We start from the raw sequence: 115,343 nt of genomic DNA, 5'->3' as shown, positions 1-115,343 counted from the left end.
TTTGAAGAGACGTCGCCCTTGTTGTACACATGCCACCCTGTTAGGGATGTTCCATCAAAAAGTGGGCGCCAGCCATCGTCATCCGCGTCGGTCTGGCTCCCTGCTTGTCGATTGGCGGGTGGTGCGCTACAAGCTAAGCATGCCGCGACGAGGAAAAGGTAAAGGAAAGCTCGCATGTCGAAAGGTGATAAGTACAGTACGAAGGTAGAAAAAAAGGTTCAGAATTCCTTAAAAGGGTAATGGTCTTCGGAAATTTATGAAGGACTATGTATCGCGCGGTTTCCAAGAAAAAAAGGCGTGAGAAAAATTGATGATTTGTTAACGCGCTGGCAATCATGTGTTAATATCGGAGTCTTTATTTTGAAATAAACGATTATGAAGCGAGACGTAGAATTGGTCGTGATTTCCGACATACACCTCGGAACATATGGATGCCGCTCCGAAGAACTGTTGCGCTATCTTTCGTCCATAAATCCCCGGAAACTCATTCTGAATGGTGATATCATTGATATCTGGCAGTTCCGCAAGAGCTACTTTCCGGAGTCGCATTTGCGAGTGCTGAAATATATCTTGGATCTGGCATATCAGGGTTGCGAGGTAACTTACATAACAGGGAATCACGACGAAATGCTGCGAAAGTTCGGTAAAATGCAGTTCGGTCAAATCACGTTGACGAATCGACTGTTGCTGGATATGGATGGGAAGAAAATCTGGATATTCCATGGAGATGTGTTTGATGCGTCAATTCAGCACACGAAGTGGCTGGCGAAGTTAGGCGGTTGGGGCTACGACCGTTTGATCCAATTGAATAATATTGTCAATTGGGGACTGACGAAATTAGGCCGGGAGAAGTATTCATTATCCAAACAAATTAAAAATTCAGTAAAAAAAGCGGTAAAGTTTATTTCTGATTTTGAAGAAACCGCGTCCCATTTGGCGGTCGAAAATAAATACGATTATGTTATTTGCGGACATATTCATCAACCTCAAATTCGCCAGGTAGAGACCAAAAAGGGCAGTTGTACATACATGAATTCAGGCGATTGGATTGAAAATCTAACGGCCTTAGAGTACCAAAAGGGGCAGTGGCGGATGTTTAGCTATGAGGAGCAGAAGGCCGTGCTGGACAGTTATCCGAATCCGGCGGCGGCCATTGAGTTCAGAAACAGCTTGGAAGAGTTGCTGAATAACATCATCAAAGGAACTGTTTAAAAACGGATGATCTCATCTATTTGCTCGTTGATGAATTTGATGGTAAGGAGGTCTGTTAATCGTCCCGCGGCATCCAATTCTTCCTGTATGGAGGGAATGTGGATTTTTAGTGGAAGCACGTGCATCCGAAGGTAATTGCAAACGCCAGTAAAATGATCCACACCGCGGATATTGCCGTACTTTCCGGAGGATAAGCCGACTAGAACCGCTTTCTTGTGATAGAACGAGGCAGGGAACGCGCAAGCATCGATAAACACTTTCAAAACACCCGGAAAGCTTCCGTTGTATTCGGGAATAATGAATATAAATTTTTGTGCGGCTGAAACCAAACGTTGTATTGGTTCGAACAATGGGCTGCGTTTGCCGTAAAGATCGGTGCCGATAATCGTCTCCGGAAGATCGGAAAGGGGCAAGATTTGCCAACTGTCGTCGCCTTTACGCAATAACTCCTGTTGATAATAGGTGGCTATCTTTAACGAGTTACTATTTGTTCTGTTCGTTCCCGATATGATTAAATTCATCTGTTGTATAGTGTTACAAAAAGCCCTGATTCGATATGAGGGGGTAATGCTATTTTTTGTATCTTAGCAACCTTAGTCATTGGTTAGGACTTTGGCCAAAAATACTAATTTTAACATCATTTAAGCATTTCCTTTATCCGGGAAAACGTAAATTTGAGTTAGTTTTGGGCATGATCTATATCATTGGCTTTTAGATTAAGAAAGGGTTTCAATCTCATGGGAAAAATTATAGCAATAGCTAATCAAAAAGGTGGTGTGGGAAAAACAACGACGTCCATCAACTTGGCCGCAAGTTTGGCGGTGTTGGAACATAAGACGTTGTTGGTTGATGCGGATCCTCAGGCGAACTCTACTTCGGGCATTGGTTTCGATCCCCGGGGTATAAAAGCCAGTGTGTATGAGTGTTTGGTGAATGACCTGGATCCTCGCGAAGCTATACAGCCGACAGATACACCAAATTTGGATCTACTGCCGGCGCATATTGACCTGGTCGGCGCAGAGATTGAAATGATCAACATGCATGAACGTGAGTTTAAAATGATGAAGATGCTGCAGGAGGTGAAGGACGATTATGACTTTATCATCATCGATTGCTCGCCATCGCTGGGTCTGATCACGATCAATGCATTGACTGCATCGAATTCTGTTATTATTCCGGTGCAATGTGAATATTTCGCTTTGGAAGGGTTGGGCAAGTTGCTCAATACCATCAAAATTGTACAAACCCGTCTGAATACGAGTTTGGAGATTGAGGGCATCTTACTGACCATGTACGATGTTCGCCTTCGCTTATCGAATCAGGTCGTCGAAGAAGTGCGTACGCATTTTAGTGACCTCGTTTTTGATACGATTATTCAACGGAACACACGCTTAAGTGAAGCGCCAAGTTTCGGGATTTCCGTCATCATGCACGATGCATCGTGTAAAGGTGCCATCAATTATTTGAACTTGGCGAGGGAGATCCTGCAAAAAAACGGATTAGTAACAGAAAGTTCGCAAACAGCAACAGTATAGTATGGCATTACAGAGAAAAACAGGATTAGGAAAAGGCTTGGGTGCTTTGTTGCAAAGCGAAGATATTCAAGTCTCCAAAAATACGAGCAACAGTGAGTCTGGAGCGAAAGAGACATCCAGCCCTACTGCTGGCAGTATCAATTTTATAAAAATTAGTCAGATTGCCGTTAACCCGTTTCAACCGCGTACCGACTTTGATGAGCAAGCCTTAAAGGAGTTAGCGGAATCGATTACGGTTCAGGGACTTATTCAGCCGATTACGGTTCGGCAGGTCAGTAAAAACGAATACCAACTCATCAGCGGTGAGCGTCGTCTTCGTGCATCAAAAATGGCCGGAATTGATGAGATTCCTGCCTATGTGCGTACTGCCAATGACCAACAAATGTTGGAAATGGCACTGATCGAAAATATACAGCGGGAAAACCTGAACGCGATAGAGGTTGCCTTGAGCTTTCAACGCATGATAGAAGAATGTAACTTGAAACAGGAGCAATTGGGTGAACGGGTTAGTAAGAACCGTTCGACAGTGACGAATTACCTGCGGCTCTTGAAACTTCCCCCAGTGATTCAGGCAGGAATTAGAGATGGCGAAATATCGATGGGACACGCACGCGCGCTGATTAATGTTGGTGAAGTAGAGAAGCAGCTCTATGTTTATCAGGAAATCGTCGAGAAAGGGCTTTCCGTTCGGATGGCTGAAATATTGGTGCGTAATATTCAACAGCAAAGTAAGCCGAAGAAACACCCGGTAGGAAAACAGCTCGATTTTCAATATCAAAAAATAGAAGACGATCTTGCTTCCCGTTTTTCAACCCGTGTTCGTCTTAATCTTAAAAATAGTAAAGGAAAAGGGGCTATTGAAATACCCTTTGAAAGTGAAGACGACCTGAGTCGTATCCTCGAACTATTGGATTGGTAATGCGGTATTTCATTGCAGTTCTATTTTCTTTTGGTGTCTTTTTGTGCACACGGGGGCAAGAAAGGGATACCACCAACGCGGATTCCCTGCGGGCGAAAGCCGCGCTGCAGGATTCAACAATCGTGCAGGATTCTGTAAAGGCTGCGCAAGATACGGTAAAGAAAGAAACCCGTAAAGAGCGTAAGGCACGCGAACGGGCGGAGGCAGAGCGTGAAAAATATTATTACAAAGGGATCAAAAAAGATTCAGCGCGTCTGGAAATTGAACGCCTCTCCCGGGTGGCATGGAGACGGTCTCTTATTCTGCCGGGGTGGGGACAGTATACCAATAAGGGACTATGGTGGGTGAAAGTGCCAATAATATACGGAGGTTTAGTGACCGGATATGTCGTCTTTGATTATTGGCAGTGGTATTACAAAAAGTTTTTGGATGAGCTCGCATTTCGCCTAGAAAATGAGGATAGAAGCGATCCGGATTTGTATAATTTTACGAATGAAGGGCTCGTGTCCGCCAAGGATTATGGTCGTAGAAACCGCGATTTGACCATTTTGATTACGGCGGGCTGGTGGGGACTGAACGTCATTGAAGCCTATGTCGACTCTATGCTGAAAAACCGGTGGGATATTGGACGTGATATGACGATGAAGATAAGTCCCACGTTTTTGCCGAGCTACAGTTATGCAGGAAGTATGACAGGACTTCGTGGATATGGTGTTACGCCCGGAATCAAGTTGACGATGAATTTAAAATAACAAATAACCAGTTCGTTATGCACTTTTGAGGTAAAAACAAGTCGTGCATATCGCTGCTAAAATGAATAAATAAATGAAAATAGTGCTTTTGGGGTATGGTAAAATGGGGCAGCTTATTGAAAAATTTGCACTCAAAAGAGGCCATGAAATCCTATTGATCGTAGATAAAGACAACCGGGAATCAACGTTAGCAAACGACCTTGCGGGGGCGGATGTAGCGATAGATTTTAGTGAACCTGCCGCGGCTATCGGCAACATTAGCCTCTGCTTTGAAGCCAATGTTCCTATCGTGGTCGGAACAACGGGTTGGTATGATCATTTGCAGGAAATCAAATCGGTTTGCCTGGAAGCAAATCAATCGTTGCTATATGGGTCCAACTTTAGCATCGGCGTCAATGTGTTTTTTCATGTAAATAGATTGCTGGCGCAGGCGATGTCTCCTTATAAGCAATATGATGTACAGGTGGAAGAGATCCACCATATTCATAAATTGGATGCACCAAGTGGCACGGCCATCACAATTGCAGAGGGTATTTTAGACCATACGACAGGAAAATCAGCATGGATCAACAACGTGGTGGGAGAAGGAGAGGAATTAATTCCTAAACCTGAAGAGCTACTGATTGAAAGCCACCGTATCGAAGAGGTGCCGGGAACGCACACCGTGTTGTACAGTTCCGAAGTAGATCAAATCGAATTCAAGCATACGGCGCACAGCCGTGCCGGGTTCGCACTAGGTGCCGTTGTCGCAGCGGAATGGTTACAAGGGAAAAAGGGATTTTTTCAGGTAACGGAAATGTTCGATTTTAACCGTGCGTAATAAGGCACGAAATATGTAATTTGTCTAAGGGCATTCGACGACATGAGTAGACGTCGATGATCTTTTGACATGTAGGTTTTTACTTTTTTACTTGACAACATGTGGTATATTATTTTTGCGGTACTCACCATAGCTTCCTTGTACGGCCTATGGCTATTGTTTAAAAAAGCGGGGAAGCAGGGCTGGGAGGCCATCGTTCCGTTTTATAGGGAATATATTATGGCGCAGCTGACCGCTAGACCAACGTGGTGGGTTATTCTTTTGTTGGTACCCATCGTTAATATTTTTATTTTCTATGGATTGTATCTCGATTTTTTGAAGAGTTTCGGCAAAAGACGGTTTTGGGAAACGGCCGTTGCTGTTTTGCTTCCCTTTGTTTATCTGCCGATTTGGGGAAGGGATCCTCAGGTCAAGTATCTAGGCCCGTCAAACACCGAGGAATTCCGAAAAAAATACCCTTACAAAAAAACAGTGGCAAGAGAGTGGGCTGATGCGATCATTTTTGCAACGGTAGCGGCGTCTCTTATTCGTGGTTTCCTGATCGAGGCCTACATGATTCCAACGGGATCTATGGAGCGGAGCCTATTGATCGGTGATTTTCTATTCGTAAGTAAGTTGAACTATGGCCCTCGCGTTCCGATGACGCCGTTGGCATTTCCATTTGCACATCATACCATGCCCATCACAGGGGGGAAAGCGTATTCTGAGCTTATTCAGCTCCCGTATAAACGCTTGCCGGGTTTTCAAGAGATAAAGCGTAACGATGTGGTGGTATTCAACTTTCCTGCAGGAGATACGGTCGTGTTGGAACACCAAGACCAGACTTACGCGGATATGGTGCGCTATATGGGAAAAGAAACGGTACATAACCAATTTACAGTAGTTACTCGCCCCATCGACAAAAGAGAAAATTATATTAAGCGTTGCGTCGGCTTACCGGGGGACGTGGTCTCCATGGAAGGGGCTAAACTGATTGTGAATGGACAACCTGGTTTTGTTCCGCCGGAAATGCAAATGGATTATTACGTGTATACCGATCAATCGGGACTCAATCCAGAACGGATGAAGGATCTGCGTCTCGAGTATTATCCGACCAATCAGCCTGATATTTTTCGGGTGTTTATGACGGCGGACGAAGCAGAAATCGTGCGGGGATGGGGCAACGTGAAATCGGTTGATGTCGGTGTTCTAGATAAAACAGAAAACGCGGGTGATACGTATCCACATGACACACACTATACATGGAATTTCGATAACTTTGGTCCAATTACGATTCCTGCGAAGGGATGGTCCGTGAAATTGGATTCTCTGTCTGCTCCGATGTATGCACGTGCTATTCGAGACTATGAAGGCAACACGTTCGAGAAAAGAGCAGATGGGTATTATGTAAATGGGCAGAAAGTGGAAATGTATACTTTCAAACAGAATTATTATTGGATGATGGGAGACAATCGGCACAATTCGTTAGACTCCCGTGCGTGGGGATTTGTTCCTGAAGACCATATAGTTGGAAAAGCGTTATTTACATGGATGAGCTACGACGAAGATGGAACCTTCTTGTCGAAAATCCGCTGGAATAGAATATTTAAAGGCATAAAATAGCTTGCTCTAGATCGGGTAAAGAGCGCAGAATTTTTGACTATGTGGTATATCGTCGTCTTGGTATGGGCAGCTCCTTCTTTGTACGGCTTAGGGTTGTTGTTTAAGAAGGCGGGCAAACAGGGCTGGGAGGCCATTGTTCCTTTCTACGGCGCATATATGACGACAAGGTTAACAGCTAGACCAGCGTGGTGGGTGTTCCTGCTCCTGCTACCGATTGTCAACATCTTTATTTTCTATAGTCTCTATCTTGATCTTCTCCGATGCTTTGGCAAACGACGCTTTTGGGAAACGGCAGTTGCAGTTTTGTTGCCCTTTATTTTTCTGCCGCTTTGGGGTAGAGATCCAAAAGTCACGTATTTGGGGCGATCGAATACTGCTATATTCCATAAGAAATATCCGTACAAAAAGTCGTTCGTGAGAGAATGGGCAGATGCGCTTATTTTTGCGACGGTTGCTGCAACGCTGATTCGGGGTTTTCTGCTCGAAGCGTATATGATTCCGACAGGCTCCATGGAACGGAGGCTATTGATCGGTGACTTTCTTTTTGTAAGCAAACTAAATTATGGCCCTCGAATTCCAATGACGCCGCTGGCCTTCCCATTTGCACACCACACCATGCCCATCACGGGAGGCAAGGCGTATTCGGAATGGATACAGTTTCCATACCAACGCTGGCCGGGGTTTGAGTCTCTCGAAAGAAATGACGTGGTGGTCTTCAATTATCCCATGGAGGCGGATACTCCTTATAACAGACCAATTGACAAACGCGAAAACTATATTAAAAGAGTTGTGGCCGTTGCTGGAGATGTTGTAGAGATGCATGATGGCGAGTTGCAGGTGAACAATCACATTGGATATGCCTCCGATGATGTACAGCGTGCTTATTTCGTTTATACGGATGGGGCTGGACTTGATGAGCAGCGCTTGATTGACCGTCGGTTTGATTATGCGAAGGATCCGCAAACGGATCTTCCGATTACAGAGCCCTATCTGCTGCATATTACGCGCCAAGAGATGGAAGAGATTAGAAAATGGGCCAATGTGAAGACAATTATACCTTACCAAAACACGGCATCTGCTTTCCCGCATGACGGAAAAAGGAAGTGGACGTACCACGATTTCGGACCTCTAAGTGTTCCAAAACAAGGAGATGTTGTACAGTTATCGGCGGAAACGCTACCAATATATACTCGTCTGATCACTGTTTATGAGGGAAATAAGCTGACCGCAAGGCCGGAAGGCATTTATATCAATGGGCAAAAAACATCGACGTACACGGTGAAAATGAACTATTATTGGATGATGGGAGACAATCGGGACAACTCGGCAGATTCTCGGGAGTTTGGATTTGTACCCGAAGACCATATTGTTGGAAAGGCATTGTTCACGTGGATGAGTTATGATGAACATGGACGTTTTCTTTCCAAAATAAGATGGAACCGGATTTTTAAAGCGATTCACTAATTAAGTTATTGTTTACATCAGGGCGAATATACGAAGGCTGTTCGAACGTATGTCCGAGGACGATGCTGATCGCCGAAACATGTCCTCGGAAGCCGCTTATTTGGCTATGCCTTCAGCGCTGCTAGATACCGTTTAATGGTTTCTTCAAGGCCTAGATACAATGCATCTGCCACCAAAGCGTGGCCAATGCTCACCTCCAGTAAGTCGGGGATATGTTGATTAAAATAGGCCAGATTGTTCAAATCTAAATCATGGCCTGCATTGAGGCCGAGTCCGACCTGTTGTGCTTTTTTAGCGGCTTTAAAATAAGGGGCAATGGCCGCAGCATCGTCATACCCGAATGCTGCAGCGTAGGCTTCCGTATAGAGCTCGATCCGGTCGGTACCCGTTTCTGCCGCGGCTTCTACCATTTCTTCGATTGGATCGACAAAAATCGATACGCGGATACCTGCATCCTGAAATAACTTGACCATATCGCGCAAATATTCCCTATGTTTTATGGTGTCCCATCCGTGGTTCGACGTCATTTGGTTACGTTCATCGGGAACTAACGTCACTTGTGTAGGTCTGTTGGTGATAACCAGATCAATGAATTTTTGTTCTTGACAATTTCCTTCTATGTTAAACTCCGTGGAAATCTCCGCCTTCAGATCGTATACATCTTGGTAGCGAATATGGCGTTCGTCTGGACGTGGATGTACAGTAATTCCTTGAGCCCCAAAACGTTCGCAGGATAACGCCGCCGCTACGACATTAGGGACGTTACCTCCTCTTGAATTCCTTAAGGTTGCGATTTTGTTAATGTTAACCGATAGCTTCGTCATGTTGTTTTTTTAACTGCTGGTGTTGATAACGACACCTCGTTTGTCTGCTGTCTTCGAGACAATACCCCGGGTACTTGTACAAATGTATTTAATTCATCGCACTTCGGACGAATGAAAGTTGGAGAATGTGCGTGCATGTGCTCGTTATTCTCTTGGAGAGACCCGTGTTGTTATCCCGTCAAATAAAAAAGGTGGTTCGTACAAGTTGATCGAAAATCTTCATGAAAATTTCATAAATTGCAGAGGATACATGGAGAATTTCGATCTAAATATACTCAGTGGTTTTCGGCTACTGGATGTCATTGATATCTTTTTGGTAGCAATTATCATCTATTATATCTACAGCTTGATCAAGGGAACGATTGCTGTGAATATCCTCATAGGAGTTGGCTTGTTCTACGGGATATATTTGGTGGTCAAGCAAATGGAAATGCGGTTGCTCACCGAGATATTCGGCGGGTTTATATCGGTTGGTTCGATTGCGTTGATCGTGGTTTTCCAGCAAGAGATCCGGCGCTTTTTGATCCATATTGGCAAAAATATATCCCTTCGACGTAAAAAATTCTTATGGTCGTTCATAGGCACCAAGAAGACTGCGCAGGTGGATCATGGAGAGCAACTGAAACCGATTATCGACGCGTGCCGGAGTATGTCTAAATCCAGAACGGGCGCCTTATTGGTTTTCTCGCGATATTTTGACGAAGAGTATTACCAATCAAGCGGGGAATACATTGACGCTCCGGTCTCGAAACGGTTGCTGGAAAGCATCTTTTTTAAGAATAGCCCGCTGCACGACGGGGCAGTGGTTATTGTTGATTTCCGGATTATGACGGCAAGCAGTGTCCTTCCCATATCGGACAGCGAAGATCTGCCCCCTCAATTCGGATTGCGGCATCGTGCGGCTATCGGTGTGACTGAAGTTTCTGAGGCAATTGCCGTGATCGTATCCGAAGAAACGGGAGAAATTTCTTTAGCCAAGGATGGAAATATCAACATGAACCTAAGTCCGGAAGAACTGGATAAAATTCTAAAAGAAGAGTTGTAGCATGGCGAATATTCTATATCGTCCCATCAGGTGCGTATATTGTTTATTTTTTATTTTGTTTTTCTGAATGATTGTGTAGATTTATAGGAGATAAACCTCAAATTCGCGTTATGCACTTTAACGAGCAAAAACCACTGGATATTGTATTAAACGACCTGTTTGAACATTATCGTTCGCACGTAGCGGACGTTTCCACCATAACGGAAGCGCTTTTGCGAAAAGGCGTCATCCAATCCCAAGCAGATATTGTCAATGATCATATTGCCTTTCGTACATTGGGGGTGCCTCATTTAGGAATATCCTCATTCGAAAAAATATTTAGGGCTTTCGGATATACCAAGCGGGATTATTACTACTTCGAGGGGAAAAAACTGAATGCCTATTGGTATGCTCCCCCCTCTTCGGTATATCCGAGAATATTTGTTTCTGAATTAATTGTTCCGGCACTTGGAGAGGAGTCTCAACGCATCATCAAAAAGTATACGGAGAAGATCGTCACCGACCCCGTGGAGCAATTGGATTTGACAAACGGGCAAGAAGTGGCTGAATTCCTGCAAAAACCACTATGGGATCTACCAACATCCTTAGAATACAAAACATTGTTGCAAGAAAGTGAGTATGCGGCTTGGGTAATTTACAATAGATATTACCTGAATCATTATACGATCAGTATTCATGAACTTCCTGATGGTTATAATACGCTGGAGGAATTTAATGCATTTCTGGAAGGTATTGGTATACAACTGAACACGGCCGGCGGTAAAATAAAAACCAGTGATGATGGGTTATTGCGACAAAGCAGCACGGTGTCGGCATTGTATGATGCTTTATTCGCGGATGGTCAACTATTACCCATAGCTGGGAGTTATGTGGAGTTTGCGGAACGAAGTCCGCTGCCCGCTTTCAGGAATATACCTCGGAATCTGCTTAAACCGGAGCACCGTCGTGATGGTTTTGAAACGAATAATGCGGACAAGATCTTTGAAAGTACGTATACGACACAGATTAAAAAAGAACGCTAACGTCGGCAAACAATAGCCATGGAGGAGAAACTTCACGCGCTTCGAGCATCGTTAAAGGGAGAGTTGCGTTGGGATAAAAAGACGCTGATCATGTATGCGACAGACGCATCAGCCTACCGTGAAATGCCTTTAGCGGTCGCTATTCCCAAGGACGTGGATGACCTTCGCGCCCTAATTATGTTCGCCTCTGCGCATGGGAGTTCGTTGATTCCGCGAACAGCGGGGACGTCCTTAGCAGGGCAGGTGGTGGGGGGCGGGATTGTCGTCGACCTCTCGAAACATTTTAACCAGATTATTGAATTTCATAGCGAACAGAAATGGATTACCGTGCAACCAGGGGTCATCCGAGACGAATTGAATATGTATTTAAAGCCATATCAATTGTATTTTGGTCCGGAAACCTCCACCGCAAATCGCGCGATGATCGGAGGCATGGTCGGTAACAACTCTTGCGGCTCGAATTCCCTTATTTACAAAAGCACGAGAGAGCATACGTTGGCTATAGAAGCCTTGTTGAGTGATGGATCGTTGGTAACGTTTACTGCGCTGTCTTTCGAAGAGTTCTGTGAAAAATGTGCTTTGCCCACGTTGGAGGGAGCGATTTATAAGCATATTCGAAGTTTATTAAGCAATTTTTCCAATCAACAGGAAATCCGGAAAGAATTTCCAAAGTCTACTATCAAACGACGAAATACAGGGTATGCCATCGATCTGTTGCTGGATACGGATCCGTTTACGGCTGGTGGGGATCCGTTTAATTTCTGTAAACTGTTATGCGGCTCCGAAGGAACGTTAGCGTTTATTACATCAATTACGCTAAAAGTCGTGGATCTGCCAAAAAATCCATCCGGCTTGCTTTGTATACATTTTGCTAGTTTGGAAGATGCCCTGCAAGGAAACCTGATTGCACTAAAGCATGAGCCTATGGTTTCCGAGCTTATGGATCATTATATCCTCACGTGTACAAAAAGCAACTTAGCACAAAGCAAGAATCGTTTCTTTGTCGAAGGCGAACCTGCGGCCATCTTGGTGGTGGAGTATGCCGGTGCTGATGTAGACGAAATTGTGGAAAAGGTGCGTGTGGTGGAAGCCGAATTGCGTGAGCTCGGTTTGGGATATCATTTTCCCTTAGTGCTTGGCGAGGATAAAAAAAAAGTCTGGGACTTGCGTAAAGCAGGTTTAGGACTATTGAGTAACACACCAGGTGATGCAAAACCCGTGGCAGTGATTGAGGATACGGCCGTTGCCGTGGAAGATCTTCCCGCATACATTCGAGAGTTTAATGAGATTCTGACACGTTATGGACTCTATTCTGTGCATTATGCGCATGCGGCGACTGGAGAACTTCATTTACGGCCGATTCTAAATTTGAAAACAGCTGAAGGCAAGGCTCAGTTTCGGTTAGTGGCGACAGAAATAGCCAAGCTTGTCAAGAGATACCAGGGCTCCTTGAGCGGAGAACATGGCGATGGCCGTTTGCGAGGTGAGTTTATAGCGTCGATGATCGGAGAGAACAATTACAAAATGCTGCAGGATATCAAAAATGTTTGGGATCCGAATCATATATTCAATCCCGGCAAAATTGTCGATACACCCGCCATGGACTCGTTTTTACGCTACGATCAGGCTGAGGGTCAAAGTAGACCTGTTCCGAGCGTTTTTCGTTATGGCGGTCAGCATATTTTGCAACATGTTGAGCAATGCAATGGGTCTGGAGACTGCCGGAAAACGGCCTTATCCGGAGGCACCATGTGCCCTTCTTATATGGCCACCCGGAATGAACAAGACACAACCCGTGCGCGCGCCAACATACTTCGGGAGATTTTGTCGACGTCCACCAAGGAAAATCCCTTCGATCACCGAGAAATTAAAGATGTATTGGATTTATGCTTAAGCTGTAAAGGGTGTAAATCCGAGTGTCCATCCAGTGTGGATATGGCTAAGCTGAAGGCTGATTTTTTGCAGGCCTATCATGACGCAAATGGTGTTCCTGTTCGAAGTTGGATGATTGCTCATGTGGATCAGCTGACGAAACTCGCTTCACCATTCTCGCTTATTTACAACTGGGTCGTTGAGCACCGAATCTTGGGACAGGCATTAAAACATATGCTTGGATTCGCCCAAGAGAGAGCTTTACCGAAAATAGCGCGGCAATCGTTGCGGAGCTGGTTTAAAAAGCGGAGACGAACGCCACTCCGGGAGGATCGTGGGATTGTTTATTTCTTTTTCGATGAGTTCACGAATTACAATGATGTAGAAATCGGAAAAAAAGCTATTCTTCTATTGGAAGGATTAGGATATTCGGTGGGCATGGTTAATCACCCGAGCAGTGGACGTGCCCTTATTTCTAAAGGCTTGCTTCGGGAGGCTAAAAAAATTGCTAATAAGCAGGTGCACGCATTCGCACCACTGATAGGGACTGCGATCGCCCTTGTAGGTGTGGAGCCCTCTGCGATCCTGAGTTTCCGGGACGAATATGTCGACCTTGTGGATGAAGCGCTCATTCCGGCCGCGGAGACGATCGCGTCACAAGCGTTTACCATAGAAGAGTTTCTGTATAAGGAGATTCTTGCCGGTAAAATTACGCCCGATTTGTTTGCTCATGAAGAAATGGAAATAGCTCTACACACACATTGTCAGCAAAAGGCTTGGGGCCTACAGGATGGCCTCGCTTTTGTTCTACGATTTCTGCCGGGGCGTACGGTACATGTCATTCCCTCGGGATGTTGTGGCATGGCAGGATCGTTCGGCTATGAAAAAGAGCATTATGCCCTTTCGCAAGCTATCGGCAATTTGGTTTTGTTTCCGTATATCCGCAAGAAAAAGCCACAGGAGATCGTCGTAGCTTCTGGAACTTCTTGCCGTCATCAGATCAAGGAAGGCGTTCGCGAACTGGCCGTCCATCCAGTGGAGATTTTGTACGCCGCTTTGCTAAACCGGCAGTAATCTAATCGAAAAGCTAATAGCTACTCGAGCTATTAGCTTTCGTAATTTATTTTTTCGACTGTTCGATCACCTGTGTATTGAGTTTGACGTACTCTTCGTTTCCGGCAGCTTTGGCCATCTCGATACCTTCCGTCGCGGTTTTTACAGCTCCCGCTTTATCTCCGGCTTTCAATTGGATCTTTGCTTTCCAATATTTAATGTGGGGCGCTTTGGCATTGCCTTTATCTGCTTCATTGGCCCAAGTCAATGCTTGGTTGATATCTAGATTGTTGTTGTAATAATATTGCGCAGCTTGAAAATAGGGCTTTTTCTCGCCTTTCATCGCTTCGTCGATCGATGCCATGATTTCTTTGGACTGATCAACGGCAATAGGAAAGGACACTTTCGTGTTTTCCCAAGCCAGTGTCACATCTGCTCCTGTCGGTTTTACATTCTCAAAAGCCATGGTAAACGTTTCTACTTTTTCGTTTAAGGCGTGTGCCTTGGCGGTAAAGCGAACAAAATCTTCCTCTTGCTTGTACTGATAAGCTCCCCATTGATTCGGATTTTTGCTTAAGATAATCGTCCAGTCGCCTTGGGTCGGAATACTCAGGATACCGTATGTACCCGCTGGAACTTTATTGCCTGCAATGGTGACTTCTTCTTCAAAGGTAATATTGGGAATGTTGTTCGCGCCGGTGCGCCAAACCTTATCTAAGGGCTCTAGACCACCAAAGATGACGCGATCATTAACGTTCGGACGTTGATACACTAGGGTGACTTTTTTGATGCCTATCCCTTGTTCAATTTTGGATGTACTACTGGCTGGCGGAAGTTTCACCTGCGCATGGACGTTTACCAGGCCCGCAACGAACATGCCCGTAAGAAGAAAGGTTAAAAATCTTTTTTTCATAAATGTGTATTTTGAATTAAAGATACTAAGATGTTAACAAAGATGGATGGAAGATAGGTTAAAAATAACAGCGCCGTTTCTTTTCTGAGAAAAACGGCGCTGTTCGGTAAGTGCCTGAAAGTTATTTGCCGGCTTTGTGTCCTTTTACGGCAAAGAATAAGATATATAAATAGGCCGGGATCATGGCATACAGGAAGGCGTGTTGAAAGTCAATATGTAAGCTGTCTTTTAGAAACCCATATACTAACGGCCAAATCGCTCCTCCGGCAATACCCATAATCATAATAGCCGATCCCGTTTTCGTAAATCTACCCAATCCCTTTATCCCAAGCGGAAATATCGCTGGCCACATCAGGGAATTGGCTATTCCTAATAGAGCGACGAAAATAAACGATAGGGTGCCAGTTGTGAATACAGAGATTGCGGTGAACAGAATACCTACGATGGTGCAGATGCGCAAAGCAAATTGCTGAGAAACGAATTTGGGAATCGCAACTATACCAATAATATAACCAATAAGCATGCAAAGTAACGTGAACGCTGTTGCGTACGTTACGAAAAACGGATCAACATTAAGTTCGCGCCCATAAACACCGATAATATCGCCCGCCATGACTTCAACTGCTACGCAAAAGAAAATAGCCAAGGAACCTAAAAATAGATGTGGAAACTGAAAGACACTGTTTTTTCTCGTCACTTGTGCAGCAGGGTCGATTTCTTCTTCTGCATCTACATCGACTTCAGGAAGTCTCGTGAATTTGAGGAATATAGCAAATGCGACGAAAATAATGGCTAACGCGATGTAGGGCGTATGCACACGTGCGATCAGACCATCTAGGATAGCGTTTTTTTCTGCCATATCTACGGCTGATTCTAATTGAGCCGTAACTTTTTCAGCATCTTTGAGAAATAAGGTGCCAAAAAGTATAGGAACAATGATACCCGCCGTTTTATTGAAAAAACCGGCAATGGATATACGCTGTGCTGCGCTATCGATAGGCCCAATAATACTTAAATAGGGGTTTACGGCAGTTTGTAGGAGCGCCATGCCTGACCCTTGCACAAAGATTCCGGCGAGGAAAAGCCCATAGCTGCGATTATCTGCAGCGGGAATGAATATCAATGAACCTAACCCTAGGATCAACAAGCTAACGACTAGACCATTTTGGAATCCAATTTTTTTTAGGATCCAGGAACTTGGAATAGCCAGAAAAAAGTAAGCGATATAGGACGCAAAAGTCACAAAAAACGCTTGTAAATCCGTTTCTAGATTACACGCGATTTTTAAAAATGGGATTAACGTACCATTGGCCCAGGTGATGAAACCGAGAATAAAAAATAGGGCACAGCAAATGGCCATCGGGCGAAATTCTGTTTTCCCGGAAGATGTTGAACTCATTGTGTTTTTTTAATTTGTTAGTCTATGTGTTATTAGATACCGTTTAGGATATAATATCCTAGCGTTACATATACAAGACTAATAAAATATATTGACATTCTGAAAAGGAAAAGCGTACACAAACGGTTGCGTGTTTGTAAAAAAGTTAGAGAGACTCCGTTGGGCGAAGCCTCTCTAAAACCTAAACCGTATCATAAAACCAATTAATGGTGTGTATATATAATACAACGAAGACCTTAGATTGTTTTTTTAATTTTATTTTTTTTCTACAATAGCCACTGTAAGCCGGGAAACGCAAACCAAGGCGTCCGAGTCGTCTTTGATTTTGATATCCCACACGTGGCTTTTTTTTCCGATATGCAGCGGTGAGCAGTGTGCGTAAACAATTCCTGCTGAAATAGATTTCAGGTGGTTGGCATTGATTTCCATGCCAACGCCAGCGTAAGCATTGGAGTCCACAATTAAATTGGAAGCGACGCTACCGACGGATTCGGCAAGAACAACGGAGGCTCCACCGTGAAGAATACCAAAGGGTTGCCGAACCCTGTCTGAAATGGGCATGGCAGCGATTAGCGAGTCTTCCGTTATGTTGGTCGCCTTGATTTCCAGAAATCCCGTCATATATTTCCTGAAAATGTGATTGATCTCTTCGAGCGTATACGTTTTAAACCAGATTTTCGACATGCCCGACATTTTCATTATTGAGGTAACGTTCTTTCAGGATGATCCGATGGTGGGTAAGGTGTCCGGCGATCACATACAAAAAAGCTTTTACCGTTACCAACCTGCCTGAGGCCATGCCTTTGCGCATCAACTCTGTTTCGTTAAACGTATCGAACAGGATTAGATTTCCTTTGCGCAAATGCGCAAATTCTTCGATGATACTCTCGAAAGAACGTTCGTTGTGCCGGGCATTCTGTACAAACTCATCTTGTTCAAAAGGAGCCAATTCAGTCATATCGTTTCGTGCAAAACGTAATGCTCTATAAGTCATGACACGCTCGGTATCCAAGATATGGCATAAAACCTCCTTGATGGTCCACTTGTCCTCAGCATATGCAAAGTCGCCCATACTGTCCGGGATGCTACGGATAAATTCGGGGAAGGTGAGCAACTGCTCGTTAAGCTCTTCCATGACAGGACCAACTACATTCTCTATATAGTCACTGTAGATCGCTGGGTATTCATCAGACTTGAGTGGGTTCATATCGTAAATTGCTTTTAAGTATTATTCTAAATGTTGTACCTTTTCCGATCTCCGATTCTTTCACAAATATTTGCCCTTGATGATAGTCTACCATACGCTTTGTCAAACTTAATCCTAAGCCCCATCCTCTTTTTCGTGTGGTAAAACCAGGTTGAAAGATCGTATCAAAATTTGATTTTGGAATTCCGTTTCCTGTGTCACTAATGTCTATAAAAATTTCCTCTTTTGCAATGTTATCCACAATGTTGATGGTTATTTTTCCTTCAGATTCGATCGCATTTACCGCGTTTTTCAATAAGTTTTCGATAATCCAGTCGAACAGTTGCACGTTGAGTTTTGCTTCAACACTTTTATCGCCCATAATCTCAAAAGTGATTTTTTCGCTTGTCCGAATGCGAAAATACTGTACAAAATCTTGTATCACTTGATAGACAACATGATTGGTCAATGTGGGAGTGGAGCCAATTTTGGAAAACCGGTCAGCAACGATTTCGAGGCGCTTTACGTCCCGTTCCATCTCATGCAGGATGCTATCGTTTTCGGCATCAAATTTGGTACGTACCAGCTCAAGCCAACCCATCAGTGACGAAATTGGGGTGCCCAGTTGATGGGCTGCTTCTTTCGCCATCCCGACCCAAACTAAGTTTTGTTCTGATTTTTTTATCGAGTTGAATACTGTATAGGCGATGATCAGAAAGAGGGCAATTAGCGACAATTGCAGATAAGGAAAGATACGTAGCTGTCGTAGGGCGTTCGAGTCCCTATAATAAACCGACCATTTCTCGCCGGTATCAAGGTGTAGAGCGATCGGTGCATGATTACGCTTCATGGTTGCCAACTGCTTTTCGAAGTAGACTGGATCGTACGTGAGCTGCTTATTGACGGTGTCGGTTTCTAGATGTTCTTTGATATTTGTTTTGTTCGGATCCAAATCACGCCAGAAAATAATGTTGTTCTTTTCGTCGGTAATAATCGCAGGGATGGATAAACTGTCACGGACGGCGTAGACAAAACTAATAAATTGGTCATCGACGTCGGGCATTGTAACAATACTCCGGGTACTCATTGCCCAAACTTCCGCTTTTGTTCGCTCTGATTTAGAAAGGCTCTTGACTAAATAATCGGTATAAAATAGCGAGGCTGCGGCAATGAGTGCCGCGAAAAGGAAGAGAAATACTTTCCAACGTTGTTGGGTATTATATTGATAGAGTTTGTCCTTGTTCGCCATGCTGCCGCAAAATAGGTAATTTTTGGCAATCCTGAAGAGTGGAATATCATGTGCAGGATGACCCGTTTACGGGATAAATGTTTAATTTTGTGGCTATGAGTTCGAAAGGAAAAGTTAGAGTTCGTTTTGCACCAAGTCCAACCGGTGGTTTGCACCTTGGAGGTGTACGTACGGCATTATTCAATTATTTATTCGCTCGCCAACATGGGGGTGATTTTATTTTAAGGGTTGAAGATACAGATCAAACCCGCTTTGTGCCCGGCGCTGAGGAATATATAACAGACTGTTTGGGTTGGTGTGGGATAATCCCCGATGAAAGTCCGGCGAAACCGGGTGCATTTGGGCCTTATCGACAAAGCGAACGTAAACCTTCCTATCGACAATATGCGGAGCAATTGGTACATGCGGGATACGCGTATTATGCATTCGATACAGCGGAGGAATTGGACGCGCAACGCAAGGATCAACCAAATTTCAGATATTCACACGAAAATCGGATGACGTTGCGTAATTCGCTTAGCCTGCCCGTTGAAGAGACAACGCGTCTGTTAGCAGAGGGACAACCGCATACCATTCGTATAAAAATACCCATGGATGAAACCGTTTCGTTCGAGGATATGATTCGTGGGCGCGTCGCATTTGAAACAAACCTAGTTGACGATAAAGTGCTATTAAAAGCAGATGGTATGCCCACGTATCATCTTGCAGTCGTAGTAGACGATCGCGCTATGGAGATTTCTCATATCTTTCGCGGGGAAGAATGGCTTCCTTCGGCACCAGTGCACATCTTATTGTGGGAGTACTTGGGCTGGAAGAATGAGATGCCGCAATGGGCTCATCTGCCATTGATTTTAAAGCCCGATGGAAATGGAAAATTAAGTAAGCGGGATGGCGATCGATTGGGTTTTCCGGTGTATGCCATGAACTGGATTGATCCTAAATCGGGCGACTTGACAAAGGGGTTTCGTGAAATGGGCTTCCTACCGCAAGCTTTCGTCAACATGTTGGCTGTTTTGGGCTGGAATGATGGGACGGAACAAGAGCTGTTTTCTATGGAGGAGCTGGTGTCCAAATTCTCCGTGGACCGAATCAGCAAAGCAGGAGCAAAATTTGATTTCGAAAAAGCAAAATGGTTTAATCACGAATGGATAAAAAGGTCTGAAAATACGGCCCTATTGCCGCAGGTGCGCGACATATTGGATGGACATCAGGTGATTACTGCGGACGACAGATATCTCCAAGCCGTATTGACGTTGGTTAAGGAACGTCTGACATTTGTAGAAGATTTTTGGTCTCAAGCGGCGTTCTTTTTTCAAGCACCAACCGAATACGATGCAGATGCTGTAAGACCCAAATGGAACTCAGAGAAAACACGTTTTTTTGAGGAAATTTCGGATGCCTTCTCGGATGTAACGAATTGGAATGCGCAGGAAATTGAACCTTTCTTTAAAGATAAAATCAGTGCCTCAGGCATGAAGGTAGGCGAACTGATGATGCCCTTGCGCATTATGTTGGTCGGCGGTAAGTTTGGGCCAGACGTATTTCAGATTGCGGAATTGTTGGGCAAATCCGAAACGATCGCGCGGATACGGAAAGCATTGCCTCATTTCGCATAACCGTATCCTCAACGTACAGATAAAACTTTCATGCTTCCTTTGTGATTACAAACAGGCATGAAAGTTTTTATTATCCATTGCCCCCATAAACTGTCCATAAAAAAGGAAGCTTGTTGCAGACGATTTGCCTTTTTTTGTTTATTTTAGAATCCTAAACCTTATGATGATCATGAAAAAATCAACCTTTTATGTGTTGGCACTGCTGTTTAGTCTTTTAGTAAGTTCCTGTGGGGCTTCTAAGCAGACGGTGTCCCGTCCGGAAGAAGCATTAAATTGGAAATTAGGTGCTCAGTCCTATACCTTTCGGCTGTTTACATTAGCGGAAGCGCTAGATAAAATAGACAGTTGTGGCTTGCGCTATGTGGAAGCCTTTCCAGGTCAGACGGTGGGAGCGGGGAATTCCGAAAAATTTAATTATACCTTGTCTTCGGAAGGCAAAGCCTTAGTTAAGAAATTGGTTAAAGAAAAAGGTATGACGTTGTATGCCTTTGGCGTGACCGGCGGTAAAGATGCGGCAGAATGGGAACAGATTTTTGCATTCGCAAAGGAAATGGGCATCCAAGTGATTACTTGCGAACCAAGAGAGGAGCATCTGGACATCGTGTCTGCGCTTTGTGAAAAATATAACGTAAGAGCCGCCATACATAATCATCCGAATCCCTCTCATTACTGGGATCCTGAGGTCGTTCTTGACGCGCTGAAAGGAAGGAGTGCCAAAATGGGGGCAGCCGTTGATGTGGGGCATTGGATGCGTTCTGGTTTAGATCCGGTTGCTTGCCTGAAAAAACTAGAGGGTCATATTATCCATTCGCACTTTAAAGATCTGAACGGATTTGGCGACAAGAAAGCCCATGATGTGCATTGGGGTACCGGTAAATTGCCTATCCGTGAGGTTGTTGCGGAGTTGAAAAGACAAAAGTTTAGCGGCATGTTGTCTGCCGAATATGAATACAATTGGGAGAACAATAAAGACGATGTAAGAACGAGTGTGGCAAACTTTAGGGAATTGTTGAAGGAGTGAGCGCACATTGTCCCAGCATGTTTCGAGAAGGGGATTTGGATGAATTTTCTACTCCGCATAGAAACCGACGATCCAAATCCTCTTTTTGCCGTTCGCCTGTGATTCCATGCGCACGTGCGTCGCGCGTAAAGGACTTAAAAACTGTCGTTCGAGAATGTTTGATTGTTTTCCAGCATATACGCCATCGTTCGGATTACGCGATCGTGTTTCTTCACGAAGGGATTTTCTTCGTTCCATACGTAGCCCGCCAGTACGGCACAGATCTTTCGCTTCACATCGGGATTTTCTGGACGGTGGAAGAATAAAGTCTGTAAATTGCCCGTATACCACTCTTCGACGTAAGTGGTAAATACGTCAATCCCGCGCTGCATATAATCCGTAAATTCTACTTGCCAGTCCACCTGCTCTCCCATTAGTTGACGATAGGCTAATTTTGCAGCCAAAATGCCGGATTCGGTAGCAAAGCAAACTCCAGACGAAAATACGGGATCTAGAAATTCCGAACTATTACCGGTTAGGGCAAAGCCCTCGCCAAACATCTTGGTTACAGCTGCTGAGTAGTTTTTTAAGTGTATAGGTTCAAATTCAAACGTGGTGTTGGCGAAACGTTTGACGTAGAAGTCGGATAGTTGAATGGCTTTTTTTAGCGCATCCGCAGTTCCGCCGTCTCCTTGAAGTTGTTCGATAAATTCGGTGTCTGCGACAATTCCGAGGCTTGTTAGCCCATTGGAAAACGGGATGACCCATAGCCAGACCTCCGTATCCAGTACATCAAATGAAATTTGGGTTGCCTCGCTTCCAGAAGGCCTGTTAATATCCTTCACATGCGAAAAGATGGCTGAATGTGGGTTCAGCCGTGAGGGTTTTTCCAAATGCAGTAAACGAGGTAATACGCGGCCGTAACCGCTGGCATCAATTACAAAGCGTGCATGTATCTGGGATAGTTGACCATGTTTATCAACGATCGTCGATATTGAATCAGAGCCTTCAAAAGTAATATCGATCAGCGCTGTCTCAAAGGCAATGTCTACGCCTTTACGCTGTAGCTCTTGCGTCATTACATGATCAAAATCTGCCCGGGGAATCTGCCATGTCCAGTCCCATCCCTCACCAAATTTGTTACTGAAGTCGAAGATGCTGATCACCTCTCCCCGAATAAAACGCGCGCCTAGTTTCTTTTCGAAATTTTGCGCGTCAAGGGCAGGAAGAAGGCCTGCTTCTTCAAAATGATCCATAACGCGTGGAATGAGGCTTTCACCAACAACAAGACGTGGAAACTTCGATTTTTCTATCACCTTAATGCGTATATCCTTCTGCTGGAGGTATCCTGCGGCCACACAACCAGAAGGTCCGGCGCCGATAATCAAAATATCTACTTCCTCAATATTCATGTAGCAACGAATTGATATTAAAATATATTACTTTTGCGGTATTAAAAATTATGACACAAAGGTAAGGGTTAAATTTCTGCTTTTTTGTTGTTAATCTAAAATTAGAGAAGAATACCATAATAAATGATTTCAGTACATAAGAAATTAACATTGTCTCAGTTTTATGAGATCATCTTTAATAAGCAAGAGCTCCAAATCGAGCCGGAGGTAATGGCTACGGTGGAAGGAAGTCATTCGTTTTTAAAAGAGTTCGCTGAGAATAAAGTCATTTACGGTGTAAACACCGGATTTGGCCCTATGGCACAATATCGGATCCGCGATGAGGATACGCATCAACTCCAATACAACCTAATTCGCAGCCACGCCGCTGGTACTGGTGATCTTCTATCGGCCATTCAAGTGAAGGCTGCGATGTTAACACGCTTGAGCAATATTTCTAAAGGAAAAAGCGGTATACACAGGAGCGTCGTTGAATTGTTACGCGAGTTAATTAATCGGGATATTACACCTGTTATATTCGCGCATGGTGGGGTCGGCGCAAGCGGAGATCTAGTGCAGCTGGCGCACTTGGCTTTGGTTTTGATTGGTGAGGGAGAGGTTCTTTTTGAGGGCGTGCGCCGTCCGACGAAAGACGTTTTCGAAGAACAACGGCTACAGCCTATTGAGGTAGTTGTGCGGGAAGGACTCTCGCTCATCAACGGGACTTCTGTCATGACCGGCATTGGTTTGGTTAATTATTTTTATGCGCAAAAGCTTCTAGATTGGTCTGTTTGGCTATCATGTACGATGAATGAAGTCGTTAAGGCGCATGATGATCATTACTCCGAAACGCTGAATGCCGTAAAATTGCACCAAGGACAACAGGAAATTGCAGAGCGTATGCGCGCGCATTTGCAGGATAGCGCATTGATTAAAAAACGCGAAGAGGATTTGTACTCCGGCAATAATCAGGAGGAGATCTTTAAAGATAAGGTCCAAGAATATTATTCGTTGCGATGTGTCCCACAAATTTTGGGACCGGTGTTAGAAACGATCGAGCAAGTAGGCCGGGTGTTAGAGGATGAACTGAACTCTGTTAGTGACAATCCGATCATCTCTGTGGAAGATAAAAACGTATACCACGGAGGAAATTTTCATGGCGACTATATTTCGTTGGAAATGGATAAGCTAAAATTAGCCATCACTCGACTGACCATGCTTTCCGAGCGTCAGCTGAATTATTTGATGAATACCAAGATCAACGAGATTCTACCGCCCTTTGTGAATATGGGTAAACTCGGATTTAACTTCGGAATGCAAGGGGCACAATTCACAGCGACCTCCACCACAGCAGAAAGTCAAACCTTGTCCACATCGATGTACATCCACAGTATTCCGAATAATAACGATAACCAAGATATTGTCAGTATGGGAACAAATGCTGCAGTTCTCGCGCACAAAGTCATGACGAATGCTTTTGAAGTATTGGCTATACAAATGATTTCGATTAGTCAGGCCATCGATATTTTAAATTGTCAAAATTTTGTATCTTCAAAGACAAAAGCGGTCTACGACGAAATTCGTCGGATGGTGCCGGCTTTTTCAGATGATAACCCTCTTTATCCTGCGATACAAAAGGTTAAAGAATATTTGATGAGTTAATATGAAGTGTGCATTAGTAACAGGAGGTTCCAGGGGTATCGGTCGCGCTATTTGTCAAAAGCTGGCTGTAGAGCTCGGTTATCATATACTGATCAATTATCAGGGAAACGAGGAGGCGGCTCGGGAAACGCAATCCCTCGTGCAGGAAGCAGGAGGAACAGCGGAGATTCTCCGTTTTGATGTGCGCGAGGGTGGCGATGTGCGTGCTGCACTGGAGCGATGGAGTGATGCCAACGCCGAGGCTATTGTGGAAGTCATTGTGAATAACGCCGGAGTAGCAAAGGACGGGTTATTTATGTGGATGTCTGCCGAAGATTGGTCTACCGTGCTACAGGTGTCATTAAATGGATTTTACAACGTCACCAATTTCTTTATTCAAAAATTATTACGGCAACGTTACGGACGTATTATTAACATCGTGTCGGTCTCTGGAATGAAAGGGACTGCGGGCCAGGTTAATTATTCGGCCGCAAAAGCGGGTGTTGTGGGCGCTACAAAGGCCTTGGCTTTGGAAGTAGCTAAACGTAACATCACTGTAAATGCCGTGGCTCCAGGGTTTATACGCACCGAAATGACCGAACAAATGGATGAAAAGGAATTGGCTAAGCTTATTCCAGCAAACCGTTTCGGCGAAGCCGACGAGGTGGCAGACCTCGTCTGTTTTCTAGCGTCCCAAAAATCGGGATATATCACGGGGGAAGTGATCAATGTAAATGGCGGAATCTATTCGTAGGAGGAAGAGGAATGAGTAAGCGGGTTGTAATCACAGGAATGGGCATCTATTCGTGCATAGGCACAAATCTAGAGGAGGTTCGGAAATCCTTATTCGAGGGGAGATCTGGGATTGTGGTGGATGAAGAGCGCATGCATTTCGGATTTAAATCTCCTCTTACCGGTATGGTACCCACACCCGACTTAAAGAAAATTCTGAGCCGTCGCCAGCGCATCAGCATGGGGGAAGAATCCGAATATGCGTATCTGGCTACCGTGGAGGCATTGGCACAAGCGCATTTAAGTGAAGAACAAATCTTGCGCCGAGAAGTCGGAATTCTCTATGGCAATGATAGTGTCTCAAAAGCGGTCATCGATGCGACCGATATAGCAAGGGAGAAAAAGGATACACAATTAATCGGTTCCGGGGCGATTTTTAAGTCCATGAATTCTACCGTAACGATGAATTTGGCGACGATATTTGGTTTATCCGGCGTAAACATGACAATTAGCGCTGCGTGTGCAAGTGGTTCACATGCGATAGGTCTAGGTTTTATGTTTATTCAGCAAGGGTTACAAGACTTGATCATCTGCGGCGGAGCGCAAGAGATCAATCCGTATGCTATGGCAAGCTTTGATGGGCTAGGTGTGTTTGCGACGGACATAGAACATCCGATATTGGCCTCTCGTCCATTCGATAAACGCAGAACAGGGTTAGTACCTAGTGGAGGAGCGGCAACCGTTATTCTAGAGAGTTACGAGTCTGCCGTAAAGCGAGGGGCACCGATTTTAGCGGAAGTGCTTGGCTATGGATTTTCGTCAAATGGAGGACATATTTCAACTCCGAATATCGATGGCCCTGCAAAGGCGATGCGACGCGCACTAGATCAGGCAAATATTCGTCCTCAAGACGTGTCGTACATTAATGCACATGCCACTTCAACACCTATCGGTGATGCCAACGAAGCGAAGGCCATCTTAGACGTATTTGGAAACAGGCCTTATGTCAGCTCGACGAAGTCGATGACAGGCCATGAGTGTTGGATGGCTGGTGCTTCTGAAATCGTATATTCCACCCTGATGATGCAGCACGGGTTTATTGCTCCCAATATTAACCTAGAAGAGCCAGATGATGATATTAAGGAATTAAATTTTGCTTCACACACAATAACACAAGAATTTGATATATATTTGTCTAATTCTTTCGGATTTGGTGGAACCAATTCCGCATTGGTGGTCAAGAAATTTAATGATGAATAAAGTGAGCATATATCAAAAGATAAACGAAATATTGGTAGAGGAGTTTGAAGTAGATGAGGAGGTTATCAGTCCAGAGGCATCTTTGAAAGAATCACTTGACCTAGATAGTTTGGACTACGTCGACTTGGTCGTCATCATCGAGTCGAATTTTGGTGTAAAACTCGTGGAAGCAGATTTCGCAGGGATGGTTACGTTTCAGGATTTTTACGACGTGGTCGAACGTAAGATTGCCGCAAAGAATTAAATCGTATGAATGATGAGCCAATGGGACGGAAAATCTAAAGGGACACTCCTTGGCTATAAGATATTTGTCTTTTTGATTAAAAAAATGGGGATTCGTTCGGCTTACGGACTGCTCATTTTTGTAGCCGGGTATTATTTCCTATTTTATCCTTCCAACTTTCGCAGTATTTATTATTACTTAAGACATCGACAAGGTAACTCGGTATGGCGTTCATTTGTGAAAGTTTACCAAACATACTTCCGATTTGGGCAAACGATTATAGATAAGGTTGCAATATCGGCGGGTTTGCGTAACCGATTTACGTATGAATTTGATGGCATTGAACATCTGCAAGAGGCGCTGGCCGCAGAAAAAGGGGGGATTTTAATCTCTGCGCACGTCGGGAATTTTGAGATTGCGGAAAAATTTTTTGCGGATATTGATCTCAACTTCCAGATCAATCTTGTTACCGTCGATCAAGAACGTACCATTATTAAGGAATACATCGAACAGATCTCCGAAAAATCGAGCGTAAAATTTATCTATATTAAAGAAGATATGTCGCATGTATTTGAGATCAACGATGCACTTTCCAATAATGAATTGATTTGTTTTACGGGTGACCGATATTTCGAGGGATCGAAAACGCTGGAAGCTCCCCTATTGGATGAGCTCGCTGTTTTTCCTGCCGGCCCATTTCATATCGCTTCCCGGCTCGCTGTGCCTGTGATCTTCGTGTATGTTATGAAGGAGCCAGGATTACATTATCACCTGTACGCAAGAAGGGCAGAAGATGTTAAACGGAGGCATCCGCAGTCATACCTCTTGGCATATACGAGAAGTGTCGAAAAGATTTTAAAGAAATATCCCGAACAATGGTTTAATTTTTTTGATTTTTGGAAACGCAAGGAGAATACATAAATCGTATGAAAAAGGTCCTTTTTATTTATTTCTCCCAATCTGGTCAACTCGAGGAGATCGCGAACTCGGTGGCTCGCCCCTTTTTAGAAGACAGTGAGATGGAGATCGACTTCTATGAGATTAAGATGGTGCATAGTTTTCCCTTTCCGTGGACATCACATGCCTTTTTTAATACGTTTCCAGAAACCTTTCAGCAAATTCCGGAAGAAATCCTCCCACCTCCACCGCGTGTCTTGGAAACGGATTACAACTTAATCATTTTTCATTACCAAGTATGGTACCTGACCCCTTCCATCCCGATCAATTCATTTCTCAAAAGTAAATATGCGAAAGACATGTTGGCCGGAAAGCCAATTGTGACGATCAGTGGGAGTCGTAATATGTGGGCCTTGGCTCAGGACAAGATGAAAATTTTGTTACAAACTAACGGGGCTACATTGGTCGGTAATATCGCGTTGACGGACCGTCATCATAACCTGATTTCGGTGGTTACTATTGTGGACTGGATGTTTTCGGGTATAAAAAGGCGAGCATATGGCTTTTTCCCGAAACCGGGAGTCTCTGAACGGGAGATTCAGGGTGCGGACAAATACGGAAAAATTATCATTCCTTATTTAAAAAAGGGTATTTTTGACGGTTTGCAACGAGAATTAGTAGAAGCTGGGGCTGTAGATTATCGGTTTTTTTTGGTATCTATGGATCAAAAGGGGAATCGTATGTTCCGGATTTGGTCGTCCTTAATTTTGCGAAATCCATCTAAACGCCGTCGTTTAGTAGGCATATTTAAGTATTATGTCGTGTTCGCTATATACGGGATATCTCCGATAGTCTACCTGATTGAATTGTTCCTTTATCCACTGTTGTATTTTTTGAAATACCGGAAGGAAAAAGAACATTACGAAGGAATTTAACAATGAACGAAGTTTATATTAATAAAATCGCTAAGTTTTTGCCGAATGCGCCCATTGGCAACGATGAAATGGAAGCGTATTTAGGTAAAATCAACGATCGTGAATCGAAAGCACGACGGATTGTCTTACGGAATAACGGGATTCGTACGCGTTATTACGCATTAAGCAAGGATGGGGAACCCACACATACCAATGCACAATTGACGGCAGAGGCCGTTTATGGTCTTTTCGATGAACGGGTGCAGGCGTCAGATGTGGAGCTCTTGTCCTGTGGTACTTCTTCGCCCGACTACTTGATGCCCTCTCATGCAGTCATGGTACATGGAGAGCTCGGCAATCGGAATATGGAAGTTAATTCTGCTGCAGGGAATTGTTGCGCTGGAATGAACGCACTGAAGTTTGGTTACCTGTCGGTTAAGTCTGGCAACACCAAAAATGCGGTTTGTACGGGCTCAGAACGGATGTCTTCGTGGATGCTGGCCGATCACTTTGGTAAGGAAGTGGAAAGCCTTAAGGAGTTGGAAGAACAACCTATCATTGCATTTAATAAGGATTTTTTACGGTGGATGTTATCGGATGGTGCGGCAGCAGTTCTTCTAGAAAACGAGCCTCAAGGAGAGTTACCACTACGAGTCGAATGGATGGAGGGATACTCATACGCACATGAATTGCCTGTTTGTATGTATGCTGGAGGCGACAAGTTAGCGAGTGGAGTTCTGAAATCTTTTTCTGATTATCACTCGGAAGAATGGTTGATCCAGTCCATCTTCGCGGTGAAGCAAGATACCAAGCTGTTGGATAAGTATATCTTGCCAAAAGGGGTGGAAAGTATGCAGCAAGCCATGAACAAACACGGGATCACGCCAAATGATATTGATTATCTTTTGCCACATGTTTCTTCCCATTATTTTGTCGATGGCCTGTACGAAGGATTTGCGAATGCTGGAATTGAAATTGATCGGTCGAAGTGGTTTATGAATCTTAAAGATGTGGGGAACGTGGGAGCCGGATCTGTTTATTTGATGCTGGAAGAACTTGTCCGTTCGGGCAAGTTAAAGAAAGGCCAACATATCATGCTTTGCGTACCAGAGAGTGCTCGCTTCACGTATGCCTACGCTTATTTAACCGTATGTTAATGCAACTTCCTCTAACAGGCGATACATTGCTCCAGCTTATACCACAACGAGCGCCGCTCATTATGGTAAGCAGCTTGGAGCAATATGAAGAATATGCGCTGATATCTTCTTTTTTCGTTCAGGAAGGACATATATTGGTGACGGAGGAATTGACAGAAAGTGGTTTGCTGGAGCATATGGCACAATCGGTGGCTCTACATACTGGATATGCTTATTTTCTACGGAAAGAGAAGGCTCCTACAGGTTACATCGGTTCTATGCAGTTGGTAGAAATTTTTCGGCTCCCAAGGGTAGGGGATACCGTTTTTACGGATGTTCGTATTATTCAGGAGTTTATGGGCGTTACATTAGTGGAAATTATTACTAAATTAGAGGGAGAGATTATTGCTACGGCTCAAATGAAAACAGTAATTGCAAGGTAGAATATATGGGAGAAGATCTATACAAATCGGCGATACCTATCGAGCATTTTTTGCCCCATCGGGCTCCCATGCTTATGGTGGATTCCATTCTAGAAATCTCTCCGACCCATGTGTTATGTAATTTTCTCGTCCAAGACGAGAATATTTTTGTAGAAGACGGTTTTTTTCAAGAGGCAGGCCTCATGGAGAACATGGCGCAAACATGTTCTTCTATCGTAGGGCAAACGTTTTACGATGAAGATTACAATCCCAAATCGGACAAACGGATCATCGGATTTATTTCAGGCGTTAAAAAGTTAGCTGTTTTTCAATTACCACGGACAGGGGATGTGATTCATACAGAATCCACATTGACGTCTCAATTTGACGGAGATGGGTATTCCATTTGCACCATGGATGTCCGTGCTAAAAGCGAGGATCGGTTGCTTTCCTGCGCTGAAATTAACCTATTTCTGAAGAAAATGACCTAAAAAATAATAAAAGGAGAACGCTGTCAGCACTTTTTTGTTGATACTATGAAAATGCTAGGGTATGAAAAAATCAGAAGTTCCTCAAGATAATGGGCGCGTATTCGAAAAAGGATCGCGTGAGTTGTACTACGCTGTCGACGAAAATGGGGAATACACAACAGCGCTCAGTACCGGATGGGATGCAAAAAATGTCGTGCAGGATCACACTATGCAAGAGATCCAAGAACGGATCGATGCGGCTCGAGAAGATGTGCGTGCGGGACGTGTCAGTCCAATCGTTTATTTTATGGAATTGCGGCGGATGGATTGGCAGATTCTTGCTGACTACACGGGGATATGGAAGTGGCGGGTGAAGCGACACGGGAAGCCAGCTGTATTTGCCAAACTCAACGAACGGACGTTGAGAAAATACGCCGACGCATTTGAAATTAGTGTGGATGAATTAAGGAATTACAACGGGATTTAATGCAACTAGATTTTGAACACCACATAACGGCTCACTGTGAAAATGGAGTCGCGTCTAATTTATTAAAAAACAAAGGCCTGCCAATCAGTGAACCCATGGTATTTGGTATCGGATCGGGATTGTTTTATGTCTATCTGCCTTTTTTAAAGGTAAACCATGCTCCGGGGTTGAGCTATCGTCCCGCTCCAGGATGGATTTTTAATAGACTAGCAAAGCGTTTAGGGCTGAAGATTAAAAGACAGAAATTTTCTGACAAAAAGAAAGCACAAGATGTGTTGGACGAAAACCTGCGAAATAATATTCCTTCGGGTCTACAGGTGGGAGTTTATCACTTGCCTTATTTCCCTGAAGATTATCGGTTTCATTTTAACGCCCATAATTTGGTGGTGTATGGAAAGGAAGGAAACCAATATCTGATTAGCGATCCGACGATGGAAGACGTGCACCGCCTGACCGAAGCAGAACTGGAAAAAGTTCGTTTTTCAAAAGGGGTGCTAGCCCCGCGGGGTCATATTTATTACCCTATTCATATCCCGGAGTCAATTGATTGGGAAAAAGCAATCACGAAGGCGATAAGAAAGACGTGCAATGATATGTTGGCACCCGTTCCAATCGTTGGTGTACGTGGAATGCGCATGGTCGCCCGGGCGATTCGAAATTGGCCAAAAAAGGTGGGCGTAAAAAAAGCAAACTACTACCTGGCGCAAATGGTACGCATGCAAGAAGAAATCGGTACGGGAGGGGGAGGCTTTCGCTACATCTATTCTGCTTTTCTACAAGAAGCGGGTAAAATGATAAACAATCCAACGCTTATGGCGCTTTCTTTGGAAATGACGGATATCGGCGATCAATGGAGGGATTTCGCTGTGGAGGCGTCGCGGGTGTATAAAAAAAGGAGCAATCAGGAGGATGTATATACCAAGTTGTCCAACGACTTACTGCACTTAGCAGATCGCGAGGAGGCATTTTTTAAAAAATTGAAAAAGGCGGTGTGAGTAACATAGCAATTCATATAGAGCATCTCTCGAAACGGTATCGTCAGGCAGACCAATTGGCTGTATCGAATGTGAGTATAACTATACAAGCAGGCGAAATTTTTGGTTTACTTGGACCAAACGGAGCTGGGAAAACGACATTGATTTCTATGCTTTGTGGACTGATCAAGCCTACTGAAGGTCGTTTTACGATTCAGGGATTTACGTATAGCTCCTCAGCTCGTAAACTGAAATCTGCTATCGGAGTTGTTCCCCAGGATTTCGCCATTTATCCATCACTGACGGCGGAGGAGAATTTGTTGTATTTCGGAAGTATGTACGGGTTGAGCGGTAAACTGTTGACATCGGAGGTGCACTATGCGCTGAATAGTCTAGGGTTATATGAACACCGCGCAAAACGGGTGGAGACATTCTCGGGAGGAATGAAACGACGGATCAATTTATTAGCTGCGGTTTTACACAAACCGTCCGTTCTTTTCCTCGACGAGCCCACTGTCGGGGTCGATGTTCATTCCAAACAGGCAATTATAGATTACCTGCATATGTTAAATGCGGCGGGAACGACAATTGTTTATACCTCGCACCATCTGCTAGAAGCACAGGAGTTCTGTACCCGGGTAGGTATTATTGAATCGGGACAACTGTGGAAAATTGGAACGCCGAGTAAGCTAATCGCTGAGGTGAATGATGCCCGGAATTTGGAAGATGTATTCATATACTTGACAGGAAAGGGATTCCGAGATGTCTAAGCTGTTGATGTCTATACGAAAAGAACTGCTGTTACTTTGCCGAGACTTTGGCGGAATAGTTATTCTTTTCGTCATGCCTATGATTCTATTAATGGCAGTTACGCTGGTACAAAAAGGTTCGTTCGATTCGATTTTGGGCAGCCAGATTGAGGTGCTTTTGGTCGACAATGATCAAGATAGTGTTTCACAGCGTATTAAAGAAAGTTTTAAATCAAGTAGCGATCTGAAACTTATTACAAACCTTAATGGCAAACCGCTAACCGAGGAACATGCTCGGAAAGTCGTACATGAAGGAGCATATCAGTTGGCCATTGTCTTGCCTAAGCGGTTGACTCGAGATTTGCAAATGCACGTGCAGCAGAACGTAGACAATATTCTCTCTGAATTCGATTTTAGTGCCGATTCCATCAGACCACATCTTACGGCAGTGACCCAAAAGGAAATCAAACTTTATTTTGATCCAGCGACTCAGGCATCTTTTAAAACAGCTATAAAAATGTCTATTGATAAACTGGTTTCTAATATAGAGTCTAAAACAATCTATTCGACATTTCAAGATCAATTGGGAGATGCCGAGCGGTCAGATTTTAGTGAGCAGAAGTTTATTTCCTTTAAAGAAGTCGTCGAAAGCGAAAAGGGGATGTCGGTCATTCCGAACGCTGTGCAGCACAATGTTCCGGCGTGGGCATTATTTGCTATCTTTTTTATCGTCGTGCCGCTTTCCATTAATATAGTGAAAGAGAAGGCGCAGGGAACGATGGTGCGGATTACGACAAGTCCGACTTCGTACGGTTTGTTCCTACTTGGAAAAACGGTGACTTACTCGTTGGTTAGTTTAGTACAGTTTTATTTGATGTTATTGGTCGGTGTATATATATTCCCCTATGTAGACCTGCATCAGTTTCATGTACAGGGACACTTTTTGGCGTTGAGTACCGTGGCTTTTTTTAGTGGACTAGCAGCAATAGGTCTCGGTATTCTTATCGGAACAATAGCGACTACGCAAGAACAATCCGCTCCTTTTGGTGCTACCCTCACGGTTGTGCTCGCCGCCTTTGGAGGTGTTTGGGTACCGGTATTTATTATGCCTCCCGTCATGCAGAAGCTTTCGGCTATTTCACCCATGAATTGGGGACTGCGTGCGTTCTATGATGTCCTGCTGCGTGATGGCGGACTTGTACATATCCTACCTGAGATAATTTTGCTAATTTTGTTTTTTGCAGGAACGCTCACGATTGCCATATTATATGATAAAAAGAAGAGAACGGTTTAATGAAGAGTCTACGTTGAACGAATCCATCAGCTTTCCGGTGAGATTCAGTGAAGTTGATTCGCTAGGTATAGTATGGCATGGGCATTATATCCTTTATTTTGAACAAGGCAGAGAGGCATTTGGACGAAAATATGGCATCGACTATCTGACGATCAAGGGGGCTGGATTTACAACGCCCATCGTGAAATCTTCTTGTGAGCATAAACTTCCGTTGCGCTACGGCGAAGTGGTCCGTGTAGAAACTTTTTATGTGGATACGCTTGCTGCTAAATTGATCTTTCGTTTTAAGATTTACAATCAAGATAAACAATTGGTTTGCCTCGGGGAGACCACGCAGGTGTTTCTAGACGCAGAAGGTAACTTAATGCTTAATATCCCCGAATTCATGCAAGCTTGGAAAAGAAAGGTAGGATTAGGATAATGCAATGGGACTCCGTATATATACACGATAAAAACTGTGTGACACCGCTGGGTCTCGATATCCAATCTAACTGGCAGCAATTAATGCGGGGAACGATTGGGATTACGCAGGTGGATGTTGGGAACTTTAAAGGCATTTGGGCTGGAAAAATTCAAGAAGATACCATACGGGCCGAGATGCCGGAATTAGCGTATACGCATTTAGAGCGAATGCTTATCATGGCTGCAAAACCTATTGTGCAGAAACACCGACCTGGCTTGCGTACTGCTTTTATTCTGTCCACAACAAAAGGCAATGTGTCATTCCTTCGCGCGGGAAGCGTACAGGAGGCGGAGCTCACCGTGTTGGCTCAAAAAATAGCTTCGCATTTGGGTTTTCTTACGGAGCCTATCGTCGTGTCGCATGCCTGTGTATCGGGTGTGCTGGCATTGGGAACGGCAAAGCGACTTATTCAAATGGGATGTTTTGATGATGCTGTTGTTTTGGCGGGTGATGCCCTCAGTGAGTTTGTGGTATCCGGATTTCAAGCTTTTCAGGCGATGAGCCAAGCGCCGTGCAGGCCCTTCGATCTCCATAGAACGGGCGTGTCGTTGGGCGAAGCTGCAGCGTGTACATATGTGAGTAAAGTGAAAGGTGTTTTTCAAATTTTGGGAGATTCATTTATTAATGACGCAAACCATATTTCCGGTCCGTCGCGCACAGGAGAAGGGCTATACCGGAGCATCTTAGGGGCGATAAAAGAAGCAGAAATTGACTCCTTGTCTATTGAACATATTTCTGCACATGGAACGGCTACCCCGTATAACGATGAAATGGAGGCGATTGCCTTCAATCGCTTACACCTTCAGCATGTGCCGCTGAATAGCTTAAAAGGGTACTACGGGCATACCTTGGGCGCTTCTGGCCTATTGGAGCTTGTCGTAGCGATGCATGGGATGGAGGAGAACGTGTTGATTCCTACCGCAGGCTTCCAAGAAATAGGAGTGTCTCAGCCGGTTCATGTCATCCAAAAGAGAATAAAAAAAGAAGTGAAACGGATGTTAAAAACTGCGTCGGGATTTGGAGGAAGTAATGCGGCAATAATTGTAGAGAAAAAGTGATGGAACGTGAGTACATAGTGAAATCTTGCCTAATTTCAACAAATCGGATCGTGGTCGACGGTGCCGTGCACTGGGAAAGTTCACCGTATACAGCATTTAATGACTTTGCGAAAGACGCCTTCCGTCATTTGCAGGTGGATTATCCTAAGTTTTACAAGATGGATAGCCTCAGTAAGTTGGCGTTTTTAGCGGCGGAATATCTATTGGAAGAAGCAGATAAAGAAGAGTTGGCACTCGTATTAGCCAATCGATCAGGAAGCTTAGATACGGATATCAAACATCAGGAAAGTATTCAGGATGAAGAGTATTATTTCCCTAGCCCCGCTACTTTCGTATACACATTGGCGAATATTTGCGCCGGCGAACTGAGTATTCGTCATAAACTCCTTTCGGAAAATATATTTTTGGTAGCCGAGCAATATCCCGTACCCACGGTAAAGGCGTATGCTTCCTATTTAATGAGATCCCGAAAAGCGAAGCAAGTTCTATGTGGTTGGATAGAACTTTTTAAAGAAAATTATAACACCGTTTTGTATCTTGTTGGTCCGAAAGGGTCTGTAGAACATACCGAAGAAAATATTAAAGAATTATTTAAATAAGATGGCAGAGTTAAAAGAAGAATTAAAAGGGAAAATCATTGAAGTGTTGAATTTGGAAGATATTAGTCCTGAAGATATTCGCGATGACGACGCCCTGTTTGGGGATGGTTTGGGGTTAGACTCTATTGACGCGTTGGAATTGATTGTGTTAATGGATAAAGAATATGGCATTAAACTGTCAGATCCCAAACAAGGAAAGGCCATTTTCCAATCTATTGATTCGATGGCTACCTATATCGCCGAAAACCGTACGAAATAATGGGGAGCAACGGCGTTGCGATAACAGGAATGGGTATCATGTCGTCTATCGGTAAGTCGGTCGATGAAAATTTGTCTGCCCTGTTGAATAGACAACATGGGATATCGCGTGTCGATAATTTTAAAACAAAACAGCGAGATAGCGTTTGGGTAGGAGAAATTAAGTGTACGAATCAAGACTTCCGGGACGTATTGAGTGTTCCCCCTGTCAATAATTTCACGCGGACGTCGTTGCTGGGAATATTGGCCGCTAAACAAGCTGTTGAATCCGCTGCAGTTGATGTGCAGGATTCTTACCGGACAGGGGTTCTATCGTCTACGAGTGTAGGAGGTATGGATTATACGGAACGGTACTTTTATCGCTATCAAAAGGAGCCGGATTTATATCCATATATCACGGCGCACGATGCCGGGGATTCTTCCCATAAAATTGCGGACTACTTGGGTATCAAGGGATGTGTTTCTACCATTAGTACGGCTTGCTCTTCAGCAGCCAATGCGATCATGATGGGAGCTCGTATGATACGGGCGGGACGCTTGGATCGTGTGATCGTCGGGGGTACGGATGCATTGAGCAAATTCACAATTAATGGTTTCAAAACATTGATGATTCTGTCCGATGGATTTTGTAAACCGTTCGATGACCACCGTAAAGGCCTAAACTTAGGCGAAGCTGCTGCTTATTTGGTTTTAGAATCCGAAGAACTGGTGCGGAGAGAAAATAAAAAAGTGTTAGCTTATCTCAGCGGATTTGGCAATGCAAATGATGCGTTTCATCAAACAGCTTCATCTGAAGATGGAGAGGGTGCTTTTTTAGCTATGACCAAAGCACTGCATCAAGCAGGGCTTCAGCCGGAATCTATCGATTATGTCAATGCGCATGGTACAGCTACTCCGAATAATGACCTCTCTGAGGGGCGGGCTCTGCTACGTGTTTTCGGAGATAAAATGCCGGTATTTAGCTCGACCAAAGCCTTTACAGGGCATACGTTGGCCGCAGCAGCAGCTGTTGAAAGTGTATATAGTATTCTCAGTTTGCAAAATCAACTTGTGTTTCCGAATCTAAACTTTGAAACCCCCATGCACGAGCTTACTATTCAGCCTGCTACTGAAATTATACGTAAACCACTGCAGCATGTGCTGTCGAACTCTTTCGGTTTTGGGGGCAATTGTTCAACGCTTATATTTAGCAAGGCGTGAAAAATAAAGTGTATATAAATGGCATGGGAGCCGTGACGGCTCAAGGCAACTGGAGAGATAGCTTTTGGGCCGAGTCTCAGGAAATACGTTACCCTATAACGAAAGCCGTACAGCCCTCGTATAAAGATTTAATCCCGCCGTCTATGGTAAGGCGTATGTCGAGAGGTATCAAGATGGGGATTTATGCGGCACAACAAGCTTTGGATGATGCTGGAATCGCGTTACCAGACGCTATTATTACGGGAACGGGCCTAGGATGTTCGGAAGATTCAGAAAAGTTTCTTCGAAATATCTTAGATAATGAGGAGCAATTTCTAACCCCAACATCGTTTATTCAATCCACGCATAATACTGTGGCTGCGCAAATTGCATTGCGTCTACAATGTAAGGGGTATAATTTCACTTATGTAAATCGATCTGTTTCATTCGAATCGGCGTTATTGGATGGGTTAGTGCAATTGCAGCATGGAGAGGCCGATCAACTGCTCGTCGGTGGTGTAGACGAGGTATCAGACCATACCTATATGCTTTTACAGCGCATAGGACATATTAAACCAGATGGCATTACAGAAACAGTTCGAGAGAGTCAGTCTATTGGCGTAAATTACGCGGAAGGCGCATCCTTTTTTGCACTAAGTGGAACAAAGACGGAGAGGAGCTACGCAGAATTAGCCGATGTACTTCTTCGCAATGTTGTAGAACAAGAAGAACTTGGCGCTTTTGTCCAGTCTTTTCTCGAACATAATGGTTTGCAAATTTCCGACGTGGACACGTTGGTTTTAGGTATAAACGGTGACCAAGAATATGATTCTTATTATCGCTCGGTAATGGAATTCTGTCCAGACGCCAATGTTTTGTATTATAAACATTTAGTCGGTCAGTTCGATAGTTGTTCCGCCTTTGCGCTCATCGTAGCCGCATATGTGGCTACGATGCAGACGGTAGACCCAATATTGCATTGGGAAGCACCAAGCGCCAAACGGCCTATAAGAAACATCCTATTGTATAATCATTATAAAGGGAGAGATCATTCCTTACTTTTAGTCCGAACATGTTAAAGTACGCTTTCTTGTTTCCGGCTTTGGGGCTATTGGCGTTTTTAACGCTTTTACTCGGGATTTGGCAAGGAAACTTTAGCTGGTTTGTGATGACCTGCACGCTCACCATCGCGATCACTGTATGGGGCGTTTTCGATATTCGCTTAGGCTATTTTGTGTCCACATTTTTTCGAAAAAAAAATCCGTCATCGAAAATGCTGGCGTTGACCTTCGACGATGGGCCGACACCCTACACGATAGAAATTTTGAACCTTTTACGTGCCTATCAGGTGAAAGCTACTTTTTTCTGTATTGGTAAGCAGATGCTCGATTATCCAGAAATTGTAGATCAATTAATAGTGGAAGGGCATACATTAGGCAACCACACGTTCACGCATAGCCAAGTGTTTGGCTTCCTTAATGAGCGGCAAGTCGTCGAGGAGCTAAAAAAAACAGACAAGATCATTCGAGATAAGCTCGGGAAATCGCCTAAATTTTTTCGCCCGCCTTTTGGAGTGACTAATCCATCGATCGCGAAGGCAGTCAAACGAAGTAGACACCATGTGATCGGATGGAGTAATCGTTCGTTGGATACAGTGACGTGGAATGCCGACAAAATCTTTAATAGAGTGACTAATAGGCTAAAATCGGGGGACATTATTCTATTCCATGACACCTCGCAACGGACTGTCAACGTGCTGAAACGTCTACTTCCTTATCTACAGGATAATGGTTATACCTGTGTTTCTGTGGATGTTTTGTTAAATTTGTATGCATATGACTCGTAACCTTTTATATTTTTTGTTTTGTATACTTCCTTTTTTGGGAATAGCACAGGATCGGCAGATGACTCCGGCGGAGATTTCTGCATTCCAGAAGTCGTTGCAAGGGCTAGCCGAGCTTAAAACATTGGAAGCCGATTTCAATCAGTATAAATATATGAGCTTTATGAAGAAACCAATTGAGGCATCGGGCAAACTCTATATCCGACAGCCAGATCGGTTAAGTTGGTTCTATATAGCTCCTTTCCAGTATAAGATGGTCTTTAAGGATAATAAAATTTTTATCAATGATCAGGGAAAGAAAAGTTCCTTGAATTTGGGTAACAATAAACAATTCGAAAAGATCAGTAGACTAATTGCCTCCGGCATTCGTGGCGGCCGATACGACGAGAAGGAATTTACGGTTTCTTATTTTAAGCAAGATGGATTGAACCTTGTTAAACTGCTCCCGAAGGCAAATGATGCTAAAAAATACATTAAAGAGATACGCTTACTCTTTAGCAAATCCGACAATCAGGTGCAGGAGGTTATGCTGATGGAGCCATCAAATGATTACACACGATTTGTTTTAAAGAATAAAAAAATAAACACGACCCTACATGATTCGGTTTTTAATTTATAGTTTATGCTGTTCCGCCCTCCTATTAAGTTGTCGAACTTATCAGTACCCGGGTGCGTCAGGGGTACGGGCATCAGATCTTCAGGAACTTAATACCTACTATATGGATACAACGCAAGCGCTTGTTTATCGTGCTGATGCGCAGGCGTTCGAAACGGATTTGAAGGGCAATTTGGTGATAAGGACATTGGCGCCTGACGTGCATCGCGTAGCATTACTAAGCGACCTCGGGCAGACTCTTTTTGATATAAGTATTTTTCCAGATAAGGAGGTTGCACATTTCATAATGGCGGATTTGGACCGAAAATTAATTGTTACAGAAATTGCTGCTATATTTCGAGTGCTGACTCAGCGGACTTTTGCGTCATCTGCATTGGTCTTTCTCGATAAACAACATTACCCGGTATATTTCGTGGACGATACGTATTATCTGCTCCAGCAGCGGGAAGTGCGTTGCATTACCAGGGTGAATGGTTCGAAAGAGCGATTTTCTATTGAATACAGCGATGTGCGCAATAATGTCCCAGTAACTGTATTAGTGGAACACGGGAAGTTTCCGCTACGAATGCAGCTCTCTTTAAATAAGACGCAATCTTCGTTATAAGTAACTTATGTATATGTCTATATTAACTGATTTTTACCATATTGAACAGTTCCAAGAGGTATCGGACAGCAAATATATGGTCGCTATTCGGCTCAACCCTGAGCACGAAATATTTGAGGGGCATTTTCCGGGCAATCCGGTGACGCCTGGCGTGTGTATGATGCAAATAGTAAAAGATGTTAGCGAACAGATTACTAGGCGCAGATTGTTCTTAACGCGTTCGACGAACGTAAAATTTATGGCTTTAATTAATCCCTTGGAGAATCCGGACATAGTTTTAGACATTGAGCTTTCATACGAGGATGGCGAACTTGTTAAAGTTAAAAACGTCTCGTCTTTTGGTGGAACAATTGCGCTGAAATTGACAAATGTTTATAAAATAATAAAGTAATGAAAACGGTATCGATCATTGTATTAAGTATACTTAGCTTATTTGCTATCGACCTTGAAAAGGTGCGCCAACAATTTGAGCAAGCAAAAGATTCGAAACAAGCGACAGAAGACCTGTATGCTTCCCTTCAGTCATACACAAAAAATGATCCTGTTATCCTGGCATACAAGGGTGCATCGATGACCTTGAAGGCAAGGCTGCTAGCAAGTCGTGAAGAGAAGAAAAAAATGGTGAGCGAGGGGATTAAATTACTGGAAAAGGCTGTCAAAGCATCACCAAAGAACGTGGAAATCCGGTTGGTGCGTTTGGCCATACAGGAACACGCCCCGAAGGTCCTTAAATATAAAATGAATATCCATGAGGACAAGCAGATGATTTTAGCTAATTTTGCAGCGCAGCCAACTGGGGTGAAAACATGGATTAATAGATATGCAAAGCAATCGAACGTGTTCTCCCCTGCAGAGCAAGCAAAACTAGTGCAATAAAACCACCAATGGTTGAGAAGAATAGCATAGCAGCAGAAATGGATCGTCTTGGCATCGTCGTTATTATACCCACGTATAATAATGATAAGACGCTAAAGCGAGTTATAGACGGTGTGCTGCAATATACCGCTGCCGTTATTCTCGTCAACGATGGTTCAACCGATGCCACGACCTCCATTCTTGCCGAATACGCGGACTTGACCTGCTTGCATTTAAAAAAAAATCAAGGCAAAGGGATGGCCCTACGCCATGGTATTCGTCATGCACGCGAACTGGGGTATCATTATGCGCTAACGATTGATTCTGATGGTCAACACTACCCGACCGACATTCCCGTATTTGTGCAAGCCATTGCAGAAGCGAGACATCCTGTATTGTTGATAGGAAGTCGGAATATGACGCAAGATTCAGTGCCTAGAAAAAGTAGTTTTGGGAATAAATTCTCCAATTTTTGGTTTTGGTTTGAAACAGGAATCAAGCTTTCCGATACGCAATCTGGCTTTCGGGCATACCCTGTGCAGGCACTGGCGAAAAGATATTATACGAAAAAATTCGAATTTGAAATAGAAATTATCGTGCGGGCAGCATGGAGAGGGGTGGCGGTTAAAAATGTTCCGATTAATGTACTTTATGATCCCTCTGAGCGGGTTTCTCATTTTAGACCTATTAAGGATTTCGCGCGTATAAGTATATTGAATACAGTATTCGTATTTTTGACCTTCTTTTTTATACTTCCGAGAAATTTCTTTCGAAGTTTCAAAAAAAAAAGTTTAACAAAATTCATTAAGGAAAACGTACTTGGTAGTACAGACTCGCCAGAAAAAAAAGCGTTGTCTATTGGGTTAGGGGTGTTTATGGGGATTGCCCCTGTTTGGGGATTCCAAACAGCGATTACGATAACGTTAGCCGTCTTTTTGCGACTTAATAAAGTCTTGGCGTTTGCTTTTTCCAATATTAGTTTTGCCCCATTTATTCCTTTAATCATTTACGTATCGTTACTCGTGGGCGGATTAGTTTACCCCTCTGGGGCTGTATTTCAGATGGAGCGCGTTTCGTTGGACATGGTACGATCTCACCTTTGGCAGTACGTAATTGGTAGTTTTTTGCTAGCGAGCTTTATGGCCCTGTCTATTGGGTTTTCGAGCTACTTATTTTTAAAGCTAAAACAACAGCAAACTATTTCAGGAGAATAATGGAGGCGCTTTTCTACCATATTTATACGATGGTACAGCGCAACAAATTTATCGCGTGTGCCTTGGCGCTATTGTTTTTGTGCGGATGCAGTTTCTTAGCATCTCGCCTGAAGTTTGAGGAAGATATCACACAAATTATACCTAAAAGCGAGCGTACGGATGATATATCTCGCGTACTCAAACAGATTAACTTTGCCGATAAGATTACGATACTACTTGAAAAAGCAGATACCGCAGAGACGGAAACGTTAACACGGGTTGCTGCCGATTTAGTGGATTCGTTGCAACGCGATAGCCTGTACATAAAACAAGTCACAGGGAGGATTGGTGCTGAAGAAATGTCGGCCGCATTCGACTTTGTGTACCAGCGTCTGCCTTTTTTTTTAGAGAAAGAAGATTATGGGGTAATCCAACGACGGCTGTATCCGGATTCTATAGCTGCTCAAGTAACGCAGAACTATAAAACACTGATCTCTCCTACTGGTTTCCTCATGGGCAGTTTTATTCAAGCTGACCCTTTAGGAATTACCGGTCTTGGGCTCCAAAAGATACAACAACGTGCGGTAGGGGACGATTTTGTGCTGTATAATGGCTTTATCGTGACCAAAGACACGAGTCGATTGCTTTTGTTCATTGACCCGAAGTACCAAGGCGCAGATACGGAGCATAATACCGGTTTGGTCGATCATTTAGAACATGTTTGCCATGTGATGAACAGTAGGGAACAAGCTGGCGTCCATATCTCTTATTACGGTGCGGCACCCGTTGCCGTGGCTAACGCAAAACAAATCAAAAAGGATATTTCAACGACGGTCGCTGTCTCTATGTCTATTTTAATGCTGCTGTTAGTCGTTTTTTATAGAAAAATCTATATTCCCGTTTTGGTATTTATTCCCACACTGTTTGCCACGCTATTGGCAGTGGCTTGCTTATATCTTTATAAACCAGTAATATCGGCGATTTCGCTCAGTGTTGGAGCCGTATTGCTCGGTATTACGATCGACTACACATTGCATGTTCTTACGCATTTTAAAAGATCGGCAAATGTTCGGGAGTTGTATCAAGAGTTGACCCGCCCGTTACTGATGAGCGGGGCGACGAATGCTGTAGCTTTTTTATGTCTTTTGTTTGTGCATTCTGAAGCATTGATCGATTTAGGCATTTTTGCGTCGATATGTATCTTTTCATCTGCTGTTTTTACACTGTTGATCATTCCGCACCTATATAAGCCCAAGGGCGAGATCACCCATCGTTCTATAATCGATAAATTGGCTTTATATCCTTTCGAAAAAAGCAAGGTATTGTTGAGTATCTGTTTGGTTTTGATGGTGATAAGTTGCTTTACAGGACGAAATGTTACATACAATAACAATATCGCCGACCTCAACTATGTTCCAGATCAACTAAAAAATGTAGAAAACAAGTTAGATACATTATTAAACATGTCATCGAAGTCCATTTATCTTGTTGCAACGGGGAATAGTTTTGAAGAAGCTGCGCAAAGCGTGGATAAACTGATTCCTGTCTTGAGACAGGCAAAGGATGAGCAGGAAATTTTGGCGTTTTCGGGGGCAAATTTATTACCACTTTCTGCCGCAAGACAGCAAGAGAAAATGATGGATTGGCAAGGGTTTTGGTCGGCAGATAGGCGTCACTACGTGCAGGAACAGTTCGTCGAACAAGGAAAGCGATATGGATTTGCTCCAGAAACGCACGATGGGTTCTATCAACTGTTGCATGCACAACAGCTCCCACTGAGCTATGAAGAGCTACAATGGCAACGGGTGACAGGACTGACAGATTTCTTTGCTGAGCACGACGGTTTCTTTACCATATCTACACTCGTCAAACTGGACGAGTCATATCGGGAAGCATTTCTTGAACGGATCGCGCAATACCCGGAAATTCTCGTGTTGGATCGGCAAAACCTAAATGAATCGTTCTTAGGTCAACTACGGGATGATTTCAATACGTTAATAGGTTATTCTTTTTTTGCCGTCTTGCTTATACTTTGGTTATTTTTCCGTCGACTAGAACTGGTGCTATTAAGTGCAATCCCTATAGGGTTGACGGGTCTGGTTACAGCTGGCATAATGGGGTTATTCGGTCTAGAGTTTAATATTTTTAGTGCTATCGTATGTACACTGATATTTGGACATGGAGTTGATTTTAGCATATTTATGACCGCGGCACTCCAAAAGCAATATAGTAGCGGGAAAGACGAGCTTCAAACATACAGGACGTCTATTCTTTTAGCTGTATTAACGACGGTGCTAGCCATTGGCGCATTAATCTTTGCCCGGCACCCGGCCTTACTTTCCATTGCAGCAGTATCCTTGATCGGAGTCTTCTCTGCTGTGATTATTACGTTTGTTTTTTACCCAATCTTATTTCGGTTTTTTATATCGGACAGAGCAAAAGAAGGTAAGTCTCCATATACGGTATTTCTATTGGTCTTATCGCTTTTGTTTTTTATTTATTACGGACTAGGTACGATTTTGCTTTCGTTCGTCGGGAGGTTCGTAATTGCATTGTTTCCATGGCCTGCCGAACGGAAGGATCATATTTTTCGAAAGGTTATGGCTGTTTTCATGAAATCCGTTCTATATTTCCATCCACTGACGAAAAATAAAACATTAAACCCCTATAACGAGACCTGGAAAAAACCGGCCATTGTTATTGCCAATCACAGTTCGTTCTTAGACACACTCTCTTTGGGGATGCTAGTGCCGAAAGGTATATTTCTAGTTAATGATTGGGTGTGGAATTCTCCGATCTTTGGACGAGCTGTAAAGGCATTGGGATTTTATCCCGTCAGCAAAGGATTAGATGAGGGGATGACCTTCCTGCATGAGAAGATCAAACAAGGCTATTCGCTAATCGTATTTCCAGAGGGTACGCGTTCTTATAATAATGTGATCAAACGTTTTCATAAAGGAGCGTTTTATCTGGCGGAACAGTTCAAATTGGATATTATACCCGTTTATCTCCTGGGAAACGGCGACGTGCTTCCCAAGGGAGATATCTTGATTTTTGGTGGACAATTGACCCCCGTCATCGGACAGCGTATCCCTGCAACGGATAGCTTCGTTGGAGAATCGTATTCCATACGGACAAAAAGGATGGCTGCCCATTTTCGACAGGAGTATCGACGATGGCGTTACGAAGTGGAAGGGCCTTATTACTTTAGAAAGAAGATTGTGCTTGCCTATCTGTACAAGGATGAAGAAATTGTACGATATGTTGAAAGAACGATAACCCAATATGCGACTCCCTATCGAGCTTTAGAAAGGGAGCTTCCGGAGACGGCGGACATTACGCATCTTTCAGATAGCTATGGAGAGCTTGACTACCTTTTATCTCTTTGGAACGGAACTAGGAGGGTTGGAGGCGTGCTTTTGGATAATGAAAAACGGACGGTAGCGGAAAGTATTTATTGGCATCACCAACGGAAAGTGCATTTCAGTCCTTTTGGTATGTTCGTAACGAAAACGTTGGTTATCCATCCCGAAGTCGATACAGCACGTATTGGTTATGGCCTTTTGGAAGGTGTACAAGAAATATATACCTTTAAAAAAGAAGCGACACTGGCGGAAAACGGGTGGCAAGAACGGCAAGTGTCTGAATTCATTATACGGTACAGTAAATGATGTCTGAAAAAAGCACATATGATGTTGTCGTTATTGGCAGTGGACTTGGTGGTTTGGTCGCTGCAGTAACGCTTGCCAAAGAGGGTAAGCGGGTATGTGTGTTGGAAAAGAACAATCAGTTTGGAGGCAATTTACAGACGTTCTCTAGAAGAAAGAAAATTTTTGATACTGGAGTACATTATATCGGAGGTTTAAGCGAAGGACAGAATTTATACCGCTATTTTTCCTATCTGGGTATTATGGATCAATTGAGCGTGGAGCCTATGCCTATTGTTTTTGACGAAGTGCGTTTTGGACGGGATCCTCAGTGTTATCCGATAGCGCAAGGCTATACCGCATTTGTCGAAGAATTAGCTTCCTTATTCCCAACAGAAAAGAAGGCGTTGCAACACTACGTACAGGATTTGCAACAGACGTGTTCCGCGTTTCCGTTATATAATTTAGAACATGGAGAAGGCTATAAATCAGAAGTGTTGCATACCTCTGTTTCTGCCTATTTTGAGAATCTAACGACAAATAAGACGCTGCGCGCCGCCTTGATCGGCAACAATTTCTTGTATGCAGGAGAGAAAGAAAATACGCCTTTTTATGTACACGCTTTAGCGGTTAATTCGTATATCCAAAGCGCATACCGATGTGTTTCTGGGGGTAGCCAGATTAGTAAGTTGCTGGTACGAGCGCTGCGACAGCTAGGCGGCGACGCTTTTCATCGGGAAGAGGTTACTGCGCTCGAAGTACAGGGAGGGAAAGTTAGGGCAGCAAAGACGAGTCTCGAACGACGGCTGACGGCAGACATATTCATCGCAAACATTGATCCGAAGTATGCTTTGCAGCTTGTAGGAAAAACGCACTTTAGAGAGGCCTACTATGAACGGATACAACAGTTGCCGGTGACGACTTCATCGTTCAGTTTACATGTTGTTTTACACTCCCGGCGTGTTCGATACCGTGCAAACAATCTGTACTACCACGATAGCACGACGTCTGTATGGAGTGCATCGAATTATGCACCGGAAGAATGGCCGACTATGTTTATGCTTTCCATGACAGAGGATCCAAAACATCCTGGATACGCCGACACCTTGACGGTATTGACCTACATGCATTTCGATGAGGTCGAGCCTTGGGCCTCAACGCGTAATACGGTGCTCCGCCCAGCGAATCGAGGAGAAACCTACGATGCTTTCAAGCGGAAAAAAACGAACCAACTCCTACAAAAAGTTGCTCTTGAAATAGAGCATATATGGGAGGCGGTGGACAATGTTTATGCATCCACCCCGCTGTCCTTCCGTGATTATATAGGTGTACATCGTGGCAACTTATATGGTCATGTAAAGGATGTGTCTGACCCAGTAAAGACATTTATCTCGCCGAAAACAAAGCTACCTAACTTTTATCTTACCGGGCAAGGGGTGGGGATGCACGGTATCTTAGGGGTTACGGTCGGAGCCATTGTTACCTGTTCCGAAATATTAGGTCAACCGTATTTGTTAGAAAAAATAAGACAAGCGTAACGTATGAATAAGGTTCTTTTCAGCATGATCGCGCTATTCGCTTGCTATAGCTGTCGATCAACGAAATTGATATATCGATATCCTGAACTCAGCCGGTACAATTACGATACGCTAAACCTGCTAGTGGAACAAGATAGCTTGCGAACATTGTCGGATAGCTACCTGCGACGGGAAAAATTTGGGAATTGGGAAATATATCTATCCGGAGAACCTAGACAGCTGGGAGCATCTATGGGGCGACTGTCACAGGATCTATACCAACGACAAGAGCGGATTTTTATCAACAAGCTACTGGAAGATATTCCGTCCGTTCGCAAAAGAAAGTGGATTATGCGATTTGTTCGGTGGTACAACCGGAATTTAGAACAATACATTCCTGATCCTTATTTGTTGGAAATTTATGCGTTGTCCAACTATTTAAACGACGATTTTGATTATTTAGGGACAGCATATCAACGAACACTTTGGATGCACGCAGCACACGACATCGGGCATGCGCTGCAAGATTTGGCTATTGTGGGTTGTTCCTCGTTGGCGGTCTGGGGCGACCAAACCGCAGACGGAAAGCTACTCATCGGAAGGAATTTGGATTTCTATATGAACGACGCCTTCGCGGAGCAAAAGATGATTTACTTTGTTCGGCCAGCAGACGGCATCCCATATATGTCAGTTGCCTGGCCGGGAATGATCGGTGTGCTATCAGGAATGAACCTAGAGGGACTGACGGTTACACTGAACGCTGGTAAATCATCCGTTCCATTGTCTGCAAAGACTCCGATTTCATTAGTAGCGAGGACGGTTTTACAGCACGCTTCAACGATCGAAGAAGCGATTGCCATCGTGCGTAAACAAAAAGTGTTCGTGTCGGAATCGCTTATGATAGGAAGTGCGAAAGACAAACGGGCGATTATCCTTGAACTATCGCCAAGAAAAATGGAAATCGTCGAACCTTCGTCTAATCGCCTACTGTGTACAAATCATTTCCAAGGGTCAGGTTTTGAACAAGATAGGCGTAATAAAAAACATATAATGGGAAGTCACTCGTTATATAGGTATCAGAAGTTAGAAGAATTATTAGATGGCAAAAACAAAGTAACGCCAGCTGACGTTGCCGGAATGCTTCGTGACAAGAGCGGAAAAAACGGGATCTCCATTGGGTTTGGAAACGATAAAAGCCTCAATCATTTGTTGGCCCACCATGGCATTATTTTTCAGCCAGAAGACCGGCGAGTATATGTATCGAATAATCCCGGCCAAATGGGCGCTTTTATAGCGTATGATTTACGCACTGTTTTTTCAAAAAGCTGGCAAGACCACCCTTCATTTGGTATCGATTCGCTCCGCATAGAAGCCGACGACTTTATACATTCGAGAAATTACCAAGATTTCTATTTATTTAAGCAGTCAACAGCGCGTTACCTGAGTATGTTGAACACGGAAATCGTACAAATTAGTTCTTCAGAACTCAGCGAATATATCGCGTTAAATCCGGATTTATGGCTTGGTTATTATATTTCCGGTAGAATTCTTTATCTTAAGCAAGATTATAAAAAAGCACAATTCTACTTCGAGGAGGCTCTGAAAAGAGAGATTCCAACGGTTAAAATACAAAAAGAAATACAGGATTACGTAAAAAAATCTACGGTGCAATGGAAGAAAATGCAGTAATGGAGAAACAGTCGATTCACGAAATCAAAGCATTTCAAGAGGAACTGTTAAGACGTCAGTTAACTTATTTGAGTGAGCATTCTCCTTATTATCAGCGATTATTCGATGCTCACGGGATTGACATATCGGGTATTCGTACACTGGAAGATCTCCAGCTCATACCAACCACCTGTAAAGACGACATTCAACGTCAAAACGACGATTTCTTCTGTGTCGATCGTTCTGCTATTATTGATTATTGTTCAACGTCAGGAACGCTTGGAAACCCGGTGACCTTCGGCTTGGTTGACAGTGATTTAGAGCGCTTGGCGTATAATGAGATGCGCTCGTTCCAAGCCATTGGCATCAGGCCCGGAGACAGTGTACAGCTTATGACCACGATGGATAGGCGCTTTATGGCAGGACTTGCGTATTTTTTAGGGCTTCGAAAATTAGGCGCTGGTGTATTTCGAGTCGGTTCAGGTATTCCTCAAATGCAGTGGGATATTATTCTGCAGCACAAACCGAAGTTTCTAATCGCTGTTCCTTCATTCTTACTAAAAATGATCGAGTATGCGGAGCAACATGGTATAGATTGTGCCTCATCTAGTGTGGAAGCGGTATTATGTATCGGAGAGTCATTACGAGACGCCCAATTTAATGATTCTCTATTAACAAAACGTATAACAGATAAATGGCCGCTACGACTCTATTCAACGTACGCTTCGACGGAAATGGGGGCCGCATTTACAGAATGTGCAGCTTTCAGGGGTGGGCATGTACATGAAGACTTGATCATTACTGAGGTTTTGGATGAATATGAGAATCCCGTGCCGGATGGTATGCCTGGCGAGCTCGTGATTACGACATTGGGCGTTCGAGGGGTGCCCTTGCTTCGTTTTAAGACGGGAGATATTGTGCGTAAACATTCCGAGCCATGTAGTTGCGGGAGAAATACGTATCGTATAGGGCCGGTGGAAGGTCGTAAGCAGCACATGGTTAAATATAAAGGGACAACATTATATCCCCCTGCTATGCATGATGTGTTGGCAGGCTTTCCGCAAATAGAGCAACATGTTATTGAAATCTACCATAACGATATTGGTACCGATGAGATTGTAATTTATCTCAGCGCGCAAGAGCCCTCGGAAAGATTGTTGTTGGATGTCAAGGACCATTTCCGAGCTAAATTGCGCGTGGCACCCAAGGTCGTATGGAGAACCGCAGAGGAATTGCAAAAAGTGATCTTCAATCCGTTGAGTAGAAAACCTGTTACGTTCATAGACAAAAGGATCGTGGGTGGAAAATAAGTTCGCCTAGCTAGAAATTATCGGAGCAGTTCTTGTATATCTTCCGAGGACAGCGACTTGATAAAGCTCTCTTCTGTTCGTATTAATGCTGTAGAAAGCTCCTTCTTCCGTTGTTGTAGTGCTAAGATCTTTTCTTCGACGGTGTCCTTGCTAATGAATTTATAAATAAACACATTCTTGGTTTGTCCGATGCGGTGTGACCGGTCAATAGCCTGCTGTTCAACAGCAGGATTCCACCAAGGATCCAAAATAAACACATAATCTGCTTCCGTCAAGTTTAGGCCGACACCACCCGCTTTAATAGATATTAAAAATATTTGTGTATCTGTGCTCTCCTTAAACTTATTGACGGCCTCTACACGATCTCTGGTGCTGCCATCCAAATACGAATACGCTATGTGCTGGCTCTCAAAATATTCCTTAAATAGTTGTAGATGTTTCACAAATTGCGAAAAGATGAGCACCTTATGTCCTTCGGACGATATGGATTCAAGCATGCCGATTATCGTATCAAATTTTCCGGATGACATGTCTTCCGTCGGATCGATCATTCGTGGATGATTAGCAATCTGTCGAAGTTTCGTTAATCCTTGTAAAAGCAAGATTTGATTGCCTTTCCCATTCGATTGAAGGGCATGATCTAGGAGCGCGTTTCTGTATTCGGATTTAACACTTTCGTAAAGCTCGAGTTGCTCTTCCGGCATTTCACAGTAAATAGTTTGCTCGGTTTTGGGAGGTAGTTCTTTCGCTACTTGGTCTTTCGTGCGGCGGAGTATGAAAGGCTTGATAATTGCTTGCAAGCGATTTGCTTTTATTTCATCTTTCTTTTTCTCAATGGGCGTTACAAATTCTTTTTGAAAATAGGAATATGATCCAAGTAATCCGGGGTTGGCAAAATGCATTTGTGACCAAATGTCTGCCACGGAATTCTCGACGGGCGTTCCGCTGAGGGCTAATTTATGCTTGCTTTTTAGCGTTTTAATAGCTTTAAACGACTTGGAGCTCGGGTTTTTGATATGTTGACTCTCATCCAAAATAATATAATTAAAAAAGAAAGAAGCCAACAAATTATCGTCACTGCGTACAATTCCATACGTAGTAATGACCAAATCAAAATGTGAAAAACCGAAAGCATCTTTTAGTCTGTTGTTTCCGGTATGAACCAAGATACGTAGCTGTGGAGCAAATCGCTCGGCTTCTCGCTGCCAGTTGTAGATTAAGGAGGTCGGTAAGATGAGTAAAGAAGTTTTTGCCAACTCACTATCTTTTAGTGCTTCCTTCTGTTGTTGCAAAAGGGCAAGCGTCTGCACGGTCTTTCCAAGGCCCATGTCGTCGGCCAAACAGCCGCCAAATTTATAGGTTTGTAAGAAGTGAAACCAGTTGTAGCCCGCTTGTTGATAGGGACGAAGCTGCCCGCGGAAAGCGTTCGGTAACGGTGCGTCGCCAATATGTTCGAAGTTTAGCAGCTGTTCCAGTTTACGGTGGAAGGAAACGGCTGAGTGTTCCGAAATTTCGTATAGCAGACCGATATGTGTTTTGCTGAGTTTTAAGCCATCTTTTTTTGTAGCAAATTGGAAGAGATGTTCATATTGTGCGAACCATTCCTCAGGGATTATAGCTATCTCTCCATTTGGGAGCATAAACTCTCGGTTTCTATTCAGGATGTGTTCCCGCAAGTCCACAAAAGGGATAGCATAGGGTCCAAAATTCGCTACGGCTTGGATGTCGAACCAGTCATTTCCTTCTTCAAAAGTAATGTCTAAAGATGTTTTGCCAATTAGAATCCGCTTTTCTCCTTTTGCCTGCGTGATCAAGAAGCCCTGATCTAACAGTCTTTCCTGATGCATGTTTAGCCAATCAACGATGGATGCTCTATCGGCATCTAAAACATAGCTGCCGAAAAGCGCATCTTTTTTCCGAAGGCCAAGTGTTTCCAAAAAAGACGCTTTTTGTTGTTCCCAATGCAATGCCCGTTTGATTCGATGGAAGGTATAGTGGTCTATCCCCTCGTTATAGTCTAATCGTACCGTAATGGGATGATCTGTACCAGCAGAGAACTCGTAGGTTCCGTATGCAAAGGATAGTTGTATGAAAGATCCGCCGGAAGGGACGTAAAACAATTTGAGTAGAGGCGTCGCTTCTTCTTTATAGGTTTTTATATCGAAGCCCTCGGCGTACACATGATAACGTTCAATTAAACCGCTAACAAACGTTTCGAAATATTTCCGTTCTGTCGCCCGCGGGACGGCGATATAACGTTTCTGCAAAAATGGACTAAGTTTTTTTCCATCGATATCCTGATCAAAATGGTATAAGGTGTTTTCCAGTAGGAGCCAGGCCTGTTGGTTAACAACCACTTGCGCCCCTTTATACATAAAGTCAAGTCGGTGACCTTTATACTTAAGGGTCGGAAAATATCGGGTCTCATTTTCATTTCTTCGAAAATGGAAAAGAATCGACGTAGGCTCGGTAGCGATGTGTAACTCCTGATCCGCCGGATAACCATCCTTACTCATCAAAAACAGAGGCTTGCCGACAATGTGTGACAGCACGGCTAATATTCGTTGCTCAATCTTTGGCCGAATGTAGTCGTAAATTTTTTGATCGAATATCTTACCAAAAAAATCAATCGGCCGCATGGCCTTTTTATTGTAACGTTTGATGATACTGGTCTGTTCGATTTCATCCAGCTGTTTTATCAATGCGTAATCTGTCTCATCTAAAGCAGGAGCGAAATCGCCAATTGTATTTGTAAAAATGCGTTTGTAACTTAAGGAATACGAGCCGTTTGGATTTAGCTGTACGATATGGGGTTCGATGAGAAAACCTAGATAGGGGTGTTCCCCTAAAGCATAAACGAGTTTAAATGGTAATTTGCTATCAACTTGTTGCATCGAAAATATCAGGGCGCGTGAAAAAAGGCTCTAATATACACAAAAGAAGATAGAATAGTGTGATCTTAACAGAAAAGAAGATCTTTCAAGAGCGTTCGGTAGGGCGAGTTAAAATTCACCCTGAAACACAAATTTGGCCGGTCCTTTTAACCGAACCCTGGTAAAACGTAACCCCTCTTTGTGAAAAGCGACGTAAAGTTGTCCGCCAAGGACGCGGATTGGAATTTCAAGATCGCCATTTAAGTTTTCCTGGACTGCTGCTGCCATGGCTGCCGCGGTCGCTCCCGTGCCGCACGCGAATGTTTCGTCTTCTACACCGCGTTCGAAGGTGCGGACAAAATATCCTGGTCCTTCCTTTTCTATAAAATTAACGTTAATTCCTGCTTGCTTGTACGTTTCATTGTTTCGGATCGCATAACCAGTTCCATACACGTCCATATTTGCTAACCCTTCTACAAACGCCACGTAGTGGGGAGAGCCCGTATTTAAGACATAGGCTGTATTGTCTCGCGTTACTGCCGACACATCAATCATTCCTAAATCAACTCGTTCGTCGGTGATAGTCGCGTCATGCGCGCCATCTACTGCCAAAAAGGCAGTTTTGTCACGTATAATCTGTAAGTCGTGGGCAAAAGCGACAATACACCGTCCACCGTTTCCGCACATCGTACCTTCATTCCCGTCGGCATTATAGTATACCATTTCGAAATCAAAACTTTTCGTATCTTGAAGAAGCATAAGACCGTCCGCGCCGATTCCGAATCGTCGATCACATAAGCTTTTTACAAGCGCCGTGTCTGTCCGGTCAAAAAAACCCTCCCTATTGTCGATTAAGATAAAATCATTGCCTGCTCCTTGGTATTTTGAAAAATTGATTTTTCTTTTCATTTTCTTGAAAATTTGCCGCGAATTTAATATTCTTGTTACAATTTTTGTTCCATTTGTTAAAACATGTTAAAATACGGGGTGACCGCCTCTTAGTTAACATTTTTTAACTGCCAAAAGTTGACAAGCCATTCCTAATGGTATTACATTTGAATAAGCCTTAAAACAATACAAAAATAGTTTTTAAAGATAGTAGATAATTACAGCAATTAAGAATATGAAGAAGATAGGAGTGAGTTTATTAACAGCTGTCGTAGGAGGTGCGGTAGCTATCGGAGGTTACAAAGTCTTCGAAAATAAACAACAGGAGAAAATGACCTTCGAAGAGCAGCAAAAAGTATATTTCGCCAAAAATCCAGGAGGCGAAGTTTTAGCTTCTACGGGAAATCCAGACTTTACTCAAGCTGCAGCGGCGGTTTCACCGGGCGTAGTTCATATTAAAGTGACTATGACAGCGAGAAATTCGCAACGTGGGGGAGGGGCTTCGCCATTTGATATGTTTGAGGAATTTTTCGGCATGCCGCAGCAGCGTCGTGCACAACCTCGACAAGCAATGGCTTCCGGATCAGGCGTATTGATCTCTCCAGATGGTTATATCGTTACAAATAACCATGTTGTAGAAGATGCAGATAAGATTGAAGTTCAGTTAACGAATCAACGAACCTTTGAAGCGAAGGTTATTGGGCGCGATCCAGATTTCGACTTGGCTCTCATCAAAGTGAATGCATCTAATCTTCCGTTCGTAAAATTTGGCAATTCGGATAATGTACAAATCGGCGAGTGGGTCTTGGCGGTGGGGTACCCGCTCAGTTTACAATCGACTGTAACGGCCGGCATTGTTAGCGCAAAGGGGCGCCAAATTGGGATCTTGGGCGATCAAGGACAGGAGTCTCCATATGGATATGGGCAGCCCAGTGAACCTATTGTCCGCACAGCAGTAGAATCGTTTATTCAAACGGATGCAGTAATTAATAAAGGTAATAGTGGTGGAGCATTGGTCAATGCGCAAGGAGAGTTAATTGGTATTAACGCCGCGATCGCTTCACCAACGGGCGTATATGCGGGATATGGATTCGCCATTCCAGTGAATCTTGTCAAAAAGATCGTTAATGATTTCAAAGAATTCGGGACGGTGCAACGTGGCTACGTAGGGGTGAACTTCTTGGAAATGAGTGAAGCCGTCAGAAAAGAGTTTAATATTGACGACCTGACTGGTCTTTATGTAGCGGATGTCGTGAAAGATGGAGCTGCAGCGAGTGCAGGTATCAAAAAAGGTGATATTATTACGAAAGTGGAAGGGAGCACCATCTATTCGTCGTCGGATTTGCAAGAGCGTGTTGCTCGACTTAGTCCTGGGGACAAGATCAAGCTGACGTATAAGCGTGATGGTAAAGAAAAAGATGTCACGGTTACTTTAAAGGCACAAGATACGAAAAAAGCCAGTGCAGAAGACGGAAGCAGCAAGAGTGCGACCGAGATATTTAATAAACTAGGAGCTAGCTTTACACCCGCGTCTGATGCGACCAAGAAGAAATTTGGTGTTTCGTCTGGAGTTGTAATTACCCAAGTGCATCGTGGCGGCATGTTTGAATATTTTGGCGTCGAGAAAGGGCTAGTAGTAACACATGTAAATGGGAAGCCTGTAAACAACGTCGACGATGTGGAGTCGGCTTTGGCTAATACAAAACGAAATATCGTGCGTGTAACAGGTGTATCGGAAAGTGGAACAGTTGAATTCAATTTCCCAATTGAATATTAATTGAATATATGGTTGATTAGAAAGGGTGGGTCTTCGGGTCCACCTTTTTCCTTTTTATCCGGATCTAATAGGCAAACAGACATCTGTTTGTAAATGATATGTTGTAAATACAAACATGATTCAATTATCGTTTAATAACACTACTTTAGGGGCATGAAGATTTTAATGGTTTGTTTGGGAAATATCTGTAGATCCCCATTAGCACATGGTGTGCTTGCACACCTAGCGGAGAAACAAGGATTACATTGGGAAATCGATTCCGCCGGCACAGGAGATTGGCACGTGGGTCAAGGCCCCGACAGACGGTCAGTCGCTGTTGCGAACAAATATGGAGTGGATATATCACAGCAGCGCGCGCAGTTTTTTATTCCGGAGTTCTTTGATCGTTACGACCATATTTTGGTCATGGATGAAAATAACTATCGAGATGTCCTTGCCCAGGCTCGGACTGAAAAAGATAGAAAAAAGGTGCAGATGTTCCTGGCTGATGGAATTGTACCGGATCCTTATTTCGACGAAAATCAGTTTGAGCCAGTTTATCAAATGATTGAAGCCCGTTGTCAGGAGCTTATTCGTGATCTGGTTAAAAAATAACTAATTTTACATCCGTATGAAGGCATCAGAAGTAAATAAGAAATGGTCCGAGTTGCAAGGAATCATTGCGCATGAATTTGAAATGGAACTACCCGATATTAAGGTGCTGCTTTTTCTAATTGGCGTACAAGAGCTTGGAAAAGGTCCACAAGAGTTTTCAAAACGACAGAAAGAAGAGCTTATGCACATCGCCACATGCCGGCTATTCAGCGCTATGGGATTTTACGAACTACGCGGTTTAGACGAAGAGGGATGGCCTCATTGGGAACTGATTAAGCCCATTCCTAATTACACCTTATTAGAGCAGGAATTGATCCTAAAATCACTAATCGTCGATTATTTTGAAGGTACATATACCTTGTCGTAGCAGCGTATGAAAGATCTTATAAAAAAAGGGAGTATACTGATTGTTTGTTTATGCATATCAGTATGTGTCTGGGCGAAGAAGCCCGTGTATCACTATGTATTAATTAAAACCGATAAAGGAGAATGCCTGTTGAAGTTGTATAATGAGACACCGAAACATCGGGACAATTTTGTGAAGCTGGTCAAGGAAGGTTACTATGATGGCTTAATGTTTCATCGGGTGATCCAGAACTTTATGGTGCAAGGGGGCGATCCGGATTCTCGCCATGCGGCAGAAAAGCAGGCGTTGGGCAATGGAGGTCCAGATTATAAAATCCCCGCCGAAATCCAAGAGACGTTGATCCATAAAAAAGGTACTATCGGTGCCGCACGCGATAATAACCCGGCGAAACAGTCATCCGCGTCTCAATTTTATTTAGTACAGGGTCGTGTGTTTTCTCCGGCGGCATTGGACTCCCTTGAACAGTTCCGGCTTCAAGGCAAAAAGTTGACTGCTGCACAACGGGAGGCTTACAGCACCGTAGGAGGAACTCCCCACTTGGATGGTAACTATACCGTTTTTGGCGAGCTGCTAAGCGGTATAGAGACAATTGATAACATCGCAATCGTGAAGACGGATGAGCGTGATCGTCCCTTGACGGACGTGCGCATGTCAATGGATGTATTAACAAAACGTGAGGCGTTAAATTTAGAACGCGTAGCCGCAGGTTTAAAGCCAAAAACCGGGTTTTTAACGAAGTTTTTCGACCTATTTTCGTCTAGATACTATTAATGAAGATTGTAACATATAATGTGAATGGATTACGGGCGGCGTTAAAAAAAGACTGGATCGGTTGGCTAGGAACGGTAAATCCGGATGTAATTTGTCTGCAAGAAATTAAAGCGACACAAGAACAGATTCCGGAAATACTCTTTTTAGAGAAAATGGGGTATGAACATTATTGGTATCCCGCCCAAAAAAAAGGATATAGCGGAACGGCAATCTTTACAAAAGTGACACCCAGTCACGTGGCCTACGGCTGTGGGCATGAAGATTACGATTTCGAAGGCCGCGTCATTCGAGCTGATTTTAACGGTTTGTCGGTGATGAGCGTTTATTTTCCATCTGGAACGACAGGGGAGATACGACAGACGTTTAAATATCGGTTTTTAGACGATTTTCAGATGTATAGTGATAAGTTATTGTTGGAAAAACCAAACTTGGTTATTTGCGGCGATTTCAATATTTGTCATCGAGCGATAGATATTCACAATCCTAAATCGAACGCGAATAGCTCGGGCTTTTTGCCTGCGGAACGGGAGTGGATGGAAAATTTTATCCATTCGGGCTACATAGATTCGTTCCGACATCTGCATCCCGAACCCCATCATTATACGTGGTGGACGTATCGCGCAGGTGCTAGAGCAAGAAACTTGGGTTGGCGAATTGACTATCAAATGATTTCAGAACCATTACGAGAAAAATTAATCCGGACAGAGATATTATCAACGGCCGTTCATTCGGATCATTGCCCAGTCCTGCTAGAGCTTAAATAATGTGCATTATAAAAATATGTCAGAAAGTCACGCAAAAGAAATCAGGCAGGTTAAAACCGCTGTTCTTTCGTATGGTGTAATATGTTGGAGACGAATTCTTGTTCATTCAGTGGCTTTGCAAGGATGGCGTCAAACTGCATGTTATTTTCTCCCAACTGATTCGTCTCCAGCTGCATATCATCCGCTGTAATCACAAATACAGGAATCGCACGCAATCTTGAGTCGCTACGGATAGCCTGTAGCATGTCCCACCCACTGATATCGGGCATTAGCAGGTCGGTAATGACAACATCCACGTCGTTGGATCGAATGAATTCCAACGCATGTAGTCCGTCTTCAAAGGCATACACGTTTGGGAAATCTTTAAAATAATGTTTTAAATAGAGAATATTAATTCTATTATCGTCAATAAGTACTAAGCGTAGGCTGTTCGGTAGATCGGTAAGTGCATATCTTTTAGGTTCTTGTTTTTCATCGCGTTGCTTCCGAATTGGAATGGAGAGGGTGAAAGTAGATCCCTTTCCTAGGGTGCTTGTCAACGAAATTTCGCCTTCCAGTTGCTCTGTGAGCAATTTAGAAATGTATAGTCCAAGTCCAAACCCACCCGCTTTTGACGTGTTGTCGGTCATATAATACTGACGAAAAATATGCTTTTGATGTTCGGGCGCTATACCTAAACCCGTGTCGCTGACTTCGATTTGTAGGTGTTGTTGCCCTTGTATATTTTTGATCGATGCTGTTAAATTGACCGAGCCTTTTGGTGTATATTTAATCGCGTTACTAATCAGGTTAGATACAATTTGCTTGATACGGAATGCGCTGCTAAATACTTCCGTTTTTGGATCAATTTGGATGTGTTGTTGAAGAAGGATGCCCTTTTTTTGCGCATGATAGGTATGTAATCCAATGATATCCTCCAACACATGTTTTGGCGAAAAATATTCATATTTGACGGTCAATGCGCCAACTTCTAATTTGCTCAGATTTAGAATGTCGGTTACCGAGCTGTTTATAACAGATATCTCATGAGCCACAGAATCTAGATATTCCGTGTTAATAAGTCCCGTATCATCGTTCTTTTTTAGGATATCGATAATGCCCATTAATGAATTAATAGGAGCTCGAACTTCATGGCTGATGTTTGCCAAGACACTTGTCTTCTCCTCGGCGACCTTAGCTGCGTATTCTTTTTCTTCTTGAAGTTTTCGTTCGTAAGTGGCCGCGTTGGCTTGATAAAAAAGGATGAAAAGTATCATGAGGAACATAATTGCTAATGCTGCAATTAATTGGTCTCCAAATTGTCGGGCATTTTCTTTATAAAGAGCAAGGTCTCTTTCTTCGGCTCTCTGAATAGCAGCCTGCTCCCGTTCTTTGAGTTTGTCGATACCTGTTTTTAGATTGTTGAGTAACCTATAGTTTGCTTGGATAAGCTCCCGCTCCTTCTGCCTTAATGTGGTGAATTTACGCTGCAGATTCCGTAGATTCGTATGGAAGATACGTTCGTTGTGGATTATAATTTGTTCGATATTCCGGTGGACGACGTCAATCTGGTTGACATTGAGCTGCTGGGTAGTTGAGTTAGCCACGACGGTGTCATTCTTTGCATTAAAAATCCGCTTGAATAAACTCTGCTTTTTACGGACTACAGTGTCTAATGCGACCTGATTCAATAATGTGTCGCTCAGGATTTTATTAAGGACGGAATCTGCGCCAAGGTACTGAGGATGTACTGTTGGCGGACGCTGAGAGGTCGTTAAAACAGGCAAAGAATCTTGTGCTAAAAACACCAAATCATCTACGGTTTTCTTTAACGATGCGAATTCGCTAGCGATGTTATCTTTTTCATCTATCGCAGCCGTGCTTTGATGGAGCGGATTATTTTCGATGGGCAACGACGAAAGCGAGTCTACATAATATTTAATCGTATCTAATTTTGTTTTGTAATCGCTATACGCAGGTTTACTAAAGTCAATGGTATATAAACGAAATAGATTATCTGCTTCTCCAAAGGTCGAGAATAATCTGTACAAAGCTGAGGATTGGCTATGAGCTGAAGCATACGCCGCGTTCAATTGTTCCTTCACTTTTTGGTAGGTGAGGTATTGATAAATAAACACCGTACTCAAGTAGGCAAACAACACGACAAGCGCTCCGATTAACACCTTTCTCAGTAAAAATGTTTTCTTATTATTTTTTAACACGGTTAACAATTTTGAGATAAAGTTACGTATTATAATTGTTTATATCTCGATCATTTGCAATTTTATAGGAATGCTATATAGAATGGATTTGCTGATCAATAGGTTAGCGTTTTTTTTGTCACAATATGTAGAATTTCTACAGCGGTAACCGTGAAAGCGTGAATTTCAAAAAAAGAAATAGAAAATATTTTCCTTACTCCAGTGTATATGTTGCAGAACACTTGGCTGTTTCCTCGACCCGGCATGCTACGAGTTTAACGGGGTGTCCTTCGAGCGCTGCGGGACCAATATCTTCGACAAGATATCGGGCAATATGTTCTGCTGTTGGATTAAAGGGGACGATAACTAGGCTGTTTCCTGCGATTTCGTTCAGCTGAGGTAAAAGTTCATCTTTTTCCCAAATTAGAAATTTGTGATCGAAATGATCTTCGAGCCATTGACATAACGTGGATTTGATGACAGAAAAATCTACTACCCTGCCAATTGAATCCAACCGATCTGCCACAACGGTAAAATGTATACGATAATTGTGGCCATGTAGAAAACGGCATTTGCCTTCATGACCCACGACACGATGACCGCAGGAAATATCGTGATAACGCTCAACAACAATCATAAGGCAAAGATAAAAATAGATTTTGATTGTATAATCCAAAAAAGCATGTTCGTTTTAACATGCTTTTTTGGAGGTATCTACGATCGTTGAAGGAGACGACCCGGAAACTGACCGACGTTTTCCAATGTCAGTTGTTGCATCACCTGATAGAGTTGTGCTTTGAACATGCTGATCGTGTGGTCACCCCCATCGTCGCCTAATGCGCCTACGCCATACATAAACGGTCTACCCATGAAGTTGAAATCGGATCCAACCGCATGTGCTCTTGCTAAATCTACCCCTGATCGGATGCCGCCATCAAGCATAATCTTAACTTTTTCCTTATACACCGGATTGCTGGCCAAATGGATGAGTGAATTGATGGAAGATTCCCCCGCATCAATTTGTCGGCCACCATGGTTCGAAACAATGACGCCATCTACGCCGATTCCGATCGCTGCTTGCATGTCTTCATCTGTGGTAATACCTTTTAATACAAGAGGACCATTCCAAATATCGCGTATGGCTTTGACTTTTTCTACATTGACTTTGCCAGTGAACGTCCGATTCATAAATTGGCCCAACTGAGAAAGATCTAAACCTTTTTCCATGTAAGGTTTCAGTGTCGCAAACGAAGGGATTCCGTGCTGTAAGGTTTTTATTCCCCAAGTTGGCCGTATCATGGCTTGTATGATATTCGAGATATTCATCTTGGGCGGCATAGACAAGCCGCTTTTTATTTCTCGATAACGAAGTCCAAACGAAGGGACATCTACAAGAACAACTAATACAGGACATTCTACATCTTTTAGTCGGCGTAAGATATCATCGCGTAAACGATCTTCCGTGGGATGGTAGAGTTGAAACCAAGCTTTTCCGTCAGACACCTTGGCTATGCGTTCGATGCTGCTTGTGGAAACAGTGCTTAGTGTATAAGGAATATCGTGCTTCGCAGCAGCCTTTGCCAAAATTTCGGGTGCATTGGGCCACATTAGACCCTGCAAACCGATAGGTGAAATACCAAATGGCGCGCTATATCGACGACCGAATAATTCGACAGACATGTCAATGTCGCCCGCAACGTGAAGATATTGAGGTTTTAAAAAAATATCGTCGAAATCACTCTCGTTTTTTGCAAGGTTAAACTCTTCATTTGCTCCGCCTTCCAAGTAATCGAATGCAAATTTGGGAATTCGGGATTTGGCCTTCGTCTTCAAATCAGCCACAGAGGGGTATTTTGGATTATATCGATACAAGATTTTCTTACTCATGTAAATCAGTGTTTAAATACAGGTGCCGAAGATACATACTATTCATGAAAATACCATCCTGTACAGGTAGGTACGCCAACTGCTAAAAATATTTTTGGGAAATCCGATAGTTATCCTTATCTTAGTCCCGCTTATAGAGAAAGGCCGAGGGAATAGACCCGCTGAAGCCTTAGCAACCTGTCACTGGACAAGGTGCTACATTCTACTCCAAACGTAATGAAATGGAGAAAGATAAGCTGAGATCACTAATCCTAGTGTCCTTCTCTCCAAGCAGCAATAAGGAAAGAATATTTAACAAGTAAACATTTATGTTATTAACAAACAATTTAGGTTACCCACGTGTGGGAGCGTTCCGCGAATTGAAAAAAGCCAATGAAGCATATTGGGCTAAGAAAATCAGCGCGGACGAATTATTGCAAGCTGGACTTAAAATCCGGGAGGGCAACTGGAAAACTCAAAAGGATGCAGGTATTGACCTAATCCCTTCCAACGACTTTTCATTTTATGATCAGGTTTTGGACTTGTCGTTGACGGTAGGTGCTATTCCTGAGCGCTACCATTCACTATTGAATAAAATTGATCGTCAGTATAATCTCGATTTGTATTACGCGATGGCACGTGGTTTCCAAGAAGAAGGCGTAGACGTTACGGCTATGGAAATGACAAAATGGTTTGATACCAATTATCACTACATCGTTCCTGAATTTACGAAAGATCAAACATTTAAGTTGACTTCGGAAAAATTCTTAAACGAATACAACGAAGCAAAATCGTTAGGCATCGAAACAAAACCTGTTTTAATTGGCCCGATTACCTATTTATTACTAGGAAAAGAAAAAGAAGCTGGTTTTAGCCGTATCGATTTAATCGACAACTTGCTACCGGTTTATGAAGAAATTTTGACTAAGTTGGCGGCAGCAGGAGCACAATATGTGCAGATTGATGAGCCTTACTTAGCATTGGATATCGACGATGCAACACGCGCTTTATACGGAAGCGTTTTCGAAAAGTTAGCTGCGGCAGCTCCAAGTGTCAAACTGATCGTTGCTACTTATTTCGAAGCGCTTCGCGACAATGAGGAAATTGCGCTCAAACTGCCGGTTCATGCATTGCACCTGGATCTCGTGCGTGGAGAAGATCAACTGGATACGATATTATCTAAAGTTCCTACTTCCCTTACCCTTTCCTTGGGTGTGGTAGAAGGTCGAAATATTTGGAAAAATGATTATGAAAAATCATTAGCAAAAATTAAGCAAGCAGTCGATGTTTTGGGTGCGGATCGCGTATGGGTCGCTCCATCGTCTTCTTTACTTCATGTTCCTTTTGATCTGGATAATGAAGATAACGAAGAGTCGTTGCCGGCAGAAGTGAAAAACTGGTTAGCCTTTGCCAAGCAGAAATTGGCAGAAGTCAAAGACTTAGCCATCTTGGCGGATGGTCATGTTGATGCGAACACAGCGGAACGGTTTGAGGCAAACAAAGCTGCTGCGGAAAGTCGGCGGACATCTCCTTTAATTCATAAACCAGAAGTAAAAGAACGTGTAAACAACATCACCGATGATGATGCGAAACGTACTTCTCCTTTTGCCTCTCGTAAAGCAGCACAACAAGCTAAATTCAACTTGCCGGCGTTCGCTACAACAACAATCGGTTCTTTCCCGCAAACGAAAGACGTGCGTAAGTGGAGAGCAGACTTGAAAAAAGGAGCGATCTCACAAGATGAATACGATAAAGAAATCGCTGAAGAAACGGAGAGAACCATCCGTTTACAGGAGGATCTGGATATTGACGTGTTGGTACATGGTGAATTCGAACGTAATGATATGGTCGAGTATTTCGGCGAGCAGTTGGCAGGTTATGCCTTTACAAAAAACGGATGGGTTCAATCCTACGGTTCTCGATGTGTGAAACCTCCTGTGATTTATGGCGACGTCTATCGTCCTGCAGATATGACCGTCCGTTGGTCGGCTTATGCACAATCCTTGACCAACCGTCCCGTGAAGGGCATGCTTACGGGGCCTGTGACCATCTTGCAATGGTCGTTCGTTCGTAATGATCAGCCCCGTTCGACTACAACATATCAAATAGCTTTAGCGATCTTGGACGAAGTACAAGCATTGGAAAAAGCAGGTATTAAGATTATCCAGATCGATGAGCCCGCTATTCGCGAAGGACTTCCATTGCGTAAATCTGATCAGCAAGATTACCTAAATTGGGCCGTTCGTGCCTTCCGCGTATCTTCTTCTAACGTCGACGATGATACACAAATCCATACACATATGTGTTACTCCGAGTTTAACGATATCATTCAGGATATCGCTGCTATGGACGCGGATGTTATAACGATTGAAACATCGCGTTCGCAGATGGAGCTACTTGACGCATTTGCCGGCGATTTTAAATATCCGAATGATATTGGCCCAGGCGTCTATGACATCCACTCTCCGCGCGTCCCAAGTACCGAGGAGATGGTGCATCTATTACGTAAAGCGAAAGCAGTCGTTCCTGCAGAGCAGTTATGGGTAAACCCAGATTGTGGTTTGAAGACACGGGCTTGGCCAGAAACGAAGGCCGCGCTAGAGTCGATGGTCGAAGCTGCTAAAATTTTACGTTCAGAGTAGAAGCATTTAGTAATATAAAATAAGGAGACAGCCTGGCCGACTTTTCGTCAGGCTGTTCTTTTTCTTACTTAACAAAAGACAGCGTGCAATGGGGGCGTTGGAGAAAATTGTTGCTCCTCTTCAACATTTTTCATTTTCTATTGTTCTCTAAAAAAGGAAAATTATGAAAAAGTTCTCGTTTATTGCACTGATCGTATTCGCAACCATGACATTGACAAGTTGCGAAGTTATTGAAGGTATTTTTAAAGCGGGTGTGTGGTCTGGTGTTATTCTCGTTGTTCTCGTTATCGCACTCATCATATGGATTATCGCAAAGGTCGCTGGTGGAGGAAAGCGTTAAGATTCTATTAAATACGCGTGCAGGTGTGCCAAAGGTAATGGGAAATACCTATTTTAGATTAAAAGAACACCATGCGTCGACGGCTCATACTCTTACTTTTGACGATTGTTTCTTGCGGTTTGGCCTATGCGCAGGAAGGTTACCCCATGCCAAAAGTAAAACATCTGCTTTTTTATATTCAACACAATAGGGGACACAATACATTCCTATACCAGCTTCATATGAATGCTGACGGACGTGTTATTCGGGAGGCTCCGATAAAAGTAACCCGACAGCTTTTCGACGAAGGAGGAGAAATAAAACCGTTGACGGATTTACAGCGGCGGTTTGCGTACGGGGTGAAAATAAATGCTGGACGGGGGGGTGATTATATATTCACTATAGCGGCGTATCCCAAATTGAAGTTTTTATTAAAAATGAAAGATTCAACACATGGAGCCGTTTACACCCACATCCATCGGAAGCGCATGGAGGTAAAAAGATTGTTCCTCGTGCAGCGAGAAGGTACCTCTGGTTTAGGCACGAAGTTAGATTATATCTTATTTTACGGAATGGACATACAGGGGGAAAATGTGGTTGAAAAGTTGATCCCTTAGATAACAAGCAGCTTACCGGGCTCGGCGTAACAGCTTTTTGACAGCAAAGCGGATTATCTAACACCTTTTTTACAAAGGAGCATTGGTTCCATAGCTTTACCTTAGTAGTTTTGTGGCGCATGCTACTTAAACTGGTACATTACTTTGTTCTCCTTTGTTACGTAAATATCATCGCCTATGAAGGTGGTGGGAACACCGTTGTGCATCAGGAGGATTCTCTCCTAAATGGCGAATCATTATTAGAATTTGTATTAGACGATGTGCTCGACCTTCCCGTCGACGAAGATGCAAAAGATGTGGAAATTCGCTACGACGAATACCGTTCCATTTCCTATCAATATTTTGTACTACCCCTATTTGTACTTGTTCTCGGAACTTTTCTCACGTTTCAAAAGTACGATGAAAAGGTAAAACATCCTGTTTACGACGGTAAAAAGCGACAAATAATACCTGGATATTATCGGTTTCTCTATCGACTGAAACCCTTTTAATCTTTGTTCCCAATAGTTTCCTAATTCTCAGGATACCTTCGCAAGTGTACCTTCTTATTCAAGAGGTTTGCTTGGGATGGTTATATCATCTTTAATCATTTATTTAAAATAGTATAGTGCATGAAAACAGTTTCATTGGTATTCCCTTTGATGGGATTGGCGTTAGCAATTAACAGCTGTACCGTCAACAGTACAGAGAGTAAATCCGAACCTGTGCGGCAGGTTCCGGTCGCGGGGCTTACAGTAATGGATACCACGATTTACAAAGAGTATATCGCCGATATTCAGGCGACAAGAAATGTAGAGCTTCGATCACGTCTGAGCGGATTCTTAGAAAAAATTTATGTGGATGAGGGTGCCATCGTGAACGCAGGGCAGGTATTATTTAAAATGAACGATGAAGAATATAAGGCGGACTTTGCTAAGGCACAAGCTGCGTTGAACATTGCCATAGCCGAAGCTAAAAAAGTAGAGTTGGAGAAAGAAAGGACAAAAAAATTAGTCGAAAAAAATATTGTTTCTAAAACAGAACAGGAATTAATTGCGGTGCAATACAAGGCCGCGCTGTCCAAAGTAGAAGAGGCAAAAGCAGTCGTCAATCAGACACAGACAAAGTTAGCACAAACATTGATTCGGGCGCCGTTTAACGGGCGTATTGACCGGATCCAGCTGAAGGCGGGGTCTTTATTGGAAGAAGGATCCTTGATTACTACTATTTCGGACCTGAACGCATTAAATGTATATTTTGACATTTCGGAATCGGAATATTTAAACTTAGCGAGCGACTCTAACTTTAGAAGCAACAGTTTTAAAAGACAGGTGAAACTGATCTTAGCAAATGGCCAAGAATATCCGCACACAGGAGTAGCCCAAATCGTGGAAAGTGAATTTGAGCCCAATACGGGATCGATATCCCTGCGCGCGAAGTTTCCGAATACGGATGGGCTTCTCAAGCACGGGGCATCTGGTAAGATCGGCGTGCCCATCTCAACGGGGAGCACGAAATTCGTACACCAAAAATCGGTTCTCGAAATTCAGGATAAGACCTACGTGTACGTGGTCAATGACGACAAAACAGTAAAGATGGTGCCGTTCCGATCCGGACAGCGTATCGGACACTATTATATCGTTGAAGAGGGTCTTGAAAACGATCAGCGCATCGTTTTTGAAGGCGTGCAAGGTCTGCGGGACGGTATGACCATTCAGCCTATTTTGAAAGATAATAAGATTGAGAAGGAAGAAATTTTAGCCGAATAGTCCATGTTTGAAACCTATATACGACGACCGATATTATCGTTGGTAATATCCATTTTTATAACATTATTGGGCGTATTGGCACTGTTTACGTTGCCTATTACGCAGTTTCCAGATATCGTTCCCCCCTCTGTAGTTGTGACAGCTAATTACACGGGTGCAAATGCCGAAGTGAGCACAAACGCTGTTGCTATTCCTCTGGAAAAAGCAATAAACGGTGTGGCGGGAATGACGTCTATGAATACCGTAACTACGAACAATGGCACAACACTTATCCAAGTAGCCTTTAAGGTGGGGGTAGACCCCGATATCGCCGCTGTAAATGTGCAGAACAGGGTAACAACGGTGTTGGACGAACTTCCAGAAGAAGTCATCCGTGCCGGCGTAACAACAGAGAAAGAGGTGAATAGTATGTTGATGTACCTTAATATTTACACCTCAGACCAAACGGCGGATGAACGATTTATCTACAACTTCACCGACATCAATATCCTGAAAGAATTGAAACGTATTGAAGGCGTGGGCTTCGCTCAAATTATGGGGATGAGAGATTACGCCATGCGTGTGTGGTTAAAGCCCGATCGTCTCGCTGCATATGATATATCGACCGATGAAGTCATTGAATCACTTCGCCGTCAAAACATAGAAGCGGCACCGGGACAAACAGGGATAAGTTCAGACAAAACCGTTAATATGCAACAATACGTATTGCGTTATCCCGGCAAATTTTCTGAACCCGATGAGTATGCAAACGTACCTATCCGTGCCAATGCCGATGGTGCCATTATCCGTATACGCGATATTGCAGACGTGGAATTTGGATCCTTGGATTACGAAATGGTATCGAAAACGGATGGTCGTCCGTCAGCCTCTATCATGTTGAAGCAGTTGCCTGGTTCAAATGCACAGGATGTAATCCAACGGGTGAAGGATCGTATGGAAGAATTGAAAGGCGCTACTTTTCCTCCGGGGATGACCTATACGATGGGATACGATGTATCAAGATTCTTGGACGCGTCCATATCTAGTGTCGTAAAAACCCTATTGGAGGCCTTTATTTTGGTATTTTTGGTTGTTTTTATCTTTTTACAAGATTTTCGTGCCACCATTATTCCCATCTTGGCTGTACCGGTCTGCCTAGTCGGTGCTTTGTTTTTTATGCAGATGCTAGGCTTTTCCATCAATCTGTTGACATTGTTCGCGTTGGTACTCGCTATCGGTATTGTGGTGGATAATGGTATTGTCGTTGTCGAAGCTGTTTTTGCGAAAATGGAGGAAGAACATCTGCCGCCAATGGAAGCAACTTTAGCGGCGATGAAAGAAGTTGGAGCGGCGGTTATCGCTATTACATTGGTGATGTCAGCGGTCTTTATACCGGTGGCTTTTCTTTCCGGACCGGTAGGCGTATTTTATAGACAGTTCTCATTGACCCTTGCATCGGCTATCGTAATTTCCGGTATAAATGCATTGACACTAACACCGGCGTTATGCGCACTGATCTTACGGTCGCCACACGATAAGAAAGAGTCAAATAGTTGGCTCGCCAAATTCTTTAAAAAGTTCAATGCAGCATACGATAAAACAGCAGGTCGATACAGAAATTTATTAGTAAAGATTGCTGGACGTCGCCTAGTGACAATCGGTTTGCTAGCGGTGTTCTTTATCAGCACATGGGGTGCGAGTACGATCCTGCCATCAGGCTTTATACCCACGGAAGATCAAGGGATGATCTACGTAAGTGTCACCACGCCACCAGGTGCTACCGTCGATCGGACAGAAAGGGCACTGGATGAAGTCGACGAAATAGCGCGTGGCTTGGAATCCGTGGAGACCGTCTCTACATTGGCTGGTTATAGTATTTTGACGGAGGTTTCTGGAGCATCGTACGGTATGGGTATGATTAACTTAAAATCATGGACTGACCGATCGAAAACGGTAGATGATATCATCAACAATCTACGTGAAAAAACAGCACACATCGCCGATGCTGAAATCGAATTTTTTCCGCCACCGACGGTTCCCGGTTTTGGTAATGCCGCTGGTTTTGAAATGCGTTTGCTGGATCGAAGTGGAAATGAAGATCTAGGAAAGACGGCGGAGGTACTGGAAAAGTTTTTAGCGGATCTAACGGCGTCCGAAGCAATCGAAAGCGCTTCTTCGGGCTTTGATGTGAGCTTTCCACAATATATGTTGGAAATAGATTATGATATGGCTGCAAAGAAAGGGGTATCTGTGGAAAATGCGATGAATACGTTGCAAACACTCATGGGTAGTTTTTATGCGACGAACTTTATACGATTCGGACAAATGTATAAAGTCATGGTGCAGGCAGATCCGCATTACCGGCAGCGTCCCGAAGATGTGTTGAATTTGTTCGTAAAAACCAACAACGGTGAGATGATTCCGTATTCATCTTTTATTTCTATGAAACGTATCTACGGCCCAGAGCAGATTACGCGTTATAATATGTTCACATCGGCCATGATCAATGGGCAGCCGGCTCCAGGCTATAGTACTGGCCAGGCGATTGAGACCGTTCAGAAGCTCGCCGAACAGCTGCCAAAAGGTTACAGTATTGAGTGGTCTGGAATGACACGTGAACAGGTCATTTCAGGAAATCAGGCTATGTATATTTTTGCCCTGTGTTTGGTTTTTGTATATCTGTTGTTGTCCGCTCAATACGAAAGCTTTTTATTACCGTTGCCTGTTATCTTATGTTTGCCGGCAGGTATATTTGGATCTTTTTTATTCCTTAAAATCTTTGGTCTGGAAAACAATATATACGCACAGGTCGCTTTAGTCATGTTAATCGGTTTGTTAGGAAAGAATGCCATTCTAATCGTGGAGTACGCCGTTTTAAAGCAGAAGCAAGGTATGGGGGTTGTTCAGGCAGCGATAGAAGGTGCTTATGCACGGTTGCGGCCTATTCTCATGACGTCCTTTGCTTTCGTAGCGGGTTTGATTCCACTGATGTTGGCGACAGGAGCTGGAGCTATTGGCAATAGAACGATTGGTACGGCTTCCGTTGGCGGGATGGTTATCGGTACAATTCTTGGAGTTCTTGTTATCCCCGGGCTGTTTATATTGTTTTCCAAAAAGCAAAGAAAACAAAAAAAACGAATAGCCGAAATGGTGACCGCGTTGGTGTTGGTAGGCTTTATAACTTCTTGTAACGTACCGAAAAAGCTGTCGGAACAGACACATCGCTCGTTGCCGGAGACCTTTCATAAAGATACCATCGTAGCGAATGATACGGCATCGATTGCCAATCAGCCATGGAGAGATGTGTTTGTCGATCCATATCTGTCGAATCTGATTGACTCCGCATTGCTATATAATTACGATCTACAGCAGGCTATAAAGCGAATAGAGATTGCGCAGGCAAGCTTTAAACAGCGAAAGGCGGCATTACTGCCTAGTCTTGACGCAGCTGCTGAAGCTGGTTTGAGAAAATATGGTTTTTATACGGAATCCGGAATTGGGAACTATGATTCCAATTTTTCGGACAACCTCAAGGACGACGAAAAGATACCGGAGCCCGCTGTTCCAGATTATTTTGTCGGCGTGAGAGCCTCTTGGGAACTCGATCTGTGGGGGAAGATCAAAAATCAGAAAAATGCAGCCTTTCAATCGTTATTGGCAGAGAATGAAGCACGTCGTCTGGTGGAGACAGAGATTGTAACAAACATTGCGTCAGCCTATTATGAATTATTAAGTTTAGATGCAAAAATACGAGTGTTCGACAACAATATACGACTGAATGAACGAGCGTTAGAGATTACGGAGCTTCAAAAAGAAGCGGGCCGTTCTTCAGAACTCGGCGTTAGACAATTCCGCGCCTTTTTGGCAAACTCGAAAGCAGAACGCGAGAAGGTAAAGCAGGAAATCACTATATTGGAGCACCATATCAACTACTTGGTTGGCCGATTCCATGTTCCAGTAGAACGAACCGAGGAGAGCTTTGGTCAAAAGCGACTGTTTGATAAGCTAGATGTGGGGACTCCTTTTCAGATGCTGGCACAGCGTCCCGATATTCGCGAAGCTTCTTTTCTGTTGACGAGCGCGATACATGATGTAAAAGCCTCTAAAGCGGCCTTCCTTCCAACCGTTGTGTTGTCGCCATATATAGGTCTACAGACATTCAGTTTTAATAAACTGGTAGACTTTGATAAGTCGTTAACCTATGGGCTCTTAGGTGGTTTGACGGCACCGCTCTTCAATCAACGTCAATTAAAAAGCCAGTATGAAACGTACAAAGCGACGTATGGACTAAATTTTTTGGAATACGAAAAGCGCGTGTTGACGGCTTACAATGAAGTATCTAATGCCGTCAAAACACAGGAACATATCCAAAACCGTGAGGTTCATATTCTGGAGCAGGTTCAGGCGCTAAAGGGCGCAGTAGAAGCTGCAAACGAATTATTTATTGCAGGACGCGTATCTTATCTGGATATCATTACCGCCCAAAAGGACGCTGTAGCCGCCGAGATAGACGAAGTGGAAATCCAAAAAGAGGAGCTTCTAAACGAGATTGTTATCTATAAAGCATTGGGCGGTGGCTGGGAATAGGAGCATCAGAAACATGCATATACGAATAAGGGAGACTCAGCAGTCTCCCTTATTTTTTATTACAAGAGCTGTATTTAGCTCACTAATAGTTTGTATCCCTTCCCATGTACATTGACGATTTCAACATTTGGATCTTCTTTTAAGTACTTACGGAGTTTACTTAGGAAAACGTCCATACTACGTCCCGTAAAGTAATTGTCGTCGTGCCAAATTTTAACTAGCGCTTCCTCACGGGTTAACACATCATTTTTATTCAAACACAACAAACGTAACAGCTCTGCCTCTTTCGTAGACAACTTCTGTTGTTGCCCTTTATAGGAGATGATCTGGCTTGTATAATCGAAGAAGTAATCACCAATTTCAAACTTGTCCGCAATATCTTCTTCATTGTCTTTGGAAGCACGTTTCAGTAAAGCGTTGATGCGCAACAGGAGTTCTTCCACCCGAAAAGGTTTCGTAATATAATCATCTCCGCCCAATTCGAAGGCTTGCGTTTTATCTTCCATCATTCCTTTTGCTGTCGCATAGATAATAGGCACCGTTTTATCCATTTTACGGATATCCTTCCCTAAAGAAAAACCGTCTTTTTTGGGCATCATGACATCAAAAATGCACAGGTCGTATTTTTCTTTGCGAAAAGCTGTTAACGCTTCATCGCCATCGTGGCAAAGTGTGACGTCGAATTTTCCTTTTAGTTCTAAGTAATCCTTTAGAAGCTCGCCCAAATTGGGATCGTCTTCTGCTAATAATATTTTTTGCATATGAATGATCAATTTTTGAATACTTGCCCATCTTGTTGCGCTCCCTTCAAAGGAAATACCAACTCAAAGATTGTGCCTTTGTCTTTCTCACTTTTTACTTGGATTTTTCCGCTTAGGCGTTTCACAATATCATTTACATAGCTGAGGCCTAATCCGAAGCCTTTTACATTATGAATATTGCCTGTCGGAATGCGATAAAATTGATCAAAAATCTTCTCTTTTTGATCTTTCGTCATGCCCATTCCTTTATCGGCGATTGTGATCACAATGTTGGTTTTGGTGTTGTGCGTTTTCACCGTGATTTCCGGTGCATCTTTACTATATTTAATGGCATTATCTACTAAGTTAAAAAACACGTTGGATAAATGCAATTCATCGCCGACCACGAGATCTTGAGACGCACTAATATCCGTATGAAGCACGCCCTGTGCTTTCTGAAGCTGCAAGTGCATGCTGTCTAGCACACCCGTGACGACAGCATTGATCCGCACGTCTACCTTTTCTATTTTTAGATTTTCTTTCTCTAGGCGGGCTATATTTAATACCCGTTCGATGTGATTTCCTAAGCGGACATTTTCGTCATAGATAATGTTGGCCAAGCGATTTACACGTTTGTCGTCCGAAGCGATTTCCGGATCCCGCAATGACTCACTGGCGATCATGATTGTTGCCACCGGCGTTTTGAATTCATGCGTCATATTATTCATGAAATCCGTCTTCATCTCCGAAATTTTCTTTTGTTTGAAGATGATACTCAGCGTATAAGCAAATGCGCCGATTAGTAAGCCTAAAAGAGCAACCATCGGAAGAAGCATGTAGCTCATGGTGTCGCGTATAATAGAAGATTTGTTCGGGAAGTATACAGAAAGTAACCCCGGAGAGTTTCCTAAGTCGTTCTCGAACAGTTTTGTGCTGTATTTTGCCAGCTTTTTAGCACTGTTTGGATTTGTACTTTGTAACGTTTCATAAATAACCAAACTTCGGTCGTCCCGGATTTCCATATTGAAAGGAACATAGATCTCTCTTTTAGCGAGTTCGGTATCCAATTCGGCTTTGATAAATTTCGTGTTTAAGCGCTCACGAAACGGTTTTTTCGCTAGCTCGATGCTTGATTCCACATCCTTTAATATCGTTTGGCTCTTCCCGCCTATAATGGCTAGAGTATCGAAAAGACTGGTGGCCCCGGCGAGCTTTTTTACATGGAGCGCCTCTAGTTGTTTTTCTAGATTATGTAGTTCGAATGCAATATCTGCATTAATCCTCGGCATGAGGGTAGCGGTTTGGATGGCTTGTACTGATCCGTTTGCAAAATACGGAATAATATACCGGGTACTATCATCCTTCGCTGGAACCAATGGTATCTTGCGTTTGGCGGTCAATTGGATATCTGTGTTAAAATAACCTTCGCCAAGATACTTATTACTGATATTAAAATCGATTAGCTCTTGATAACGTTTCCGTTTGACATAAGTTTCATAAAAGGAGTTCGTAACAGAGACGGCGTTTGGGAATAAGCCCCTTAGGTTCTCTTCAGCTTCTCGATAACGTTGTTGATGTTCAAATTGTTGCACCTGCAGTCGCTTGATCCGTTCTTGGATGCGGAGTTGCTCGGCCAGCACGTTTTCCTTCTGTTGTTGTATTGCTTGGTCGGCTTTATATTTTTCTTTGTTGATGCGTTCCTGTTCCTTGGCGAAATCAAATATCTCACGCTTTTCAATCTTTGCTGCGACAGTGGTCAAGGCGGCTGTGACCGCTTCGTCAAACAACTGTGATTTTTGTCGATAAGATTCCCTGACGAAATAGTACTGCATCGCCATTACCCCCAGTAGAGCAATTGACATTAGCCAGATAATCAGAGTAATACTGCGCTTCTTCATTCTTTGTTACAAAAATAGGGATGAAACTAGCTTTAAAGGTGTGTTTAACACAATTTAACAAGGCTATAGCGAATATGCAAATCAAATCGGTTAAATTTATGTTGCCACAACGTAAATCAGGAAAGATGAAATATATAGGTATGTTAGTAGCTTTATCGGTGACAGCCGGGGCGGTTGTCGCACAAGGCGCTGGGCGGCCTACAGGGCCGAATCCGCCCGCCGTTGGGCGAACTTTTGTGGATAGTGTAGGGGCAAAGGTTAATGTCGATAGCGCAAAGATCGAAAAGGAAGAGCCTCTTCCGATTCCTACAGCAAGGCCGAAAACCCAATACAAATATAATATGCCGGTCAAGAAACTGTCAGGAAAGGGTTTAGCATTGATGCCCGGAACAGAGCCGTTGGACGCCTTAGAGAAAAAGCACATTTCGCAAGATACAGGAGCAATGGATACATTAAAGATCCTAAAATTGCTTCGTCCCACTCAATAGCCGGAGACTTCAGAAAAGTACACCGATGTTATTAAGGACATCGGTGTTCAGTCTGTACGTTACATTTTCAGTCCGATTTCCCGTAAGCGCTCGTCCAAATATTGTCCTGCAGTGTAGTCTGTGTAGGCTTTTGGATAAGCCTCAGAAATACACGAGTCTAGACTCGCCAAATTCATCGATGATTTCGGATGTAAAAAAAAGGGAACCGAATATCGAGACGTTTTCATGAGTTCTCTAGGCGGGTTGACCACGCGGTGCGTAGTTGATTTTAGTTTGTTGTTGGTTAGGCGTTGGAGCATATCGCCTACGTTAACCACAATATCTTCTCCTTTTGCCTTGATCGGGAACCAATCCCCATCTTTCGTTAATACTTCCAGGCCGTCGGCACTTGCTCCTATAAGCAAGGTGATAAGATTAATATCTTCGTGTGCCCCCGCACGTACAGCGTCTGCCGAAATGGTCTCGGGGTGTTCAATTGGAAAGTAGTGGATGGCCCGAAGAATTGAGTTCCCGTTAATAACAAATTCTTCAAAATAATTTTCTTCCAATTCCAGATAAGATGCAATGGCCTTTAATAGGTGTCGCCCCGCGTCTTCCAGTTTTTTATAGATTTCTGCAGTAACTTCATTAAAACGAGGTAGTTCTTCCACAAGAATATTGTCTGGAAAGTCTACTTTGGAATACTCTTCACCCACGATGGTTTGTCCACGCTGCCAAAATTCTTTTAGATCTGGAGTGTGTGCACCCTTTGCTTTTTCTTTTCCTTTACCCGTGTATCCACGTTGACCAGCAAGTTCGGGAAATTCGTATTTTCGTTTTACGGCTTCGGGTAAATCAAAGAACGCTTTCACGACGACGTAAAGCTCCTCAATCAGTTCCGGACTTAGGCCGTGATTGGCAATCGTCACGAATCCTGTATCGTTAAATGCTTGACCAATGTTCTGTATAAATTTCTCCCGTTGTGCGGTATCGCCGTGCGTATACTGCTGTAAATCTAACCGAGGAATGTTTACTAGTGCCATATCTGTTTTGTTAAGTTACAAAGTTAATGCATCTTCCGGCCGCGTGTTTATAATAGCCTGTTATTTTCCTCTAAATATAAGAAAATCAATGTGTAAAAGTTTTCCACAACTTTAAAGTCGGAAACATTCAAACACGATGACCAACAAAAAGAAATATTTAGAAACAGTTGGTTTTCTCAAATCATTCTCTTAAATTTGTTATGCTTGCATAGTAAAAAATAAATCAGATTATGAGCCAGGAGAATACCATTGATTATTTCTTAAAGACGAGCTGGCAGACGGTGGCCAACAAATACAACGTCATAGCCTCACAGTTCGGTTTCACCCAAGCTGCTGGGTATATTTTGATCAACATCCACAAAGAAGGGACATCTGTTTCTCATATAGCGAATTCAACCGGTGTGAAAACAACATCACTTTCACGCGTGCTAAACAATTTGGAGTCTTTAGGCTTTATTTATAGAGAGGTAAATGCATCAGATAAACGTTCTGTTAAGGTTTATCTGACGGATCTCGGTAAGGAAAAGCGACGGATTGCTAAAGGTGTCGTGCGGCAATTTAATGAGTTCTTAGACGCTCAACTTCCAGAGAAAGAGCGGGTGCAATTGATAAAGTCGTTGCAAAAAATAAACGAGCTTGCCGCCAACTATAAGCCAGATGTAGAAAAAATGGATGTTTAGAACAAATTAAAAACACGAAAAAATAGCTAGAGATGAATAGAAATATTAAAAAAGTAGCGGTCTTAGGTTCTGGCGTTATGGGGTCGCGGATCGCCTGTCACTTTGCTAATATTGGTGTAGAAGTGTTGCTGTTGGATATTGTGCCGAAGGATTTACTTCCTCAGGAGGAAGCGAAGGGGCTGACCTTGCAGAGTGGGGCAGTGCGAAACCGCATTGTCAATGCCTCACTTGAAACGGCGCTGAAGACAAACCCTTCTCCCATTTATAGCAAAAGTTATATTTCCCGGATCAAAACCGGGAATTTTCAAGACAATATGAAGGATATTGTTCATTGCGATTGGGTGATAGAAGTAGTTGTCGAGCGTTTAGATATCAAGAAATCGGTATTTGATCAAGTGGAACAATACCGTAAAACGGGCACGCTCGTGACATCCAATACCTCGGGGATACCTATTCATTTGATGACTGAAGGGCGGTCGGACGATTTTAAAGCCCATTTCTGTGGAACGCACTTCTTTAATCCGCCGCGATATTTGGAGCTTTTGGAAATCATCCCAACTCCAGACACAAGGCCGGAGGTAGTGGAATTCCTAACTCGTTTCGGTGATAAGATGTTAGGCAAAACGGTAGTTTTATGTAAGGATACGCCCGCTTTTATCGGTAACCGCATTGGCGTATACTCCATGTTGGCCATAACTCATTTGGTGGAAGGCTTGCAGTTGTCGGTTGAAGAAGTGGATAAATTTACCGGTCCGGCAATGGGACATCCCAAGTCGGCGACCTTTCGTACAGCGGATGTGGTGGGGCTCGATACCTTGGTTAACGTGGCAAATGGTTTAGCGCAAAATGCACCGGACGACGAAGCGAAAGCCGTTTTTCAGCTGCCGACATATATCACCAAAATGGTGGAGAACAAATGGCTGGGCGAAAAAACGAAGCAAGGCTTTTATAAGAAAGAGAAAGATGATAAAGGTAACTCGGTTATTCTTTCGTTGGACATTCAAACACTCACGTATAAAGACCAAAGCAAGATTAAGTCTACCACATTGGAGGCAACGAAGCCGATCGACGATATCCGAAAGCGAATGAAGGTTTATGAACAAGGTACCGACAAAGCTGCTACGTTGTTCCGGGCGATGCATTACCCGCTTTTCGAATACGTCTCTCGACGCGTGCCGGAAATTACAGACGATTTTTACCGAATCGACGACGCCATGCGAGCGGGCTTCGGATGGGAATTAGGGCCTTTTGAGGTTTGGGATGCGTTGGGTGTGCGCGAAACGTTGGAGAAGATAAAAACGGAAGAGAAGCGGTTGCCCGGGCAAACGGGTGAAGTTGCTGCTTGGGTACACGACATGCTGAATGCGGGATGCGAGTCGTTTTACCAGGTCATTGAGGGAGTAAAACACTTTTATGATATCAAAACGAAGACCTACCAACCGATACCGGGAGCATCAGATCTTATCGTATTGGACCACATTCGGGATAACCATACGATCTGGAAAAATAGTGGCGTGACCATTACAGACTTGGGAGACGGTATCATCAACTGTGAGTTCCATACGAAGATGAACACCATCGGAGGCGACGTGATTCAAGGCTTGAATAAAGCAATCGATATAGCAGAAAAAGACTATCGGGGACTTGTGATTACCAATGACGGTAAGAATTTCTCCGCAGGAGCCAATATTGGAATGATTTTCATGATGGCGGTTGAGCAAGATTTTGACGAACTCAATATGGCTGTACGTATGTTCCAAAACACAGCCATGCGCATTCGTTATTCGGCAATTCCCGTTGTTGTCGCTCCATTCCAGCTCACGTTGGGAGGAGGCTGTGAATTTTCGATGCACGCTGACTTTGTCCAATTACATGCGGAAACCTATATGGGGCTTGTCGAGTTTGGTGTAGGCGTGATCCCCGGTGGGGGCGGTTCCAAAGAATTTGCGTTGCGCGCATCAGAGGAATACAAACCTGATCAAATTGTTCAAAATACCTTAAAAGATCGGTTTTTGACAATCGGGCAGGCGAAAGTATCTACGTCTGCCGTCGAAGCGGCAGAACTCGGCTATCTTCGAGAAGGTAGATATGCCATAACAATGAATCGGAAGCGTCTTTTAGCTGATGCGAAAGCGAAGGCTTTGGAACTGGCAGAAGCGGGATATGTTCAGCCTGCTCCTCGTCAAGATATTAAGGTGTTGGGTAACCAGGGGCTAGGTATCGTATATGTAGGAGCATCATCGATGCATGCAGGGAAATACATATCAGATCATGATAAGAAAATTTCTGAAAAGCTGGGCTGGGTAATGTGCGGTGGAAACTTATCTGCCCCCACAGAAGTATCCGAACAGTATCTGCTTGACCTCGAACGTAAAGCTTTCCTAGAATTATGTGCCGAACGGAAAACGTTGGAAAGGATACAGCACATGTTAACGAAAGGAAAACCTTTGCGAAATTAGCGAGATAGATCGTCCGAATTTTAACAGGGCAGACATTATATTGGCGCTAAGCAAAAGAAACTCGACAGGATTGCGATGGGATGGATGAAAGCGACGCGTTGGTTTTTTGGTTTTCATAAAATTGTTGAAAAAGTAAAAAATGATAGGAGGCAAAAATGGTACTTCCTATCTAAAATCTAAAAATAATGGAAGCATATATCATAGCAGGATATCGTACCGCAGTAGGAAAGGCGCCTAGGGGCGTGTTTCGGTTTATGCGTGCCGACGATTTAGCCGCAGAAGTTATCAAACATATGGTTTCGACAGTTCCGAACTTAGATGTGGAACAGATCGACGACGTTATTGTTGGGAATGCAATGCCTGAAGCAGAGCAGGGATTAAATATGGGACGTCTTATCTCTTTGATGGGATTGAATACTGATAAAGTTCCAGGAGTTACCGTAAATCGGTATTGCGCGTCGGGATTGGAAACAATAGCAACAGCTGTCGCCAAAATAAAGTCGGGTATGGCGGATTGTATTATTGCGGGAGGAGTGGAGGTGATGTCCGGGATGCCCTTTGGCGGATGGAAAATAGTTCCTAATCCAACCGTCGCTAAAGAGCATCCAGATTGGTATTGGGGAATGGGGCTGACAGCGGAGGCCGTGGCGAAAGAGTTTAATGTGTCTCGGGAAGATCAAGATGTTTTCGCATTACGTTCCCATCAAAAAGCGATCGAGGCAATCAAAAATGGACACTTGAAAGAGGGGGTGGTGCCCATTACAGTTGCTGAAAATTACGTCAAGGATAACAAGATTACAACACGGGAGTATATAGTAGATACAGATGAAGGACCACGCGCTGATTCATCCGCCGAAGCATTGGCCAAACTAAAGCCTGTGTTTGCGGCTGATGGATGTGTCACGGCCGGAAACTCTTCCCAAACCTCCGATGGTGCTGCCTTTGTACTCGTGGTTTCAGAACATAAGTTGAAAGAATTACAAGCCCAGCCTATCGCGCGTTTGGTGAGCTACGCTGTGGCTGGTGTTCCGCCGCGTATAATGGGTATTGGACCAATTGCCGCTATTCCAAAAGCGCTGGACAAGGCAAACTTGAAAAAAGAAGATATTAGCCTCATTGAACTGAATGAAGCTTTTGCATCGCAGTCGTTGGCAGTTATCCGCGAGCTAGGCCTGGATGATTCCCGGGTTAATATCAATGGGGGAGCGATTGCTCTTGGCCACCCCTTAGGATGTACAGGGGCGAAACTGACGGTGCAGATCCTGCATGATCTTAAACGTAGGAATGAGAAGTATGGAATGGTTACGATGTGTGTTGGAACAGGTCAGGGAGCGGCAGGAATATTTGAAATGTTGTAGTTTTTCAGTAAAGATTTAAGGAGATAGACAATGAGCCAAAATAATACAATAAAAGGTGGAGAGTTCGTGATTCGCGAAACGCCATACAAAGAGATTTTTATTCCCGAGGAGTTTGATGAAGAAGCGAAAATGATCCGCCAAACCTGTGTAGATTTCTTGGAAAGCGAGGTGTTAAATAAGCTGGATCGAATCGATGCACAGGAAGAAGGGCTGATGCAGGGTTTGCTTGATAAAGCCGGCGAACTGGGAATGCTGGGGGTATCGATACCCGAGCAGTATGGCGGGTTTGGTAAGAATTTTAATACGTCAATGTTGGTTGCTGACGCCGTTGGAGGAGGTTATTCGTTTGCGGTCGCCTTATCTGCCCATACAGGAATTGGTACCCTGCCTATTTTATATTACGGAAACGAGGAACAGAAAGAGAAATATATACCTAAATTAACTTCTGGAGAGTGGAAAGCATCTTATTGCCTAACGGAACCCAACGCAGGTTCTGATGCTAATTCCGGACGTACATCTGCAAGATTAAATGCCGAAGGTACACACTATCTGATCAACGGACAAAAGATGTGGATCACAAATGGCGGTTTCGCAGATATATTTATTGTTTTTGCCAAAATCGACGAGGATAAAAACCTAACGGCTTTCATCGTGGAGAAAAATTTCGGCGGAATAACGATGAACCCCGAAGAACATAAACTGGGGATCAAAGGATCGTCTACACGACAGGTTTTCTTCAATGATTGTCCTGTGCCGGTAGAAAATATGTTGTCCGATCGTGAAAACGGTTTTAAAATTGCCGTTAACATCCTTAACATTGGCCGTATAAAGCTAGGGGCAGCAACTATCGGTTCCTCCCGTTCCGTTATTACGCAAGCGGTTCGCTACGCAAATGAACGCGTACAATTTAATCTCCCGATTTCAAAATTCGGAGCTATTCGCTATAAATTAGCGGAGATGGCTACTCGGCTATATGCGACGGAATCAGCAGCCTATAGAGCAGGACAAAATATCGACGATGCATATGAAGCGTTAATCGCTTCTGGTATGGAAGAGGCTAAGGCTAAGCTCAAGTCGGTGGAGCAATTCGCAATTGAATGTGCGATAATAAAAGTATGGTGTTCCGAAATGTTGGATTATGTCGTGGACGAAGGTGTACAAATTTATGGGGGAATGGGCTATTCCGCAGAAGCACCGATGGAACGTGCTTACCGTGATTCGCGGATCAACCGAATCTTTGAGGGAACGAACGAAGTGAATCGGTTATTGATTGTCGATATGTTGTTAAAACGTGCCATGAAAGGCGAGCTAGACCTCATGGGGCCAGCTACAGCAGTAGCGAATGAGCTGATGGCGATTCCGGATTTCGGAGCCGAAGACAATACGCCTTTTGCTGTCGAGAAAAAATTGATTGCAAACCTGAAAAAAGCAGGGTTGTTGATTGCCGGTGCGGCGGTTCAAAAGCTGATGATGTCTTTAGCTAAAGAGGAAGAGATCCTTATGAATATCGCAGACATCATCGGTTATGTCTATATTGCGGAATCTGTTTTATTACGAGCTGAAAAGATTTTTCACCTGCAAGGAGATGCTGCGGCAGAGCTGCCAACCGATATGGCGAGGGTGTATTTGTATGGAACAATAGATAAAGTGCACGCTGCCGGCAAAGAAGCGTTGTATTCATTTGGCGAGGGAGACGAATTGAAAATGATGTTGGTTGGACTCCGTCGTTTCACAAAAGCGGAACCATTTAACGTCAAAGATGCTAGACAGCGCATAGCGAAAAAGCTGATCGAAGAAAATAAGTACTGTTTTTCGTAAACATACATTGGTTGATTAGGAGCCCGTCGTAAGTACATCACGACGGGTTTTTTGTTGTTCAGAAGTTTAATTTTTAAAACATTTGGTGCATCGGGAAACCACCGTCCCTCTTATTTGTTTTTCATAAGGTACATGTATATCCGGTTGTACCATGATATTGATCGCAAAAAATGAAAAAAGTTGTGTTAGCGGGCGGTTCAGGAAATTTAGGTCGACTTCTGATTCCGTCATTTGTAGAAAAAGGTTACCGCGTTGTCGTCCTCAGTAGAAGTATACACAACTCCGACCAATTGTCCGTGGACTATGTACAATGGGATGGAGAACATGCCGGCGCTTGGAGCACCGTATTAGAAGGCGCTGACGTCCTGATAAATTTAAGTGGCGAAAGCGTCAATACCCGATTTACCGCTGAAAATAAAAAGCGATTGGAGGATTCTCGACTCTTGCCAACAAAGGCACTAGGACGAGCGATAAAGGGTTTGGTTAACCCTCCGATTTCTTGGATAAACTTTTCAGGTATTTCGCTGTTTCAGGATTCCTATGGGATGCATGATGAACAAAGTACCAGATATGGTTCCGGCTTCTTAGCCGATCTGACTCGACATTGGGAGGACGTTTTTGGCACTATACCAGCGCCGTTAACGAAGAAGATAGTTCTGCGGCTAAGCCCTGTGCTGATGAAGTCTTCCGGTATATTTGCCGAGCTCTATCCATTGGCCAAATGGGGCCTGGGTGGAAAGGTGGGGAGCGGTGAACAATTTATCAGTTGGATACATGCTGCGGATTTTGTTCGGATAATTCATTTTCTGATCGACCAAAAACAAGCGACGAGATCTTTCTATCATGCCTGTAGCCCAAACCCCGTGACGAACGCTGTATTCATGAAGGAATTGCGGCAAAGTGCTGGAATGTACTTTGGGCTGCCGCTGCCGACGCTTTTAGCGCAAATGGGCGCTGTTGTTAAAGGGGTAGATCCCAGCTTAGTATTCGGCAGCACGGAAGCGACGACAAAATATCTCCTAGATGATGGATTTGAGTTTAAATATGCGTACATTCACGACGCATTTAGACAACTAATCAAATCAACTTAAGCATGTCATCTAGTAGAACCAGTTTATTTACAGAAGATTGGGTAGTCGTTATCTTAGGACTAGGGATTATTTTCCTTGCGCTGTTCGGTATTGTAGTGCCCAAACCATCTTTTTCTTGGGATTCACTGTCCATCTTGTTTTCCGAAATTGTAGCCGGCGACAATCTGCTCAAGTTAGGCGGCCAGTTTGTATTGGTGTACGCTGTGGCCATCTTGGGAGCATTGTTGCTCGGAAAACCATTGAAAGCCTTGCTAATCGTCTTTCCAACAGTCTTTATCATCACTGTTTTTGCCTTGATTCTGGCCGGCAACAAAACCGTAAAAGAATATAATTTAGAAGCTGTTATTTTCAGTTTAGCGATCGGTTTGCTGATCAGCAATTGCTTTTCCCTTCCTGCATGGTTTAAAGAAGCACTGTCTACGGAACTTTATGTAAAGATCGGTTTGGTGCTGCTCGGAACTACTGTTATTTTTGGGGAAATCCTTAAAGCGGGTTCATTAGGTTTGATACAAGCATCGGTAGTCGTATTGTCGGTTTGGTACTTTGCCTTCTGGTTGTGCAAAAAAATGAAAATCGATCAAGAGATGTCTATGATGTTGTCGAGTGCTGTTTCCATTTGTGGAGTTTCCGCAGCCATTGCGACGTCCGGTGCTATAAAGGGGGATGCTAAAAAGTTGTCTTATGTCATCTCGCTCGTACTCATTACGGCAATTCCGATGATGATATGTATGCCCTACATCGCCAGTTGGATGGGCTTATCGCAAGAAGTGACAGGCGCTTGGCTTGGAGGAAGTATCGATACAACGGGCGCAGTTGTTGCATCGGGATCATTAGTGGGAGAAGAAGCATTGAAAATAAGTACAATTGTCAAGTTCTCCCAAAATGTATTATTAGGCATAGCAGCTTTTGCCATCAGCATTTATTGGACATATTCGAATTCGAAAAGTGCTGAAAATGCGGAGAAACCGACATTAAAAGTAATTTGGGAGCGTTTTCCGAAATTCGTATTGGGATTTATCGTTGCTTCTATGCTTTTTTCCTTTTTTATTTCACCGGAAACGGTGGCGGGTGTGAAAGATAGTTTAAAAAGTATACAAGGTCTTTGGTTTGCATTAGCATTTACGTCTATTGGTCTGGAAACCAACTTTAAAGATCTGTTTGTGCACAATAGTAAAAAGCCGTTGTATGCGTTTTTAGTCGCACAGTTTTTCAATATTGTGGTCACACTTGTTATTGCTATGGTTCTTTTTCGATAGAAGTTTGTCGTGTCAATGGTCAAAAATCATTATGGAATTTAACTAAAATTTACATCATAGTAGAAGAAGCTATAATTGGATGAACGAAAAAGAGTTGTTAGCCTATTATAAGCGTACAGGCGCTGTGGAAACACTTGGTAAGTTATATACACCCTATATGTCTCTGCTTTACGGTGTATGCTTCAAGTATCTTCAGGATCGCGATAGGAGTCAAGATGCGGTCATGCAGATTTTTGAGCAATTGATCGAAAAACTACGAGTACACGAGGTAGACAATTTTAAAAGTTGGTTGTATGTATATGCGCGCAACTACTGTTTAATGGAACTCAGAAAAAACAAACATAAATTCGTTGATATTGAGGAGCATCTATTGGAGAGCGAGTCGAAGTTAGATGCGGGAGAGGAACGCCGTTGGGCAGAAGCTGATTTCGAGCGGATGGAAGCATGTCTAGAGACCCTTCAGGATCAGCAAGCGCAAAGTGTTAGACTCTTTTATTTACAACAGAAATGCTATAAAGACATTGCAGATGAGATGGCTATCGATTTGAATAAGGTCAAAAGCTATATACAAAATGGCAAACGTAACCTGAAAATATGTATGGAGAAGAAGTATAATGGAAAATAATTATCAACTATCCCGGATACACAATTACGTTAGCGGTTTAATGAGCCGCGAAGAGATGCATATATTAGAGCGAGAAGCATTAGATGATCCATTTCTGCAGGATGCGATTGACGGTTATAGCCTGCAACATGGGGTGGATGCAAAATCCCTCAGTTTGCTGCAACAGCGCTTAGAAAGACGGGTTGCAGAACATGCACGGCAAAAGAGCACCCATTTTTACAGTTGGCAGCGTTTAGCGATAGGGCTTGCCGCCGGAGTTTTATTTATAGCTGTATGTATGCTATTACTTATTAGGCATTTGCCCAATCGAAATTCTTCGAATATCACGGAAGTCGAGTTGATGGACGACGCGCTTACTAAAATTCAAATAGAATCTTTGGGAAGCGCGGATGCTCGCCCTGTAGGCGGCTGGGATGCTTTTTCGGCATATTTGGAAAGCAAGTATTCGGGACGCAACACAGATAGACAAGTAGACGTACATTTTAGAATTAGTCAAAGTGGAATACCTGTAGATGTTCGGATAGTGGGATCTGACGCCGAACAAATTGAGCCAGAAATACTTCGTCTATTTCAACAGGGACCTAAATGGAACGGGCAGGTCGGCAACGTGCGGATCACTTTTCCAGAATAAAAATAAAAATTCCGAGAGCTTATAAGCAGAAAGCCCGTGTTCATACACACGGGCTTTCTGTTTCAAACGAATTGTTATGCAGGGATTAAAATGGTAAATCGTCATCGTCAGCACCTGATGATGAGATATCAACAGGAGGCATATCTGCGTATCCCGGTGCAGGTGCTGATTGACCCGCGTTTGCTAACTTCGTTACGCGCCATGCGACTAATGAGTTGAAATACGTCGTAACACCATCTTTATTCGTCCAAGGACGGCCGCGAAGGTTGAAGGATACTTCAATCTCATCCCCTATAGCCAAATTATCAAATATGTTAACGCGATCTTGCGTAGATTCAAAACGAATATATTCTACAAATTGTGGGTTTTCGGCGTACGCAACGATCAAATCTCTCTTCTTAAAAGACTCCGTTACTTGTTGCGTAGCTCCTATCTCATGAACTTTTCCTCTTATTTCCATATCAAAACTTATTAAACTGTAAAATTAAGCATTTTTTGCTAAGGAGAATAAGTAACTTTGCAAAAATATGATGGAAGTTTTCAACAATCCCCGTAAAGTTATTCTTACCTGTAATCGGCGCCTTTCCCCGTTTTTGGAACAGGAAGTCAGTGAGTTAGGTTTTAAAATTGTACGCTCGTTTAATACCGGTGTCGAGCTTAAAGCCTCCGTAAATGATTGTATACGCTTAAATTTAAATTTGCGCGTGGCCAGTCAAGTACTGTATGAGATAAAATCTTTTCGAGCACACAATGCGAACGAATTGTATAAAAATCTAGTAGACATTCCGTGGGAAGATCTATTGCCTTTTGATGGTTATTTCTCGGTAACTTCCCATGTGCATAACGAGACGATAACGACCCCCTTGTTCGCAAACGTTAAAGTAAAAGACGCCATAGTGGACCGGATTAAGGATAAGAAAGGTCTTCGACCAAATACAGGACCGGAGCTCAACAACGCGGTCATTCACTTACATTGGATGGATGAACGGGCCGAAATATTCCTCGATACCTCGGGCGAGACACTGGCCAAGCACGGGTACCGTAAGCATCCCGGAAAGGCTCCCATGTTAGAGGCGTTGGCCACATCGACCATCTTGGCGACAAAGTGGGACGGGAAATCGCCCTTTGTCAATCCTATGTGCGGATCAGGAACGCTCGCCATCGAAGCCGCACTCATGGCCCAAAACCGCATGCCGGGGCTGCAGCGCATGAACTATTCGTTTATGCACGTAGTGGGTTATAACGATGAAGTGTTCTTTGAAGAACGCCGTTTATTGAAGGAAAAAACCGATAAAACAAATCTTCCCGAGATCATCGCCTCCGATATTTCGAGTGAAGCGATTGAAATTGCAAAGCTGAATGCCCGTACAGCAGGAGTAGAACATTTAATTGAGTTTGAGGTCTGCGATTTTGCACAAACTACTATTCCAAAGCAAGATGGTGTCATTATGTTCAATCCAGAATATGGTGAGCGGTTAGGAACCCATAGTAAGCTGGAAGCAACCTATAAACGGATGGGCGATTTTATGAAGCAGGAGTGCAAAGGATACAGAGGCTATATTTTTACAGGAAATCCCGACTTGGCCAAAAAAATTGGATTACGCGCTTCCCGAAGATTTGAGTTTTTCAACGGTAAGCTGGATTGCAGATTACTACAATATGAACTTTACGAAGGAACAAAATAACCTCCCTTAGCATGCAGGATTTTATCGAGAAAACGGTCGCATTTGTGCGGGATACGTTAAAAGATGCGGAGTCGGGACATGACTGGTGGCATATAGAACGCGTCTGGAACAATACCAAACTTATTCTCGAAACGGAAGAGGCCGATCGGTTGGTCTGCGAACTGACGGCATTGCTGCATGATATTGCCGACAGCAAGTTTCATGATGGTGATGAAACCCTCGGCCCCCGTATTGCCGGCGAATTTCTACAGGAAATAGGCGTTGATCAAACGGTTATTGAACATGTACAAAAAATCATACGAAACATGTCGTTCAAAGCATCGTTGGGCGAAGTGGATTTTCATTCTAAAGAATTGGAAATCGTGCAGGATGCTGATCGGTTGGATGCAATTGGTGCGATCGGTATTGCCAGAGCCTTCAATTACGGGGGATACAAGAACCGGGAAATCCATAATCCCAACGTACCCATCGAACAAAACCTGTCTAAAGAAGCTTACAAGAACACTCAAGCTCCTACCATTAATCATTTTTACGAAAAATTGCTCTTATTGCGAGATAAAATGAATACAGAAACAGGCCGAACAATAGCTGCCGGTCGTCACGCATTTATGGAGGATTTTTTGCAACAATTTTATGGAGAATGGGCCGGAGAGCGATGAATTAATATTTTCTTAACTTGAATTGGGTATATTCGTTGTGCAAAATCAACCTCATATGTGCAACGGCCGGCTTATCATTTTTCTTTATTTCCTGATTTTCACGTCAGGTGCGTCCTTTGCGCAGACCGCTGCTGATTCGGTCGCTTTTAATGCGCACGTATGGAAAACCACCATCTTAGCAAAGGGGGTTGTCTGGAAACAGGCGCACTTTACGGATCTTTTTAATAGCGAACAAGAGATTAACCTAATCGAAATAAATCTCCGGAACACCAAGAGCCGCCTAAACTTGGCTGCCGAATCCCAACGATTACGGAAAACGTCGGATATGGCCAAAGAATACGATGCATTGGCCGCGATTAACGGCGGCTTTTTTGATATGAAAAAGGGCGGTGCAGTAGATTTTATCCAGGTCGATGGAAAGATCGTCAATCATACACAGGCTCCCAGTACACGGGCAAATGCTTTATTATTGGTGTCGCGGAAATCGCTAAAAATAACGCTGGCAGACGACAGTAGTTATGAACGTGCCCGTTATCCACATGTTTTACTTTCAGGCCCGCTGTTGTTACAAGACGGTAAAGAACACACCTTGTTAAAAAACGCTTTTAATGACAACAGGCATCCACGAACCGCCATGGGGATAACGAAAGACAATAGATTACTGTTACTAGTCGTTGATGGCAGAAATAGGCAGGCGCACGGTATGAATTTACACGAGCTTACAGACGTATTATTTTGGTTAGGCGCTAAAGACGCTATGAACTTGGATGGAGGAGGAAGCAGTTCGCTGTATATACGGGGTATGTCAACGACGGGGATTGTTAACCATCCGTCTGATAACAAGTTGTTCGACCATGCGGGCGAACGGCCGGTTGCAAATATTATTTATATCAAATAGAACCACTGAAAAAAATGAGAAAAACAGTAGTCGTGTTGACACTCTTGTCAGCTATTCATTTCGCCTCTTTTGCACAAACACAAATGATTGCACATCGCGGGGCTTGGAAAAATACACAAGCACCACAAAATTCATTGGCTTCGCTGGACAAAGCTGTTGAACAAGAAGCTTGGGGCAGTGAGTTTGATGTGCATTTAACCAAAGATGATGTCCTTGTCGTTAACCACGACCATGACTTCTATGGTCTGGATATTGCCACGTCGACCTACGAAGAGCTGTTGACAAAAAAACATCCCAACGGAGAACAAATTCCTACAGCTGAAGCATATCTGAAAGAAGGATTGAAACAACAGGGAACGAAACTTATTTACGAATTGAAAACCAATAAGCTTGGAACAGAGCGTACGTTGAAATCCGCTGAAATGGCGGTAGCATTAGTTCAGAAACTCAAAGCCGGAAAGCAGGTCGAATATATTGCTTTTAGTTATGAAGCCTGTTTGAAACTGCATGAGTTGGACAAAAAAGCGAAAGTACATTACCTCAATGGTGATAAATCTCCTGAAGAAATAAAAAAGGCTGGATTAAGTGGACTAGACTATCACCTGTCGGTCTACAAAAAAAATCCATCCTGGATAGCCGAAGCAAAGAAACTCAAGTTGAAAACGAATGTTTGGACAGTCAATAGAGAAGACGATATGCGTTACTTTATGGAGCAACGTATCGATTACATCACGACCGACGAACCGGAATTGTTAAATACGTTATTAAAGAAGTAATCCTATGAAAAAACTGTTTCTTGCCGCGTTATCGGTAATGATAGGTGGTTGCCTGTTGGCCCAAGACCTGACGGTTGCCTCGTTCAATATACGCCTAAAAACAACGTCAGACACAGGCAATCTTTGGGACGATAGAAAAATGGCGCTGACCAACTTGATCAAATTTCATGAGTTCGATATCTTCGGGATCCAAGAAGGATTTTACGAACAAGTGCAGGATATGAAAAGCCAACTGCCAAGCTTTGCGTATGTTGGTGTAGGAAGAGATGACGGCGCGCAGAAGGGAGAACATTCCGCCATTTTTTACAATACCAATCGTTTTAAAAAGATAAAAGATGGTACGTTTTGGTTATCCGCGTCGGATACAGAACGTCCGAATAAAGGCTGGGATGCGGCATTGCCAAGAATCTGTACTTGGGGAGTATTCGAAGATAAGGAAAACGGAAAACAATTCATCTTCATGAATACACATTTCGACCACGTAGGGATAGAAGCGCGACGCGAAAGTGCCAAACTCATCCTTGCGAAAGCTAAACAGTTTGCTAAAGATCTACCGCTGATCTTAACCGGTGATTTCAATATTGATGAACATAATGAAGCTTATTTCACACTTGCAAAAAGTGGTATTGTACAGGATGTGCATGATGTGGCGAGGATTGTTTACGAACCGAACTCATCGTTTAATGGTTGGGGGAAAAGTTTAAAACCAGTGGGACGCATAGATCATATTTTTATTACGAAACCATTTACGGTGCATAAATACGGAATTCTAACAGATACCTACCTCGGAAAATTCCCGTCCGATCACTTTCCTATAGTGAGTGTTCTGGCCTGGTAACAAATGTTATTTTTACGTAATTCTAAAGTGCACCCGTAAATAATTTCTTTACTTTGTAAAGAAAAAAATGGATCATGATAAAAGTCGTTTTAAAAATCAGTTTGGTTGTTCTTCTGCTAAGCAATTTTAGTGTGGCGAAAGCGCAAGTATCGTTGAAAGATATACTTGGGCAACTCGGGAGAGGTAGAGATACAACAAAAAGCACAACGGCAGCCTCTTCACAAACAAACACAAATACGCCTCGCAGCGGCACCGTAACGAAAGCCGAGGCAAACAATGCCATTAAGCAAGCTTTGGGAAACGGGTTGCAAGCAAGTATAAACCTCCTTTCGGCGCGTGATGGATATTTGGGCGATGCTGCTGTCAAGATTCTGATGCCCAAGGAAGCCCAAAAGGTCGAACAAACGTTGCGTGCGGTCGGCATGGGCGCGTTATGCGATAAATTTATTGCCAGCATGAACAGGGCGGCGGAAACTGCAGTAAGCGAAGCAGGAACTGTATTTGTAAATTCCCTGTCGAAGATGACCATTCAGGATGCATATACCATTCTCCTGAGTGGACAGAAAGACGCGGCCACGAGCTATTTTAAAACAAATACGACAACTGAATTGACGACTAGATTTAGCCCAATAATTGAATCTGCTATGGGCAAAAACAACGTGTCAGGATATTGGACTCAATTAACGACAGCTTACAATCAATTGCCTTTATCAGCAAACAAGATAGAAACCAATCTGGCCGCCTATGTCACGCAACGAGCAATCGACGGACTTTTTATCAAGGTAGCCGATCAAGAGTTGAAGATCCGGGATAACTTGGGAGGCTCCCGTACCACAGACTTGCTTGCTAAGGTTTTCGGTTGGGTAGACGGGCAAAAATAATATATTCCGTTAAGCTGGTTAGCACTATTTTACGTGCCATGTAGTCCAGTTTAGTTAAATCATTCTGCGTCATTTCCGCCTTAAATGACAGAGAAGTTTATACCAACAGTACGGTGTTGAACCACTAACCTACATGAATTCTGCGGTGAAACGTAGGGCGAATACAGACACATTGGATACGAATAAGGGCGGAGGACGAACCGCATTGTAGACTCCATTGTTTACATCTATTTGTTAATTAGTGTGTTATATTAAGATATCGGTAATCGCATAGAACTTCCTATTTTTGAACGGACAAAAGCGAAAGAAAAATGATTAAAGACATTAACAGTATACAGGATTTTCAAGTTGCGCAGCGCTTCATGCGTTACGTACAAATCGATACAGAGTCTGATCCGAATTCAACCACGTTCCCATCCACGGAAAAACAAAAAAACTTGAGTCGAATTTTGGTGGAAGAGCTCCAACAGCTCGGTATTACAGACGCTGAACTGGATGAATTTGGTTATGTGTATGCCACAATCCCGTCCAATTCCGATAAGCAAGTACCCGTCATTTGTTTTTGTTCGCATGTCGATACTTCGCCGGATTGCTCGGGGAGCGGAGTCAAGCCTATTATGCACGCCGACTACCATGGACAGGATATCGAGCTTCCGGATGATCCTTCTGTAGTTATCCGTTTTGTCGAACACCCCGATCTTAAAAATCAGCTTGGTAACGATATCATTACGGCAAGTGGTACCACTTTGCTTGGTGCCGATGATAAGGCGGGGGTGGCCGAGATTATGGATGCGGCACGTTTGCTGATGGCAAACCCAGGTATCAAACATGGAACAATCAAAATTTTGTTTACGCCCGATGAGGAGATCGGACGAGGCGTAAACTATGTGAACTTGGATAAATTGGGGGCTCGTTTTGCCTATACCATGGACGGGGAGAAAGCTGGTACTATTGAAGATGAAACATTTTCTGCGGATGGGGTGCGGATCGTGATCAATGGCGTGTCGGTACATCCTGGTTTCGCAAAAGGAAAAATGCAAAGTGCTTTGAAAGTTGCCGCTGGTATCGTCGCAGAACTTCCGCAAGATCGTTTATCGCCCGAGACGACATCAAAAAAAGAGGGATTCATACATCCTAACCATATCCAAGGGGGTGTCGATCGAGCGGAAATTGATTTGATCATTAGAGATCATCAAACCACCAACTTGAGTAAGCATGAGCAGGAGTTGCGAGAAGTGGTCGAACAAGTGGTGGATCGTTTTCCGGGCGTGACGTATGAATTTATCGTCAAGGAGCAGTACCGGAATATGAAAGAAGTACTGGATCAGCATCCACAAATTATGGAAATAGGATTGGAAGCAATTCGTCGCGTAGGCTTAACACCTGAGCGTCGCAGTATCCGGGGCGGAACAGACGGATCTCGGCTCTCCTTTATGGGACTTCCGTGTCCGAATGTATTCGCCGGAGGTCATGCATTTCACGGAAAAATGGAATGGGTAAGCAGACAGGATATGGAAAAAGCTGTGTTGACGATTCTTCACGTGGCCAACATTTGGGAAGAACAAGCGTAACGCTATATAACCATACCGACAAAACTAAGAATAATCAAAAAAACTCTTTAAAAAAGAACGATATGTCGAACGAAGTTTTAAAAGCAATACACTACCGTAGGACGGTGAATCAAAATAGCTTTACCGATCAAGAGGTAACAAAAGAAGATATCTTAACGCTACTGGAAGCCGCAAATGCCGCTCCCACGCACAAGCGTACACAGCCTTGGCGTTTTGTTGTGTTTCGGAAAGAGGGCTTGAACCGATTAGGTGCTGAATTGAGCCGGATTTATAAAGTGGTCACGCCTCCGGAAAAATATACCGAGGTTGCCGAACTGAATATGGCCAAAAAAGCGACGATGTCCAACGTGGCAATCGCTATAATTGTCAATTATACAGGCGAGCTTCCAGAATGGGAAGAGCTTGCGGCAACCTCTTGTGCAGTACAAAATTTGTGGCTAGCGGCACACGCACTCGGATTGGGTGGTTATTGGGCTTCTCCTGGTTTGATTAATCATTTATCCTCTTTTCTTGGCTTGACAGACAACCAGAAGTGTATTGGGCTCTTTTATCTGGGACACCACCAGAGCGAAGCACGGGAGCCCGTCCGATCGCCAATTGAAGATAAAACTCGTTGGGAAGAGTAGGCAAGATATAGGCAGGAACCCTCCGTCGCAGGTGGTGACGTGAGGGTTCTTTCCCCGTTTTTAACAGACCCATCCAGCAACCGAAAAAATCCTGTCATTTCGACAATTGATTTTTTACCTACGTTGTTATACGTTTTCCGCTTCTTTTAAGACGATGTTATTTCGCGAACGCTTCGGTAATTGCTTGCCCTCGCCAAGACTGAGGGGGCTTTATCCCTAAGATCCACGCGATAGTGGTCGCCATATCATAGGTGATGATATGACTGCTCAATGGAGTACCTTTTTTGACACCTACCCCGTGCATGATCCAAGGCACTTCGACTTCGTCCAGTGATTTACCACCATGCCCCTTGTCTTTTCCGCCATGATCCGAGGTGACGATTAGGATCGTTTGATCCGCAATGCCCGCGTCGCTAATCGCTTGTTTTATTTTGCCAATACGAGCGTCTACCTCTGTCAGTTTAGTATAGTATGCTTCGGTGCGATGACCAGCAGCATGACCTGTATGATCAGGCTCATCAAAATGAATAAACATGAACATCGGCTTTTCTGCTTTAATGACACGGATCGCCTCTTCTGTGCAAAGGTCTTCATTGTCATTGGCGGATACCACTGTGCTGATAGCATCTTTCTCGATAAGATAACCTATGCCCGGCCAGCTATACACGGCGGCTGTTTTCGCATGTGGTCTCTGCTCACGGATAACACCAAAGATACTGGGAAATAACCGGTAGCGGTTTTGTTCGATAGAAGGGATTTCTGGTGTCTGACTCCCCCATTCTGTATATCCGTGCATAGTGGGGCCTGTTCCCATCAACATCGATGCCCAGTTCACGGCGCTCGACGAAGGTAATACCGATCGTGCTTTCAGTGTCCAGGCCCCGTCCGACATTAAGGCCTTTACATGAGGCATGTCGGCTTGCGGAATGGCATACGCACCAAGCCCGTCGCAGCCAATTAGAATGATATGTTTAGCTTTTTTGACTTGTGCCTGAGCCGATGGCAACAAAAGCATCAACAATACAAAAGGAAAAAGTCGTTTCATAACGTTTGGTTTACTTGATCGAATGTAATAGTTTAGGATCTGTAAACAAAAAAATACACCTATTAAATTAAGCGCAATCGATTGGCTAAAATAACCAACGTAGCCTCCGCGGAAAGAATCAATACTGGCAAAAATTTTGCAGGTGCTATAGAAAAACAGTATGAGAAATTTTGTTCCAATGATTTTGCTTTGCGCAGGCTTTGCCTCGTGCACGCAGCCAACGACATCTGATAAAATGGTCACGGATTCGACAACTCATGAAGCACTTGCCGAGACGCAGGATACCGTACATACTTCTCAAAATTCTTTGGATTGGACAGGAACGTATGAAGGTACGATTCCTTGTGCAGATTGTCCGGGAATTAAGACAACGATTATCTTACATGACGACGAGACCTTCCAGGTGACCAGCGAATACCTCGATCGGGATCTAAAAGTGGAGGACACTGGGAAATTGATGTGGCACGACCATGGATCTGTCATACACCTAACCGGGAAAGAAACTGATATCAAACTGAAGGTGGGAGAAAACCAGCTTTTTCAACTCGATCAAGATGGACGTATGATTACCGGTGATTTGGCTGAAAATTATATATACAAAAAGAAAGACAAATAGAAAACGCGCGCCGGCGCGTTTTTTTAAAATGGTTACTAAAAAAGATCAGCAGATACGGGAGTGTAATTAATTCAGTATTATTGCATCTTCGGGGATACAAGATGCACACAAACAAAGAAACGCCGGAACTTACCACGTGGATATTATGGTTAATGACTATTCTATCGGGACTCGTAGTCGCCAATAATTATTATAATCAGCCGCTACTAGCGCTGATTGCTGCGGATTTTCGGGTCACGGAATCCGCTGTTAGTAAAATATCGGTTCTTACCCAACTGGGATATGCGGCTGGACTTCTGTTCATCGTGCCGTTAGGGGATAAGGTGCATCGCAAACGGCTTATCCTCATTGATCTGGCATTCGTTGTCGGCGCGCTCCTGCTCATGGCTTTTGCGAAAGAGATTTGGCTTTTGTTCGTTGCTAGCTTCCTTATTGGTGTCACGTCAGTTATTCCGCAGATATTCGTCCCCATGACGGCCGAGTTGTCCGCTCCCGAGCAAAAGTCCTCCAACATAGGATTGGTGATGTCAGGACTCTTAATGGGAATTTTATTATCCCGTTTTTTCAGCGGTATTGTCGGCGAATATTTCGGATGGAGGGCCATGTTCAACATTGCCGCCGGAGCAATGCTTGTTGCTTGGCTGTTGGTGTATATGTACTTGCCGGAGGTGAGACCGAATTTCGTAGGATCCTATCAGTCGCTCATGCGATCGGTCGGAAAGCTCGCCCGCTCACAACCGCGATTGCAACTCGCATCGTTCCGCGGAGCAATGGCATTTGGGGCGATGTCCGCCGTATTTACCACGTTAGTTTTTCATTTGGAAGAAGCTCCTTTTTATGCTGGGGCATCGATAGTCGGCAGTTTTGGCCTCGTTGGCGCTGTAGGGGCGTTAGCGGCAGCGTTTGTGGGACGACTAAATAAGCGGTTTACAACGTATCAACTGATTTATTTTTCCCTGTTAATCGTTGTGGGGAGTTGGGGATTTATCTATTTTGGAGGAGCAACATATATAGGTTTGGTTCTGGGTATTGTGCTCATTGATCTGGGCTTACAAAGTTCGCACATCATGAATCAGACAGATTACTTTTCAATACCAACCAATGCAACAAGCCGACTTAACACCGTCTACATGGTAAGCTATTTCATTGGAGGGGCTCTGGGAACCTACTTAGCAGGGATGGCCTGGCAATTCGGAAGATGGGACGGTGTTTGTGCCGTAGGCGCAACATTTAGCATTCTTGCATGGATTGCACATGTAGTATGGGCAAAGAAAGTGACGATGGATGTAGAAAAGGGAGACAGCTAAATTGGCTAGATTCTTAACCGCTCACGTATTTTCCAAACGGAAGCCTGCGAAGCAGATATATGGCCAGGATGCTTAGCGCCAAGGTCAGTAAAGCCGCAATTGGTACTTTCAACACGGTCGGAGCGATTATGAGTGGATGTATGTAGTTCAGCAATAGAATATGGATCAGGTAAATTCCAAAACTGTACAAATCTACGGCTTGTGCCCACCGAGGGATAGGGCGACGAATTAACTGTTTAAAAAGCAAAAAAACCGACCCCGCCAATAAGACATTGTTTAACCCGAGATAATTATATAGCGCAGGATCATACGCCCCTTGTTGTAAACTCAATAGGTAGGTTCCCCAAGTATTCAGCCCTCCTAGGCATACTACGAGGGACAAGCTTACGGCAATGGGTAGAGCAATGTTTCGTGCTGCTAAATAGTATCCGAAAACGAGATAGCCGACATATCCAGAAAAAAATGTAAGGTCGAGGGAGGGAAGATATGACCCGACTTTTTTGTTCAACAGCAGCAGGGAAAGCATCCAAAGCCCGATAAAAATTAAGATTTCCTTTTGCGATGCCTGAACGACGATCTTTTGTAAAAACGGTACTGCAAGATAAAGACCCAGAATCATATAGAGAAACCATAAATGAGCACTAGGTCCATGCAAGAGCTTGTCCAAACTAATTTCCACTATACGGCTTGCGAGTAATACATCAATAGGGGTGTAGCGATAAAAATAATAGACAAGATATACAACCAGCCAAAATAGAAATGGAAGTAAAACACGGATCATTCGTTTACGGTAAAATAAGCAAGTATCTTCGTTCTTGGGTAACAAAAGCGCTCCCGACAACATGACGAATAAGGGTACCGAAAATCGGGAAAAACTATGCAATATATTCGCATAGTGCCAGTCAAAACCATCTGCTGAAAACCGATTTAGATAGCCCGTCGATGCGTGTATAAGAATAACCAAAAACGTAGCCAGAACACGTAGGGCGCTTATGTAGTAAATTGGTTGTCTTTGCATGGCTAAAGGTAATAAAATTATTCTATCGGATTTCTGCAGTGCGTGAACCGCTTAGCATGAACCGGTTTGAATAGGTCGATCGGCTTCAAAGTGTCTGCTGTACATTCGTCAGGAATACGTCACTTTGGCAGAAAATAATCATAGGTATGGAGATGTATCGGTAAATTAACAGAATGGATAGACGTTGGAATAGGAGTTGAACGCTATCGAAAGGAGGGGTGAAATCGCGAGAGAATGGTTCACCTATCCGCCGAAAGCAAGCCAAGAATGGCGCATATACACTTTGAAAAAAAATAAGTAAATTGCAGAATGGGATTTGCGACAAAAAAGCCTAAACGTTGGGAACTCCAACAATTGACGTGGACATTTATATCGATTGCGATGTTTGTGCCGTTACCGGTTCATTTATTCCCGTTTGTAATGTTATCCCAAGCAAGAAAAAGTAAAATACGATCCTGGTATGTCACTGCTGTCGCGCTTCTTCTCGTGGAATTGACTTTATTCGCTTCCTTTATTGTCTTTTTCGGGACAATCTCACAAGGTATGCTCCTAACATTGGGGGGGTACGTAACTTCTTATATTGTCGGTAACGGCCTTCTTCTCAATCGAGCTAAACCCTACTTGCAACGCTTAGAATTAGCCGAAATAAGACCATTGGCGTGGATAGCGACTGCCTCATCTCGCGAAAGGCTACAGCAATTGCCGCAAGCGACATTGGATACACCCCAGCTCTTTATTGAACGTCTGCTCCATTGGCGAAAGGAAATCGATAATCGCGCTATCCATCAAAACATAGACCGAATTATACATCTGTTTCAACTTTTGGAAAAGAATGATAAGATAGAAGCTGAAAAATTTCTGGTCCGCCATTCAACAGTAGTTAATGTCCTAATGAAATACGACGAAATTGAAAATTCCAAACTGAATAACGCGGTAACGGCAGAATCAAAGAAAAAACTAGAAGATGTAATTAAAAAGGCAGCCATTGCCATTGAACAGGAAGTTACTAATCAGTTTAAAGCGGGTATCCTCGATGTATCTGCGGAAACAGATGTTTATATTCAAACGCTTAGAAATAGAAACCTTTTAAACGAATAAATTATGGCGAATCTGGATTTAACGACATACGACGATAACCAAGAAAACAAAAAAAATGAAATAGCTGTCAATTTCACAGAAGAGGAAAAGGCATTGGTGAAACAATACAAAGACAAAATTAATCTGACATCAACGACCGACGTCATTCAGTATGGCGTGGGTAGTCAAGTCAAGGTCAGTAATTTCTCAAATGAAATCTTGAAACAAGTCCGTACCAAGGATATGGGTGGAGCCGAAGATATATTGGTCAATTTGCGTTCGGACATTAAGTCGTTCGACGAAAACCTCAACAAAAAGCCGTTGATTCCCTTTTTCGATAATATGAAAAAGAAAGTGCAACGGATGCGAACGGAATATCAATCTGTAGAAAAAAATATTCATCAGATTGAATTAAAGCTAGAAGGACACTATAAGAACCTTGGAAAGGACGTGCATATTTTTGATAAATTGTTTACCGAAAATCAAGACTATTTTAAAGAGTTATCTTTATATATTGCCGCAGGGGAGGAGAAGTTGCAGGAGGCACACACCGTAACTTTGCCGCAAATGAAATCCGAAGCGGAAACATCTGGTGATCAACATAAGATCCAGGCATACAAAGATATGGAGCAACACGTGGTTCGTTTCGAACGAAAGGTGCATGATCTAAAGTTAACACGGATGGTTGTTCTGCAGACAGCTCCGCAAATACGGCTCATACAAAACAACAGCTCTGCACTCATGGAAAAGATTCAATCGTCTTTGGTCAATACAATCCCGTTGTGGAAGAACCAAATGGTACTTACGCTTGGCATCGCGCATTCGCAACGAGCCTTGGAGGCTCAAAAAGCAGTAACCGATGCAACCAACGAGTTGCTGAGAAGAAATTCGGAGATGCTAAAAGAGTCGACAATTAATATAGCAAAAGAAACCGAACGTGGCATTGTGGACATTGAAACCATCAAGAAAGCTAACCAAGACATCGTGTCTACTATCGAACAAGTGTTGCAAATTCAACGAGAGGGACGCGAGAAACGCAAAGTGGTAGAGCAAGAACTGTTACAAGCGGAGAATGAACTTAAGACACATGTCTTGAAATCTGCTAGCGATGATCATAAATTAATCAATTAATAGCATATGTAACGGGCTAGACATGAACAACGCTGACTTTTTCTAAAATCAGCGTTGTTCATGCCGGCATGCCGCCGTTTATACCGTATAGACTACAGCGGCAAAGAAAATGGAACATCGATTTCTCCACCAAAAGGAAAGCTAATGTTCAATGTATGGTCTATTTCTCCAGTCTGATCCAACGAGACATCACCGGTGGCAGCTTTAACTACCCATTGTGTGCGATAAAATTGTGCCGTCCCGTCTAATAACTTTCCCAGATTCCCAAACACGCTGATCAGCTGCTGCGCATCTTTCGCATAGATAAATGCTCCCCCCGTAGCTTTCGATTGGCCTAGTAACAGGTTAGCAGACACGTTGCCTAACCCGATATTATACAGGCGTACATGCTCCGTTAACGCGAAATCAATCACCTCTTGGGCAGAACGGCCATATTCCGTATCTTCGCCGTCAGTAAATGTTAAAACCGATTTTATCGGGCGCTTGCCTTCTAACGCGGTGTATCGAATTGCTTCGTACTGTGACGTGTACAATGGGGTACTGCCACCCTCTTGACCACGCAACCCTTCAATTTTAGGAATTAACAAAGCCGTGTCCGTGGTAAACTTTACCAAATCATGATACGTGCTGCCCGCAAAACTCCAGAGCGCTGCATTGCTGTTTTGGCCTAAGTTTCTACAGAAAATCTTTGCAGCGTCCAGTCGATAGTTGTCTGGATCGGTCGATGTTATGCTTCCGCTCTGATCCAGCAACATCAGCGCGCTGTATGCAGAAGCTGCTTGTCCATTGTGAAATGTCGTATGTTGATTGGCTACTGGATGGTCGTATCCGAAAAGATGCAGTGTATCCATCTGGAAATGCCCTGCATTCAATTGTGTTTCGATGTTTTTCGAATCCCGAAATACTGCTACGTCGATTTGAAAGCGTATTTCAGACGCTTTTTTCTCGAGAAGCACGATGTTCAGAATAGCGGCAGACGGCAGGGAGTTGTCTGCAATAGGTTCGATCACGGGCACTTCATCGTCATCTTTCTGACAGGAACATATCGGTAAAATCAAGACGAGCGTGATCAATGCGCCCCAAATTTTTCTTCGTAGTGTCATCATAGCTGTATATAAAATGATTAATACTACGAAGTTAAGGTCTAATACGGTCTCAAAAATTACACCAAAACAGGTAATTTACCGAACCTCGCTCCCACGGGTCAATCCTCCCATCGGCGTTTCGGGGTGCAACGGATTGCCTGCGTTTTGCGTAAGACAAGTGGTCTTTGGTCAAATCGGCTCTCCAACACGAGCGAATCAGCGTCGTGATAAGCAATACGATAACGGGGCAGGTATGTTCCCGTCCGATAACAGCCAGCGGTCTTATATTTTCCGTTTGCTTTGGTGTAGATTCCTTCACCAATTAGGCTATCCCCTCGAATGACGTAAACCGCTTTCGCATATTCGCTCCACTGTCCATTTTTATAACAGGAGTCCGAAATGCGCTGCGTCTTTGCATGCACCTGCATCGTTGTATAGATTGAATCGCAAATGAACTTAAACTGATGCAAGGTGTAATCCATCATGTCTGCTTGATGAGGAATACTATCCTGAATCCAAACACCCTGCAAATAAGCTGCACCTTCGGATTGCATTTCCGAATGACGCACACAGCCAATAGGAATAATGAGCATGCCTATTAGCGAGAATAGGCATGCTTTTATGATTTTATTTTTTTTTTGTTGTTGCGCCACTTAGTTATTTTAAGCTTCCAACCATATCTTCTGGTTTCACCCACTCATCAAATTGCTCCGCTGTCACATAGCCCAACGCAATTGCGGTTTCTTTTAGCGTCGAATTGTTTTTATGGGCAGTTTGTGCAATTTCTGCAGCTTTATAGTATCCGATTTTGGTGTTTAGAGCAGTCACGAGCATCAACGAATTGTCGACAAGCTCTTTAATACGAGCCTGATTCGGTTCGATTCCAATCGCACAATGTTCTTCGAAGGATACGCAAGCGTCACCAATTAGGCGTGCCGATTGTAAAAAATTTGCCGCCATAACCGGTTTGAATACATTGAGTTCGTAATGACCCTGTGTCCCACCTATTGTAATGGCTACATCGTTCCCCATGACCTGTGCCGCGACCATAGTGAGCGCTTCACATTGCGTAGGGTTTACTTTTCCCGGCATAATGGACGAACCCGGTTCATTTTCAGGAATTAAAATTTCTCCAATACCGGAACGAGGACCGGAGGCAAGCATGCGGATGTCGTTCGCAATTTTATTTAATGAAACGGCCAATTGTTTAAGCGCGCCATGCGTCTCCACAATGGCATCATGGGCTGCTAATGCTTCAAATTTGTTTGGTGCGGTCACAAAAGGAAGTCCCGTGAATTCAGCAATATATTGGGCGACCAATACGTCATAACCCTCGGGCGTGTTCAAGCCTGTGCCGACAGCAGTTCCGCCAAGCGCTAGCTCCGAAAGGTGTGCGAGCGTGTTCTTTACCGCTTTCAGGCCATAATTTAACTGAGCTACATATCCAGACAATTCTTGACCTAATGTGATGGGTGTGGCGTCCATCAAGTGCGTGCGGCCAATCTTCACCACTTGCATGAACTCTTCCGATTTACGCTGTAGGGTGTCACGTAGCTTTTCTACGCCAGGAATAGTGACCTCGACAACAGCTTTGTATGCCGCGATGTGCATACCGGTAGGGAAGGTGTCGTTGGATGACTGTGACTTATTGACATCATCATTGGCTTTCAATACGGGTTCTCCTTCGCCAATTTTTCCTCCAGCCAATACCTGTGCACGGTTCGCAACAACCTCGTTTACGTTCATATTCGACTGCGTACCTGATCCTGTTTGCCAAATAACTAGCGGAAACTGATCCTCTAACTTCCCAGCCAAAATTTCATCACATACGGCAGCGATAGCATCGCGCTTCTCAATAGATAGTACTCCTAACTCGTGGTTGGCAAATGCAGCCGCTTTTTTTAAATAAGCGAAACCTTCAATGATTTCTTTCGGCATCGAAGCCGAAGGGCCAATTTTAAAGTTGTTACGTGAACGTTCGGTCTGTGCTCCCCAATATTTATCCGCAGGAACCTGAACTTCGCCCATCGTGTCTTTTTCTATTCTGAATGACATAATTTAAAACGTATTTATTTGAAAACAAAGTTAATGAAAATAATAGAGAAGCGAAGACAAATAGGCGCTTACCTTGCTTGCTCTGGCGATACCTTTACATACCTAAACGCTTGTTTATACGCTCCTGTATGTGGTGATATAGTTGTTTCGGCTTCAATGTACGCCACGGGAACGAATTCAGGTCTCCGCCGAAGTGTATATAATAATCAATACCTTGTGTCTTAAACTCTTGTATAACATGATCCCGGAAATTTAGGGCCACAATCCAGCCATCATCGATATCTTCATACCATTCTTCATAATATGAATCATCTGATCCATGAAAATTCAACACATTTTCGCCGATAAGCAGAAATTTATGCACCCCTTCCGCCGTCATCATATCGATCACCTCCCGCTTTAAAAGCATGATATCGTTATAGATGGCATCGTTCCATTCGCCTATCAATTCTATGATGCTGAATCCTTTTTCGTAATCCACATATAAAATCTTTAGGTAGAGTGTTTGTGAACCAAAGTCATCCCACTGCGGATGCAGTAAAAAATTGTAAATCTGTTTGTCAAATTCAAACTCACTGTAGGTTACGCCATAAAATGGCGACTTTTCATCCTCCGACGCGATGTAGTCATCCCGCCAATTATAATAGGGCTCAATCTCGTGCACGGTACATGTATATTAACTAATCAAACATAGAGAAAGTTGATCGGAAACGCAAATACGCAGGGACAACGAAAAAAAATAGGATGTTGTCTGAAATATTACGAAAATATTATGAACAATACCGTTTTTCAATTGTGTTTCTTTAAATACATTGTTAACTTACATTCAATAATTTGAGAAAACTATATTAATTTTGCAACCTAGAACTATCCATGCAAAAAGGCACTAAACGGAATATATTTGTTGCGGCAACTTATGCTGCTGTGCTGCTTTTGGGTATACTCTTAGGACAGAACTATGTGGATGAACAAGGCAGTAAACCAGGAAGTAGCTTGGTTCCTATCGGTCTGTCCAATAACAGTTGGAAAATTCAACAGCTTATCGACTTAATCGCTAATGCTTATGTGGATAGTGTCGATGTTGATTCCGTCCAAAATGGAGCCATCAATCATATTATTTCTCATTTGGATCCATATTCCAGTTATTTGGTGCCTAACGAAGCACAACGCCAAACCGAGATTCTAGAGGGAACTTTTGAAGGCATTGGTATGGAGTACTTCAATCTGAACGATACGCTCATGATTGTGTCGCTCATTCAAGGAGGCCCAGCAGACAAGGCTGGTTTTAGAGTCGGCGATAAACTGCTGAAAATAGGGAACAGAACGGTTGCTGGAGTAAATGTTTCTCGAGAACGAGTCGAGAAATTGATCCGCGGGCGCCGCGGAACGGCGCTTCAGATCCACGTGCGTCGGGACGACCAAGAATTAGAGAAACCCATAACCGTAGTGCGCGATCAAGTGACGGTTAGTTCGTTGGATGTTGTGTACATGATCCGTCCCGGAATCGGTTATCTGAAAGTCCGGCGTTTCGGAATCAACACAGGCGATGAATTTCGTCAGGCCGTGATCGAGCTCAAAAAGCAAGGGGCTGAAAAGCTAATCCTAGACTTGCGCGATAATGGTGGTGGATATTTTCATATGGCCATTCGGATGGCCAGTGAATTTTTTCATGATCGTAGACTAGTTGTGTATACCGAAGGGGCTCACGAGGAGAGACAGGAATATTTTTCCGACGAGAGCGGTAATTTCGACCAAGGAGACCTCGCCGTATTGATTAATGAAAATACGGCTTCGGCCAGTGAAATCGTAGCGGGTGCGGTACAGGATTGGGACAGAGGGATCATCATCGGACGACGTTCCTATGGAAAAGGGATCGTCCAAGAGCAATACGATTTTTCGGACGGATCAACCGTCAACCTCAGTATTGCCCGTTATTTTACGCCGTTAGGAAGGAGCATTCAAAAAAAATACACGGCCAACTGGTCGAACATGGTCGATTTCAATTCAATGTATCGCGGACTTTGGGCGCTAGATACATTATACGCACACGGAAAAGCCTATAAAACAGGAGCCGGCAAGCAAGTGTATAGCGGAGGAGGTATTCTGCCCGATATACATGTCTCGCAGGATTCCAATGCCTTGAATCTGCTTTACCAGGATCTCATACAATATAGTTTTATCGAGCAGTTTGTCTATACCCGATTCCCCAAGTTGTTGCCGGCGTATTCCATCGAGAACTTTTTGCAAGGGTATCACTTACCCGAAAGTGAATACCAAGCATTTATTGCGTTTGTCCGTTCGGAAGGGTTTATTATTTCCGATCGAAAGAAAAATGATCTACGAGCTGTTATCGAAAGTGATATTGAAGCGTTAGTCGGTCGGTATTATTTTGGGAGAGAAGCATACTTTAAAGTGAAAAATCGCCGTGACGCATTTGTCAAACGAGCGTTGGATCTTTTCGATCCGCCCGTATCGTAGCTTATTTTTCGAGCTCGATATCCGCCCAAACCGGATAATGATCCGATAATTTTTCCTTGATAATGTGGTATCTATTAATGGCAAATTTCTTGCTGCATAGGATGTAGTCAATTTGAAAAAGGGGCAACATTTCATAATGCGTTACACCCCATCCTTGGCCTTTTTCTTTAAACGTATTTCTGAGCCCCCGGCCCACGAGGTTTACGCTATACGACATAGGCGTGTCGTTGAAATCGCCCATAACGATTACCGGGTAGCGGGTAGAGTCTATGTGTGCACGCAGGGCTTCGGCTTGACGACCCCGTCGTTCAAAAGCATACTTGAGCTTACGGCCGACACGTCGGGTTGCGTGTTCGTCAGCAGGCGTAGTGGACGGATTTTGAATAAATTCTTTGTCTTCACTTTGTAACCCAAAAGAGCGTAAGTGCACATTGTAAATCCGTATCGTATCTCTATTTTTTACGATATCGGCGAAGATAATCCGGTTAATTCCATATTCGTTTTTCGTAATGACACCGGAGTGAACAATCGGAAACTTAGAAAAGATAATTTGTCCATATCCTTCGTGTTCACTTTTCATGGCGGGCTCAAAGTAATAGCTTTTAAAGCCTACTTCTTTCTTGATGCGCTGAGTCGTTTGCTTGGTTCCTTTAATCTTTGAGAAATATTCTTGAAAACATACGACATCCGGATCGGTTTTTTTTAAAAGATGTAACACCTCGTTTTTGACATCTTTATCCGCACTTTTTTTTACGACCTGAAAGAGGTGCGCATTGAACGTCATGACACGCATCCCGCTATCTGTTTTAAGCTCTTGGTCCTCTTTACTTCGAAAACCCATATGCTGGGTAAGTAAGCTCCAGCCGCCGAGAACAGGAATAAGTGTGAACAGCGCATACTTAGGCTTCCGTAGTAGCCAGTAAATTACGAAACCGATATTAACCAATAGAATAGGAAGGTAACCTAATCCGAAAAACGCAAGCGGCCAAATTGTTTTCGGGTTAATGAAAGAAGCCGCATAACTCAGCAACAAAAAAAGAACGGCAATTACGTTGCAGAGAAGGATAACTTTGCTGAAAATACCTAGGTTTTTTTGGAAGAGATTTCGTTTTGTCATGATTGTCGATCACCCTTACTTGCTTTGAACAGTACTTCTTTTTCCTGTGAAGTTAAGCTTTCGTAGCCGCCTACCGAAATTTTATCTAATATTTCGTCAATCTCTTCTTGGTTCGGTAGGTCTGATTGATGGCGATAAGGATAGGCCGTCGTTTGAATTTTATTTTTATGGACGACTTTAAGCCGGCTCCGTTTTTGTACTTTCCAAAAGAGGCTGAGGTCCTTCCCATTCCGGAGCGCCTGTGTAAACAATATGCCCCAAAAGACCATGACCAAAAACGATACACCCCCGGCTTTGTTGACTAGAGAAATAAAAATAAGTTCCAGCGCGACATAGATGATGGCTATCGTTTTTAATTGAACATTACCAAATAAAAACAGGCGCACTTCAGATCGGGGGACTAATGTCGCCACCGCTGCGACAAGTGCGCCGATGGCAAAGGTCGACGTGTGCATCGACACCTGCACGCTACGTTGTAGCGCGGAGATAAAACCGAGGCCTACATAGACTGCTCCGCCCAGCATAAGCGACGAAATAAACACAAACAGGAATTGCCTCTTGTTCAGAAATGTAAGAAACATCGATCCCATCCAATACAGCCATAGACAATCAAAGATGAGTTCGAACAGACCTGTGTACAAAAACGGATAGGTAATGATCGACCACGGTTGTTGAAGGAACCGATTAAAGGACAAAGGTAGACTCAAATGGTCGACAGCCAAGTCATAAACCGAGATCTGAAGTAAACCAACCTCTTTAAATAAATCAAAAAGGTGGATAAGTACGAAGAGTAAAACTTGTACAGATATGATAAAAGGAATAGGCGAACGACCCTGATAGGTATCGCGCCAAAATGCTTTTAACACACTTTCTTTCATATCGAATATTCGTTCTTATTTAATTCTAACCATCTCAAAGATAGCAACGTTCTTGTTAAATACCTTTTCGAACTCCCCAGATTTTTATTAAAATATAGCCGAAAAGCGCTCCTCCTACATGGGCCAAGTGCGCAATTGATCCCCCCGCGCTCGAAAATCCCAAATATATTTCGATTAAGATCAAGATAGGAATGAATACTTTCGCTTTAATCGGCACCGGAATAAAAAACAAGTAGAGCGGCATGTTCGGGAAAAGGTACGCAAATGCAAGTAGTAGTCCATAAATTGCACCCGAAGCGCCTACTAGTGGTGTCCCGTAGATGGATACCAACGTGGAAAACTGCTCTTGCGTCACACTTAAATTGGCGGAGACACGGTTGTTAAGCATGTCGAAATTCAATAGACTTGATGCTTTTACGGTTCCAGCAATCTGATAAACTTCTATAGCTTGCACGCCGTATTGTAATATCAGTGCACCGATACCACATACTAAATAAAAATTTAAAAAACGCTTCGAACCGAGCATATGTTCAATAATAGGCCCAAACATCACCAACGAAAACATATTAAAGAAAATATGACTGAACCCGCCATGCATAAACATATACGTAATAATCTGCCAAACTTGGAAAAATGGAGAATCAGGATAAAATACGCCAAAGAATCGAGTTGATTGATCAAAGATCGCGGATCCAATGAAACAGATCACATTAATGATCAATAGGTTCTTTACTACCGGTGTTAAATTAGAAAAAAGGTTATTCATATGTGTTGGTGATATCGGTATTTAATTTTTGTTAAAGCGTTGCATAAGTTCTTGCAAGGTAATCGTTACGATTATGGGACGTCCATACATAGAAATGCTGGGAGACTCCGTCGCGAAAAGCTTATCGATCAGCTCGGACATTTCTTGATTGTCTAATGGTGTTCCGGGCTTAATAGCCGCATTTTTTGCTAAACTTCGCGCTAAGTTTTCTCTTTTATTAAGTTGTAATTCGTCTTTATTGTTTTTGAAATCTTCTAAAAGCTGCTCCAATATTTTGGTCTCGTTCATACCCGTGCCTAGATCAGCGGGTATTCCGTCAACGATATATGTGGTTTTGCCGAATGGACGAAGCTGAAATCCTAACGTCTGTATCTCCGGCAAAATATCTTCCATGAGGGCAAAATCGGCGCTGTTTAGCTCTACAGTTTGGGGAAATAAGCTTTGTTGGCTGATTCCCTGGTGGTTTTCCAACTGTGCCATATAATGTTCAAAGAGAATCCGTTCATGAGCGGCTTGTTGGTCTATGAGCATAAACCCAGAATGGATTTGTGAAACGATAAAGCGGTTGTGAAGCTGAAAAAACTGCTTAGTAGCATCCTGCGTTGTCGCCACGTTTGGTTTCTGTTCGGTTTTTTCAGCGGCGCGGTCCGCCGGATGCAAAGGCAATTGCTCTACCGTTTCCTGCTGCGAGATTTGATATAATGTATCCCAATTTTGAGGAATCCCCGCTTTCTTCTCAAAACCGGCGGCATAAGCAGAGGAGCGGGAACTCGTCGGCTTCTTGACATCTTCGAATGGATTGAAATTCGGATTGAACGAAATCGTGGGTGCCTGAATTTCATCTAGCGGTTTCGTGCTGATTAAGTTGCTAAAGCTCGTTTCTTGATCGAAGTCCAACGAGGGAGTAATATTATAACGCCCCAACGAACGCTTGACCGCCGAACGCAGGATGGCGTAAATGGCTTTGTCGTCCTCGTACTTAATTTCTGTCTTTGTGGGATGCACATTGATATCGATCTTCGCTGGGTCAATGTCAATAAACAGAACGTAGAGCGGATACGTCTCGGCCGGAAGAATATCTTCATATGCATTCATAACAGCGTGGTTCAGGTAATGATCCCGAACAAAGCGATTATTGACAAAGAAAAACTGTTCTCCACGGGTTTTCTTCGCAAATTCAGGCTTGCCAATAAACCCTTTTATAGCGATGATCGTTGTTTCTTCCTCCACAGGCACAAGGCGCTGGTTATAATTGCTGCCAAAGAGGTGAACAATACGTTGTTTTAACGTCTCTGCCGGTAAATGAAAAATTTCATTGCCATCGCTATGTAAGCTAAAAAAAATCTGCGGATACGCCAGCGCAATTCGCTGAAATTCGTCGATAATATGGCGCATTTCCACCGAGTTGCTTTTTAAAAAATTACGTCGGGCAGGGATATTATAAAAAAGATTTTTGACACAGATCGTTGTACCGGCAGGCAATGCTTCGGGGTATTGATTCACTACTTTCGACCCCTCTATTTCAACGATAGTGCCTAGTTCGTCTTCGATTCGGCGGGTTTTTAGTTCGACCTGTGCGATGGCCGCAATTGAAGCCATAGCTTCGCCACGAAAACCCATCGTCCGGATAGCAAATAGGTCTTCCGCCTTTCGTATCTTCGAGGTAGCATGCCGTTCAAAACAAAGGCGCGCATCCGTCACACTCATGCCACAACCATTGTCAATCACTTGAATTAACGACTTCCCCGCGTCTTTGACAATAAGTTTTATTTTGTCTGCTCCGGCATCGATAGCGTTCTCAACAAGCTCCTTTACAGCGGAGGCCGGACGTTGTACAACCTCCCCCGCGGCAATCTGGTTGGCGACCGAGTCGGGCAATAACTGAATGATATCTGACATACAAAAGCAAAGTTACAAAAATGATGGCGAATCTCTAATTGTAGCCCCCAGATATGACGTCCTCATGTCTCATCAAAAAAGCAAAAAATGATACCGACGACAATCTGTTCACCAGGTTTGAAATAGCCGTTTTTCCGGAAAAGTGTCCTGTTCCCTTTGATCCGCCAACAGGTAGGGCGTTCGTATTATTCGTGGACATAGTACAGACACTTTCATAAAAAAAATGCAACTTTAAGGAAGTACAAAATCGTAAGGAATACAGGATGTTACAAAAACGAATACTTTTCTTTCCTCTTCTATGTCTTTTAGCATGGATCACCTCCGATTCGGTAGTGGCACAGTATTCCTTACAAACCTTGCCGAATCCTAAAAAAAATGGACAGGATTTCTACGTCAGTAATCCAGATGCTGTTTTGTCGCCCGCCACAGAGACATCGCTTAACCAGCTATCGACGAAGATTGAAAAAAGCTGCGGAGCGGAGTATGTTGTTGTCGTAATCAATGATTTTGAAGGCTATGACCTTTTTGAATTTGCGTTAAGCACGTTCAATACATGGGGCATTGGAAAGAAAGATCGCAACAATGGCCTGTTGTTGTTTATCGCTAAAGACCGACGCGCGTATCGATTTGTGTCCGGCTATGGCATGGAATCTATTTTTCCAGATGTTTACTTGCACCGCATTGCTGAGAAGCACCTGGTCCCGAACTTTCGGGAGGGTAACTACGATCAGGGCGTGTTGAAAGCGTCGGAAGCAGTACAGCAAGCGCTCCTATCTTCAGATGTACGCGCCGAGTTGGAACGGATGATGCCCGAGGCAATCCCGTTTTTCAGTTTGCGTAATGTTCATTTGAAAAACTCCCTATGGGTTGTCTTGCTGTATGTAGGGCTGTATTATTGGGTGCATCGGGTAGGCAAACAGATGCTCGTCAGCGTAAAAGTGAAGAAAAAAGGATGTAATAATTGCTTTGTTCTACTTCTGCTCGGCTTTTTTGCGACGGTTTTTTCCAGTCTGATCCTTTTTTGGATATTCGCCTTCGTCGTAGGTGATCCAGAAGCGTTATTTACCGTGGCATCTATTCCTTATCTCTTTATGATATGGGGAAGCTGGGTCATTATGTTTAAGATTTATGAAGTGCGTAGCACAATAAAAAAGTCTTACCGCGACGAAGAAAATAAACTAAATGCGCTCAGACGTTTTCAATGGCGAACGCTGCTCCCTTATCTAGCAAGCCCATTGATGCTGATCGGTCTTTTTCTTTTCCAACGGCGATGGAGGCGGATGCAAGGCCGTTTCGTTCCTCCAGATGCATCTGGGAATTGGGGCCGTGTGAATCGAGACGAGGTTAAATCGGGCATGCTGAAAAAGATGCTTAGTGCAGGGCAGCAAAAAGAAGAATATTTGGGAACAAAATACTACGAGGTTTGGCTGAACAGACAAACATCTGAACAACGTGTGATCGGATGGGATGGTGCTAAAACACACCGTGTCTGCCCTTCCTGCGGCTTTAAGACCTATTTGCTTCGGGCGTCAAAAGTTTTAAAAGCAGCAACATACAGTAACACGGGCATCCGCAAGGTGTACAATCAATGTGCTTTTTGTAAGCATGAGGAAGACCTCGGTACAGAAATCATCCCGGTTAAAACAAGAAGCTCGAGCAGTGGAAGCTCGGGCAGCGGAAGTTCGTCTGGGGGAAGCTCCTCAAGCAGCGGGGGCGGCAGTTTTGGCGGCGGTTCCTCTGGTGGAGGCGGAGCAGGAGGGAGGTGGTAGTATCCTCCCCTAGTTTGTTCCTTTGATGGCAGCAATGATCCCCTCCAGATTTTCGTTAAATTCAAGCAGTTGCGTAAAAACTTTGTCGTCCTGCGCTATTCCAGCATGCTTGTTGTTCTTTTGGAAAATAGCTTTAATTACATTCCACCGTTGTTCTTCTTCTGCGGTTAATAATCCGGCAAGCTCTTTCAATTTGAGTAGGTTACTCTCCGTATCCGCCGTTAAGGTCTGTGATTCCCCCTCGTAGTGCGCTAGGATAGTCTCATTGATCTCGGCGCTGTTCATCAGGGGAATGACCTGGGCAACAAGCTTGTTCATGTTCCGGTAGGATCCTTGCAGCTTAAACGGAGGCTCTGTGCGATAGCTGTCTTGCATGGCTGCACTTTGTATATAATTCTTATTGACGCGGATAACCACATCTCGAATTTTTACAAGATGTCGGAGTACAGCAACAAAGTCATCGATTTCCTGCTTTAAATATACTCCTTCGAGATCCGGCAACTGTTCCGTGCCAGATTCTATATAACTGATCAGCGCATAGAAGTCCGGAAGCGATTTTCCTGCAATTTTGGCTAAATAGATATTTTCCATTGCCGCGTTCTCTATCAGGCTTAAATTAAACAAATGCTCCGTGTCGCCAATCACATCCCCGAGATTATAAACGTCGGCGCGGTTTGCCAGCATATCTGGGATTTGGAACTTAGCACCGCTTTCTGTATACGGATTGCCAGCCATCACGATGCAGAAGCGTTTTCCACGTAGATCGTATGTTTTGCTTTCACCGTCGAAGATCCCGTCTATCTTACGTTGGCCATCAGCTAAGGAGATAAATTTCTGTAGAAATTCAGCACTTAAATGCTGTATGTCATCGAGGTACAGCATCACGTTATCGGCCATCTCGAACGCCAGATTAATCTTTTTTAGTTCTTCCCGCTCGCCGGATGTCTTTGCCTCTACTGGATCAATCGAGGTGATGGAATGCCCGATGGTTGGCCCGTTGACCTTCACAAAGTGAAGCCCCATCGTTTTCGCTAGATATTCCATGAGGGTGGTTTTTCCATAACCGGGTGGCGAAATCAGCAGCAACATACCCATGCGTGCGGTTCGCTTGTTATCTCCAGCAGCGCCGATCTGTTTGGCTAAATTGTTCCCGATCAATGGGAAATAAACATCATTGATCAATTTGTTTCGAACAAAAGACGTCAATACCTTCGGCTCAAACTCCGTAATCTTTAACGACTGTTCATATGTTCTGCTCAGCGTTTCCTTGGCCTGCGCGAACGCCGCAAACCGCGGAACATCGACCGTAGCAAACGTATGCATTTTCTGCATAAAGGCGTGATATGGTATGACAAGCGTTCCATCCTCAAGGACAGGATGATTACCTTTAAGGTCGGAAAGTTCGGCTGTCGAGTGCCCGAAAATAAGATGGTAGTCGTCTTTCGGGAAAAGTAGTGCCGCAGCTGTCTCTTCGATCAATAGCGCAGAAGATTCGGAAGCATTTTGTTCATCGACGAATGAATGTAACCAATTTAACGCCAGGTGGAAACGATCCCTGTAATCGAAGGCCTGCTCCTGTATGTCGTGATCGAAATCTGAACGCAACTTTTTATTTTCCAGAAATCGGATAAAAGCCTGCCGCAGCTGATCAGCGCCTTCGCTAAGCGTAAATTTCCCATATCGGGTAAAGGTTTGAAAAAGATAGGAAGCTAACGTGTGGCTATCCACGGGAGCGCTATCGTACTGCACTATCCACGCGGAAAACTGCCGGGCAATTTCCTCGACCACAGATTGATGACGCGTTGAATCGGGGAACGCTTTTAAGACGGTCTGACCAGATAAGATCAATCGGTGTAACCGGTCGCGTTGCTCCGTAGCGGCGCTGTGCCAGAAAAGCTGTGCGGTAGAGCGTATTTTGCCGTCGAAACGTAATAGCTCCAGTCTTTCATCTAACTGTTTAATCGCATCGAAGATAGCTATGGCATCCGCGGTGTGGACACCCTTGATGTATCCTTCTGAATACTGCTGTTCAGCGCGTTGAATGATGAAAGACTCTGCCGAAAAATTTTTACTGTTTTTCGAGGCTAAGAAAGCACAATAGGCGAGGTACTCCGCTCGATAGACCGTTTTGTTTTCCGATACAAGTTCTTGCTCCCATATCGCTCGAAAACTCTGCAACGTTGAGCCTTTAATCTTTTGATAGAAACTAGTCCCCGTTAAATGGAAGTAAAGCTCATCTTGACGACG

Annotated in this window: 104 protein-coding genes and 1 riboswitch (2 of these 105 only partly in view); of the genes, 75 read left to right on the top strand and 29 right to left on the bottom strand. The window is 43.6% G+C overall.

Annotation, left to right across the window (positions count from 1 at the left end):
• Positions 1-176, bottom strand: partial view of a 3-keto-disaccharide hydrolase gene (locus tag ACFSR5_RS20825; RefSeq protein WP_380906510.1) — the start only. 547 nt of this gene lie to the left of the window's left edge; 176 of the gene's 723 nt are visible here — the first part of the coding sequence; its start codon is at positions 174-176; its stop codon lies beyond the left edge, outside the window.
• A gap of 199 nt (positions 177-375) precedes the next feature.
• Between ACFSR5_RS20825 and ACFSR5_RS20820 the strand changes: the two genes are divergently transcribed.
• Positions 376-1,212 (top strand): UDP-2,3-diacylglucosamine diphosphatase, encoded by an 837-nt coding sequence (locus tag ACFSR5_RS20820; protein ID WP_380906509.1) that lies wholly within the window; start codon positions 376-378, stop codon positions 1,210-1,212.
• Here ACFSR5_RS20820 and ACFSR5_RS20815 read toward each other — a convergent pair.
• On the bottom strand, positions 1,209-1,733 hold the full coding sequence (locus tag ACFSR5_RS20815) for an NADPH-dependent FMN reductase (RefSeq protein WP_380906508.1): 525 nt from the start codon (positions 1,731-1,733) through the stop codon (positions 1,209-1,211). The genes ACFSR5_RS20820 and ACFSR5_RS20815 overlap by 4 nt on opposite strands.
• 216 nt (positions 1,734-1,949) lie before the next feature.
• Between ACFSR5_RS20815 and ACFSR5_RS20810 the strand changes: the two genes are divergently transcribed.
• From ACFSR5_RS20810 to lepB (ACFSR5_RS20785), 6 genes are all read left to right on the top strand, one after another.
• On the top strand, positions 1,950-2,747 hold the full coding sequence (locus tag ACFSR5_RS20810) for a ParA family protein (RefSeq protein ID WP_380906507.1): 798 nt from the start codon (positions 1,950-1,952) through the stop codon (positions 2,745-2,747).
• A 1-nt stretch (position 2,748) separates the two neighbouring features.
• The gene (locus tag ACFSR5_RS20805) at positions 2,749-3,666 is read left to right on the top strand and encodes a ParB/RepB/Spo0J family partition protein (RefSeq protein WP_380906506.1); all 918 of its coding nucleotides are present in this window, start codon (positions 2,749-2,751) and stop codon (positions 3,664-3,666) included.
• A complete protein-coding gene (locus ACFSR5_RS20800; RefSeq protein ID WP_380906505.1) occupies positions 3,666-4,418 on the top strand; it encodes a DUF5683 domain-containing protein in 753 nt (250 codons plus the stop codon). Before ACFSR5_RS20805 ends, ACFSR5_RS20800 begins: the two co-directional genes overlap by 1 nt.
• Positions 4,419-4,491: 73 nt before the next feature.
• On the top strand, positions 4,492-5,238 hold the full coding sequence (gene dapB, locus ACFSR5_RS20795; RefSeq protein WP_380906504.1) for a 4-hydroxy-tetrahydrodipicolinate reductase: 747 nt from the start codon (positions 4,492-4,494) through the stop codon (positions 5,236-5,238).
• A 99-nt stretch (positions 5,239-5,337) separates the two neighbouring features.
• Positions 5,338-6,840 carry a signal peptidase I gene (gene lepB / locus ACFSR5_RS20790; RefSeq protein ID WP_380906503.1) on the top strand — a complete coding sequence of 501 codons (1,503 nt, stop codon included), beginning with the start codon at positions 5,338-5,340 and terminating at the stop codon, positions 6,838-6,840.
• A 39-nt stretch (positions 6,841-6,879) separates the two neighbouring features.
• A complete protein-coding gene (gene lepB / locus ACFSR5_RS20785; RefSeq protein ID WP_380906502.1) occupies positions 6,880-8,304 on the top strand; it encodes a signal peptidase I in 1,425 nt (474 codons plus the stop codon).
• Between the two features lie 104 nt (positions 8,305-8,408).
• On the opposite strand, the gene ACFSR5_RS20780 is transcribed toward lepB (ACFSR5_RS20785), so the two are convergent.
• A complete protein-coding gene (locus ACFSR5_RS20780) occupies positions 8,409-9,128 on the bottom strand; it encodes a pyridoxine 5'-phosphate synthase (RefSeq protein WP_380906501.1) in 720 nt (239 codons plus the stop codon).
• 250 nt (positions 9,129-9,378) lie between these two features.
• Here ACFSR5_RS20780 and cdaA point away from each other — a divergent pair, with 250 nt between their 5' ends.
• The 3 genes from cdaA to ACFSR5_RS20765 all read left to right on the top strand — a co-directional run bounded on the left by cdaA (position 9,379) and on the right by ACFSR5_RS20765 (position 14,141).
• Positions 9,379-10,173, top strand: coding sequence for a diadenylate cyclase CdaA (gene cdaA / locus ACFSR5_RS20775; RefSeq protein ID WP_380906500.1), 795 nt, complete (start codon positions 9,379-9,381; stop codon positions 10,171-10,173).
• Between the two features lie 110 nt (positions 10,174-10,283).
• Positions 10,284-11,195, top strand: coding sequence for a DUF1338 domain-containing protein (locus tag ACFSR5_RS20770; protein WP_380906499.1), 912 nt, complete (start codon positions 10,284-10,286; stop codon positions 11,193-11,195).
• 18 nt (positions 11,196-11,213) lie between these two features.
• The gene (locus ACFSR5_RS20765) at positions 11,214-14,141 is read left to right on the top strand and encodes an FAD-binding and (Fe-S)-binding domain-containing protein (RefSeq protein WP_380906498.1); all 2,928 of its coding nucleotides are present in this window, start codon (positions 11,214-11,216) and stop codon (positions 14,139-14,141) included.
• A gap of 46 nt (positions 14,142-14,187) precedes the next feature.
• On the opposite strand, the gene ACFSR5_RS20760 is transcribed toward ACFSR5_RS20765, so the two are convergent.
• The 5 genes from ACFSR5_RS20760 to ACFSR5_RS20740 form a co-directional block, all read right to left on the bottom strand.
• A complete protein-coding gene (locus tag ACFSR5_RS20760) occupies positions 14,188-15,033 on the bottom strand; it encodes a DUF2911 domain-containing protein (protein ID WP_380906497.1) in 846 nt (281 codons plus the stop codon).
• Positions 15,034-15,154: 121 nt separating this feature from the next.
• Positions 15,155-16,432: a sugar MFS transporter gene (locus ACFSR5_RS20755; RefSeq protein ID WP_380906496.1), complete on the bottom strand. Its 1,278-nt coding sequence runs from the start codon at positions 16,430-16,432 to the stop codon at positions 15,155-15,157.
• A gap of 255 nt (positions 16,433-16,687) precedes the next feature.
• A complete protein-coding gene (locus tag ACFSR5_RS20750; RefSeq protein WP_380906495.1) occupies positions 16,688-17,116 on the bottom strand; it encodes a hotdog fold thioesterase in 429 nt (142 codons plus the stop codon).
• Positions 17,097-17,639 carry a DinB family protein gene (locus ACFSR5_RS20745; RefSeq protein WP_380906494.1) on the bottom strand — a complete coding sequence of 181 codons (543 nt, stop codon included), beginning with the start codon at positions 17,637-17,639 and terminating at the stop codon, positions 17,097-17,099. The genes ACFSR5_RS20750 and ACFSR5_RS20745 overlap by 20 nt, the downstream gene beginning before the upstream one ends.
• The gene (locus ACFSR5_RS20740) at positions 17,620-18,867 is read right to left on the bottom strand and encodes a sensor histidine kinase (RefSeq protein WP_380906493.1); all 1,248 of its coding nucleotides are present in this window, start codon (positions 18,865-18,867) and stop codon (positions 17,620-17,622) included. The genes ACFSR5_RS20745 and ACFSR5_RS20740 overlap by 20 nt, the downstream gene beginning before the upstream one ends.
• 95 nt (positions 18,868-18,962) lie before the next feature.
• On the opposite strand from ACFSR5_RS20740, the gene gltX reads away from it, so the two are divergent.
• Both gltX and ACFSR5_RS20730 read left to right on the top strand, forming a co-directional pair.
• Positions 18,963-20,483 carry a glutamate--tRNA ligase gene (gltX, locus tag ACFSR5_RS20735; RefSeq protein WP_380906492.1) on the top strand — a complete coding sequence of 507 codons (1,521 nt, stop codon included), beginning with the start codon at positions 18,963-18,965 and terminating at the stop codon, positions 20,481-20,483.
• A 169-nt stretch (positions 20,484-20,652) separates the two neighbouring features.
• Entirely contained in the window at positions 20,653-21,504 is an 852-nt protein-coding gene (locus ACFSR5_RS20730; protein WP_380906491.1) for a sugar phosphate isomerase/epimerase family protein, read from the top strand.
• Positions 21,505-21,638: 134 nt separating this feature from the next.
• On the opposite strand, the gene ACFSR5_RS20725 is transcribed toward ACFSR5_RS20730, so the two are convergent.
• A complete protein-coding gene (locus ACFSR5_RS20725; RefSeq protein WP_380906490.1) occupies positions 21,639-22,895 on the bottom strand; it encodes an NAD(P)/FAD-dependent oxidoreductase in 1,257 nt (418 codons plus the stop codon).
• A 123-nt stretch (positions 22,896-23,018) separates the two neighbouring features.
• On the opposite strand from ACFSR5_RS20725, the gene ACFSR5_RS20720 reads away from it, so the two are divergent.
• From ACFSR5_RS20720 to ACFSR5_RS20580, 29 genes are all read left to right on the top strand, one after another.
• On the top strand, positions 23,019-24,536 hold the full coding sequence (locus tag ACFSR5_RS20720) for an HAL/PAL/TAL family ammonia-lyase (protein WP_380906489.1): 1,518 nt from the start codon (positions 23,019-23,021) through the stop codon (positions 24,534-24,536).
• Between the two features lies 1 nt (position 24,537).
• A complete protein-coding gene (fabG, locus tag ACFSR5_RS20715; protein WP_380906488.1) occupies positions 24,538-25,269 on the top strand; it encodes a 3-oxoacyl-ACP reductase FabG in 732 nt (243 codons plus the stop codon).
• 11 nt (positions 25,270-25,280) lie between these two features.
• Positions 25,281-26,507: a beta-ketoacyl-[acyl-carrier-protein] synthase family protein gene (locus ACFSR5_RS20710; RefSeq protein WP_380906487.1), complete on the top strand. Its 1,227-nt coding sequence runs from the start codon at positions 25,281-25,283 to the stop codon at positions 26,505-26,507.
• The gene (locus tag ACFSR5_RS20705; RefSeq protein ID WP_380906486.1) at positions 26,497-26,751 is read left to right on the top strand and encodes an acyl carrier protein; all 255 of its coding nucleotides are present in this window, start codon (positions 26,497-26,499) and stop codon (positions 26,749-26,751) included. Before ACFSR5_RS20710 ends, ACFSR5_RS20705 begins: the two co-directional genes overlap by 11 nt.
• A gap of 9 nt (positions 26,752-26,760) precedes the next feature.
• Positions 26,761-27,651 (top strand): LpxL/LpxP family acyltransferase, encoded by an 891-nt coding sequence (locus ACFSR5_RS20700; protein WP_380906485.1) that lies wholly within the window; start codon positions 26,761-26,763, stop codon positions 27,649-27,651.
• Positions 27,652-27,656: 5 nt separating this feature from the next.
• The gene (locus ACFSR5_RS20695; RefSeq protein WP_380906484.1) at positions 27,657-28,562 is read left to right on the top strand and encodes a hypothetical protein; all 906 of its coding nucleotides are present in this window, start codon (positions 27,657-27,659) and stop codon (positions 28,560-28,562) included.
• A 2-nt stretch (positions 28,563-28,564) separates the two neighbouring features.
• Positions 28,565-29,698 (top strand): beta-ketoacyl-ACP synthase III, encoded by a 1,134-nt coding sequence (locus ACFSR5_RS20690; protein WP_380906483.1) that lies wholly within the window; start codon positions 28,565-28,567, stop codon positions 29,696-29,698.
• Positions 29,698-30,120, top strand: coding sequence for a hypothetical protein (locus tag ACFSR5_RS20685; protein ID WP_380906482.1), 423 nt, complete (start codon positions 29,698-29,700; stop codon positions 30,118-30,120). The genes ACFSR5_RS20690 and ACFSR5_RS20685 overlap by 1 nt, the downstream gene beginning before the upstream one ends.
• A gap of 5 nt (positions 30,121-30,125) precedes the next feature.
• Entirely contained in the window at positions 30,126-30,590 is a 465-nt protein-coding gene (locus ACFSR5_RS20680) for a hypothetical protein (protein WP_380906481.1), read from the top strand.
• Positions 30,591-30,651: 61 nt separating this feature from the next.
• On the top strand, positions 30,652-31,056 hold the full coding sequence (locus tag ACFSR5_RS20675) for a hypothetical protein (protein ID WP_380906480.1): 405 nt from the start codon (positions 30,652-30,654) through the stop codon (positions 31,054-31,056).
• The gene (locus ACFSR5_RS20670; RefSeq protein WP_380906479.1) at positions 31,056-32,051 is read left to right on the top strand and encodes a BtrH N-terminal domain-containing protein; all 996 of its coding nucleotides are present in this window, start codon (positions 31,056-31,058) and stop codon (positions 32,049-32,051) included. The genes ACFSR5_RS20675 and ACFSR5_RS20670 overlap by 1 nt, the downstream gene beginning before the upstream one ends.
• Entirely contained in the window at positions 32,048-32,800 is a 753-nt protein-coding gene (locus ACFSR5_RS20665; RefSeq protein ID WP_380906478.1) for an ABC transporter ATP-binding protein, read from the top strand. The genes ACFSR5_RS20670 and ACFSR5_RS20665 overlap by 4 nt, the downstream gene beginning before the upstream one ends.
• Entirely contained in the window at positions 32,793-34,073 is a 1,281-nt protein-coding gene (locus ACFSR5_RS20660; protein ID WP_380906477.1) for an ABC transporter permease, read from the top strand. Before ACFSR5_RS20665 ends, ACFSR5_RS20660 begins: the two co-directional genes overlap by 8 nt.
• On the top strand, positions 34,048-34,494 hold the full coding sequence (locus ACFSR5_RS20655; protein ID WP_380906476.1) for an acyl-CoA thioesterase: 447 nt from the start codon (positions 34,048-34,050) through the stop codon (positions 34,492-34,494). The genes ACFSR5_RS20660 and ACFSR5_RS20655 overlap by 26 nt, the downstream gene beginning before the upstream one ends.
• On the top strand, positions 34,494-35,594 hold the full coding sequence (locus ACFSR5_RS20650) for a beta-ketoacyl synthase N-terminal-like domain-containing protein (protein WP_380906475.1): 1,101 nt from the start codon (positions 34,494-34,496) through the stop codon (positions 35,592-35,594). The genes ACFSR5_RS20655 and ACFSR5_RS20650 overlap by 1 nt, the downstream gene beginning before the upstream one ends.
• Positions 35,594-36,193, top strand: coding sequence for a hypothetical protein (locus ACFSR5_RS20645; RefSeq protein WP_380906474.1), 600 nt, complete (start codon positions 35,594-35,596; stop codon positions 36,191-36,193). Before ACFSR5_RS20650 ends, ACFSR5_RS20645 begins: the two co-directional genes overlap by 1 nt.
• 1 nt (position 36,194) lies before the next feature.
• Positions 36,195-36,452 (top strand): phosphopantetheine-binding protein, encoded by a 258-nt coding sequence (locus ACFSR5_RS20640; protein WP_380906473.1) that lies wholly within the window; start codon positions 36,195-36,197, stop codon positions 36,450-36,452.
• On the top strand, positions 36,452-37,651 hold the full coding sequence (locus ACFSR5_RS20635) for a beta-ketoacyl-[acyl-carrier-protein] synthase family protein (protein ID WP_380906472.1): 1,200 nt from the start codon (positions 36,452-36,454) through the stop codon (positions 37,649-37,651). Before ACFSR5_RS20640 ends, ACFSR5_RS20635 begins: the two co-directional genes overlap by 1 nt.
• Entirely contained in the window at positions 37,648-38,709 is a 1,062-nt protein-coding gene (locus ACFSR5_RS20630) for a beta-ketoacyl synthase N-terminal-like domain-containing protein (RefSeq protein ID WP_380906471.1), read from the top strand. The genes ACFSR5_RS20635 and ACFSR5_RS20630 overlap by 4 nt, the downstream gene beginning before the upstream one ends.
• Complete coding sequence (locus ACFSR5_RS20625; protein ID WP_380906470.1) at positions 38,703-39,476, top strand: polysaccharide deacetylase family protein; 774 nt, start codon at positions 38,703-38,705, stop codon at positions 39,474-39,476. Before ACFSR5_RS20630 ends, ACFSR5_RS20625 begins: the two co-directional genes overlap by 7 nt.
• Positions 39,466-40,092 carry an outer membrane lipoprotein carrier protein LolA gene (locus ACFSR5_RS20620; protein ID WP_380906469.1) on the top strand — a complete coding sequence of 209 codons (627 nt, stop codon included), beginning with the start codon at positions 39,466-39,468 and terminating at the stop codon, positions 40,090-40,092. Before ACFSR5_RS20625 ends, ACFSR5_RS20620 begins: the two co-directional genes overlap by 11 nt.
• A gap of 100 nt (positions 40,093-40,192) precedes the next feature.
• A complete protein-coding gene (locus ACFSR5_RS20615) occupies positions 40,193-40,693 on the top strand; it encodes a hypothetical protein (RefSeq protein WP_380906468.1) in 501 nt (166 codons plus the stop codon).
• A 13-nt stretch (positions 40,694-40,706) separates the two neighbouring features.
• Positions 40,707-41,084 carry a hypothetical protein gene (locus ACFSR5_RS20610; protein WP_380906467.1) on the top strand — a complete coding sequence of 126 codons (378 nt, stop codon included), beginning with the start codon at positions 40,707-40,709 and terminating at the stop codon, positions 41,082-41,084.
• Positions 41,084-41,569: a hypothetical protein gene (locus ACFSR5_RS20605; protein ID WP_380906466.1), complete on the top strand. Its 486-nt coding sequence runs from the start codon at positions 41,084-41,086 to the stop codon at positions 41,567-41,569. Before ACFSR5_RS20610 ends, ACFSR5_RS20605 begins: the two co-directional genes overlap by 1 nt.
• Positions 41,570-41,577: 8 nt before the next feature.
• Complete coding sequence (locus tag ACFSR5_RS20600) at positions 41,578-42,762, top strand: DUF2062 domain-containing protein (protein ID WP_380906465.1); 1,185 nt, start codon at positions 41,578-41,580, stop codon at positions 42,760-42,762.
• On the top strand, positions 42,762-46,412 hold the full coding sequence (locus ACFSR5_RS20595) for a 1-acyl-sn-glycerol-3-phosphate acyltransferase (RefSeq protein WP_380906464.1): 3,651 nt from the start codon (positions 42,762-42,764) through the stop codon (positions 46,410-46,412). Before ACFSR5_RS20600 ends, ACFSR5_RS20595 begins: the two co-directional genes overlap by 1 nt.
• The gene (locus ACFSR5_RS20590) at positions 46,409-47,926 is read left to right on the top strand and encodes a phytoene desaturase family protein (RefSeq protein WP_380906463.1); all 1,518 of its coding nucleotides are present in this window, start codon (positions 46,409-46,411) and stop codon (positions 47,924-47,926) included. Before ACFSR5_RS20595 ends, ACFSR5_RS20590 begins: the two co-directional genes overlap by 4 nt.
• A gap of 3 nt (positions 47,927-47,929) precedes the next feature.
• Positions 47,930-49,594: a C45 family autoproteolytic acyltransferase/hydolase gene (locus ACFSR5_RS20585; RefSeq protein ID WP_380906462.1), complete on the top strand. Its 1,665-nt coding sequence runs from the start codon at positions 47,930-47,932 to the stop codon at positions 49,592-49,594.
• A complete protein-coding gene (locus ACFSR5_RS20580; protein ID WP_380906461.1) occupies positions 49,576-50,883 on the top strand; it encodes a phenylacetate--CoA ligase family protein in 1,308 nt (435 codons plus the stop codon). The genes ACFSR5_RS20585 and ACFSR5_RS20580 overlap by 19 nt, the downstream gene beginning before the upstream one ends.
• A gap of 17 nt (positions 50,884-50,900) precedes the next feature.
• On the opposite strand, the gene ACFSR5_RS20575 is transcribed toward ACFSR5_RS20580, so the two are convergent.
• A complete protein-coding gene (locus ACFSR5_RS20575) occupies positions 50,901-53,777 on the bottom strand; it encodes a DEAD/DEAH box helicase (RefSeq protein ID WP_380906460.1) in 2,877 nt (958 codons plus the stop codon).
• A 108-nt stretch (positions 53,778-53,885) separates the two neighbouring features.
• Positions 53,886-54,665, bottom strand: a complete 780-nt coding sequence (gene dapF / locus ACFSR5_RS20570) for a diaminopimelate epimerase (protein WP_380906459.1) — start codon at positions 54,663-54,665, stop codon at positions 53,886-53,888.
• A 214-nt stretch (positions 54,666-54,879) separates the two neighbouring features.
• On the opposite strand from dapF, the gene ACFSR5_RS20565 reads away from it, so the two are divergent.
• From ACFSR5_RS20565 to ACFSR5_RS20545, 5 genes are all read left to right on the top strand, one after another.
• On the top strand, positions 54,880-56,421 hold the full coding sequence (locus tag ACFSR5_RS20565) for a Do family serine endopeptidase (protein WP_380906458.1): 1,542 nt from the start codon (positions 54,880-54,882) through the stop codon (positions 56,419-56,421).
• A gap of 153 nt (positions 56,422-56,574) precedes the next feature.
• Positions 56,575-57,015: a low molecular weight protein-tyrosine-phosphatase gene (locus tag ACFSR5_RS20560; RefSeq protein ID WP_380906457.1), complete on the top strand. Its 441-nt coding sequence runs from the start codon at positions 56,575-56,577 to the stop codon at positions 57,013-57,015.
• Between the two features lie 16 nt (positions 57,016-57,031).
• Positions 57,032-57,382: a hypothetical protein gene (locus ACFSR5_RS20555; protein WP_380906456.1), complete on the top strand. Its 351-nt coding sequence runs from the start codon at positions 57,032-57,034 to the stop codon at positions 57,380-57,382.
• A 6-nt stretch (positions 57,383-57,388) separates the two neighbouring features.
• Positions 57,389-58,153, top strand: coding sequence for a peptidylprolyl isomerase (locus ACFSR5_RS20550; protein ID WP_380906455.1), 765 nt, complete (start codon positions 57,389-57,391; stop codon positions 58,151-58,153).
• Positions 58,153-58,917 (top strand): exodeoxyribonuclease III, encoded by a 765-nt coding sequence (locus ACFSR5_RS20545; protein ID WP_380906454.1) that lies wholly within the window; start codon positions 58,153-58,155, stop codon positions 58,915-58,917. Before ACFSR5_RS20550 ends, ACFSR5_RS20545 begins: the two co-directional genes overlap by 1 nt.
• 50 nt (positions 58,918-58,967) lie before the next feature.
• Here the strand turns inward: ACFSR5_RS20545 and ACFSR5_RS20540 are convergent, their stop codons facing one another.
• From ACFSR5_RS20540 to ACFSR5_RS20530, 3 genes are all read right to left on the bottom strand, one after another.
• Positions 58,968-61,118 carry an ATP-binding response regulator gene (locus tag ACFSR5_RS20540; RefSeq protein WP_380906453.1) on the bottom strand — a complete coding sequence of 717 codons (2,151 nt, stop codon included), beginning with the start codon at positions 61,116-61,118 and terminating at the stop codon, positions 58,968-58,970.
• A 193-nt stretch (positions 61,119-61,311) separates the two neighbouring features.
• Positions 61,312-61,734 (bottom strand): 6-pyruvoyl trahydropterin synthase family protein, encoded by a 423-nt coding sequence (locus tag ACFSR5_RS20535; protein ID WP_380906452.1) that lies wholly within the window; start codon positions 61,732-61,734, stop codon positions 61,312-61,314.
• A gap of 77 nt (positions 61,735-61,811) precedes the next feature.
• Positions 61,812-62,984 (bottom strand): alpha-hydroxy acid oxidase, encoded by a 1,173-nt coding sequence (locus tag ACFSR5_RS20530; RefSeq protein ID WP_380906451.1) that lies wholly within the window; start codon positions 62,982-62,984, stop codon positions 61,812-61,814.
• Positions 62,985-63,112: 128 nt separating this feature from the next.
• Positions 63,113-63,222, top strand: a riboswitch (SAM riboswitch).
• A gap of 70 nt (positions 63,223-63,292) precedes the next feature.
• Between ACFSR5_RS20530 and metE the strand changes: the two genes are divergently transcribed.
• The 6 genes from metE (at position 63,293) to ACFSR5_RS20500 (ending at position 72,855) form a co-directional block, all read left to right on the top strand.
• Positions 63,293-65,605, top strand: coding sequence for a 5-methyltetrahydropteroyltriglutamate--homocysteine S-methyltransferase (gene metE / locus ACFSR5_RS20525; RefSeq protein ID WP_380906450.1), 2,313 nt, complete (start codon positions 63,293-63,295; stop codon positions 65,603-65,605).
• A gap of 163 nt (positions 65,606-65,768) precedes the next feature.
• Positions 65,769-65,945, top strand: coding sequence for a hypothetical protein (locus ACFSR5_RS20520; RefSeq protein WP_380906449.1), 177 nt, complete (start codon positions 65,769-65,771; stop codon positions 65,943-65,945).
• A 71-nt stretch (positions 65,946-66,016) separates the two neighbouring features.
• Positions 66,017-66,541 (top strand): DUF4833 domain-containing protein, encoded by a 525-nt coding sequence (locus ACFSR5_RS20515; protein WP_380906448.1) that lies wholly within the window; start codon positions 66,017-66,019, stop codon positions 66,539-66,541.
• A gap of 119 nt (positions 66,542-66,660) precedes the next feature.
• Entirely contained in the window at positions 66,661-67,032 is a 372-nt protein-coding gene (locus ACFSR5_RS20510; RefSeq protein ID WP_380906447.1) for a hypothetical protein, read from the top strand.
• A gap of 120 nt (positions 67,033-67,152) precedes the next feature.
• Positions 67,153-68,289, top strand: a complete 1,137-nt coding sequence (locus tag ACFSR5_RS20505; protein WP_380906446.1) for an efflux RND transporter periplasmic adaptor subunit — start codon at positions 67,153-67,155, stop codon at positions 68,287-68,289.
• A 3-nt stretch (positions 68,290-68,292) separates the two neighbouring features.
• Positions 68,293-72,855, top strand: a complete 4,563-nt coding sequence (locus ACFSR5_RS20500; RefSeq protein WP_380906445.1) for an efflux RND transporter permease subunit — start codon at positions 68,293-68,295, stop codon at positions 72,853-72,855.
• Between the two features lie 74 nt (positions 72,856-72,929).
• Here ACFSR5_RS20500 and ACFSR5_RS20495 read toward each other — a convergent pair whose 3' ends face one another.
• A complete protein-coding gene (locus tag ACFSR5_RS20495; protein ID WP_380906444.1) occupies positions 72,930-73,616 on the bottom strand; it encodes a response regulator transcription factor in 687 nt (228 codons plus the stop codon).
• Between the two features lie 8 nt (positions 73,617-73,624).
• Positions 73,625-75,493 carry a sensor histidine kinase gene (locus tag ACFSR5_RS20490; protein ID WP_380906443.1) on the bottom strand — a complete coding sequence of 623 codons (1,869 nt, stop codon included), beginning with the start codon at positions 75,491-75,493 and terminating at the stop codon, positions 73,625-73,627.
• A 20-nt stretch (positions 75,494-75,513) separates the two neighbouring features.
• On the opposite strand from ACFSR5_RS20490, the gene ACFSR5_RS20485 reads away from it, so the two are divergent.
• The gene (locus ACFSR5_RS20485) at positions 75,514-75,981 is read left to right on the top strand and encodes a hypothetical protein (RefSeq protein WP_380906442.1); all 468 of its coding nucleotides are present in this window, start codon (positions 75,514-75,516) and stop codon (positions 75,979-75,981) included.
• Positions 75,982-76,040: 59 nt separating this feature from the next.
• Here ACFSR5_RS20485 and ACFSR5_RS20480 read toward each other — a convergent pair whose 3' ends face one another.
• Positions 76,041-77,003 carry an isopenicillin N synthase family dioxygenase gene (locus tag ACFSR5_RS20480; RefSeq protein ID WP_380906441.1) on the bottom strand — a complete coding sequence of 321 codons (963 nt, stop codon included), beginning with the start codon at positions 77,001-77,003 and terminating at the stop codon, positions 76,041-76,043.
• Between the two features lie 230 nt (positions 77,004-77,233).
• On the opposite strand from ACFSR5_RS20480, the gene ACFSR5_RS20475 reads away from it, so the two are divergent.
• From ACFSR5_RS20475 to ACFSR5_RS20440, 8 genes are all read left to right on the top strand, one after another.
• The gene (locus ACFSR5_RS20475) at positions 77,234-77,683 is read left to right on the top strand and encodes a MarR family winged helix-turn-helix transcriptional regulator (protein WP_380906440.1); all 450 of its coding nucleotides are present in this window, start codon (positions 77,234-77,236) and stop codon (positions 77,681-77,683) included.
• Positions 77,684-77,715: 32 nt separating this feature from the next.
• Positions 77,716-80,142: a 3-hydroxyacyl-CoA dehydrogenase/enoyl-CoA hydratase family protein gene (locus ACFSR5_RS20470; protein WP_380906439.1), complete on the top strand. Its 2,427-nt coding sequence runs from the start codon at positions 77,716-77,718 to the stop codon at positions 80,140-80,142.
• Positions 80,143-80,327: 185 nt separating this feature from the next.
• Positions 80,328-81,500, top strand: coding sequence for an acetyl-CoA C-acyltransferase (locus ACFSR5_RS20465; protein WP_380906438.1), 1,173 nt, complete (start codon positions 80,328-80,330; stop codon positions 81,498-81,500).
• A gap of 30 nt (positions 81,501-81,530) precedes the next feature.
• Positions 81,531-83,318, top strand: a complete 1,788-nt coding sequence (locus tag ACFSR5_RS20460) for an acyl-CoA dehydrogenase family protein (RefSeq protein ID WP_380906437.1) — start codon at positions 81,531-81,533, stop codon at positions 83,316-83,318.
• 170 nt (positions 83,319-83,488) lie between these two features.
• Positions 83,489-84,409 carry an epimerase gene (locus ACFSR5_RS20455; protein ID WP_380906436.1) on the top strand — a complete coding sequence of 307 codons (921 nt, stop codon included), beginning with the start codon at positions 83,489-83,491 and terminating at the stop codon, positions 84,407-84,409.
• Between the two features lie 2 nt (positions 84,410-84,411).
• The gene (locus ACFSR5_RS20450; protein ID WP_380906435.1) at positions 84,412-85,665 is read left to right on the top strand and encodes a YeiH family protein; all 1,254 of its coding nucleotides are present in this window, start codon (positions 84,412-84,414) and stop codon (positions 85,663-85,665) included.
• Positions 85,666-85,744: 79 nt separating this feature from the next.
• On the top strand, positions 85,745-86,290 hold the full coding sequence (locus ACFSR5_RS20445; protein ID WP_380906434.1) for an RNA polymerase sigma factor: 546 nt from the start codon (positions 85,745-85,747) through the stop codon (positions 86,288-86,290).
• Entirely contained in the window at positions 86,280-86,921 is a 642-nt protein-coding gene (locus ACFSR5_RS20440) for a hypothetical protein (protein ID WP_380906433.1), read from the top strand. Before ACFSR5_RS20445 ends, ACFSR5_RS20440 begins: the two co-directional genes overlap by 11 nt.
• Positions 86,922-87,006: 85 nt before the next feature.
• Here ACFSR5_RS20440 and ACFSR5_RS20435 read toward each other — a convergent pair whose 3' ends face one another.
• Positions 87,007-87,381 (bottom strand): DUF3127 domain-containing protein, encoded by a 375-nt coding sequence (locus tag ACFSR5_RS20435; protein ID WP_380906432.1) that lies wholly within the window; start codon positions 87,379-87,381, stop codon positions 87,007-87,009.
• Positions 87,382-87,451: 70 nt separating this feature from the next.
• On the opposite strand from ACFSR5_RS20435, the gene ACFSR5_RS20430 reads away from it, so the two are divergent.
• From ACFSR5_RS20430 to ACFSR5_RS20395, 8 genes are all read left to right on the top strand, one after another.
• Entirely contained in the window at positions 87,452-88,606 is a 1,155-nt protein-coding gene (locus tag ACFSR5_RS20430; protein ID WP_380906594.1) for a THUMP domain-containing class I SAM-dependent RNA methyltransferase, read from the top strand.
• 11 nt (positions 88,607-88,617) lie between these two features.
• On the top strand, positions 88,618-89,265 hold the full coding sequence (locus ACFSR5_RS20425) for an HD domain-containing protein (RefSeq protein ID WP_380906431.1): 648 nt from the start codon (positions 88,618-88,620) through the stop codon (positions 89,263-89,265).
• 55 nt (positions 89,266-89,320) lie between these two features.
• Complete coding sequence (locus ACFSR5_RS20420) at positions 89,321-90,163, top strand: phosphodiester glycosidase family protein (protein WP_380906430.1); 843 nt, start codon at positions 89,321-89,323, stop codon at positions 90,161-90,163.
• Between the two features lie 14 nt (positions 90,164-90,177).
• The gene (locus ACFSR5_RS20415; protein ID WP_380906429.1) at positions 90,178-90,939 is read left to right on the top strand and encodes a glycerophosphodiester phosphodiesterase family protein; all 762 of its coding nucleotides are present in this window, start codon (positions 90,178-90,180) and stop codon (positions 90,937-90,939) included.
• 4 nt (positions 90,940-90,943) lie between these two features.
• On the top strand, positions 90,944-91,777 hold the full coding sequence (locus ACFSR5_RS20410) for an endonuclease/exonuclease/phosphatase family protein (protein ID WP_380906428.1): 834 nt from the start codon (positions 90,944-90,946) through the stop codon (positions 91,775-91,777).
• A gap of 74 nt (positions 91,778-91,851) precedes the next feature.
• Positions 91,852-92,658 carry a DUF4197 domain-containing protein gene (locus tag ACFSR5_RS20405; RefSeq protein ID WP_380906427.1) on the top strand — a complete coding sequence of 269 codons (807 nt, stop codon included), beginning with the start codon at positions 91,852-91,854 and terminating at the stop codon, positions 92,656-92,658.
• Positions 92,659-92,969: 311 nt separating this feature from the next.
• Complete coding sequence (gene pepT / locus ACFSR5_RS20400) at positions 92,970-94,229, top strand: peptidase T (RefSeq protein WP_380906426.1); 1,260 nt, start codon at positions 92,970-92,972, stop codon at positions 94,227-94,229.
• Positions 94,230-94,291: 62 nt separating this feature from the next.
• Positions 94,292-94,855 (top strand): nitroreductase family protein, encoded by a 564-nt coding sequence (locus ACFSR5_RS20395; RefSeq protein WP_380906425.1) that lies wholly within the window; start codon positions 94,292-94,294, stop codon positions 94,853-94,855.
• A gap of 157 nt (positions 94,856-95,012) precedes the next feature.
• On the opposite strand, the gene ACFSR5_RS20390 is transcribed toward ACFSR5_RS20395, so the two are convergent.
• Positions 95,013-95,900, bottom strand: a complete 888-nt coding sequence (locus tag ACFSR5_RS20390) for an alkaline phosphatase (protein ID WP_380906424.1) — start codon at positions 95,898-95,900, stop codon at positions 95,013-95,015.
• 160 nt (positions 95,901-96,060) lie between these two features.
• Between ACFSR5_RS20390 and ACFSR5_RS20385 the strand changes: the two genes are divergently transcribed.
• Positions 96,061-96,516, top strand: coding sequence for a copper resistance protein NlpE (locus ACFSR5_RS20385; protein ID WP_380906423.1), 456 nt, complete (start codon positions 96,061-96,063; stop codon positions 96,514-96,516).
• A gap of 101 nt (positions 96,517-96,617) precedes the next feature.
• Entirely contained in the window at positions 96,618-97,823 is a 1,206-nt protein-coding gene (locus ACFSR5_RS20380) for an MFS transporter (RefSeq protein WP_380906422.1), read from the top strand.
• 13 nt (positions 97,824-97,836) lie between these two features.
• Here the strand turns inward: ACFSR5_RS20380 and ACFSR5_RS20375 are convergent, their stop codons facing one another.
• Entirely contained in the window at positions 97,837-98,841 is a 1,005-nt protein-coding gene (locus ACFSR5_RS20375) for an acyltransferase (protein WP_380906421.1), read from the bottom strand.
• Positions 98,842-99,150: 309 nt separating this feature from the next.
• On the opposite strand from ACFSR5_RS20375, the gene ACFSR5_RS20370 reads away from it, so the two are divergent.
• Together ACFSR5_RS20370 and ACFSR5_RS20365 are read left to right on the top strand one after the other, a co-directional pair.
• Positions 99,151-99,939, top strand: coding sequence for a hypothetical protein (locus tag ACFSR5_RS20370; RefSeq protein ID WP_380906420.1), 789 nt, complete (start codon positions 99,151-99,153; stop codon positions 99,937-99,939).
• A 3-nt stretch (positions 99,940-99,942) separates the two neighbouring features.
• The gene (locus ACFSR5_RS20365) at positions 99,943-101,049 is read left to right on the top strand and encodes a toxic anion resistance protein (protein WP_380906419.1); all 1,107 of its coding nucleotides are present in this window, start codon (positions 99,943-99,945) and stop codon (positions 101,047-101,049) included.
• A gap of 92 nt (positions 101,050-101,141) precedes the next feature.
• On the opposite strand, the gene ACFSR5_RS20360 is transcribed toward ACFSR5_RS20365, so the two are convergent.
• The 4 genes from ACFSR5_RS20360 to ACFSR5_RS20345 all read right to left on the bottom strand — a co-directional run bounded on the left by ACFSR5_RS20360 (position 101,142) and on the right by ACFSR5_RS20345 (position 104,853).
• Complete coding sequence (locus ACFSR5_RS20360) at positions 101,142-102,155, bottom strand: vWA domain-containing protein (RefSeq protein ID WP_380906418.1); 1,014 nt, start codon at positions 102,153-102,155, stop codon at positions 101,142-101,144.
• A 98-nt stretch (positions 102,156-102,253) separates the two neighbouring features.
• Positions 102,254-102,787 carry a fumarate hydratase gene (locus ACFSR5_RS20355; RefSeq protein ID WP_380906417.1) on the bottom strand — a complete coding sequence of 178 codons (534 nt, stop codon included), beginning with the start codon at positions 102,785-102,787 and terminating at the stop codon, positions 102,254-102,256.
• Between the two features lie 4 nt (positions 102,788-102,791).
• Entirely contained in the window at positions 102,792-104,189 is a 1,398-nt protein-coding gene (gene fumC / locus ACFSR5_RS20350; RefSeq protein ID WP_380906416.1) for a class II fumarate hydratase, read from the bottom strand.
• Between the two features lie 94 nt (positions 104,190-104,283).
• Complete coding sequence (locus ACFSR5_RS20345) at positions 104,284-104,853, bottom strand: hypothetical protein (protein ID WP_380906415.1); 570 nt, start codon at positions 104,851-104,853, stop codon at positions 104,284-104,286.
• A 209-nt stretch (positions 104,854-105,062) separates the two neighbouring features.
• Here ACFSR5_RS20345 and ACFSR5_RS20340 point away from each other — a divergent pair, with 209 nt between their 5' ends.
• Positions 105,063-106,667, top strand: a complete 1,605-nt coding sequence (locus tag ACFSR5_RS20340; RefSeq protein WP_380906414.1) for a S41 family peptidase — start codon at positions 105,063-105,065, stop codon at positions 106,665-106,667.
• 1 nt (position 106,668) lies between these two features.
• Here the strand turns inward: ACFSR5_RS20340 and ACFSR5_RS20335 are convergent, their stop codons facing one another.
• Genes ACFSR5_RS20335 through mutL form a run of 4 tightly spaced genes read right to left on the bottom strand, consistent with a single transcriptional unit; the run spans position 106,669 to position 111,327 of the window.
• Positions 106,669-107,784 carry an endonuclease/exonuclease/phosphatase family protein gene (locus ACFSR5_RS20335; RefSeq protein WP_380906413.1) on the bottom strand — a complete coding sequence of 372 codons (1,116 nt, stop codon included), beginning with the start codon at positions 107,782-107,784 and terminating at the stop codon, positions 106,669-106,671.
• Positions 107,781-108,662 (bottom strand): rhomboid family intramembrane serine protease, encoded by an 882-nt coding sequence (locus ACFSR5_RS20330; protein WP_380906412.1) that lies wholly within the window; start codon positions 108,660-108,662, stop codon positions 107,781-107,783. The genes ACFSR5_RS20335 and ACFSR5_RS20330 overlap by 4 nt, the downstream gene beginning before the upstream one ends.
• Positions 108,663-108,717: 55 nt before the next feature.
• Positions 108,718-109,428 carry a rhomboid family intramembrane serine protease gene (locus ACFSR5_RS20325; protein ID WP_380906411.1) on the bottom strand — a complete coding sequence of 237 codons (711 nt, stop codon included), beginning with the start codon at positions 109,426-109,428 and terminating at the stop codon, positions 108,718-108,720.
• Positions 109,429-109,449: 21 nt separating this feature from the next.
• Positions 109,450-111,327: a DNA mismatch repair endonuclease MutL gene (gene mutL / locus ACFSR5_RS20320; RefSeq protein ID WP_380906410.1), complete on the bottom strand. Its 1,878-nt coding sequence runs from the start codon at positions 111,325-111,327 to the stop codon at positions 109,450-109,452.
• A gap of 263 nt (positions 111,328-111,590) precedes the next feature.
• Here mutL and ACFSR5_RS20315 point away from each other — a divergent pair, with 263 nt between their 5' ends.
• Positions 111,591-113,096, top strand: a complete 1,506-nt coding sequence (locus ACFSR5_RS20315) for a TPM domain-containing protein (RefSeq protein WP_380906409.1) — start codon at positions 111,591-111,593, stop codon at positions 113,094-113,096.
• Positions 113,097-113,105: 9 nt separating this feature from the next.
• Here the strand turns inward: ACFSR5_RS20315 and ACFSR5_RS20310 are convergent, their stop codons facing one another.
• A protein-coding gene (locus ACFSR5_RS20310; protein ID WP_380906408.1) for a DNA repair ATPase crosses the window boundary here: on the bottom strand, positions 113,106-115,343 show its 3' end. Its footprint extends 2,589 nt past the window's final position; 2,238 of the gene's 4,827 nt are visible here — the last part of the coding sequence; the start codon falls outside the window, past its right edge; the stop codon is at positions 113,106-113,108.

It is taken from the genome of Sphingobacterium suaedae (assembly GCF_042684625.1).
Lineage (GTDB): Bacteria > Bacteroidota > Bacteroidia > Sphingobacteriales > Sphingobacteriaceae > Sphingobacterium > Sphingobacterium suaedae.
Note: the sequence above shows the minus strand (reverse complement) of the source record. Positions and strands in the feature narration are given on the sequence as shown.

Excerpts from the sequence above, each read along its gene's own strand:
- ACFSR5_RS20820 (WP_380906509.1), top strand. The coding sequence starts at position 376 with ATGAAGCGAGACGTAGAATTGGTCGTGATTTCCGACATACACCTCGGA.
- ACFSR5_RS20815 (WP_380906508.1), bottom strand. The coding sequence starts at position 1,733 with ATGAATTTAATCATATCGGGAACGAACAGAACAAATAGTAACTCGTTA.
- ACFSR5_RS20810 (WP_380906507.1), top strand. The coding sequence starts at position 1,950 with ATGGGAAAAATTATAGCAATAGCTAATCAAAAAGGTGGTGTGGGAAAA.
- ACFSR5_RS20805 (WP_380906506.1), top strand. The coding sequence starts at position 2,749 with ATGGCATTACAGAGAAAAACAGGATTAGGAAAAGGCTTGGGTGCTTTG.
- ACFSR5_RS20800 (WP_380906505.1), top strand. The coding sequence starts at position 3,666 with ATGCGGTATTTCATTGCAGTTCTATTTTCTTTTGGTGTCTTTTTGTGC.
- dapB (WP_380906504.1), top strand. The coding sequence starts at position 4,492 with ATGAAAATAGTGCTTTTGGGGTATGGTAAAATGGGGCAGCTTATTGAA.
- lepB (WP_380906503.1), top strand. The coding sequence starts at position 5,338 with ATGTGGTATATTATTTTTGCGGTACTCACCATAGCTTCCTTGTACGGC.
- lepB (WP_380906502.1), top strand. The coding sequence starts at position 6,880 with ATGTGGTATATCGTCGTCTTGGTATGGGCAGCTCCTTCTTTGTACGGC.
- ACFSR5_RS20780 (WP_380906501.1), bottom strand. The coding sequence starts at position 9,128 with ATGACGAAGCTATCGGTTAACATTAACAAAATCGCAACCTTAAGGAAT.
- cdaA (WP_380906500.1), top strand. The coding sequence starts at position 9,379 with ATGGAGAATTTCGATCTAAATATACTCAGTGGTTTTCGGCTACTGGAT.
- ACFSR5_RS20770 (WP_380906499.1), top strand. The coding sequence starts at position 10,284 with ATGCACTTTAACGAGCAAAAACCACTGGATATTGTATTAAACGACCTG.
- ACFSR5_RS20765 (WP_380906498.1), top strand. The coding sequence starts at position 11,214 with ATGGAGGAGAAACTTCACGCGCTTCGAGCATCGTTAAAGGGAGAGTTG.
- ACFSR5_RS20760 (WP_380906497.1), bottom strand. The coding sequence starts at position 15,033 with ATGAAAAAAAGATTTTTAACCTTTCTTCTTACGGGCATGTTCGTTGCG.
- ACFSR5_RS20755 (WP_380906496.1), bottom strand. The coding sequence starts at position 16,432 with ATGAGTTCAACATCTTCCGGGAAAACAGAATTTCGCCCGATGGCCATT.
- ACFSR5_RS20750 (WP_380906495.1), bottom strand. The coding sequence starts at position 17,116 with ATGTCGAAAATCTGGTTTAAAACGTATACGCTCGAAGAGATCAATCAC.
- ACFSR5_RS20745 (WP_380906494.1), bottom strand. The coding sequence starts at position 17,639 with ATGAACCCACTCAAGTCTGATGAATACCCAGCGATCTACAGTGACTAT.
- ACFSR5_RS20740 (WP_380906493.1), bottom strand. The coding sequence starts at position 18,867 with ATGGCGAACAAGGACAAACTCTATCAATATAATACCCAACAACGTTGG.
- gltX (WP_380906492.1), top strand. The coding sequence starts at position 18,963 with ATGAGTTCGAAAGGAAAAGTTAGAGTTCGTTTTGCACCAAGTCCAACC.
- ACFSR5_RS20730 (WP_380906491.1), top strand. The coding sequence starts at position 20,653 with ATGAAAAAATCAACCTTTTATGTGTTGGCACTGCTGTTTAGTCTTTTA.
- ACFSR5_RS20725 (WP_380906490.1), bottom strand. The coding sequence starts at position 22,895 with ATGAATATTGAGGAAGTAGATATTTTGATTATCGGCGCCGGACCTTCT.
- ACFSR5_RS20720 (WP_380906489.1), top strand. The coding sequence starts at position 23,019 with ATGATTTCAGTACATAAGAAATTAACATTGTCTCAGTTTTATGAGATC.
- fabG (WP_380906488.1), top strand. The coding sequence starts at position 24,538 with ATGAAGTGTGCATTAGTAACAGGAGGTTCCAGGGGTATCGGTCGCGCT.
- ACFSR5_RS20710 (WP_380906487.1), top strand. The coding sequence starts at position 25,281 with ATGAGTAAGCGGGTTGTAATCACAGGAATGGGCATCTATTCGTGCATA.
- ACFSR5_RS20705 (WP_380906486.1), top strand. The coding sequence starts at position 26,497 with ATGATGAATAAAGTGAGCATATATCAAAAGATAAACGAAATATTGGTA.
- ACFSR5_RS20700 (WP_380906485.1), top strand. The coding sequence starts at position 26,761 with ATGATGAGCCAATGGGACGGAAAATCTAAAGGGACACTCCTTGGCTAT.
- ACFSR5_RS20695 (WP_380906484.1), top strand. The coding sequence starts at position 27,657 with ATGAAAAAGGTCCTTTTTATTTATTTCTCCCAATCTGGTCAACTCGAG.
- ACFSR5_RS20690 (WP_380906483.1), top strand. The coding sequence starts at position 28,565 with ATGAACGAAGTTTATATTAATAAAATCGCTAAGTTTTTGCCGAATGCG.
- ACFSR5_RS20685 (WP_380906482.1), top strand. The coding sequence starts at position 29,698 with ATGCAACTTCCTCTAACAGGCGATACATTGCTCCAGCTTATACCACAA.
- ACFSR5_RS20680 (WP_380906481.1), top strand. The coding sequence starts at position 30,126 with ATGGGAGAAGATCTATACAAATCGGCGATACCTATCGAGCATTTTTTG.
- ACFSR5_RS20675 (WP_380906480.1), top strand. The coding sequence starts at position 30,652 with ATGAAAAAATCAGAAGTTCCTCAAGATAATGGGCGCGTATTCGAAAAA.
- ACFSR5_RS20670 (WP_380906479.1), top strand. The coding sequence starts at position 31,056 with ATGCAACTAGATTTTGAACACCACATAACGGCTCACTGTGAAAATGGA.
- ACFSR5_RS20660 (WP_380906477.1), top strand. The coding sequence starts at position 32,793 with ATGTCTAAGCTGTTGATGTCTATACGAAAAGAACTGCTGTTACTTTGC.
- ACFSR5_RS20655 (WP_380906476.1), top strand. The coding sequence starts at position 34,048 with ATGATAAAAAGAAGAGAACGGTTTAATGAAGAGTCTACGTTGAACGAA.
- ACFSR5_RS20650 (WP_380906475.1), top strand. The coding sequence starts at position 34,494 with ATGCAATGGGACTCCGTATATATACACGATAAAAACTGTGTGACACCG.
- ACFSR5_RS20645 (WP_380906474.1), top strand. The coding sequence starts at position 35,594 with ATGGAACGTGAGTACATAGTGAAATCTTGCCTAATTTCAACAAATCGG.
- ACFSR5_RS20640 (WP_380906473.1), top strand. The coding sequence starts at position 36,195 with ATGGCAGAGTTAAAAGAAGAATTAAAAGGGAAAATCATTGAAGTGTTG.
- ACFSR5_RS20635 (WP_380906472.1), top strand. The coding sequence starts at position 36,452 with ATGGGGAGCAACGGCGTTGCGATAACAGGAATGGGTATCATGTCGTCT.
- ACFSR5_RS20625 (WP_380906470.1), top strand. The coding sequence starts at position 38,703 with ATGTTAAAGTACGCTTTCTTGTTTCCGGCTTTGGGGCTATTGGCGTTT.
- ACFSR5_RS20620 (WP_380906469.1), top strand. The coding sequence starts at position 39,466 with ATGACTCGTAACCTTTTATATTTTTTGTTTTGTATACTTCCTTTTTTG.
- ACFSR5_RS20615 (WP_380906468.1), top strand. The coding sequence starts at position 40,193 with ATGGATACAACGCAAGCGCTTGTTTATCGTGCTGATGCGCAGGCGTTC.
- ACFSR5_RS20610 (WP_380906467.1), top strand. The coding sequence starts at position 40,707 with ATGTCTATATTAACTGATTTTTACCATATTGAACAGTTCCAAGAGGTA.
- ACFSR5_RS20605 (WP_380906466.1), top strand. The coding sequence starts at position 41,084 with ATGAAAACGGTATCGATCATTGTATTAAGTATACTTAGCTTATTTGCT.
- ACFSR5_RS20600 (WP_380906465.1), top strand. The coding sequence starts at position 41,578 with ATGGTTGAGAAGAATAGCATAGCAGCAGAAATGGATCGTCTTGGCATC.
- ACFSR5_RS20595 (WP_380906464.1), top strand. The coding sequence starts at position 42,762 with ATGGAGGCGCTTTTCTACCATATTTATACGATGGTACAGCGCAACAAA.
- ACFSR5_RS20590 (WP_380906463.1), top strand. The coding sequence starts at position 46,409 with ATGATGTCTGAAAAAAGCACATATGATGTTGTCGTTATTGGCAGTGGA.
- ACFSR5_RS20585 (WP_380906462.1), top strand. The coding sequence starts at position 47,930 with ATGAATAAGGTTCTTTTCAGCATGATCGCGCTATTCGCTTGCTATAGC.
- ACFSR5_RS20580 (WP_380906461.1), top strand. The coding sequence starts at position 49,576 with ATGGAAGAAAATGCAGTAATGGAGAAACAGTCGATTCACGAAATCAAA.
- ACFSR5_RS20575 (WP_380906460.1), bottom strand. The coding sequence starts at position 53,777 with ATGCAACAAGTTGATAGCAAATTACCATTTAAACTCGTTTATGCTTTA.
- dapF (WP_380906459.1), bottom strand. The coding sequence starts at position 54,665 with ATGAAAAGAAAAATCAATTTTTCAAAATACCAAGGAGCAGGCAATGAT.
- ACFSR5_RS20565 (WP_380906458.1), top strand. The coding sequence starts at position 54,880 with ATGAAGAAGATAGGAGTGAGTTTATTAACAGCTGTCGTAGGAGGTGCG.
- ACFSR5_RS20560 (WP_380906457.1), top strand. The coding sequence starts at position 56,575 with ATGAAGATTTTAATGGTTTGTTTGGGAAATATCTGTAGATCCCCATTA.
- ACFSR5_RS20555 (WP_380906456.1), top strand. The coding sequence starts at position 57,032 with ATGAAGGCATCAGAAGTAAATAAGAAATGGTCCGAGTTGCAAGGAATC.
- ACFSR5_RS20550 (WP_380906455.1), top strand. The coding sequence starts at position 57,389 with ATGAAAGATCTTATAAAAAAAGGGAGTATACTGATTGTTTGTTTATGC.
- ACFSR5_RS20545 (WP_380906454.1), top strand. The coding sequence starts at position 58,153 with ATGAAGATTGTAACATATAATGTGAATGGATTACGGGCGGCGTTAAAA.
- ACFSR5_RS20535 (WP_380906452.1), bottom strand. The coding sequence starts at position 61,734 with ATGATTGTTGTTGAGCGTTATCACGATATTTCCTGCGGTCATCGTGTC.
- ACFSR5_RS20530 (WP_380906451.1), bottom strand. The coding sequence starts at position 62,984 with ATGAGTAAGAAAATCTTGTATCGATATAATCCAAAATACCCCTCTGTG.
- metE (WP_380906450.1), top strand. The coding sequence starts at position 63,293 with ATGTTATTAACAAACAATTTAGGTTACCCACGTGTGGGAGCGTTCCGC.
- ACFSR5_RS20520 (WP_380906449.1), top strand. The coding sequence starts at position 65,769 with ATGAAAAAGTTCTCGTTTATTGCACTGATCGTATTCGCAACCATGACA.
- ACFSR5_RS20515 (WP_380906448.1), top strand. The coding sequence starts at position 66,017 with ATGCGTCGACGGCTCATACTCTTACTTTTGACGATTGTTTCTTGCGGT.
- ACFSR5_RS20510 (WP_380906447.1), top strand. The coding sequence starts at position 66,661 with ATGCTACTTAAACTGGTACATTACTTTGTTCTCCTTTGTTACGTAAAT.
- ACFSR5_RS20505 (WP_380906446.1), top strand. The coding sequence starts at position 67,153 with ATGAAAACAGTTTCATTGGTATTCCCTTTGATGGGATTGGCGTTAGCA.
- ACFSR5_RS20500 (WP_380906445.1), top strand. The coding sequence starts at position 68,293 with ATGTTTGAAACCTATATACGACGACCGATATTATCGTTGGTAATATCC.
- ACFSR5_RS20495 (WP_380906444.1), bottom strand. The coding sequence starts at position 73,616 with ATGCAAAAAATATTATTAGCAGAAGACGATCCCAATTTGGGCGAGCTT.
- ACFSR5_RS20490 (WP_380906443.1), bottom strand. The coding sequence starts at position 75,493 with ATGAAGAAGCGCAGTATTACTCTGATTATCTGGCTAATGTCAATTGCT.
- ACFSR5_RS20485 (WP_380906442.1), top strand. The coding sequence starts at position 75,514 with ATGAAACTAGCTTTAAAGGTGTGTTTAACACAATTTAACAAGGCTATA.
- ACFSR5_RS20480 (WP_380906441.1), bottom strand. The coding sequence starts at position 77,003 with ATGGCACTAGTAAACATTCCTCGGTTAGATTTACAGCAGTATACGCAC.
- ACFSR5_RS20475 (WP_380906440.1), top strand. The coding sequence starts at position 77,234 with ATGAGCCAGGAGAATACCATTGATTATTTCTTAAAGACGAGCTGGCAG.
- ACFSR5_RS20470 (WP_380906439.1), top strand. The coding sequence starts at position 77,716 with ATGAATAGAAATATTAAAAAAGTAGCGGTCTTAGGTTCTGGCGTTATG.
- ACFSR5_RS20465 (WP_380906438.1), top strand. The coding sequence starts at position 80,328 with ATGGAAGCATATATCATAGCAGGATATCGTACCGCAGTAGGAAAGGCG.
- ACFSR5_RS20460 (WP_380906437.1), top strand. The coding sequence starts at position 81,531 with ATGAGCCAAAATAATACAATAAAAGGTGGAGAGTTCGTGATTCGCGAA.
- ACFSR5_RS20455 (WP_380906436.1), top strand. The coding sequence starts at position 83,489 with ATGAAAAAAGTTGTGTTAGCGGGCGGTTCAGGAAATTTAGGTCGACTT.
- ACFSR5_RS20450 (WP_380906435.1), top strand. The coding sequence starts at position 84,412 with ATGTCATCTAGTAGAACCAGTTTATTTACAGAAGATTGGGTAGTCGTT.
- ACFSR5_RS20445 (WP_380906434.1), top strand. The coding sequence starts at position 85,745 with ATGAACGAAAAAGAGTTGTTAGCCTATTATAAGCGTACAGGCGCTGTG.
- ACFSR5_RS20440 (WP_380906433.1), top strand. The coding sequence starts at position 86,280 with ATGGAAAATAATTATCAACTATCCCGGATACACAATTACGTTAGCGGT.
- ACFSR5_RS20435 (WP_380906432.1), bottom strand. The coding sequence starts at position 87,381 with ATGGAAATAAGAGGAAAAGTTCATGAGATAGGAGCTACGCAACAAGTA.
- ACFSR5_RS20430 (WP_380906594.1), top strand. The coding sequence starts at position 87,452 with ATGGAAGTTTTCAACAATCCCCGTAAAGTTATTCTTACCTGTAATCGG.
- ACFSR5_RS20425 (WP_380906431.1), top strand. The coding sequence starts at position 88,618 with ATGCAGGATTTTATCGAGAAAACGGTCGCATTTGTGCGGGATACGTTA.
- ACFSR5_RS20420 (WP_380906430.1), top strand. The coding sequence starts at position 89,321 with ATGTGCAACGGCCGGCTTATCATTTTTCTTTATTTCCTGATTTTCACG.
- ACFSR5_RS20415 (WP_380906429.1), top strand. The coding sequence starts at position 90,178 with ATGAGAAAAACAGTAGTCGTGTTGACACTCTTGTCAGCTATTCATTTC.
- ACFSR5_RS20410 (WP_380906428.1), top strand. The coding sequence starts at position 90,944 with ATGAAAAAACTGTTTCTTGCCGCGTTATCGGTAATGATAGGTGGTTGC.
- ACFSR5_RS20405 (WP_380906427.1), top strand. The coding sequence starts at position 91,852 with ATGATAAAAGTCGTTTTAAAAATCAGTTTGGTTGTTCTTCTGCTAAGC.
- pepT (WP_380906426.1), top strand. The coding sequence starts at position 92,970 with ATGATTAAAGACATTAACAGTATACAGGATTTTCAAGTTGCGCAGCGC.
- ACFSR5_RS20395 (WP_380906425.1), top strand. The coding sequence starts at position 94,292 with ATGTCGAACGAAGTTTTAAAAGCAATACACTACCGTAGGACGGTGAAT.
- ACFSR5_RS20390 (WP_380906424.1), bottom strand. The coding sequence starts at position 95,900 with ATGAAACGACTTTTTCCTTTTGTATTGTTGATGCTTTTGTTGCCATCG.
- ACFSR5_RS20385 (WP_380906423.1), top strand. The coding sequence starts at position 96,061 with ATGAGAAATTTTGTTCCAATGATTTTGCTTTGCGCAGGCTTTGCCTCG.
- ACFSR5_RS20380 (WP_380906422.1), top strand. The coding sequence starts at position 96,618 with ATGCACACAAACAAAGAAACGCCGGAACTTACCACGTGGATATTATGG.
- ACFSR5_RS20375 (WP_380906421.1), bottom strand. The coding sequence starts at position 98,841 with ATGCAAAGACAACCAATTTACTACATAAGCGCCCTACGTGTTCTGGCT.
- ACFSR5_RS20370 (WP_380906420.1), top strand. The coding sequence starts at position 99,151 with ATGGGATTTGCGACAAAAAAGCCTAAACGTTGGGAACTCCAACAATTG.
- ACFSR5_RS20365 (WP_380906419.1), top strand. The coding sequence starts at position 99,943 with ATGGCGAATCTGGATTTAACGACATACGACGATAACCAAGAAAACAAA.
- ACFSR5_RS20360 (WP_380906418.1), bottom strand. The coding sequence starts at position 102,155 with ATGATGACACTACGAAGAAAAATTTGGGGCGCATTGATCACGCTCGTC.
- fumC (WP_380906416.1), bottom strand. The coding sequence starts at position 104,189 with ATGTCATTCAGAATAGAAAAAGACACGATGGGCGAAGTTCAGGTTCCT.
- ACFSR5_RS20340 (WP_380906414.1), top strand. The coding sequence starts at position 105,063 with ATGCAAAAAGGCACTAAACGGAATATATTTGTTGCGGCAACTTATGCT.
- ACFSR5_RS20335 (WP_380906413.1), bottom strand. The coding sequence starts at position 107,784 with ATGACAAAACGAAATCTCTTCCAAAAAAACCTAGGTATTTTCAGCAAA.
- ACFSR5_RS20330 (WP_380906412.1), bottom strand. The coding sequence starts at position 108,662 with ATGAAAGAAAGTGTGTTAAAAGCATTTTGGCGCGATACCTATCAGGGT.
- ACFSR5_RS20325 (WP_380906411.1), bottom strand. The coding sequence starts at position 109,428 with ATGAATAACCTTTTTTCTAATTTAACACCGGTAGTAAAGAACCTATTG.
- mutL (WP_380906410.1), bottom strand. The coding sequence starts at position 111,327 with ATGTCAGATATCATTCAGTTATTGCCCGACTCGGTCGCCAACCAGATT.
- ACFSR5_RS20315 (WP_380906409.1), top strand. The coding sequence starts at position 111,591 with ATGTTACAAAAACGAATACTTTTCTTTCCTCTTCTATGTCTTTTAGCA.